Origin of the sequence: Clostridium swellfunianum (assembly GCF_023656515.1) — a bacterium.
Lineage (GTDB): Bacteria > Bacillota > Clostridia > Clostridiales > Clostridiaceae > Clostridium_AT > Clostridium_AT swellfunianum.
The window spans coordinates 4,568,358-4,683,700 of the sequence record NZ_JAMOFV010000006.1 but is presented as its reverse complement, the minus strand read 5'-3'; the positions used below and the strand labels follow the sequence as shown (position 1 = coordinate 4,683,700).

95 protein-coding genes, 4 pseudogenes and 1 other annotated feature (2 of these 100 cut by a window edge) are annotated in these 115,343 nt (G+C 35.3%); of the genes and pseudogenes, 88 read left to right on the top strand and 11 right to left on the bottom strand.

Going from position 1 to position 115,343, the window contains the following annotated elements:
- The 5 genes from hisC to NBE98_RS22015 all read left to right on the top strand — a co-directional run.
- A protein-coding gene (hisC, locus tag NBE98_RS22035) for a histidinol-phosphate transaminase (RefSeq protein ID WP_250817290.1) crosses the window boundary here: on the top strand, nt 1-638 show its 3' portion. Its footprint begins 475 nt before the window's first position; the window shows 638 of its 1,113 coding nt (coding positions 476-1,113); its start codon lies beyond the left edge, outside the window; the stop codon is at nt 636-638.
- A gap of 371 nt (nt 639-1,009) precedes the next feature.
- Entirely contained in the window at nt 1,010-1,894 is an 885-nt protein-coding gene (rapZ, locus tag NBE98_RS22030; protein ID WP_250817285.1) for an RNase adapter RapZ, read from the top strand.
- Nucleotides 1,891-3,222, top strand: coding sequence for a gluconeogenesis factor YvcK family protein (locus NBE98_RS22025; protein ID WP_250817283.1), 1,332 nt, complete (start codon nt 1,891-1,893; stop codon nt 3,220-3,222). Before rapZ ends, NBE98_RS22025 begins: the two co-directional genes overlap by 4 nt.
- A 4-nt stretch (nt 3,223-3,226) precedes the next feature.
- On the top strand, nt 3,227-4,180 hold the full coding sequence (whiA, locus tag NBE98_RS22020) for a DNA-binding protein WhiA (protein ID WP_250817281.1): 954 nt from the start codon (nt 3,227-3,229) through the stop codon (nt 4,178-4,180).
- Between the two features lie 3 nt (nt 4,181-4,183).
- Complete coding sequence (locus NBE98_RS22015; protein ID WP_250817279.1) at nt 4,184-5,491, top strand: DRTGG domain-containing protein; 1,308 nt, start codon at nt 4,184-4,186, stop codon at nt 5,489-5,491.
- Nucleotides 5,492-6,136: 645 nt separating this feature from the next.
- Here NBE98_RS22015 and NBE98_RS22010 read toward each other — a convergent pair.
- Nucleotides 6,137-6,655 carry a chromate transporter gene (locus tag NBE98_RS22010; protein WP_250817277.1) on the bottom strand — a complete coding sequence of 173 codons (519 nt, stop codon included), beginning with the start codon at nt 6,653-6,655 and terminating at the stop codon, nt 6,137-6,139.
- The gene (locus NBE98_RS22005) at nt 6,656-7,189 is read right to left on the bottom strand and encodes a chromate transporter (protein WP_250817661.1); all 534 of its coding nucleotides are present in this window, start codon (nt 7,187-7,189) and stop codon (nt 6,656-6,658) included. It lies immediately after the preceding gene.
- Between the two features lie 145 nt (nt 7,190-7,334).
- On the opposite strand from NBE98_RS22005, the gene NBE98_RS22000 reads away from it, so the two are divergent.
- The 27 genes and pseudogenes from NBE98_RS22000 (at nt 7,335) to rlmD (ending at nt 41,003) form a co-directional block, all read left to right on the top strand.
- Complete coding sequence (locus NBE98_RS22000; protein WP_250817275.1) at nt 7,335-7,619, top strand: Dabb family protein; 285 nt, start codon at nt 7,335-7,337, stop codon at nt 7,617-7,619.
- 294 nt (nt 7,620-7,913) lie between these two features.
- The gene (locus NBE98_RS21995) at nt 7,914-9,173 is read left to right on the top strand and encodes an alkaline phosphatase family protein (RefSeq protein WP_250817273.1); all 1,260 of its coding nucleotides are present in this window, start codon (nt 7,914-7,916) and stop codon (nt 9,171-9,173) included.
- Between the two features lie 37 nt (nt 9,174-9,210).
- Nucleotides 9,211-10,404 (top strand): ROK family transcriptional regulator, encoded by a 1,194-nt coding sequence (locus tag NBE98_RS21990; RefSeq protein WP_250817271.1) that lies wholly within the window; start codon nt 9,211-9,213, stop codon nt 10,402-10,404.
- Between the two features lie 34 nt (nt 10,405-10,438).
- Entirely contained in the window at nt 10,439-11,716 is a 1,278-nt protein-coding gene (locus NBE98_RS21985; protein ID WP_250817270.1) for an ABC transporter substrate-binding protein, read from the top strand.
- Nucleotides 11,717-11,790: 74 nt separating this feature from the next.
- The gene (locus tag NBE98_RS21980) at nt 11,791-12,708 is read left to right on the top strand and encodes a carbohydrate ABC transporter permease (protein ID WP_250817269.1); all 918 of its coding nucleotides are present in this window, start codon (nt 11,791-11,793) and stop codon (nt 12,706-12,708) included.
- Between the two features lie 11 nt (nt 12,709-12,719).
- Nucleotides 12,720-13,544: a carbohydrate ABC transporter permease gene (locus NBE98_RS21975; RefSeq protein ID WP_250817268.1), complete on the top strand. Its 825-nt coding sequence runs from the start codon at nt 12,720-12,722 to the stop codon at nt 13,542-13,544.
- Between the two features lie 9 nt (nt 13,545-13,553).
- On the top strand, nt 13,554-14,330 hold the full coding sequence (locus NBE98_RS21970) for a PHP domain-containing protein (protein ID WP_250817266.1): 777 nt from the start codon (nt 13,554-13,556) through the stop codon (nt 14,328-14,330).
- Between the two features lie 24 nt (nt 14,331-14,354).
- Entirely contained in the window at nt 14,355-15,356 is a 1,002-nt protein-coding gene (locus NBE98_RS21965; RefSeq protein ID WP_250817263.1) for a Gfo/Idh/MocA family protein, read from the top strand.
- Nucleotides 15,356-16,360, top strand: a complete 1,005-nt coding sequence (locus NBE98_RS21960; RefSeq protein ID WP_250817261.1) for a Gfo/Idh/MocA family protein — start codon at nt 15,356-15,358, stop codon at nt 16,358-16,360. Before NBE98_RS21965 ends, NBE98_RS21960 begins: the two co-directional genes overlap by 1 nt.
- A 450-nt stretch (nt 16,361-16,810) precedes the next feature.
- A complete protein-coding gene (locus NBE98_RS21955) occupies nt 16,811-20,656 on the top strand; it encodes an alkaline phosphatase family protein (RefSeq protein ID WP_250817260.1) in 3,846 nt (1,281 codons plus the stop codon).
- Nucleotides 20,657-20,832: 176 nt separating this feature from the next.
- Nucleotides 20,833-21,591, top strand: coding sequence for an acyl-CoA dehydratase activase (locus NBE98_RS21950; RefSeq protein ID WP_250817258.1), 759 nt, complete (start codon nt 20,833-20,835; stop codon nt 21,589-21,591).
- Between the two features lie 153 nt (nt 21,592-21,744).
- Complete coding sequence (locus tag NBE98_RS21945) at nt 21,745-23,004, top strand: double-cubane-cluster-containing anaerobic reductase (protein ID WP_250817256.1); 1,260 nt, start codon at nt 21,745-21,747, stop codon at nt 23,002-23,004.
- A gap of 5 nt (nt 23,005-23,009) precedes the next feature.
- Nucleotides 23,010-23,261 (top strand): putative Se/S carrier protein, encoded by a 252-nt coding sequence (locus NBE98_RS21940; protein ID WP_250817255.1) that lies wholly within the window; start codon nt 23,010-23,012, stop codon nt 23,259-23,261.
- A gap of 111 nt (nt 23,262-23,372) precedes the next feature.
- Nucleotides 23,373-24,479, top strand: a pseudogene (dnaE, locus tag NBE98_RS22635) (DNA polymerase III subunit alpha); the annotation flags it as partial.
- Between the two features lie 27 nt (nt 24,480-24,506).
- Nucleotides 24,507-28,160: a DNA polymerase III subunit alpha gene (locus tag NBE98_RS21935; protein ID WP_432432692.1), complete on the top strand. Its 3,654-nt coding sequence runs from the start codon at nt 24,507-24,509 to the stop codon at nt 28,158-28,160.
- 250 nt (nt 28,161-28,410) lie between these two features.
- Nucleotides 28,411-29,370, top strand: a complete 960-nt coding sequence (pfkA, locus tag NBE98_RS21930; protein ID WP_250817252.1) for a 6-phosphofructokinase — start codon at nt 28,411-28,413, stop codon at nt 29,368-29,370.
- Between the two features lie 48 nt (nt 29,371-29,418).
- Entirely contained in the window at nt 29,419-31,176 is a 1,758-nt protein-coding gene (gene pyk / locus NBE98_RS21925) for a pyruvate kinase (RefSeq protein ID WP_250817250.1), read from the top strand.
- 175 nt (nt 31,177-31,351) lie between these two features.
- Nucleotides 31,352-32,032 (top strand): YveK family protein, encoded by a 681-nt coding sequence (locus NBE98_RS21920; RefSeq protein ID WP_250817248.1) that lies wholly within the window; start codon nt 31,352-31,354, stop codon nt 32,030-32,032.
- An 11-nt stretch (nt 32,033-32,043) separates the two neighbouring features.
- Nucleotides 32,044-32,712 (top strand): CpsD/CapB family tyrosine-protein kinase, encoded by a 669-nt coding sequence (locus NBE98_RS21915; RefSeq protein ID WP_250817246.1) that lies wholly within the window; start codon nt 32,044-32,046, stop codon nt 32,710-32,712.
- A 23-nt stretch (nt 32,713-32,735) separates the two neighbouring features.
- Nucleotides 32,736-33,503, top strand: coding sequence for a tyrosine-protein phosphatase (locus NBE98_RS21910; RefSeq protein ID WP_250817245.1), 768 nt, complete (start codon nt 32,736-32,738; stop codon nt 33,501-33,503).
- Between the two features lie 737 nt (nt 33,504-34,240).
- Nucleotides 34,241-34,717 (top strand): hypothetical protein, encoded by a 477-nt coding sequence (locus tag NBE98_RS21905; protein WP_250817243.1) that lies wholly within the window; start codon nt 34,241-34,243, stop codon nt 34,715-34,717.
- Nucleotides 34,718-34,858: 141 nt separating this feature from the next.
- Nucleotides 34,859-35,563: an FTR1 family protein gene (locus tag NBE98_RS21900; RefSeq protein WP_250817242.1), complete on the top strand. Its 705-nt coding sequence runs from the start codon at nt 34,859-34,861 to the stop codon at nt 35,561-35,563.
- A gap of 143 nt (nt 35,564-35,706) precedes the next feature.
- Nucleotides 35,707-36,480: an IclR family transcriptional regulator gene (locus tag NBE98_RS21895; protein WP_250817240.1), complete on the top strand. Its 774-nt coding sequence runs from the start codon at nt 35,707-35,709 to the stop codon at nt 36,478-36,480.
- Nucleotides 36,481-36,624: 144 nt separating this feature from the next.
- Nucleotides 36,625-37,266 (top strand): bifunctional 4-hydroxy-2-oxoglutarate aldolase/2-dehydro-3-deoxy-phosphogluconate aldolase, encoded by a 642-nt coding sequence (locus NBE98_RS21890; RefSeq protein WP_250817238.1) that lies wholly within the window; start codon nt 36,625-36,627, stop codon nt 37,264-37,266.
- A 91-nt stretch (nt 37,267-37,357) separates the two neighbouring features.
- On the top strand, nt 37,358-38,380 hold the full coding sequence (locus NBE98_RS21885) for a sugar kinase (protein ID WP_284703676.1): 1,023 nt from the start codon (nt 37,358-37,360) through the stop codon (nt 38,378-38,380).
- Between the two features lie 185 nt (nt 38,381-38,565).
- Nucleotides 38,566-38,928 (top strand): DUF1540 domain-containing protein, encoded by a 363-nt coding sequence (locus NBE98_RS21880; RefSeq protein ID WP_250817236.1) that lies wholly within the window; start codon nt 38,566-38,568, stop codon nt 38,926-38,928.
- A gap of 707 nt (nt 38,929-39,635) precedes the next feature.
- Nucleotides 39,636-41,003: a 23S rRNA (uracil(1939)-C(5))-methyltransferase RlmD gene (rlmD, locus tag NBE98_RS21875; protein WP_349305969.1), complete on the top strand. Its 1,368-nt coding sequence runs from the start codon at nt 39,636-39,638 to the stop codon at nt 41,001-41,003.
- A 40-nt stretch (nt 41,004-41,043) separates the two neighbouring features.
- Here rlmD and NBE98_RS21870 read toward each other — a convergent pair whose 3' ends face one another.
- On the bottom strand, nt 41,044-41,811 hold the full coding sequence (locus NBE98_RS21870) for a MerR family transcriptional regulator (RefSeq protein WP_250817234.1): 768 nt from the start codon (nt 41,809-41,811) through the stop codon (nt 41,044-41,046).
- A gap of 237 nt (nt 41,812-42,048) precedes the next feature.
- Here NBE98_RS21870 and NBE98_RS21865 point away from each other — a divergent pair.
- Together NBE98_RS21865 and NBE98_RS21860 are read left to right on the top strand one after the other, a co-directional pair.
- Nucleotides 42,049-42,510, top strand: a pseudogene (locus NBE98_RS21865) (flavodoxin); the annotation flags it as partial.
- 301 nt (nt 42,511-42,811) lie between these two features.
- The gene (locus tag NBE98_RS21860) at nt 42,812-43,591 is read left to right on the top strand and encodes a MerR family transcriptional regulator (protein ID WP_250817232.1); all 780 of its coding nucleotides are present in this window, start codon (nt 42,812-42,814) and stop codon (nt 43,589-43,591) included.
- A gap of 294 nt (nt 43,592-43,885) precedes the next feature.
- Here NBE98_RS21860 and NBE98_RS21855 read toward each other — a convergent pair whose 3' ends face one another.
- On the bottom strand, nt 43,886-44,239 hold the full coding sequence (locus NBE98_RS21855) for a NifB/NifX family molybdenum-iron cluster-binding protein (protein WP_250817230.1): 354 nt from the start codon (nt 44,237-44,239) through the stop codon (nt 43,886-43,888).
- 132 nt (nt 44,240-44,371) lie between these two features.
- Between NBE98_RS21855 and NBE98_RS21850 the strand changes: the two genes are divergently transcribed.
- The 9 genes and pseudogenes from NBE98_RS21850 (at nt 44,372) to NBE98_RS21810 (ending at nt 53,798) form a co-directional block, all read left to right on the top strand.
- A complete protein-coding gene (locus NBE98_RS21850) occupies nt 44,372-44,752 on the top strand; it encodes a DUF134 domain-containing protein (RefSeq protein WP_250817228.1) in 381 nt (126 codons plus the stop codon).
- A 327-nt stretch (nt 44,753-45,079) separates the two neighbouring features.
- A pseudogene (locus NBE98_RS21845) lies at nt 45,080-45,349 on the top strand (FAD-dependent oxidoreductase); the annotation flags it as partial.
- A 97-nt stretch (nt 45,350-45,446) separates the two neighbouring features.
- Complete coding sequence (splB, locus tag NBE98_RS21840; protein WP_250817227.1) at nt 45,447-46,469, top strand: spore photoproduct lyase; 1,023 nt, start codon at nt 45,447-45,449, stop codon at nt 46,467-46,469.
- Between the two features lie 259 nt (nt 46,470-46,728).
- Nucleotides 46,729-47,256, top strand: coding sequence for a hypothetical protein (locus NBE98_RS21835; RefSeq protein WP_250817225.1), 528 nt, complete (start codon nt 46,729-46,731; stop codon nt 47,254-47,256).
- A gap of 110 nt (nt 47,257-47,366) precedes the next feature.
- The gene (locus NBE98_RS21830; RefSeq protein ID WP_349305968.1) at nt 47,367-48,662 is read left to right on the top strand and encodes an MBOAT family O-acyltransferase; all 1,296 of its coding nucleotides are present in this window, start codon (nt 47,367-47,369) and stop codon (nt 48,660-48,662) included.
- Nucleotides 48,663-48,680: 18 nt separating this feature from the next.
- Nucleotides 48,681-49,784 (top strand): DHHW family protein, encoded by a 1,104-nt coding sequence (locus tag NBE98_RS21825; protein ID WP_250817220.1) that lies wholly within the window; start codon nt 48,681-48,683, stop codon nt 49,782-49,784.
- 45 nt (nt 49,785-49,829) lie between these two features.
- Nucleotides 49,830-51,035 (top strand): AraC family transcriptional regulator, encoded by a 1,206-nt coding sequence (locus NBE98_RS21820; protein WP_250817218.1) that lies wholly within the window; start codon nt 49,830-49,832, stop codon nt 51,033-51,035.
- 110 nt (nt 51,036-51,145) lie between these two features.
- Nucleotides 51,146-53,080: an oxidoreductase gene (locus tag NBE98_RS21815; protein WP_250817216.1), complete on the top strand. Its 1,935-nt coding sequence runs from the start codon at nt 51,146-51,148 to the stop codon at nt 53,078-53,080.
- A 184-nt stretch (nt 53,081-53,264) separates the two neighbouring features.
- Complete coding sequence (locus NBE98_RS21810) at nt 53,265-53,798, top strand: pyridoxamine 5'-phosphate oxidase family protein (RefSeq protein WP_250817214.1); 534 nt, start codon at nt 53,265-53,267, stop codon at nt 53,796-53,798.
- A gap of 53 nt (nt 53,799-53,851) precedes the next feature.
- On the opposite strand, the gene NBE98_RS21805 is transcribed toward NBE98_RS21810, so the two are convergent.
- Nucleotides 53,852-54,325, bottom strand: a complete 474-nt coding sequence (locus NBE98_RS21805; protein ID WP_250817212.1) for a MarR family winged helix-turn-helix transcriptional regulator — start codon at nt 54,323-54,325, stop codon at nt 53,852-53,854.
- Between the two features lie 169 nt (nt 54,326-54,494).
- On the opposite strand from NBE98_RS21805, the gene bilR reads away from it, so the two are divergent.
- From bilR to mntR, 7 genes are all read left to right on the top strand, one after another.
- Complete coding sequence (bilR, locus tag NBE98_RS21800) at nt 54,495-56,420, top strand: bilirubin reductase, long form (RefSeq protein ID WP_250817210.1); 1,926 nt, start codon at nt 54,495-54,497, stop codon at nt 56,418-56,420.
- A 191-nt stretch (nt 56,421-56,611) separates the two neighbouring features.
- Nucleotides 56,612-57,208: a TetR/AcrR family transcriptional regulator gene (locus NBE98_RS21795; protein WP_250817208.1), complete on the top strand. Its 597-nt coding sequence runs from the start codon at nt 56,612-56,614 to the stop codon at nt 57,206-57,208.
- 25 nt (nt 57,209-57,233) lie between these two features.
- Complete coding sequence (locus NBE98_RS21790) at nt 57,234-58,142, top strand: macrolide 2'-phosphotransferase (protein ID WP_250817207.1); 909 nt, start codon at nt 57,234-57,236, stop codon at nt 58,140-58,142.
- Between the two features lie 362 nt (nt 58,143-58,504).
- Nucleotides 58,505-59,368 carry an Hsp33 family molecular chaperone HslO gene (locus NBE98_RS21785; RefSeq protein ID WP_250817206.1) on the top strand — a complete coding sequence of 288 codons (864 nt, stop codon included), beginning with the start codon at nt 58,505-58,507 and terminating at the stop codon, nt 59,366-59,368.
- A 22-nt stretch (nt 59,369-59,390) separates the two neighbouring features.
- Complete coding sequence (locus NBE98_RS21780) at nt 59,391-60,125, top strand: MerR family transcriptional regulator (RefSeq protein WP_250817205.1); 735 nt, start codon at nt 59,391-59,393, stop codon at nt 60,123-60,125.
- 231 nt (nt 60,126-60,356) lie between these two features.
- Entirely contained in the window at nt 60,357-62,969 is a 2,613-nt protein-coding gene (gene ppsA, locus NBE98_RS21775; RefSeq protein WP_250817203.1) for a phosphoenolpyruvate synthase, read from the top strand.
- A gap of 178 nt (nt 62,970-63,147) precedes the next feature.
- On the top strand, nt 63,148-63,621 hold the full coding sequence (gene mntR, locus NBE98_RS21770) for a transcriptional regulator MntR (RefSeq protein ID WP_250817201.1): 474 nt from the start codon (nt 63,148-63,150) through the stop codon (nt 63,619-63,621).
- Nucleotides 63,622-63,673: 52 nt separating this feature from the next.
- Here the strand turns inward: mntR and feoB are convergent, their stop codons facing one another.
- Entirely contained in the window at nt 63,674-65,788 is a 2,115-nt protein-coding gene (gene feoB, locus NBE98_RS21765) for a ferrous iron transport protein B (RefSeq protein WP_250817199.1), read from the bottom strand.
- Nucleotides 65,789-65,848: 60 nt separating this feature from the next.
- Nucleotides 65,849-66,076, bottom strand: coding sequence for a FeoA family protein (locus NBE98_RS21760; protein ID WP_250817197.1), 228 nt, complete (start codon nt 66,074-66,076; stop codon nt 65,849-65,851).
- 506 nt (nt 66,077-66,582) lie between these two features.
- Between NBE98_RS21760 and NBE98_RS21755 the strand changes: the two genes are divergently transcribed.
- From NBE98_RS21755 to NBE98_RS21645, 23 genes and pseudogenes are all read left to right on the top strand, one after another.
- Complete coding sequence (locus NBE98_RS21755; RefSeq protein ID WP_250817195.1) at nt 66,583-67,218, top strand: metal-dependent transcriptional regulator; 636 nt, start codon at nt 66,583-66,585, stop codon at nt 67,216-67,218.
- Nucleotides 67,219-67,232: 14 nt separating this feature from the next.
- On the top strand, nt 67,233-68,051 hold the full coding sequence (locus NBE98_RS21750) for a ZIP family metal transporter (RefSeq protein ID WP_250817194.1): 819 nt from the start codon (nt 67,233-67,235) through the stop codon (nt 68,049-68,051).
- Nucleotides 68,052-68,304: 253 nt separating this feature from the next.
- On the top strand, nt 68,305-69,480 hold the full coding sequence (metK, locus tag NBE98_RS21745; RefSeq protein WP_250817192.1) for a methionine adenosyltransferase: 1,176 nt from the start codon (nt 68,305-68,307) through the stop codon (nt 69,478-69,480).
- Nucleotides 69,481-69,747: 267 nt separating this feature from the next.
- On the top strand, nt 69,748-70,113 hold the full coding sequence (locus NBE98_RS21740; protein ID WP_250817190.1) for a DUF4180 domain-containing protein: 366 nt from the start codon (nt 69,748-69,750) through the stop codon (nt 70,111-70,113).
- An 81-nt stretch (nt 70,114-70,194) separates the two neighbouring features.
- Nucleotides 70,195-70,716, top strand: a pseudogene (locus NBE98_RS21735) (flavodoxin).
- 229 nt (nt 70,717-70,945) lie between these two features.
- On the top strand, nt 70,946-72,439 hold the full coding sequence (locus tag NBE98_RS21730) for a sodium:solute symporter family protein (RefSeq protein ID WP_250817188.1): 1,494 nt from the start codon (nt 70,946-70,948) through the stop codon (nt 72,437-72,439).
- Nucleotides 72,440-72,528: 89 nt separating this feature from the next.
- Nucleotides 72,529-73,782 carry an AGE family epimerase/isomerase gene (locus NBE98_RS21725; protein ID WP_250817186.1) on the top strand — a complete coding sequence of 418 codons (1,254 nt, stop codon included), beginning with the start codon at nt 72,529-72,531 and terminating at the stop codon, nt 73,780-73,782.
- A gap of 28 nt (nt 73,783-73,810) precedes the next feature.
- The gene (locus NBE98_RS21720; protein WP_250817184.1) at nt 73,811-75,088 is read left to right on the top strand and encodes a hypothetical protein; all 1,278 of its coding nucleotides are present in this window, start codon (nt 73,811-73,813) and stop codon (nt 75,086-75,088) included.
- The gene (locus NBE98_RS21715; RefSeq protein WP_250817182.1) at nt 75,088-76,608 is read left to right on the top strand and encodes a sugar isomerase domain-containing protein; all 1,521 of its coding nucleotides are present in this window, start codon (nt 75,088-75,090) and stop codon (nt 76,606-76,608) included. The genes NBE98_RS21720 and NBE98_RS21715 overlap by 1 nt, the downstream gene beginning before the upstream one ends.
- A gap of 18 nt (nt 76,609-76,626) precedes the next feature.
- Nucleotides 76,627-77,802 (top strand): N-acetylglucosamine-6-phosphate deacetylase, encoded by a 1,176-nt coding sequence (gene nagA, locus NBE98_RS21710; RefSeq protein ID WP_250817180.1) that lies wholly within the window; start codon nt 76,627-76,629, stop codon nt 77,800-77,802.
- A gap of 173 nt (nt 77,803-77,975) precedes the next feature.
- Nucleotides 77,976-79,019, top strand: a complete 1,044-nt coding sequence (locus NBE98_RS21705) for a LacI family DNA-binding transcriptional regulator (RefSeq protein ID WP_250817178.1) — start codon at nt 77,976-77,978, stop codon at nt 79,017-79,019.
- Nucleotides 79,020-79,370: 351 nt separating this feature from the next.
- A complete protein-coding gene (locus tag NBE98_RS21700; protein ID WP_250817176.1) occupies nt 79,371-80,222 on the top strand; it encodes an arginase family protein in 852 nt (283 codons plus the stop codon).
- A gap of 120 nt (nt 80,223-80,342) precedes the next feature.
- Complete coding sequence (locus NBE98_RS21695) at nt 80,343-80,810, top strand: flavodoxin domain-containing protein (RefSeq protein WP_250817174.1); 468 nt, start codon at nt 80,343-80,345, stop codon at nt 80,808-80,810.
- Nucleotides 80,811-80,865: 55 nt separating this feature from the next.
- A complete protein-coding gene (locus NBE98_RS21690) occupies nt 80,866-81,588 on the top strand; it encodes a MurR/RpiR family transcriptional regulator (protein WP_250817172.1) in 723 nt (240 codons plus the stop codon).
- Between the two features lie 148 nt (nt 81,589-81,736).
- Entirely contained in the window at nt 81,737-84,313 is a 2,577-nt protein-coding gene (locus tag NBE98_RS21685; protein ID WP_250817170.1) for a glycoside hydrolase family 38 N-terminal domain-containing protein, read from the top strand.
- A gap of 28 nt (nt 84,314-84,341) precedes the next feature.
- Nucleotides 84,342-85,964, top strand: a complete 1,623-nt coding sequence (locus NBE98_RS21680) for a PTS transporter subunit EIIC (protein WP_250817168.1) — start codon at nt 84,342-84,344, stop codon at nt 85,962-85,964.
- A gap of 91 nt (nt 85,965-86,055) precedes the next feature.
- Nucleotides 86,056-87,378: a 6-phospho-alpha-glucosidase gene (locus NBE98_RS21675; protein ID WP_250817166.1), complete on the top strand. Its 1,323-nt coding sequence runs from the start codon at nt 86,056-86,058 to the stop codon at nt 87,376-87,378.
- A 230-nt stretch (nt 87,379-87,608) separates the two neighbouring features.
- Nucleotides 87,609-89,618 (top strand): methyl-accepting chemotaxis protein, encoded by a 2,010-nt coding sequence (locus NBE98_RS21670; RefSeq protein ID WP_250817163.1) that lies wholly within the window; start codon nt 87,609-87,611, stop codon nt 89,616-89,618.
- A 118-nt stretch (nt 89,619-89,736) separates the two neighbouring features.
- On the top strand, nt 89,737-91,146 hold the full coding sequence (locus NBE98_RS21665; RefSeq protein WP_250817161.1) for a sigma-54 interaction domain-containing protein: 1,410 nt from the start codon (nt 89,737-89,739) through the stop codon (nt 91,144-91,146).
- Nucleotides 91,147-91,405: 259 nt separating this feature from the next.
- The gene (locus tag NBE98_RS21660; RefSeq protein ID WP_250817160.1) at nt 91,406-92,584 is read left to right on the top strand and encodes an acetyl-CoA C-acetyltransferase; all 1,179 of its coding nucleotides are present in this window, start codon (nt 91,406-91,408) and stop codon (nt 92,582-92,584) included.
- A gap of 24 nt (nt 92,585-92,608) precedes the next feature.
- Nucleotides 92,609-93,259, top strand: a complete 651-nt coding sequence (locus NBE98_RS21655) for a CoA transferase subunit A (protein WP_349305967.1) — start codon at nt 92,609-92,611, stop codon at nt 93,257-93,259.
- 3 nt (nt 93,260-93,262) lie between these two features.
- A complete protein-coding gene (locus tag NBE98_RS21650; RefSeq protein ID WP_250817158.1) occupies nt 93,263-93,922 on the top strand; it encodes a 3-oxoacid CoA-transferase subunit B in 660 nt (219 codons plus the stop codon).
- A 145-nt stretch (nt 93,923-94,067) separates the two neighbouring features.
- Nucleotides 94,068-95,420 (top strand): TIGR00366 family protein, encoded by a 1,353-nt coding sequence (locus tag NBE98_RS21645; RefSeq protein WP_250817156.1) that lies wholly within the window; start codon nt 94,068-94,070, stop codon nt 95,418-95,420.
- 70 nt (nt 95,421-95,490) lie between these two features.
- On the opposite strand, the gene NBE98_RS21640 is transcribed toward NBE98_RS21645, so the two are convergent.
- Nucleotides 95,491-96,135 carry an MBL fold metallo-hydrolase gene (locus tag NBE98_RS21640; protein WP_250817155.1) on the bottom strand — a complete coding sequence of 215 codons (645 nt, stop codon included), beginning with the start codon at nt 96,133-96,135 and terminating at the stop codon, nt 95,491-95,493.
- A gap of 264 nt (nt 96,136-96,399) precedes the next feature.
- On the opposite strand from NBE98_RS21640, the gene NBE98_RS21635 reads away from it, so the two are divergent.
- The 9 genes from NBE98_RS21635 to NBE98_RS21595 all read left to right on the top strand — a co-directional run bounded on the left by NBE98_RS21635 (nt 96,400) and on the right by NBE98_RS21595 (nt 108,462).
- Nucleotides 96,400-96,981: a BadF/BadG/BcrA/BcrD ATPase family protein gene (locus NBE98_RS21635; protein WP_250817654.1), complete on the top strand. Its 582-nt coding sequence runs from the start codon at nt 96,400-96,402 to the stop codon at nt 96,979-96,981.
- A gap of 19 nt (nt 96,982-97,000) precedes the next feature.
- On the top strand, nt 97,001-97,735 hold the full coding sequence (locus NBE98_RS21630; protein ID WP_250817153.1) for an MBL fold metallo-hydrolase: 735 nt from the start codon (nt 97,001-97,003) through the stop codon (nt 97,733-97,735).
- Nucleotides 97,736-97,859: 124 nt separating this feature from the next.
- Nucleotides 97,860-99,440, top strand: a complete 1,581-nt coding sequence (locus NBE98_RS21625; protein ID WP_250817151.1) for a spore germination protein — start codon at nt 97,860-97,862, stop codon at nt 99,438-99,440.
- Nucleotides 99,440-100,540, top strand: a complete 1,101-nt coding sequence (locus tag NBE98_RS21620; protein ID WP_250817149.1) for a GerAB/ArcD/ProY family transporter — start codon at nt 99,440-99,442, stop codon at nt 100,538-100,540. Before NBE98_RS21625 ends, NBE98_RS21620 begins: the two co-directional genes overlap by 1 nt.
- Nucleotides 100,537-101,829, top strand: coding sequence for a Ger(x)C family spore germination protein (locus NBE98_RS21615; protein ID WP_250817147.1), 1,293 nt, complete (start codon nt 100,537-100,539; stop codon nt 101,827-101,829). The genes NBE98_RS21620 and NBE98_RS21615 overlap by 4 nt, the downstream gene beginning before the upstream one ends.
- A gap of 4 nt (nt 101,830-101,833) precedes the next feature.
- Nucleotides 101,834-101,992 (top strand): hypothetical protein, encoded by a 159-nt coding sequence (locus tag NBE98_RS21610; RefSeq protein WP_250817146.1) that lies wholly within the window; start codon nt 101,834-101,836, stop codon nt 101,990-101,992.
- Between the two features lie 268 nt (nt 101,993-102,260).
- Nucleotides 102,261-103,472 (top strand): cation:proton antiporter, encoded by a 1,212-nt coding sequence (locus tag NBE98_RS21605; RefSeq protein ID WP_250817145.1) that lies wholly within the window; start codon nt 102,261-102,263, stop codon nt 103,470-103,472.
- Between the two features lie 194 nt (nt 103,473-103,666).
- Nucleotides 103,667-103,922: a binding site (T-box leader), on the top strand.
- Nucleotides 103,923-103,984: 62 nt separating this feature from the next.
- Entirely contained in the window at nt 103,985-107,089 is a 3,105-nt protein-coding gene (ileS, locus tag NBE98_RS21600; protein WP_250817144.1) for an isoleucine--tRNA ligase, read from the top strand.
- Between the two features lie 125 nt (nt 107,090-107,214).
- On the top strand, nt 107,215-108,462 hold the full coding sequence (locus NBE98_RS21595) for a CapA family protein (protein WP_250817142.1): 1,248 nt from the start codon (nt 107,215-107,217) through the stop codon (nt 108,460-108,462).
- 125 nt (nt 108,463-108,587) lie between these two features.
- On the opposite strand, the gene NBE98_RS21590 is transcribed toward NBE98_RS21595, so the two are convergent.
- The gene (locus NBE98_RS21590) at nt 108,588-109,400 is read right to left on the bottom strand and encodes a ZIP family metal transporter (RefSeq protein WP_250817140.1); all 813 of its coding nucleotides are present in this window, start codon (nt 109,398-109,400) and stop codon (nt 108,588-108,590) included.
- 305 nt (nt 109,401-109,705) lie between these two features.
- On the opposite strand from NBE98_RS21590, the gene NBE98_RS21585 reads away from it, so the two are divergent.
- The 3 genes from NBE98_RS21585 to NBE98_RS21575 all read left to right on the top strand — a co-directional run bounded on the left by NBE98_RS21585 (nt 109,706) and on the right by NBE98_RS21575 (nt 112,189).
- On the top strand, nt 109,706-110,512 hold the full coding sequence (locus tag NBE98_RS21585) for a formate/nitrite transporter family protein (protein WP_250817138.1): 807 nt from the start codon (nt 109,706-109,708) through the stop codon (nt 110,510-110,512).
- A 208-nt stretch (nt 110,513-110,720) separates the two neighbouring features.
- Nucleotides 110,721-111,719, top strand: a complete 999-nt coding sequence (locus tag NBE98_RS21580; RefSeq protein ID WP_250817136.1) for a LacI family DNA-binding transcriptional regulator — start codon at nt 110,721-110,723, stop codon at nt 111,717-111,719.
- 125 nt (nt 111,720-111,844) lie between these two features.
- Nucleotides 111,845-112,189, top strand: a complete 345-nt coding sequence (locus NBE98_RS21575; protein WP_250817134.1) for a hypothetical protein — start codon at nt 111,845-111,847, stop codon at nt 112,187-112,189.
- 49 nt (nt 112,190-112,238) lie between these two features.
- On the opposite strand, the gene NBE98_RS21570 is transcribed toward NBE98_RS21575, so the two are convergent.
- Nucleotides 112,239-112,727: a hypothetical protein gene (locus NBE98_RS21570; RefSeq protein WP_250817132.1), complete on the bottom strand. Its 489-nt coding sequence runs from the start codon at nt 112,725-112,727 to the stop codon at nt 112,239-112,241.
- 300 nt (nt 112,728-113,027) lie between these two features.
- Between NBE98_RS21570 and NBE98_RS21565 the strand changes: the two genes are divergently transcribed.
- From NBE98_RS21565 to NBE98_RS21555, 3 genes are all read left to right on the top strand, one after another.
- Complete coding sequence (locus tag NBE98_RS21565; RefSeq protein WP_250817130.1) at nt 113,028-113,360, top strand: hypothetical protein; 333 nt, start codon at nt 113,028-113,030, stop codon at nt 113,358-113,360.
- Nucleotides 113,361-113,576: 216 nt separating this feature from the next.
- Nucleotides 113,577-113,876, top strand: coding sequence for a hypothetical protein (locus NBE98_RS21560; RefSeq protein WP_432432691.1), 300 nt, complete (start codon nt 113,577-113,579; stop codon nt 113,874-113,876).
- 104 nt (nt 113,877-113,980) lie between these two features.
- Entirely contained in the window at nt 113,981-114,316 is a 336-nt protein-coding gene (locus NBE98_RS21555; protein WP_250817126.1) for a hypothetical protein, read from the top strand.
- Nucleotides 114,317-114,388: 72 nt separating this feature from the next.
- On the opposite strand, the gene NBE98_RS21550 is transcribed toward NBE98_RS21555, so the two are convergent.
- On the bottom strand, nt 114,389-115,343 hold the 3' portion of the coding sequence (locus tag NBE98_RS21550) for a SpoIIE family protein phosphatase (RefSeq protein WP_250817124.1). 218 nt of this gene lie beyond the right edge of the window; only the last 955 of its 1,173 coding nucleotides appear in the window; its start codon lies beyond the right edge, outside the window; its stop codon occupies nt 114,389-114,391.

Sequence of the window (115,343 nt, the reverse complement as noted above, 5' to 3'; positions counted from 1 at the left end):
TTTGCAATCCAAATAATCCTACAGGCACAATATTTAGAAAAGAGGATTTGGAGCGCATAATAAGCAGGATTCCTGAAAACGTTATCTTTATAATGGATGAAGCTTATATCGAATACGTAACTGATGATCAATATCCAGATTCAATTTCACTTTTAGACAAATATCCAAATCTTATAATCCTTCGAACCTTCTCAAAGGCTTATGGCCTAGCAAGCTTAAGATGCGGCTACGGAATAGCAAATGAAGAATTCACAAATTATCTTAACACCGTCATAGGCCCCTTCGACGTAAATCTCTTTGCACAAAAGGCTGCTGTTGCAGCATTAAAGGATAATGAATACCTACAGCTTGTATACGAAACTAACAGGCAGGAAAAAGAAAAATTGTATATTGAGTTTAAAAGACTTGGCCTAGATTATATTGAAACAAATGCTAATTTTATCATGGCAGCTTCAAAATTAGATGATAAGTTAGTATTCAATGAACTCTTAAAAAGAGGGATTATTATAAGACCAGGATACCTGCTGGGAATGCCAGGTTGGATGAGAATCACCATTGGAACTGAAGAGCAAAACAAGGCATTAATCAAAGCTTTGACAGAAATACTAAATGAGCAGGCTCTTGAGGTAGCAAACTAAAAATAATCATTAAAGCGTGGTGTATAATCACGCTTTATTTTTGAAAAATTTTCATTTTCTGCACCAAATTATAGCTTTTCTCTATGATATCTATATAATGCAATAAAGTTCTTATACTAGCAATGTCACAAAATATCCAGTTTTTAAGGATTTTTGGGACATTGTTAGTATTTTAGAACTTTTGTATTATATAAATAATAGATTATGAATTAACACGGTATAAAATAATACAGATATAGTATATAATTAAGAATAAATAAAATTTGTGTTATAATATAAGAATAGAACTGTACTACTATTAGGTGATATTTAAAAAACAGGCTGTAAGGGTTGTACTAGTGATTTTTCGCTTTTTTCGAAGGAGGATTTATATGAGATTTGTTATAATAACCGGTTTATCAGGTGCGGGAAAAAGTCAGGCAATACGCTGCCTAGAGGATTTGGGATACTTTTGTGTAGATAATCTGCCTGCAACTTTAATTCCAAAGTTTGCAGATGCATGTTCACAAACAGATGGTAAAATAGATAAGATTGCTTTAGTTATAGATATTCGAGGTGGAAAATTCTTCGACGATTTGTTTGAGAGTTTAAAATATTTTAATGATCAAGGCTTTAAGTATGAAATACTATTCCTTGATGCCAACGATGAAACTCTTATAAAGAGATTTAAGGAGTCCAGAAGAAAACATCCATTAGCTCCAGATGGAAGAATATTAAATGGAATAACTATGGAAAGAAACAGACTTAAGGAAGTTAAGGACAGGGCTAACAATATTATAGATACAACAAAGCTTTCAACGAGAGAGCTTAGGGATAAGCTTACAGCAATTTATTCAGAGGAAGGACAAATTGAAAATGAGCTTATGGTAACAGTGCTTTCCTTTGGCTTTAAATATGGAATCCCTGTAGACTCAGATTTGGTATTTGACGTAAGATTTTTACCAAACCCTTTTTATATTCCAGAGCTTAAGCCTTTTTCAGGAAATGATAAGCCTGTAAAGGATTATGTATTCAGCTTTGAGGAGACTAATATTTTTACAGATAAGCTTTTAGATATGGTTACCTTTTTATTTCCTCATTATCTAAAAGAAGGCAAGAGACAGCTTATAATATCAATTGGCTGTACAGGTGGAAGACATCGCTCTGTGTCTATAGCAAATGAAACCTATCAAAGACTTCAAAATTGCGGCTATAAGGTTAATATAGACCATAGAGATATCCATGAAGATATAAATAAGGGTGGGGTTAAGCTATGAAGTCAATGGATTGGCTAAAGCCAGGCATTAGGGTAAAGAGGTGGATTTTGCTTGGCGCCTTAGGTGTTCTAATGATAGCCTTTGGACTTGTGGAGTGGGTTCAGCATAAGTTGTACAGCATATACTATATATCCTTTTATGTATTCTTAATAGCAGCAGGCACTTTTGTGCTTTATCTTGCTGTGAATCAAGGAATGCGTTCCTTTATATTTCTTATAAACAAGGGTTATATAAATGTATCTCTAGACTCTAGAAAGCTTGAAAACCTAATATACGAAAAAAGGCTTTTAGTAAAGGGACCTAAAATAGTTGTTATCGGAGGTGGAACAGGACTTTCCACCATGCTTAGAGGTTTAAAGCACTATACCTCAAATATAACAGCTGTTGTTACTGTTGCTGATGATGGAGGGGGTTCTGGGGACTTAAGACAGGATCTTGGAATTCTTCCTCCTGGAGATATAAGAAACTGCATACTTGCACTTGCAGATACAGAGCCTTTAATGGAACAGCTGCTGCAATACAGGTTTAAAAGTGGAAGGCTTGAAAATCAAAGCTTTGGAAATCTTTTTTTAGCCGCAATGGATGGAATATCAAGTAACTTTGAAGAAGCAGTGCAAAAGATGAGTTCAGTACTTGCTGTAACAGGAAAGGTTCTGCCTGTTACCTTAGACAATGTAATTTTAAAAGCAAAGCTTAAGAATGGTGTTATTGTTGAAGGGGAATCGAAAATTCCTGATAGTGTATATGAAAATAAGAGCCCTATAGATAGAGTTTTTCTTGAACCTGGCAATGCCAGACCACTACGTGAAGCTGTGCAGGCTATAAAAGAAGCAGATGCCATAATACTTGGACCAGGAAGCCTTTATACCAGTGTAATACCTAATCTTTTAGTTGAAGATATAGCTAAGGCAGTCCAAAAAACTAAAGCAGTAAAAATATATGTAGCTAATGTAATGACACAACCTGGTGAAACAGATGACTTTGGAGTTGAAGATCATATAAAGGCGATAATTAAGCACGGTGGTGCTGAAATAATAGATTATGTAGTAGTTAATGTAGGAAGAATAAGCAAGCAGCTTGAAGAACGGTATTTAGAGGAACATTCAAAGCTGGTTACTATTGATGAAAAAGAAGTTGAAGCTATGAATGTAAAGATTATAGAGGGAGATTTTGTCAGCACTAAAAATGGTCTTGTAAGGCATGATCCTGAAAAGCTTGCAGCAATACTTATTGAGACCATTATGGATAAGAAGCTCCTATTTGATAGAAAGAAGATTATAGAATACTTCTATTTATCTGAAAGACTGAAGGAAAGCAGAGGAAAATAAGATTATGTCATTTTCAGCAAAGGTAAAAGGTGAGGTTTGCAGAATAGGAGAGCTCACAAGAGAGGAAGCAAAGTCAGAATTAGCTGCGGTTATGAAGGTCAGTGGAACCTTATCCTTAGGTGGAAACAAGCAGCTTAGCTTTAGAGTTACAACTGAAAATCCATCTATAGCAAGAAGGATGTTCAAGCTTTTAAAGCAATATTTTAATATCCATACAAAGCTTCTTGTAAAAAAGGGCAACTCCTTTAAAAAGAATAATATATACATGGTTGTTATATCTGAGGATATGGGAGTTAGAAGTCTTTTGAAGGAAATGGGAGTTCTAAGCAGCAGTGAGGGAATTATATCCTTGGATTATGGAATTCCTATGGAGCTTCTAAAAAATGATGAATGCAAAAAGGCTTATATAAGAGGTTCTTTTCTTGGAGGCGGCAGCATAAGCAACCCGGAAAAAACCTATCATCTTGAGTTTGTAACTCATCACGAGGAATATGCTGAGCAGCTAAGCAAGATTATAAACAGCTACAGCATTTCTTCAAAGGTAATACAAAGAAAAGGAAGCTATATTGTTTATATAAAAGAAGGCGAGCAGATTGTAGATCTTTTGAATATAATAGGTGCTCACTCCTCACTCTTAGAGCTTGAGAACGTTAGAATAATGAAAGAGATGAGGAATAATGTAAACAGACTTGTAAACTGTGAAACTGCAAACTTAAGCAAGACTGTCAATGCTGCAATAAGACAGGTTGAAAGCATAAAACTTATACAAAATGAGATAGGCCTTCAGAGGCTTCCTAAAAACTTGAGAGAAATTGCAGAGCTCAGGCTTATGTATCCAGATGAATCTTTAAAGGAGCTTGGAGATTTACTAAGTCCTCCTGTTGGAAAGTCTGGAGTTAACCACAGACTAAGGCGAATTGAAAAGATAGCTGATGAGCTAAGGAAAGAGGGGCTATAGCATATGTCAAAGCACGAGGATATCATTAAGCATATACTTTCACTAGAGGTCGGTGCAAAGATTTCTGTTAGAAGTATTGCTAATGATTTGGGGGTTAGCGATGGTACTGCCTACAGAGCCATCAAAGATTGTGATACTATGGGCATAGTTACTACTATACCTAGAGTTGGAACCGTTAGAGTAGAAAAGGTAGAAAAAAAGAGCATAGAAGCTCTTACCTATGGTGAAGTTGTAAATATAGTAGATGGTACTTTAGTTGGTGGAAGAGATGGAGTTCATAAATCATTAAATAAGTTCATTATAGGTGCTATGACCTTGGATATGATACCAAAATATTTAAGTCCTAATTGTCTGCTTATAGCAGGAAACAGAGAAGAGGTACATAGGCTGGCGCTAATGAATGATTGTGCTGTGCTTATAACAGGGGGCTTTGGCACCAGTGAAGAAATTAAGAAGCTTGCAAATGAAAAAGGCTTGCCTATAATATCTACGACCTATGATACCTTTACTACTGCAACAATGATAAACAAGGCTATGTCAGAAAATCTTATTAAGAAGGATATAATCTTAGTTGAAGATATTATGATAACAGAACCTGTGTACCTTTCAGATAGTGACAGGATTGCACATTGGAAGGGTCTGGTGGCTGAAACAAAGCATGAAAGATACCCTGTTGTTGATAAGGAAATGAGGGTAGTAGGAATTATAACCTTAAAGGACATGCCTATTAATGATATAGATGATGATGATTTCATAAGCAGCTATATGACTAAAAACATTATAACTGTAACTCCAAAAACCACAGCTGCTTATACAGCACATATAATGGGTTGGGAAGGCATTGAGCTTTGTCCTGTTGTAGATGGAAGGAAGCTTATTGGAGTTGTGAGCAGACATGATGTAATAAAAGCGCTTCAATATATATCAAGACAGCCTCAAGTTGGAGAGACCATAGAAGACTTGTTGCTGAAAAATTTTGAGTTTGATGAAAGAGGAGAAGGAATGCATTTTTCAGGTAAAATAATTCCTGAAATGCTTGACCCGATTGGAACAGCGTCCTGGAGTGCATTAAATATGCTTTTATCAACTATGGGGATTATGACCCTAAGACAGAGAAACAATATAAATATAACTGTAGACAGCATATCTACCTACTTTATGAGGCCTGTACAGGTGGATAGCCATATTGAGATTATTACTGAAGTAATAGATATGGGACGAAATTTTTGCAAAATAGAAGTAAGCATGACAGACAATAAAGGTGAACTCATAGCAAAAGCTTTAATGTCGGCAAAGGTTATGAAAAAATAAAGCGGCAGCTTTGGGTGTAGTTGAGAATTACGCGATGATATATAAAGTATATTCTATGAGCGGTTCGCTGCAAAAGAAGCTCTAAGCTTGAAATCGGCATAAAACCAAGTGTTTTCGTGATCACGGGGCAACTTAAGAGCGCCAATTGCCATTGGCTAAGTTGCCCGTTAAAAGCCATTTAGGCTTTTAACCTCGTACCTCAGACAAACGAACAACACTAAGGTTTTATGCCGATTTCTTCGCTAAGAGCTTCTAGTACTCGCTCAATGCTCATTTCACAAATCTTATATATTTTAGCTAACTTCAGCAGCTACACCCAATTGCAGTTTTTGCAACTTGGGTTGATGAAGGATAGCATTGGATATATTTTTGCTACTTAACCTGCTGTGCTAGTTAAAGCCTAACCCAGCGAGAAGGTATAAAATATGCGAAATGAGCATTGAGCAAACAACTAGAAGTTCTTGGCGAAGGAGTAGGCATAAATCTTAGTGTTGTTCGTTTGTTTGAAGCGAAGCAAGTTTTACGAAAACACTTGGTTTATGTCTACTCTGAGCCTTAGAACTTCATGTGAAGCGAACAGCTCATACAGCATTTTTTATACCTTCTCGCGGAGATTATAGAAGTAACTAGTACAACAAGTTACTCCTAGTAAAGTATGTAACCTGCAATTCCTGAGAGGATAGTTAAAAGGATTGGGTCAATTTTGTATTTGTAGGAGGCGAAGAAGGCTAGTGCAAATATTATGATGCTTTTGTAGTCTATAAAGGAACCGTAGGCTACAAGTATTGCAGCAGCTGCTACTAGACCGACTGTAGTTGGTCTTAAGCCTAGAAAGGCATATTCAACGTATTTGTTGTTTTTAAATTTGATGAAGAATCTGGAGATAATAATCATTATAATAACAGAAGGCATAATTACACCAAGAGTTGCAACGGTAGAACCAATTATGCCTGCTACTTTAAAGCCTATGTAGGTGGCTGAGTTTATAGCAATTGGTCCCGGTGTAATCTGAGATATTGCAACAATATCTATAAATTCAGTAGTTGTTATCCAAGCATGTGCTATGGTAACCTCCTGCTGTATTAGAGGAAGCATTGCATAGCCGCCGCCAAAACTGAACAAGCCTATTTTAAAGAAGGTAATAAAAATATCTAAAAGTACCATTTATTTTCCCTCCTTTTGCTTTTCTTGAAGCTTTCCATAAAGTATTCCTAACACTGCAGCAGCAAGGATTATGTACACAGCAGTAATCTTTAAAAAAGCTACAAGAGCTGCAGCTGCAATAGGGATTATTATAGTCTTTCTATTAATCTTAGCGGATTGCCCAAGTCTTATAACTGGAGCAGCTATAAGTGCAACAACTGCAGGTCGTATTCCTTTAAAAGCTCTTTCAACCCCTTGATTATCTTTAATTCCAGCAAAAAAAGCTGCAACAATTAAGATAATTAAAAAGGAAGGCAGTACAGAGCCTAGTACGGTAAAAATCATTCCAGGAATTCCAGCCATCTTATAACCAACAAACACAGCAGTATTAATAGCGATAGGCCCAGGCGCAGACTGAGCTAAAGCAAGCATGTCTAAAAAATCCTCACGGCTAACCCATTGCTTTTTATCTACAACTTCCTTTTCAATAAGCGGTATCATGGCATATCCACCACCTATAGTAAAGGCACCAATTTTAAAGAAAGAATAGAACATTTCAAAATATTTTTTAGAAGTCAAATCAACACCCCATTTCTGAAATTAAAGAATTTGAACACGAGTATTATTATAGCATAATTTTCTAGAATTCTATAAACTATTCTGATAAAATGTAAGCATACGAAAGCAAGGAGGTAAGAAAATGTTTACACACATAGTATTCTTTAAACTAGCAGACCCTACGCAAGAAAATGCTGAGAAAGCAAAAAATATACTTCTAGCTATGGAAGGACAAATACCTCAATTAAAATATCTTGAGGTTGGAGTGGACCTTTTACATACACAAAGATCCTATGATGTAGCCTTAATCACAAGGTTTGACAGCAAGGAAGAAATGGATGCCTATCAAGTACATCCTTTCCATGTTGAGCATGTGCTGGCTAACTTAAAGCCAATGCTTCAGGGCTCAGCGGCTGTAGATTATTAAGCTTAGAAATATAAATTAAATGCTGAAGGGGCTGCGTCAAAATATATTTCAGCGGTAATTTTATGCTAAACTAAATTTTGAGACAGTCCTTTTTAAAATTGTTGTCCTTTACATTTTAAAATTTTCTGAATTTATTATTGACTGCAATAGGACAAGTTGTTATACTAAACATAGGAAATAGATTTACAAGTATTTATCATATTTAACAAATCGCTAGAATAAAAATAAATATAACCAAAAAGGTTTTTATTTTTGAAAACTTAATCCAGTGGGTTTAAAAAGTGGTGAATTTATATGAAAAATGACGAATACCTTATTTACATTAATTGGGATGGCTTCGGCAGGTATTATTATGATATAGCTAACTCGGATACTTATAAAGGCACAACAAACCTAAACAGCTTAATAAAAGAAGGTGTCTTTTTTGAAAAGCTATATACGGGAATACCTTCTATAACTTATCCCATGCAGTCGGCAATAGTGAGCGGCTCTTATTCTGAGCATACAGAAAACGTATACAAATATTACTCCAAGGAAGAGAAAAAGCTTATTTTATGCCGAAGAAAAAATTCTGCTGAAACCATAGGGCAGGTATTGTATAGGGAAAATATACCCTTTGTATCAGTGCAGCAGTTTGCTCTTCTTGAAAAAGGTGCTCAGTGGGATGAAAAAAATAGACTATATATACAGCCGGGAGGAGATTATAAAAATAGATTCAAGGAGCTTTTTAAGCTGCTTGAGGGAAAAGAAATAATTTCTAAGGATAAAGCCTTTTCTTATGAAGAGCTTCCAAGGGTTATATTTTTATATGTTGATGACTTAGATTCAATTGGTCATAATCAGCTTTATAAGAGAGGAAAGCTTAGGGCTTTTACAGAAAAGGGAAGAGTAAGGAATGTAGTAAACAGGTTGCTTCAAATGGATAAAATGCTTGGAGAGTTAATTGATAAGCTAAAAGCCCTAAATATATATGACAAAACAACAATACTCCTAACAACAGATCATGGAATGGTTCCATACAAGGGAAAGAGCTGTTTTGATGCATTATCACAAGCACTTAAGGCTCTTAGTTATGCAAGTGTAAAGGCACTTGATAAGGAAGGACAGCAAGGAGAACTTGAAGAGAATGAGGTTATAGCGGTATCTGCTGGTGTACAGCTTCAACTGTATTTTAAAGATAGCTGTAAAAACAAATTAGAAGAAATCAAAAAAGCTTTGCAGCAGGAAGAATATGTGGAAACCGTACTTACTAAATATGATTTATCTGAAAGAGGAACTGCTGAATTCTTTGCAGATATATTGGTTTCACCTAAGCCGCCTTATCATTTTCATTTAGGCGAAAAAAACAGCTTTCTACTAGGCGGTGCTCATGACAGCTTAAACGAGAAGGCACAACATATCTTTGGGGTGTTAAAAGGAAATTATTTTAAACAAAATTATAAATGCATGGAAAAGGTTAATAATATTGATTTTATTCCTACTATATGTACAGCTTTAAGCCTTCCGCTGCCAGCAAACAGTAGGGGAAAGATACTAAAGAGCATACTTAAGTGAAGTTACTTTTTCCAGTGATAAAAGAAAGTGTGGTTGTATGAAAAAAGCAGATCAAGAAACTTTAAAGCTAGTAAACAGAAGCGTTATTCTAGAGCTCATAAGAAAAAACAAGGAAATTTCAAGAATTGACTTAGCTGAACAAACAAAATTAAGTCCAACAACAGTGTCTGCAATAACCTCAGAGCTTATAACCAAAAAGCTTGTAACTGAGTTAAGAGTTGGAGAATCAAATGGAGGAAGAAGACCTGTTATGATGGGGTTAAATCCTCAGGCAGCTTATGCCCTTGCAATAAGGCTAACTACTAATGGAGCAACTTATGCTTTGGTAGACCTATCCTGCAGCATTGTGTGCATAAAAGAATGCATAGGAAAAATTGACAGTGAAGCAGCAGCTGAAAGGGTTTTACAGGAAATAATAAGTACAATTAAAGACAAATATCCAGAGTATGTGGAAAAAATAGTTGGAGTAGGGGTGAGTACCCCAGGAGTTATAGATTATGAAAATGGGATAATCCTATACTCAGCAAGTCTTCATCTAAAAAACTTCAATATATCAGAGACAATAAAGAATTTATTAGGGACAGATGCCATTATTTTTAAGGATGCAGATGCTTTAGCCTTAGGGGAGCAGCACTTTGGAATAGGTGAAGGCTATAAAGACTTTGCTTATATATTAGTAGAAAATGGAGTTGGTATGGCTTATGTAAATTCACAGAAGCTATTTAGACTGCCCTATGGTGGAATGGAGCTTGGACATATTGTTGTAGACATAAATGGTGCTCTATGCAGATGTGGAAATAGGGGCTGCCTTGGAACTGTAATTTCTGAGCTGCCAGTTTTGAAGAGACTAAATGAACTAATTGAAGGCGGCATGCAAACTGAAATGCAAAATATAAGCTCTTTAAAATTTAAAGATATTGTTAACTATTCCAATCAAGAGGATCCAGCTGCTTTAATGGTTTTAAAGGAGCAGGCGGAATTAATTGGGGTAGCTTGTGCAAATGTAATAAATTTATTTAACCCGGAGCTTGTAATAGTTGGAGGGCCTTTAACAGGCTGCAGCTGGGATATACTTGACCTAGTTAAGGATTCAACGGCAAGAAGAGCATTAAGACCTTATAACAGTAAGGTTAAGGTTGAATTTTCAAAGCTAGGCTACAAATCATCGCTTCTAGGACTTGCTAACGAAGTGTTTGAAAAAATGATATTTAAGCCAACGGCTTTAATATAAAAATTTATAGATAAGAAAAAGTGGGGGGAAATGTATGAAAAGTAAAAAGGTACTTAGTTTAATCCTTTCTTCATTACTGGTAGGAACAATGCTTATGGGCTGTAAAGCAAATAAGCCTGAGGAACCAGCTAATGCTAAGCCAGGCGAGGACAAAAAAGTAACACTAACTTATTGGCAGCACAGCAGCCAGGCAAGAGATACCATGATGCAAAATCTTGCTAAAGATTTTATGGAAAAAAATAAGAACATAGAAGTTAAGCTGGAATTCATTCCAGAGGCAGATTACTTTACAAAGCTTATATCCTCTCTAGCAACTGATGCTGCACCGGATGTATTCCAAGTACAATCAGGCTTTATAAGCAGACTTGCTAAGGTAGGTTCAATTAAGCCTCTTGATGAAAGTGTATTGCCTACAAACAATGTAAAGAACGACTTCATATCAGCAGCAGTAGATGGTCTTACAGTAGACGGAAAATACTACGGTCTTCCAACAGATATTCAAACAATAGTTTTATATTGGAATAAGGATCTTGTTTCAGCTGCAGGTCTTGATGCTGAAAAAGGACCAAAAACTTGGGATGAAATGAGAGAGTGGGCAAAGAAGCTTACAAAGTCTGAAGGCGGAAAAATGACTCAGTCAGGCTGGGGAGAAAAAGGCTATAATCCAGAGGTTCAGGCTTTAATGGTTCAAAATGGCGGAAAGCTTGTTGACAGCAATGGAAAATATGTTTTTGCTGATGACGAAAAATCAGTAGAAGCAATTAAATTTATGGTTGATGCCTATAAGGTTGACAAGGTTTATGATACAAAATTCCTAAAGAACTGGGAAGGCTTCAGACAAGGAAAGGTTTCTATGATGCTTGGACACCCAGCTATGCTAGGAAACTTAAAGAAAACAGCACCTAATGTAAAGCTAGGCATAGGCTTAATACCTGCTAAGGCTGGCAAGAACACTACAATTGTTACTTCTTGGGCATACAGTATGTCTAAGAAAGCAGACTCAAAGGCTGCAACAAAGTGGATAGAATACTTAACCAGCGCAGAGGTTCAAAAGAAATGGACAAAAGAAACTGGTGAGCTTCCAGGAAGAAAGGCATTATTAAATGATGCTGAACTTACAGCAGATCCAAACATAAAACTTCTTATATCCTCATTAAATGATTCTGCAGTAGGCTACCTGCAGTCAGGTTCACTTAATACTATTTGGTCAACTGCCTTTGAAAAGCTTATATTAACAGATGCACCTCTTAAGGAAACTCTAAAGCAAATGCAGGACGACTTAAATAAGGAAATAGCAAAAGACTTGAAATAAACTTTGACTTACAACAGGATGGGGAAGGGAGAAAATCCGTATTCTCCATCCTTCTTTAGAAAGGAAGTGAATATATGAAAGCTAAGCTAAGTGCAGTAAATATGGTGCCTCAAAAACCTAAGTCAGCAAAAAGAAAATTAAACCCAACTAAAATAGCTCCCTATATCTTTATAGCACCAGCAGTTATATACATCTGCATAGTTACCTTAGTACCAGCAATTATGGCTCTGCCTATAAGCTTTACAGATTGGTCAGCGCTAACCCCTAAAATGCATTTTATAGGCCTTGAAAACTACAAAAACCTGTTAGAGGATAAAGAATTTTTCACTTCTCTAATTACAATGGGTAAATTTTTTATATATGTTCCACTAGTTATGTTTTTTGGACTTTTATCAGCTCTGCTTTTAAACAGCAAAATAAAAGGGATGACAGTATTCAGAGTAATATTTTACTCTCCTGTAATAACTTCAACTATTGCAGCAGCGATACTATTTGATTGGTTTTACCAACCAAGCTTTGGACTTTTTAATAGCATACTACAACTAATCGGCATCCCAGGAATAGGCTGGGTAACTGATGCTAAAACCTCAGTTATGTCGGTAATTATATTTAAGGTATGGAAGGGCTTTGGTGCCGCCATGCTTATATATCTTGCAGGACTTCAGGATGTGCCGGACGAGCTTAAAGAGGCAGCTTCCATAGATGGAGCAAATGCATGGCAAAAATTTAGATTTATAACCTTCCCATTACTTAGACCAGCTAACATATACCTTTTAATAACAAATGTTATTGGGGTATTTATGATATTCCAGGAAACCTTTATGTTAAAGGGACCTTTAAAGAGCACAAATACAGTTGTAAATTATATTTACGAAAAAGGCTTTTCAAGCTCAGAGATGGGTTATGCAAGCGCAATGTCCTTCGTGCTTTTTGTAGTAATCCTTATCATAACCTTAATTCAGTATAGGGTTATGAAAGTAGATGTGGAATAGGGGGGACAAAGGTGAAAAGAAAAATATCAAATAAAATTATTCTTTTGCTAATGCTTTGTATAGGAGCTCTTTTAGTAGCAGTACCCTTTATATGGATGATTTTTTCTTCCTTTAAAACTATAGATGAATTTTACTTGCTGCCGCCTAAAATATTTCCTAAGAAGTTTATTTTGGATAACTATATTGAGCTTTTCAAGAAAGGCAACTTTGGGCTGTATTATTTCAACAGTATTTTTGTAACGGTAGTACAGGTTATTTTTAATATTTTTATAGTTACTATGGCGGGCTATGGCTTTGCAAAATACAATTTCAAAGGTAAAAAAGTGTTGTTTATGGTGATTCTATCTACAACTATGGTACCTTGGGTAGCTACCATAATTCCACTTTATATAATGGCTTATAAGGCAAACCTGGTAAATACCTATGCAGGACTTATAATTCCAGGTCTTGCAGATGCTTTTGCCATATTCCTGGCTAAAAACTTCATGGAAACAATTCCTACAGCTCTTATTGAAGCTGCAAGAATTGATGGAGCTGGTGAATTTAAAATCTTTAGAAAGCTAGTGCTTCCTTTAGTAAAACCGGTAATAGCTGTTATAACTATAAACAAGTTTATTGGAAGCTGGAATGCGTTCCAATGGCCTCTTTTAATAGTAGGCAGCGATAAGATAAGAACCCTGCCTCTGGCTGTTGCCAAATTCTCAAGCCAGTACTACGATGCTTATAATTTAAAAATGGCTGCAGCTTGTTTGGCAATAATTCCTGTACTTGCAGTATATATAGCTTTCCAAAAATATTTTGTTACCGGAATATCTTTATCAGGTGTAAAAGAATAGGAGGATTGCATGCTTAAAATAGATTATCATATGCATACTACTTTTTCAGATGGAGAGCCAACCTATAAACAGGTTATAGACAGAGCCAAAGAACTTGGACTAGACTGTATTGCTATAACGGATCACTTTGATCCTTATGACCCTAACCCAAGGGTTAACTGCTTGAAGGAAGAAGAGCTTTTAAAGTTTTTTAAGCAAATAAAAACCTATGCAGAAGAAGTTGGGCAAAGAGTTTTATGCGGACTTGAAACCTGTACTGATTACAAAGGAAACTTAAGGTTAAGCGATAAGGTTATAGAAAGCTGTGAGCTTATTATAACAAGCCCACATTACGTTGAGTACCACAAGGAACTAATCCCGGGAAATTATTTCGACGACTGCTATTGGGAGAGCTATAAGGAAAAGGTATTGAACATGGCAGCAGCTGGAGGAGATATACTGGGACATGCTGAGGCTTATCTGCCCTATAGAGAACTTTTAGTGCCAAACACAACTGACTTTGAAGGCAGAATAGCACTAGCCTTAAAGATAGCAAACAAATATTTTGATGAAAAATATATAGATGAATTAACAAAAGCTTTGAAAAAATCAAAGAAGGCCTATGAACTTCATTGTGCAACAAGCACTCCAAGAGAGTGGGTAATAGAAAAGCTTATAAAAGAAGATATAAAACTTAGTTTTGGTAGTGATGCTCATGGTCTTTCCAAGGTAGGAAATATAGCCTGGGCAGAAAAAATGCTAAGAAAATTTAACGCTGAAAACCAGCAGTTTGTAAAAAATATATAAAGCTTGATTGAAAGGAGACAGAAGATGTTAAAGGTAGCTTTGTTAGGTGCAGGTGTAATGGGAGGTGTACATGGAAACGGCTATAAAAGCATAGAAGGAGCTAAGCTTGTAGCTGTTTGCGATTTGAGAGAAGAAAAAGGAACAGCTATAGCCTCCCAGCACAATGCCAACTATTATAAAGACTTTGAGGAAATGATGAGAAGCGAAGAAATAGATGTAGTAGATATATGCCTTCCAACTTACCTTCATAAGGAATTTGCGCTAAAAGCAATAGAAATGGGAAAGCATGTATTTTGCGAAAAGCCTATAGCTCTAAAGGTTGAAGATGCAGAAGCTATGGTAAAGGCTGCGTCAGATAGAGGGGTTAAGTTTTCTGTAGGCCACGTAGTAAGATTTTTCCCAGCCTATAAGCATGCAGCAGAGGTAGTTAAAAGCGGAAGAATAGGTGACGTAAAGCTTATAAGGGCAACTAGAACAGGAGCATTTCCATCTTGGAACTGGAATAACTGGTACTCTAATTATGACCTAAGCGGAGGTCCTCTTTTAGACCTTATCATACATGACTTTGACTGGATAAGCTACAATTTTGGAGAAGTGGAAAGGGTATATGCTAGAAGCTTTAATGGAAAGGTAGAGAAAAAAGAGCACTGTCTTGTGACTTTAAGGCTAAAAAACGGTGCAATAGCTCACGTAGAAGGCAGCTGGGCATATCCAGACGGAGCAACCTTTGGAACAACTCTTGAGCTTATTGGTACAGAAGGTCAGCTAGAGCTTGACAGCAGAAAAAGCTCACCTATAGTTAAGCATATTCCAAATGGTACTGGAATTAAAGTAGCCTTAGACAGCCCTCTTTCAAGCTCTCAGGAACCTTATACCATGGAAATACAAGAATTTATCAGTTCTATAATAGAAAACAGAGAGCCTCTTGTAACAGGTGAAGAAGCGGTAAATGCACTTAAGATAAGCCTAGCAGCAATTGAGGCATCAAAAAATGCAGCACCAGTGACCTTAGGAGGGGATAAGTAATGGATAAGATAAAAATCGGAGTTATTAGCTTTGAACATATGCATGCAGTAAGCTATACAAATGCATTAAAGAATATTCCTGAGGTAGAGCTGGCAGGCATAGCAGACAGCGACCTTGAAAGAGGAACAAAAATGGCTGAAGCCTTTAATACAATCTATTATAAGGACTATAAGGAGCTTCTAAACACCGACATAGATGGAGTAATAGTTTGTACCTGCAACAAGCTTCATGCAGAAACTGTGGTTGCTGCTGCAAAAGCAAAAAAGCATATTATTGTTGAAAAACCTTTTGCAACAAACTATGAAGATGCTGAAGCAATGATTAATGCAGCAAAGGAAAACAATGTTAAGCTTCTTACAGCTTTTCCAATGAGATTTAATCAAGCTGTTATAGAAGCAAAGCAAGCAGTTGATAGAGGAGAAATAGGTGAAATACTGTGCATAACAGGAATAAACCATGGCAAAATTCCTTCAGGCTGGTTCCTAGATAAGGATTTGGCAGGAGGAGGAGCTGTTATGGATCATACAGTTCATGTGGCAGACCTAATGAATTGGTTCACAGGCAGCAAGTGCAAATCAGTTTATGCTGAGTCAGGAGAACTTATTCACAACAAAGGTATTGATGACTGCGGAATAGTAAATGTAGAATTTGAAAACGGTGTATTCGGAACTATAGACTGCAGCTGGGGACATCATAAAAACTATCCTATATGGCCTGAGGTTTATATGGAAATTGTGGGTACAAAAGGAGTTCTTGAAGTTGAAGCCTTTAGACAAACTGAAAGAGTATACTCTGTTAAAAACAATTCCATAGATGATGAAATGTGGGCTGATGGCGGAGATGAGGGCTTAATAAAAGAATTTATAAAAGTTATAGAAGCAGCTAAAAAAGGAGAAGACCTTAAAGACAGCCACTATGCAAGCGGCATAGACGGCAAACGTGCTATGGAAATAGCACTATCAGCCTATAAATCCAGCGCCACTCATATGGTAAGCTCAAACTAAACTGTTATGCTAGTTAAAATCTAACCAAGCGAGAAGGTATAAAATGTGTGAAATGAGCATTGAGCAAACAACTAGAAGTTCTTGGTGAAGGGCAGGCATAAAACCTTAGTGTTGTTCGTTTGTTTGAAGAGGAGGTTAAAAGCCTAAATGGCTTTTAACGGGCAACTTGCGAGTGGGAATGAGCGCTCTTTAGTTGCCCAGTGGAAAACACTTGGTTTTATGGCTGTCCGAGCCTTAGAACTTCATGTGAAGCGAGCAGCTCATGGAGCACAATTTATACATTCTCGTGGTGATTAGAGATTTAACTAGCGCAACAGATAGACGATTAATGTTACAGCAAAAACAAAGGTGAAGAGATATATTCCAGCTTAGGTATTACGGGACATATATTTGCTTCACCTTTTTTGCAAACAAAATAAAAATAATTGGGGAAAAGAAAAGGGGTTAATTATGAAAAATAAAAAGTGTTTAAGCATTATTCTAACACTGCTTATGGTGTTTACTGCACTGCCCATTGGGTATGTAAAGGAAAAGGTTAAGGCAGAGCAAGGACAAAAAAACTATGTACTGAATATAATTTGGGATGGTTTATCAGCAGAGTATTATAATTCCTTGAAAGAAAAAGGACTTAAGGCGCCTAATTTAGAGGCTTTGATTCAAAACGGTACAAAGCTTGAAAATCTTAAAACTACAATACCTTCCTATGGCGGTGCTCAGGCAGCAGCAGTTACAGGAGCCTATCCTGGAACAAACAATTTTCTTTACAGATATTTGGATAAGGACACCTCCACATATAAAGCAAATGTTTATGATTTTAATGCAGAAACTATTTTTGAAGCTATAAACAGGCAAAATCCAAGTATTAAAACCTTAGCGCTAGGCATGAATGTTGCAGGAAAAACACTTGAGGGTAGAGGAGTTTTTGCAGCTGACGAGAATCATAAATATATTAAGTATGCCCTTGGAGATAATCTTGTAGCTTTTGATAAAACTGCAGATGATATTGTTGCAGCAATAAACTCTGAGAACCTACCAGAGTATATAATGGCTTACTCAAATGATATAAAGATGCTTTACTGGGGTGGTGGAGCCTCAAATCCAGAACTAGTTGACTCAAGCGTTATAGCTAAGCTTGAAGCTATGGACTTAAAGCTTAAACAAGTAACTGATGCCTTAAAAGCAAAGGGCGTATTTGATAAAACTGTAATAATGTTAAACTCACTGTCTTCTATGTACATTACTAAAAGCAAAATATCAGTAGAAACCATGGCAAGCAGCATAACAAATGCAACAGGGGTGAAAACTCAATTTATTAGTGCTAATCCAGCTGTAGATACTAAAGCTACAATTATAAAGCATTATATTATGAAGTATGCTCAGCTTACCTTTACTAAAAATGCAACTCAAGAAGATAAGGACAAAGTGCTTGCTTATATCAAAGACAGCAGCAGTGATGCTGGCAAGCTTATAAAAAGTGTAATAACTCCTCAGGAAGTGTCAGCACCAGAGGCTTTTGCAGATTATTTATTAAATCCAATAGACAACTACACTTTTTCTCAGTCTGGAGCAGAATCATTCAGAACTGACAATCTTGATGACTTGAATCAATTTTGCGTTGTATCAGGAAACGGGGTAATTAGAAATTTTAAGCCTGAAAAAGCAAACCTGGTTGACATAGCAACAAATGTATCCAATATACTTGGCATTAATCCTCCAGCAAATAATGAAGGAAAGCTATGGAGCATGTTTGACTTTGTAAAGCCAACCTTAAGCCTAACTCTAGAGGGAGAAAAGGATAGTGAAGGCAATTATCTTAAGCAGGTTAAGGCTACAATAAACGCTTCGGACAATAAAAATTTTACAGTGCAGTACGATTTAGGTGAAGGTTATGTGAACTATACTGGTCCAATAACTATAGGCAAAGATTGCATCTTAAAGGTTAAAGTAGTTGATGAAGCAGGAAATTTAACCTATAAAGAAGAAGCTATAAAATTTATAAATCTTATAGACAGTGTTGTTATTGAAGGAAACACTGAGGCTTTAAAGGATTCACTTGTTACTGAAGATAATGCAGTAAAGGTTATAGGAACAACTCAGGTTAAAGATAATAGCTTTATAGCAAAAATCAACGAAGAGCAAGTACCAGTATCTTCAGGAAGCTTCAGTAAGAATGTGCAGCTTAGTGATGGAGAAAATATAATAAAGCTTGAGGCAGAGCTTAATGGGGTTGGAAACGTAATAACAAAGAGAATCTTAAAGCCTTATTCTCCAAGGATAACTTCTATAGAAGATGGAGCTATAGTTTCTAATTCCTTATTAAACCTTGAAGCAGTAGTGTGTCCAGAGTCAGCTGTTACCGTAAATGGAAAAAATGTAACCGTTGACAGTCAGGGAAAATTAAGTGCAGAGCTTGAACTAGCAGAGGGAGAAAATAATATTTCTATAAAGGCAGCTTTAGGCTCAACTATAAAGGAAGCTAATATGAAGGTTAATTATTATACCCCAGTAAAAATAGACATAACAAATTTAAAGAACAAGCAAATAGTTAAGGAAGCTGCAGTAAAAATAGAAGGAACAGTAGATAAGGACTGCAGTATTAAAGTTAATGGAGCTTCAACAGAGCTTATTAGTAATAAGTTTTCAAAGGAATTGAAGCTTTCAAAGGGTGTAAATACTATAACAGTTGAAGCTGACTACAAGGGCGTTATAGCTTCAAAAAGCATAAAGGTAAACTATATAGCACCAGATGAAAATTATGTGGTTTATATTAACTGGGACGGCTTTGCACATTATTACTATGAAGAGGCCAGCAAGCTTGGCAAAACCCCAATAATAGATAGCCTTATAAAGGAAGGAACCTATTTTAAAAATGCATATACAGGCATTCCTTCAATAACAAACGCAATGCAGGCAGCTATAGTATCAGGTACCTATTCCGGCGGAACAGGCAACGGTTATAGATATTTTGATAAGAAAAACAATGTAGTTGTTCAATTCTCAAGAGAAAATAATGCTGAAACAATTGCAGAAGCTGCATTAAGACAAGGACTTAAGCCAGCCTCAGTGCATCAGTTTGCACTTCAAGATAGGGGTACGGTAATTGGAGATGCAAATAGGCCCTACATTCAACTTCCAGACCCAAGCGATTATGCAGTAAGATTTGATGGAGCGATAAAGCTTATAAAAGGCGAACCTGTTGGTGAAGATATAGGAAAAGTTGAACTAGATGACATACCAAAATTTTTAGCTTTATATATGGATGATTTAGATGGAGTAGGACATAACGAAAAGAGCGCTTATGATTCACCAGTTGCCTTAACAGAAGCAGAAAGAATGCAGAATGTAGTAAAAAGATTAAACCTTATGGACCAAAAGCTTGGAGAATTCATAGAAGCCTGCAAGGAAAGAGGAATATATGACAACATGAGCTTTGTATTAACCACAGACCACGGCATGGCCCCATTTGGGCAGCAGGGTGCTGAAGCAGACGACTATGGCTATTCAAAGCTTCCTGACTTAACAAGCACCATTGAAAAGCTAGGCTATAAGAGCGAAGTTTTATTTGGAGGACAGAGTCCAAAGTCAGATACTGACGTAGTAATAGTAGATGTAGGGCTTCAGGCTCAGCTTTCCTTTACAAAGACCTTTACTGAGCAGGATATAGAAAAAATAATTAATGCAGTTAAAGACAAGGTTTATGTAGGAAGAATAATGAAGGTTGATGAAATGAAGCAAAGAGGGGTAATGGATGGCTTTGCTGATTTGATTATCTCTCCAAAGGCTCCCTATAGCTTCAAAACAGGAGATCCTAAGCTGTATGCAGCAAGAGGACAGCATGATTCCTTGGATGAAAAGGCACAGCATATATTCTCGCTAATGTGGGGAAAAGGAATTAAAAAAGGCTATTCCTATGAAGATAGAATGTACAATATAGACTTTGCTGTAACTATGTCTAAGCTATTAAATATGGAAGCGCCTAAAAACTCCACAGGAATGCTTTTAAGCTCAGCTCTGGAAGAAAACAATGGCGGCGATAATGGCAGTGATAACAACGGTGGAAATAATGGCGGCGATAATGGAAATGGCGGAGACAACGGTTCTGGAGATAATCAAAATCCAGATAACCCAGGAAATAATGATAACGGCAGCGACAATGGTGGAGGGCAAACAGATACAGATTCACCAAGTTCAGGCACTATACCTCAAACGGGCTCACCGGTAGATTTTGCTTCGCTAATGCTTTTAGGAACCGTAATTTTAGTTTCAGGGACATTTATATTTAAAAAACGAGCATAGCTTCACAATGCTTTAAAACACTTGGCTATGAATGAATTAGATTTTCTAATTTGTTCATAGCCTTTATTTTATATGAAGTTATTTGATTTACCAATACTTGCATAGTGATTCATTTATTTTTTCAATTAGATTTTTTACATGTCATTGAATATAATTTAACAATGTGGGGTGATGGTATGTTTTACATAGGAATTGACATTGGTTCAACTGCTTCAAAGACAGCTGTATTTGAGGATGACAAGCTTCTTAGCTGTTTTACGCAGCCTACTGGGTGGAGCAGTGTTGAAACTGCAGAAAGCATAAAACAGAGGCTTATGGAAGCAGGATATTTTGAAAAAAGCAGTATAGTTGCGACTGGCTATGGAAGAGTTTCTGTACCCTATGCAAAAAAAACTATTACTGAAATAACCTGTCATGGAAAAGGAGCACATTATCTTTTTAACGAAGATTGCACTGTTATAGACATAGGCGGGCAAGATACAAAAATTATTACCCTTCGAAACGGAAACGTAACCGATTTCACTATGAACGACAAATGTGCCGCTGGAACAGGCAGATTTTTAGAGCTTATGGCAGGAACCTTAGGGCTAAGCATAAACAAGCTTAGCGAGCTTTCTAAGCTTGGGAGCTCTACAACCATTAGTTCTATGTGTACGGTATTTGCTGAATCAGAGGTAATAAGCTTAATTGGCCGAGGGGAAAAAAGAGAAAATATAGCTTTTGCAGTTATAGATGCAATAACCTCAAAGGTTAAGTCTTTATGTCAAAAGCATAGCACCATAGGCAATTATATTTTGACTGGAGGTCTATGCGAAAACAGCGCAATTCTTGAAAGCTTTTCAAGGAAGCTTGGCAAAAGGGTTAAGTCCCATGAGCTCGGAAGATACGCAGGAGCAATAGGAGCAGCTGTTGCAGCTAAAGCTATGAATAAATAATTAACTCGTTGTGCTAGTTAAAGCCTAACCCAGCGAGAAGGTATAAAATATGTGAAGCGAACTGCTAATAATGCATATTTTATACCTTCTCGCGGTGATTAGAGACTTAACTAGCACAGCAGGTCATTAAATAAAATTTTGGAGGATTGGGTTATGGGTGACTACAGACAATTATGGAAAGATTTAAACATGGATTTAGAAAAGCACGACCAATTATGTGCAGTGCTTCCTGAGATGTATGGTTCAGTATATTTGAGCCAAGAAAACAGACCAGAGGGAATGAACTATTTTAATTTTGTTGTTTCAGAGGTTCATGGCTTAAGACCAGCTGAACTTAATGCTCATAAGGAAAAGGGCGGCAAGGTGCTTGGAACCTTCTGCGTATTTGTACCAGATGAAGTTATACTTGCTGCAAATGCAATATCAGTTGGGCTTTGCGCTGGTTCACAGTTTTGGGTTGAGGATGGTGAAAAGCATCTTCCAAGAAATATGTGTCCATTAATAAAAGCAGCTGTAGGAGCAAAGGTTAGCGGAACTTGTCCTTATTTTCAATCTGTAGACATGATAGTTGGAGAAACTACTTGTGATGGAAAGAAAAAAGCTTGGGAGATATTAGATGAATATGTACCAGTACATGTTATGGATCTTCCTCAAATGAAAAGAACAAAAGATTATAACATGTGGATGGATGAAATAAAAATATTTATAGAAAAAGTTGAAGAGCTTACAGGAAACAAGGTTACTGTAGAAAGCTTAAAGAAAGGTATTGAAATAGCTAACAGCAAGAGAAGAGCTTTAAAGAGACTTTATGATTTTAGAAAGCTGACACCATCACCAATAAGCGGTAAGGATGCACTCTTAATTTCCCAAATAGCCTTCTATGATGATCCAGAAAGATTTGTTGCTCAAGTTAATGCCTTGTGCGATGAGCTTGAGGAAAGAGCTAAAGCAATGAAGAGCGAAGGTAAGAAGAGAATAATGATAACAGGAACTCCAATGGCTCTTCCAAACTGGAAGCTTCATGACATAATAGAAAATTTAGAGGCTGAGGTTGTAGTTGAAGAAACCTGTACAGGTACAAGATACTTTGAAAATGAAGTATCACTGGAAGGCGAAACTATAGAAAACCTAATAAAGAATCTTGCTGACAGATATTTAAACATAAACTGTGCTTGCTTTACACCAAACACAGGAAGAATAGATGATATCAAGAGATATGTAGAAGAATACAAAGTAGATGGAGTTGTTTACTCAAATCTTTCCTTCTGCCATACTTATGCTATTGAATACAACAAGGTAGAAAAAGAGTTAAAGGAAGCAGGAATTCCAATAATAAATATAGAAACTGATTACTCCACTGAAGATGCTGGACAAATTAAAACAAGAGTGGAAGCCTTCTTGGAAATGCTATAAAAGCTATGGAAAATGCAATTAAAAACTATATTCTTTTTCCTAACTACACAACAGGTCTGACACTTGAAGCTCTTTTAAAGAAAGAAAAGATAAAATATACAATAGTTCCAACGCCAAGAGAGCTTTCAGTGTCCTGCGGCATTTGCATGGAGTATAAGAAGGAAGATGAAGAGGCTATAAAAAGTCTTGTGAGTGATAACTCAATTTCAATCATTGGCTTTAAAAGCTTAGAAAAAGTTTATAAGAAATTTTATTAAGATACTGCCTCAAAGCAGTATCTTTTTTTGCTTCCATTCAATTAATATTGAATTAATCAAGCTAAAACTATAAAATTAAAGTAATCCTATATTTGTCGCTTTTGCGGCATTATGAAAGGAAGTGAAATATTGGAGAACAGCTTTAATGGGGATTTTGTTCATCTGCATGTGCACACAGAGTACAGTCTTTTAGACGGTTCTGGCAAGATTCCTAATTTAATTGCCCGGGCAAAAGAGCTTGGAATGAAGAGCATTGCCATAACAGACCACGGGGTAATGTACGGCTGCGTAGATTTTTATAAAGCAGCAAAGGATCAGGGAATTAAGCCAATCATAGGGTGTGAAATATATGTTGCGGCAAAATCCATGTATGATAAAACAAATAACAAAGAAAATGAAACCCACCACCTGGTTTTGCTGGTTAAAAACGACACTGGCTATAAAAATTTAATGAAGATAGTATCAATGGCCTCCATTGAAGGCTTTTATTACAAGCCAAGAGTGGACCATGAATTTTTAAGAAAGCACAGTGAAGGTTTGATAGCTACAAGTGCCTGTCTTGGTGGTGAGGTTCAATCCTACTTGTCCAGTGGAAACAGACAAAAAGCCATAGAAGTAGCCCTTATTTACAAGGATATTTTCAAAGAAGGCTTTTATCTTGAGCTTCAGTATCACGGTATCGACGAGCAGCTTAGGGTAAACGAAGAGCTCATAAAGCTTTCAGAAGAGCTTGATATACCTTTAATCTGCACTAATGACGTTCACTACATAAATCAGGAGGACTGGAAGGCTCACGACATTCTTCTCTGCGTTCAAACAGGAAAGACTGTAGATGAGGAGAATAGAATGAGATATCCTTCAGACCAGTTCTATCTTAAGTCTCCTGAAGAAATGTATAAGGTATTTTCCTATGTGCCGCAAGCCTTGAATAACACAGTGAAAATAGCAGAACAGTGCAATTTTGATTACGAGTTTCACGTGTCAAAGCTGCCTAAGTTTCCTCTGCCTGAGGGGGTAGACCCTTACGATTATCTAAAGGAAACCTGCTATAAAGGCTTAAGAGAACGCTATAAGGACATGACTCAGGAGCTTACAGACAGGCTAGAATATGAGCTTGGAGTAATAAAAAACATGGGCTATGTGGATTACTTCCTTATAGTTTGGGATTTTATAAGGTTTGCAAATGAAAATAAGATAGCGACAGGGGCTGGAAGAGGTTGCTTTTTACCTGGAACTAAAATTTTAATGGCCGATGGAAGTACTTGTGAAATAGAGCAGATTAAAAAAGGAGACAAAATTGTAACGGCGCAGGGAAGAGTACATGAGGTTGAAGAACAACTTCATTATGATTGTGACGAAGAGATTACATGCATCGAAGCAGTTAATGAAAAATTATATTTAACTAATGATCATAAGGTTTTGTCAGTCATAACCTCTAGGTGTAAAAAAGAATGGTCTGATATAACAAAGCTTCCGACAGTTTGCAAGCTAACCTGCGGTGATTATGCAAGAAAAAGATGTAAGCAGCCTCCATTTATAGATTATAAACTAGAGTGGAATGAGGCTCAAAAGCTTAATAAGAACGATTTTGTAGTGTATCCAAGAAACCACATAGAGCCAAGAGAAATTGTTTATGATATTTTAGAGTATTGCACTTTAGACGAGCACCTGAAGTATGATGAAAATTTTATATGGTATGAAATAGGAAGCAATAAGCTTGAAAGCAAAAAAGTAAACAGACATATAAGCTTTGATGAAAGCTTTGCTAGATTTCTTGGTTATTTTATAGCTGAAGGTTGGACTCATATTAATGAAGAACAAAGAACTTATAAGCTTGGCTTCGGCTTTAATAGAGAAGAGACAGAATATATTGAAGAAGTAGCTGCATTAGCAAAGCAAATATTCGGGGTAGAATGCTATATACATGATAATAAAACGAGATATGCAACAAGTATAGAATTCAACTCAAAGCCTATAGCTCAGTTTATGAGGTGTATTTGTGGAGAAGGTGCTAACTATAAACATATACCAAATCAGATTATAGAGGGTGGAAACAATGACCTTCTGAAAATACTGATAGCATATATGTTTAGGGGAGACGGAAGCTACTCGGATATAAGCAGTGGATCAAATAGCTTTAGGATTAAGTATACTACTACTTCGTATAAATTGACCACTCAGTTAAGACTTATACTAGCAAGGTTAGGATACTGGACTTCTATTAAAATAAGAAAAAAACAGCAGGAAAACTGGAGCGAAGAGTACTCTGCTTGTGTATCTGGTGGTCAGCTGCTTAGATGGAATGAGGATTTTAAATATTTTACAATCCCAATTAGAGAGCAGAAATTTTATCGAAATGATAGCTCCTATGTTGATGATAACTATATTTATATTAAGATTACAAAAGTAAGCAAGCAAAAATATGAAGGAAAAGTATATGATTTATCAGTTCCACCAGATAGGTCGTATGTAGCAAATTCTATAGCTGTACACAATAGTGCTGCGGGGTCTTTGGTTGCCTACACCTTAGGAATTACTAAAATAGACCCACTTAAGTATAATTTGCTGTTCGAAAGATTTTTAAATCCGGATCGTGTATCCATGCCAGATATTGATTCTGACTTCTGCTACGAACGTCGTCAAGAAGTAATAGATTATGTAGTAGAAAAATACGGGGTAAACAACGTATCCCAAATCATAACCTTTGGAACCATGGCAGCAAGGGCTTGTATAAGAGACGTAGGTAGAGCCATGAACTATTCCTACAGCGAGGTAGATAGAATAGCAAAGATGATACCTACCATGCTGGGAATAACAATTAACAAAGCCTTGGACATTAATCCTGAGCTGAAAAATGCTTATGAAAATGATATGAGAGTCATGGAGCTTATAGACGTTGCCAAATCCCTTGAAGGTCTTCCAAGACACTCAGGAACTCATGCTGCAGGGGTAGTTATAGCTTCTCAGCCATTGGTTAATTATGTTCCAATGCAAAGAAATGAAGGCAATATAGTGGCTCAGTTCCCTATGGGAACCCTTGAGGAGCTTGGACTTTTAAAGATGGACTTCTTAGGTCTTCGTACACTTACAGTAATGCGAGATGCTGTAGAAATGATTAAGGAAGGCAGAGGAATAGACATTGATTTAGATAAATTAGATTTTGATGATAAAGAAGTCTACAAGATGATTGGCGAAGGCAAAACCGTTGGAGTATTCCAACTAGAATCGCCAGGTATGACTTCCTTCATGAAAGACCTTAAACCAGATGGCTTTGAAGATATCATAGCTGGTATAAGCTTGTATCGACCAGGTCCTATGGCTGAGATACCCAGGTATGTAGAAGGAAAGAGGAATACTGAAAGTACGCACTATGAGACCCCTGAGCTTGAATCAATACTTGATGTGACATACGGGGTAATGGTATATCAGGAACAGGTTATGCTTATAGTGCAAGAGCTCGCAGGCTATTCCATGGGACGTGCGGACCTAGTACGACGTGCCATGTCTAAGAAAAAGCACAAGGTCATGGAGGAAGAAAGATATAACTTCATTCATGGAATTGTAGACAAAAACGGAAATATAGAAGTACCAGGCTGCATCAGAAACGGAATAAGTGAAGAAGCAGCAAATAAAATATTTGATCAAATGATGGACTTTGCAAGTTATGCCTTTAACAAATCGCATGCAGCGGCCTACGCAGTTATAGGCTTCCAAACCGCATACCTTATGCGTTACTACCCAACAGAATTCATTGCAGCAATGCTGAATAGTGTAATGGGTATAAACGAAAAGGTAGCGTATTACATTCGCTTTGCAAATGAGCTTGGCATAGAGGTGCTTGTGCCTGATATAAATGAAAGCTATGCTAAGTTTACGGTAAAGGAAAATAAGATACGCTTTGGAATGGCAGCTATTAAAAACGTAGGCATGAATGTTATTGAGAGCATAGTGAAGTCCAGAGAAGAAAAAGGCAATTTCACAAGCCTTACTGATTTTTATAATAAAATAGATGTGTCACTTATAAATAAAAGAGCTATTGAAAGCTTAATAAAAGCAGGAGCCTTTGACAGCTTCAAGGTTAACCGCTCACAGATGATGGCGGTATACGAAAAGCTATTAGACGGCATGCATAATGAACGCAAGAAAAATATTCAGGGTCAGATGAGCCTGTTTGCAGACTTTCAGGATGCAGCGCTGGGGAATGTAGAGGTTCAATTTCCAAATTTAAAAGAATTTGAAAAGAAATATCTTTTAGCTATGGAAAAAGAAATGACAGGCATTTATCTGTCTGGTCATCCGCTGGAGGAATTTGAGGAAACCTTAAAGCTTGCAACAAACACCAGAATTACAGAAATTATAACTAACGAAGCCTTAGAGGAAGGAGCAACTCAGCAGCCCTCCAGAATTAGAGACGGCGACAGGGTTATAATTGGCGGAATGATTGCAGAGGTAACTAAAAAATTCACCAAAAACAATGATATGATGGCTTTTATAAGGCTTGAGGATATGTATGGCGGAATAGAAGTAATAATTTTCCCAAAGGTTTTAGAAAAATGCAGGGAGCTTCTTGAAGAGGATGCAGTAATAAAAATTACTGGAAGAGTGAGCATAAGGGAAGAAGAGCAGCCTAAAATTCTTTGTGAAACCTTGGTGCCCTTAGAAAAGGCAAGCAATGAAAAAGTATATATCCTAATAGATAATGAGACACTAAGGAAAGAAGCCTTTGAAAAAATTAAAAACAAATTGCTGGAGCACAAAGGAAATCAGGCAGTTTTTATATGCACTAAAAAAGAAAGATTAAAATTCCAATTGGACAGAGAATTTAGCGTAAAACCAAACGATGAATTGATAGATTACTTAAAGCAGCAATTTGGTGAAAGTAATGTTAAGGTACAATAGAAATATAACCGTATAACAATTTAACCATAGGGCTGGCTAACCCTATAACCAGTTAGCCAGCTTCTTTGTTATAATCACCAAATATTCATTATTAACTGAATTACAGTTGCTTATTTCCCCAAATTACGATAAAATTAGTCTGGGTAAATTTTAAGATTTTTTTAAGATTCGCGGGACAAGAACTGTCCCTAGTGGACAAATTTGGTATAACAATGCAATAACATAATGCTTCTAATGAAAGGAGATAATCATGAAAACTATCGCAATACTAACTAGTGGAGGAGACGCGCCAGGAATGAATGCTGCTATTAGAGCAGTTGTTAGAGCAGGTCTTGATAAAGGTTTAAAAGTAATGGGTATCCAAAGAGGCTACAGTGGTCTTTTAAATGGAGAAATCTTTGAAATGAACAGAAACAGTGTATCAGATATCATTCAAAGAGGTGGAACAATACTAAAGACAGCTAGATGCACAGAATTTAAAAAAGAAGAAGTAAGAAAAAAAGCAGCGCAAATACTTAAGGTTTATGGAATAGATGGACTAGTTGTTATAGGGGGAGATGGTTCCTTTACAGGAGCTAGACTATTATCTGACCTTGGAGTTAAAACAATAGGAATTCCAGGAACTATAGACAACGATCTTCCATACACTGAATTTACATTAGGTTTTGATACAGCTTTAAATACTGTATTAGATGCAATAAACAAACTAAGAGATACTTCAACTTCACACGAAAGAATAAGCATAGTTGAGGTTATGGGAAGAAACTGCGGTGACATAGCATTGTATGCAGGTCTTGCAGGTGGAGCTGAAAGCATAATTGTACCTGAGAAGGGATACAATTTAGATGATATATGCAGAGTAATATTAGATGGAAAGCAAAAAGGAAAACTTCACAACCTTATACTAGTAGCAGAAGGTGTTGGTGGAGCTAATGACCTTGCAGAGAAAATAGAAGAAATAACAGGAATTGAAACAAGAGCTACAATACTTGGACACATCCAAAGAGGTGGAAGTCCATCAGCCTTTGATAGAATTTTAGCTTCAAAAATGGGAGCAAGAGCAGTAGAACTTTTAGTTGAAGGAAAAACAGCTAGAGTTATAGGCTGCAATGGTATGAACATTATAGATTTGGACACTACAGAAGCCCTAGCTATGCCAAGAAAGTTTGACGAAAAAACCTACGAAATAGCTAAGTCCTTATCATATTAAAATATAATTATCTTTACATGCAGTACAAGATATATCGGAGGGAAATTTATGAGAAAAACGAAAATAATATGCACTGTTGGTCCTGCAAGCCAGAATGAAGAAATACTTTCAAGGCTTATAGAAGCTGGAATGAATGCTTCAAGACATAATTTCTCCCATGGAGATCATGCTGAACATGGAAAAAGAATGGATCTTGTAAAAGAGCTTAGAGCTAAATACAACAAGTCCATAGCAATAATCCTAGACACTAAGGGTCCAGAAATAAGAACCGGAAAGTTTGAAGGCGGTGCTGTAGAGCTTAAAGAAGGAGCACCTTTCACAGTTTACTGTGGTGAAGAAGTGCTTGGAGACAATACAAAGTGCTCAGTTTCCTACAAGGACCTTTATAAGGATGTAAAAATAGGAGACTCAATTTTAATAGCTGACGGGCTTGTTGGTCTGCAGGTTAATTCAATTGAAGGCACAAAAATAAGCTGTACAGTAAAAAACAGCGGTGCACTTGGAAACAACAAAAATGTTAATGTTCCAGGAGTAGTAACAACTCTTCCAGCAGTAACAGAAAAAGACATAGATGATTTAAAATTTGGTATTGAACAGGGTGTCGATATAGTAGCAGCTTCCTTTATAAGAAAAGCTGCAGACGTACTGCACATTAGAAAATTCCTTCAAGAGCACGGCGGAGGAGATATACTTATATTCTCCAAAATCGAAAACCACGAAGGAGTTCATAATATAGATGAAATAATAAAGTTCTCCGATGGAATAATGGTAGCTAGAGGAGACCTTGGAGTTGAAATACCAACAGAAGATGTTCCTGTAGTTCAAAAGATGATAATAGAAAAGTGTAATGCACAAGGAAAGCCAGTTATAACTGCAACTCAAATGCTGGATTCCATGATTAAAAACCCAAGACCAACAAGAGCAGAAGCTTCTGACGTTGCAAATGCTATATTCGATGGTACAGATGCAATAATGCTTAGTGGAGAAACTGCTAATGGAAAGTATCCAGTAGAAACAGTTGTAACCATGTCTAAAATAGCTGAAAGAGCAGAAATGGCTCTTAACTATGAAGAAAAGCTAAAGAAAAGAAGAAGAAATCATGTACCAAACGTGCCAAACGCAATAAGCCTTGCAACCTGCAACACTGCAATGGATCTTAATGCTGCAGCAATAATAACTGCAACACAAAGCGGACATACAGCAAGAATAGTTTCAAACTACAGACCAGAGTGTCCGGTAATAGCTGTAACTCCATATGATAGTGTAGCAAGAAAATTAGCTTTAAACTGGGGTGTGTTCCCTATAGTTGCAAAAAGAATGGAATCAACAGATGAGCTTATTGAAAAGTCAGTTGATATAGCACGTGCTACAGGCTATGTTAGAAACGGTGACCTAGTAGTAATAGCAGCAGGAATACCAGCTAACTATGTTGGAACTACAAACATGATGAAGGTTCACGTGGTTGGAGATATACTAGCTCAAGGAAAGCCTTCAGGCTCAGTTCATGGCTTTGGTTCTGCAAATTTAGTAAAGGACATGAAGGAAGCTCATGAAAACATTCAAGAGGGCGATATACTAGTAGTTAAAGAGCTAGACAAGAGCTGCCTTAATCTATTAGACAAGGTTTCTGGCATAATAACAGAGCAGCCTTCAGTAGACTCAGAAATAACTATCCAATGCATGCTAAAAGAAATTCCTTTAATATATGACGCAGCTAATGTAACAGACGTATTAAAAACTGGTTCCTTCATAACTTTAGATGTTAGAAGAGGGATTATATACGGCGGAAAAGTTAATTTAGTATAAACATCCATAAAAGTTATTAGTTTAACCCCTATATATGTAATGTATAGGGGTTAAACTATCTTTAGGCACTTTTTCCTATAAAAAAATACTTTCTATTAATTGTGTGGTAATGTATAATATACAATGTCGCATGTATGCAACTGGCGTGTAGCTTTAAGGTGTATTAGGAGGAATAATGATGGAATTACAAGAATACTTGAGTATTTTAAAGAAAAGATGGTCTTTATTAGTTATAATAACTTTAGTAGCAACTTTGATAAGTGGGATTGTAAGCTACTTTATTATTAAGCCAACTTATAAATCAGATATATCTGTAATAATTGGAAAAATGGATACAGCAGATACCAAGACCCCTTCAATGACATATAACGATGTTATGATGTATCAGAAATTAGTTAAAACTTATAGTGAACTTGCCAAATCAAGAACAGTATCAGAACATGCTATAGATGCATTAGGCTTAAAAATTAAGCCAGATGCACTTAGAGGAATGATTTCTGTAGCGCCAAAGGGAGATACTGAATTTTTAACAATAACAGTTAAATCAAATAATGCTGAAGAGGCTATGAATATAGCAAATCAACTTGCAAAGTCTCTAAAGCAAGTTAGCACCGATATAAAGAAAGCAGACAATGTTCAAATACTTGACCCTGCGCAGCTTCCTACAACTCCAGACAGCCCAAAGCCAATGCTTAACATGGCAATTGCGTTTTTTCTAGGATTAATGGTTTCAATCGGACTAATATTCTTAATAGAATATTTGGATAACACAGTAAAATCACCAGATGAATTAGAAAAGATACTGGATTTACCAGTTATAGGATCAATTCCGATGATAACAGATACAAACAAATAGGGGGCAGCAGAATGATTAATGATATGATTTCGATAAGCAATCCAAAGTCTCAGGCAGCAGAAGCCTTTAGGACTTTGAGAACGAATATACAATTCTCTTCCTTAGACGAAGATATAAGAACTTTAGTTGTTACTTCCACTCAACCTGGCGAAGGAAAGAGCACAGTTATTTCAAACCTAGCAATAACCATAGCTCAGAGCGGTAAAAGAGTACTTCTTGTAGACTGTGACCTTAGAAAGCCTACAGTCCATAAAAAACTTGGACTATCCAATCAGGAAGGTATAACTACCTTGCTGGCAAAGGAAAAAACTCTAGAAGAAGTTGTTAAGGCAACAAGTATACCAAATTTTTATGTATTAACAAGCGGACCAATACCACCAAACCCAGCTGAGCTTTTAGGTAGTAAAAAAATGAAAAGTTTTATTAATGAACTTCACGGATATTTTGATATGATTCTTCTAGATGCGCCTCCAGTATTAGCAGTGACAGATGCTCAAATACTATCAACCTTTACAGATGGGGTTATGTTTGTAGCAGCTTACGGACAGGCAGAGAAAAAAGCTATAGTAAGAGCAAAAGAGCTAATTGATAAAGTTGGAGGAAAAATATTAGGTGTAGTAATAAACAAGGTTCCTGCAGGAGATAAGAATCACTATTATTATAACTATGAATATAAATAAAGTATAATATGGGAGTGAAAAACATGGTAGACTTTCACAGTCACATTCTCCCCTATATAGATGATGGATCAAAGAGTTTTGATATGTCCATAGATATGTTAAAGCTCTCAGTTGAAGAGGGCACAGATTATATATGTGCTACCTCTCATTTTATACCAGGGGAAGTGGAGCAAAACAGAGAAGAATACTTTAAAAAAATAAACGAAATAAAGCAGCTTTGTGCTTTAAAGAAAATAGATATAAATATAATACCTGCACTAGAACTTTACATGCATCCAGAGCTTCCAAGACTTTTTAAAGAAAAAAAAGTGTGGGGGATAAACAATACGAATTATATCCTTATAGAGCTTCCAATGCAGCAATTTCCTGTTTATACTGAGGACATATTCTACGAGCTAAGGCTTCTAGGTGCAATGCCTATACTTGCTCATCCAGAAAGAAACTTCAGAATAATGAAAGATGTATCACTGCTTGAAAACCTTGTGGATCAAGGTGTGCTTGCACAAATAAATGCAGGAAGTCTTAGGGGAATATACGGCAAAGACATAAAGGAATTTGCAGAAATGTTAATTAAAAGAAACCTAATTCATATGGTTGGAAGCGATGCGCATGATGATCATAGAAGAACTACCAAAATGAGCAAGACCTTTGATATAATAAGCAACACAAATAGAGAGCTTTATGATTGGATTAAGGAAAATCAATATAATATAATCCAAGGAAAAGAGATTAACCCTCTTTCAATAAAAAAATCTAAGAGTAAATTTAATTTTTTTGGTTTATTTAAATAAGATTTACATACCCTTTTTAAGTTGTTTACAGCTTAAAGGGTATTTTTTTGTTCTATAGTGGTAATTAGGATTGAGGGGGTAACTTGAAAGATAGGAAGAACAAAAAAGCAATTTTTATTGTACTGGAAGTTGTTTTGAGTTTAGTTTTAGGTGTAGTTGATTTTGGGTATTTCAGTTAGGTAAATGAAGTAGAAAATACTACTGATAATAGCTCCCTTGGAATAAGAAACAGCTATATCGATTCTGAGGGTCGATGGGTTTAAAAAATTATGCTTATCACTACGGTGGTACTCAGTTTACGATTAAGACTACTAATGAAATATAGGATTATATTAAGGTTAACTTTGAGAGATTAACTAATATTATTGATGCCATGGGCGGGGGCAAATTAATCAGCTTTATTTAATAAGGTTAGGTTCAAGGGGACAAGTACTTACGTAGCTGTAATGACAAAGCTACTTTCAAATGATGAAGCCAGTATAGATAAGACTGACCTTATAGATCTAGGCAACAAAAGTGTTTTATAGGGTTAAGCAATATAGAGCAATTTAGATTACCACTTGACAATTATAAAAAAATGTTGCCGAAAATGGCTTGTTTATCTTGTAAATTTGCAACAAGATTTTGTAGTTTATGATACAAAATTGTAATTTTATGGCGTAATTTTGTAACCGAAACATAAGGCGATGCAGGTTATTTATCTGGTATAATTTATTATGTGGAGGGGAGTCGTGAAAATGGGGAATGAACTAACACTAGACAATTTATACTTTAATTGCGTAGAAAGCTATAAAGGCATTAGCCAAAAGATAGCGCTAAAGTTAAGACTCAAGTTTTCGAGAGGGAGAAAGAAGCTTGAGGAATTAGTTAAGGCACTAAATGGTGAGGTTTCAGGAAGAAACCTAAGGTTTAAGCAGCTGCAAATGGTTGTAGATGACATAATACCTAACAGAAATATTAGCTCGCACATACTAAAAGAAAATATTTTAGTAATGCATGCCGAGGGAATTAAGGCAAGCTATGTTGCGTTATTTAATCTTTCAAATATTACAATAAAGCTTTTTGCAGACTTAGATTCAATTGAGGAGCTGGATTTGCAGAATGATGTTGTCACTGAGGTTTTCTCAAACAATACTTATTTGGTTTCAGATGGAAAGCTTTACATAAGAAAATTTCCAGCCATGGATTGCTTGCTCTTTGCTAAGTACAACTAATTTTCTTGAAAGTTATGATTACTAGAAAAATAGTAATCATAACTTTTATTTTTTTATAAAGAAAGCCTATAGTAACCGAACCCTTCTCTTCTGCTTATAATATACCAAGAAAAATATAAGCAAAAGGGGAGGGGGAGAAAAATGCTAAACGTAAGTATAATTTCAATGCGTGAGAGCATAGAAATGTTAATGGTGGTTTTTGCCTTATCTGCCTATGCTGTTAAAATAAATAGGCGGGAGCTTTTAAAGTTTATATACGGAGGCGCTTTTGCAGGCTTTGGGGTTAGTCTTTTTAGCAGCATAATGCTGTATGAGCAGACAAAGGGCCTTGAAGGTTATGCTAAGGATTTGTTTAACGGAACACTTATGATATTCCTTTCTATATTGGTTATTTACTATATAGTTTGGATGAAGAGGCAGAAAAAGACCTTTAATATGGATGTTGCGGAAAAGTATAAGGTTAGCGCTACTGGCTTTGGAATGTTTATATTTACCTTCCTTACAGTTTTTAGAGAGACTATGGAAATAGTTATGTTTATCATTCCTATGCTTGGTGGAAATAAGCTGATTATTATAGCTGGAGTTTTAATTGGTTTTTCTGCAGCTTTCGGCGTTAATTATTTATTGTTTAAGGGAGGACTTAAACTTAATTTAGGCATATTGTTTGATATAATTTCTTTTGTTATGATATACATTGGAGCTTCAATGTTTGGAGATGGCCTGGCTTTGGTTGTCCCAAACGGTGGCGAGCAGATTGAGAAGGTGGGTATGCTTGCTTATGGTTTGCCAGTTTTGTATCTTTTCTTAAAGGCCCTTATCAAGGACTACATCAAGAAGAATGTATAACTTGGCTCAAAAATGGGAAAGATACATTAATGGAATATTTGTGCAACTGATTCACATTTATTACTTGGCAGCTCAACAGCTGCTATTTTTTTTATTTTGGTTTATAATAGATATAATACAATAAAGTTTAGGCAGGTGAGTTTATGTCAGGAGAAAATTCAGTTCAGTCTGTGGACAGGGCTTTGGATATACTTGAGTTTTTGGCAGGAGAAAAAAGATCTTGCGGGGTTACTGAGATTGGTAATGCTGTAGGTCTGCATAAAAGTACTGTTCACAGGCTTTTGGGAACCTTGATGAACAAGGGCTATATTGAAAAGGATATTGATTCAGATAATTATACAGTTGGAAAGAAAGTTTTGTTTTTAGCCAGCTCTGTTTTAGACAGAATGGATGTTAGAACTGTGGCAAGGCCTTATATAAGAAGGCTTTCAGAAAGAACTAACGAGGTTGTTCACTTATCAATTTTAGATGGTGATGAGGCTGTTTATATAGACAAGGTAGAAAGCTTGAGGCAGGGAAGCGTTAGAATGCATTCACAGATAGGCAAAAGGGTGCCTTTATACTGCACAGCTGTAGGTAAGGTGTTATTGTCTTCTGAAGAGGATGAAAAGGTTAAGGAGCTTCTTAAGCATAAGGAAATGTACAAGTTTACTAGAAGTACTATAGATAATGTTGATAATTTTATTGAAGAGCTTCACAAAGTGAGAAAAGCAGGATATTCTACTGATGAGATGGAGCACGAAGAGGGTATACGTTGTGTGGCTGCTCCAATTCATGATAGGAAAGGTAAAATTATTGCAGCAGTAAGTATTTCAGGACCAATATTTTACATGACTGAAGATAGGCTTCCAGAGGTTAAGAGTGAGCTTTTACAAGCTGCTGAGGAAATTTCTAATCAGTTAGGCTACTTTAAATAAAACTATTGCAGTTCTTTATTTAAAGTAGTAAAATTATATTGCGATTATGAAACTGTGTTTCATATCGTGGAACATAGTTAATTTATTAGTATATGGAAACACTAAATTTAGTTTATATAAAAATTAAAGCAGGAGGTAGCTTTCATGAAAAGACTACAAACTATTCAACAAATGATAGAAAGCGGTGTTGTTGCCGTTATAAGAGCAGAGTCAAAGGAGCAAGGAATTAAAATTGTTGATGCAGTTAAAAAGGGTGGTATAAAGGCTCTTGAAATAACAATGACTGTTCCTGGTGCTGTAGACATTATTAAGGAGCTTTCAGAAATTTACAAGGATGAAGACGTTATAATTGGAGCAGGTACAGTACTTGATCCAGAAACTGCAAGACTTTGTATATTAGCAGGAGCTAAGTATATAGTAAGTCCAAGCTTAAATCCAGAAACAATTAAGCTTTGCAACCGTTACAGAATTCCAGTAATGCCTGGTATTATGACTGTTAGAGATGCAGTAGAAGCTTTAGAGCTTGGTGTAGAAATACTTAAGGTATTCCCAGGAAATGCTTTTGGACCATCCATAATAAGTGCCTTTAAGGGACCTCTTCCACAAGGAAACTTTATGCCAACTGGTGGAGTTAGCTTAGATAACGTTAAGGATTGGATAAAGGCTGGTGCTGTTGCCGTAGGAATAGGAAGCGACTTAACTAAGGGTGCTAAGACTGGCGACTACGAAGCAGTAACAAAGACAGCTGAAGCTTATGTTGAAGCAGTTAGAAAAGCAAGAGGCTAAGTATTAGGTTAGATTTATACTAATCATTGAAATAAGCAGCTTAGGCTGTACATTTTGTAATATAATTTAAAAACACAGGAGGATATTAATAATGGGTAAGTTTATAACCTTTGGAGAAATAATGCTAAGATTAGCTCCAATGAACTATGATAGATTTGTACAATCAAAGGAGTTTGGAGTAGTTTATGGTGGTGGAGAAGCTAACGTTGCTGTTTCACTTGCTAACTATGGAAAAGAGGCTTATTTTGTTACTAAGCTTCCAAAGCATGAAATAGGTCAGGCTGCAGTTAATGAGCTTAGAAAATTTGGAGTTCATACTGATTTAATAAAAAGAGGCGGAGACAGAGTAGGTATATACTTCTGTGAAAAAGGAGCATCACAAAGACCTTCAAAGGTTATATATGATAGAGCTCACTCTGCAATTGCTGAAGCTAAAAGAGAAGATTTTGACTGGAAGAAGATTTTTGAAGGAGCTGAATGGTTCCATTTTACAGGAATAACTCCAGCACTTTCAGATGAGTGTGCTGCTATAACTTTAGATGCTGTTAAGGCTGCTAAGGAAGCAGGAGTTACAGTATCTGTTGACCTTAACTACAGAAAGAAGCTTTGGAGCACTGAAAAGGCTGGCAAGGTAATGGCTGAAATAGTTAAGTACTGCGATGTAGTTATAGCTAACGAAGAAGATGCTGAAAAAGTATTTGGTATTAAAGCTGCTGCTACTAACATTGAAGGCGGAGAATTAAGTGAAGAAGGCTACAGAGATGTTGCTAAGCAATTAGTTGAAAGATTCGAGCTTAAATCTGTTGCTATAACACTAAGAGAAAGCTTCTCAGCTTCACACAATGGCTGGTCAGCAATGCTTTATGATGGCAATGAGTTCTATAAGTCAAAGAGATACGACATGACTATTATAGATAGAGTTGGTGGCGGAGATTCCTTTGGCGGCGGACTTATTTATGGTTTATCTTCAGGAATGGATAATCAAGCAGCTCTTGAGTTTGCTGTTGCAGCTTCCTGCTTAAAGCACACTGTTGAAGGTGATTTTAACTTAATGTCAGTAGAAGAAGTTGATGCACTTGCTAAGGGCGATGCTTCTGGAAGAGTTCAAAGATAATTATAGGGTTTTAAGCTCAACTATTATCTTATACATGCTCAAAAAGTGTTGAAGAATCACTATTTTGAGCATGTATAAGGTAAGTTTCACATTAAAACCATAAATAGCTTTGTATAAAAGTTTCCTCTTGAGTAAGAATATAACTAGAAAACAAGTTATATTCTTAATCAGGAGGTTTTTTATTTATGAATGGACAATTAAGCTGCAGTGCTTTAAACTGCGTACATAATCTGAGCGGGCTTTGCTCAGCAAATACAATTCATGTACTAGGTTCTGGTGCTCATACAAGTGATCAAACCATGTGCGATACCTATGCAAAAGGAAGCTTGAAAAATGCTGTTACTCATTTTCCAAATATGAATGTAGTTGGAGAAGTAAAACAGCTTTTTACTAAGGGTTCTGTGGAGATGAGTCCAGTAATAAAGTGTGAGGCTGCAAACTGCAGATACAACGACAACAGAATCTGTCAGGCAGATTATGTTCAAGTCTATGGTCCTAGAGCACAGGAAAGTGAAGGAACTCAATGCGAGACCTTTGTGCAAAGATAAGTTACGCAAATATTACCGTGGAAGTATATAAAATACGCTATCTGAGCTGACCGTTGCGTAAGAAGTTCTAAACTCGGAGCAGACATAAAATTAAGTGTTTTCCACTGGGCAACTAAAGAGCGCTCGTTCCCACTCGCAAGTTGCCCGTTAAAAGCCATTTAGGCTTTTAACCTCCTTCTTCAAACAAACGAACAACACTAAAATTTTATATCTGCTCCTTCGTTAAGAACTTCTACCTACTCACTAAAAGCTCATATATCCTCTTTTATATACTTCCACTGTTTTTTGCGTAACTTATTTTTTCTGCGCTCTTGCAATCTATTGTTGTTTATTAGTAAAGTTAGTGTATAATACTAATAGCATATATAGGTTTTAGATTTAACTATCAACTTATACATGTTGTGCTAGTTAATGCCTAACCCAGCGAGAATGTGTAAAATGTGTGAAGTGAGCATTGAGCAAACAACTAGAAGTTCTTGGCGAAGGAGTAGGCATAAAACCTTAGTGTTGTTCGTTTGTTTGAAGCGAAGCAAGTTTTACGAAAACACTTGGTTTTATGGCTGCTCCGAGCCTTAGAACTTCATGTGCAGCGAACAGCTCATGGAACACAATTTATACATTCTCGCGGTGATTAGAGACTGAACTAGCACAACAGGTTAGGTTTCATAGTTAAAACCCTATAAGAAACAAAGGACGAGGGTGATTGCGTGGTTGAGAAGAATAAGGATTATGTTATAGATATAAGTGGTATGGGCTATGAGGGCGAGGGTGTAGGAAAGATAGAGAACTTTACGGTTTTTGTTCAGGGTGCTCTTATAGGCGAGAAGGTTAAGGTTAAGATAGTTAAGGTTGCAAAGAATTATGCTTATGGAAAGCTTTTAGATATTATTGAGACTTCGAAACATAGAGCTGAGCCTGTTTGCAGCATATATAAGAACTGTGGAGGATGTCAGCTGCAGCATATGTCCTATGAAGGACAGCTGGGGTTTAAAACTCAAAGGGTTAAAGAGGTTATAGCTAGAATTGCCAAGCTTAATGATGTAGCCGTTCATAATACCCTAGGAATGGAACAGCCTTATAGATATAGAAATAAAGTTCAGCTGCCTGTGGGCAAGGTTAATGGGGAGCTTAGAATTGGTTTTTATGCTCCAAGAAGCCATGATATCATAGGAATGGATACCTGTCATATTCAGGATGAGGTAGCAGACAAGGTAGTGGGCCTAACAAAGGAATGGATGCTAAAGCATAACCTTGAGCCTTATAATGAGCTTGAGGATAAGGGAAATATAAGGCACATAATGATAAGACGCGGCTTTAAAACTAGTGAGGTTATGGTAGTTGTTGTAACCAGAGATGAAAAGCTGCCTTACTCAGATGAATTTGTTAGCTTAATGCAAAGCAATATAGAGGGGTTAAAGAGTGTAATACAAAATGTAAACCCTAAAAAGACAAATGTTATTTTAGGAGATAAAAACAAGGTACTTTGGGGAGAGGCAATAATTACTGATTACATTGGAAAGTTTAGATTTAATATATCTCCACTATCCTTTTTTCAGGTTAATCCAGCTCAAACAGAGGTTTTATACAGCAAGGCTCTTGAATATGCTGATTTAACTGGTGAAGAAACAGTTTTTGATGCTTACTGCGGAACAGGAACAATTTCACTTTTCCTTTCACAAAAGGCTAAAAAGGTTTATGGAGTGGAAATTGTACCACAGGCTATAGAGGATGCAAAGAAAAATGCTCTGCAAAATGACGTGGATAATGTTGAGTTTTTGGTTGGCCAATCTGAAAAAGTTATTCCAGAGCTTATAGATAAAGGTGTAAAGGCAGATGTAGTGGTTGTAGACCCTCCAAGAAAGGGCTGTGAAAAAAGCTTGCTTGAAGCTATAAGCAAAATGGCGCCAAAGAGAATTGTGTATGTTTCCTGTGATCCAGCCACCTTGGCTCGTGATTTAGGAATACTAGAGGAGTTAGGCTATAGGGCAGTAGAAGTGCAGCCAGTTGATAATTTTCCTCAGACTGCTCATATTGAGTGTGTGGCAAGGATAGAGAAGGCTACGATTAAAAATTAAATTAATGTAATAAAGCATGCTGCACAATCAGCATGCTTTATTACCATCTACTAGTTTTACAATAATACATAATTGCTTGATAAACGAATTCAGTCAAATCTTCATCACTGAATTGGTTGAAATAGTTTTTCCATCTATTATCACACTTATAGGTATTAGCAATACATTTCAAAATTTCTGTATCACAAGTCATATTTTGTTCCAGGTAGCTTTTCCACTCTGCGATTAATTTCTGAACCTCCTCAGAAGAAGGCGGGTTATGAATTTGGTTTGCTAATTTTTTAAATACTTTTTCCATATTATTTGCAAATTCATAAGATAAATTTTCTTTTTCCTTATTAGATAGCTTTTCTAGGTTTTTCTCATATTCTTTGTATTTTTCTGTTTCACCATATACTATTTTGGCTTCACGGCTATATTGTTCTTGTAATGGGAAAATTGGCGAGTTATTAAAGATATTCAAATTAAATATTTCTTTTCCCGATACATAATCTTCTAAGGCACTAATAATTGCACCTAAGCGCTGCTGTTTTGCTAGTAAGGTTTGATGATGCAGCTTTAAAATTTGTAGCTGTTCCTCTTTTGATAGCTGCATAATGTCTGATATTTCTTTTAAAGATAAATCCATTTCTTTTAAAAATAAAATGGTTTGAAGTCTTTCCAAATCTTCTAAGCTATAAGCTCGGTAATCATTATCCGCTAAACGGGTGGGCTTTAATAAATTTATTTTATCATAGAAGTGTAATGTCCTAGCTGTGACACCTGTTATCCGTACAATATCTTTAACTGCAAAAAATTGTGCTTTCATTTCAATAATCCTCTAATTCTTTAAGAATAAATAAAATCCATCTAGTTTCCTCATTTTTGTATTATATAATACTCTATAAACTCATGCCATAAGATTCTTTACTAAGATGGACAAAATTTATACTTGACTACGACGTAAGGTCATAGTGTACTATATACCCGTAATAATAAAGTAATATAGTATGAATCATTTTAAACAAAACGATGAATGGAAATTTTACGAAAGGAAATAGCACATATGAACAATACACTGATTGTTTTTTATTCGCTTTTTGGAAATACAGAAAATTTAGCATTAGAAATAGCAATACAGACTGATGGGTCCTTAAGAGAATTAATTCCTGATAAGGATTATTCTTTTGACTATAATACAGCCTGTAAAGAAGTAAGAAATCAAATTTCCCGAGGCTTTTGCCCCACGTTAAAATCTGGTAATGAGTCTATCGATGATTATCAAACAATATTTATAGGTTCACCAAACTGGTTTAAAACATTAGCTCCACCAGTTTTGAGTTTCCTTAGAGCACATGACTTCACAGGAAAAACAGTAATTCCATTTTGTACTCATGGGGGCGGCGGATTTGGCCAAATTGAAAATGATATAACTAAAGAGTGTTCAAAATCCATAGTTCTACCAGGTATTGCTGTAAATGGTACTATTGCTTCGGAAGAGGTTGCAAAGTGGCTTGAGGAAATTGGGGGAGCAGTAAAGGGGAATATAGTCAGGCTTGCTGCAATGGTACCTACGCATAAAGAAGCACAGAAAGTATTTGACCGGCTGAAAGAATCATCAAATCTTGAATAACATTTGAAATTGAGTTAAGGATAATAGCAGTAAGCTTTAGAGGAATTGGTTCGGTTCAGTATGTTTTATAGTAGTGTACATTTGACAATTTCTTTATTGTAAAAATAAATAAACATGTATTTTCTATTGACTTTAACACAGTGAGAAGGTTTATGATAAAGTCATAGCTCGAACTATAATGCTAATAGGAGGTAAAATGTATAAAATTGGCCAATTTTCCAAACTGGTGAAAGTTTCAACACGAATGTTGCGATATTATGATGAATGTGGGATTTTTTGTCCTTCTCATGTTGATGAGATGACTGGCTATCGTTTGTACAGTCCCAATCAAATCTCTCATTTGAATCAAATTTTATTGCTGCGAGATTCGGGTTTTAAGGTAGATGAAATCAACGATGCTTTGAAACGAATCAATGATAATGATTTTTTGGAAGCTACTTTAAAGAAAAAAATGGAACAATTAAATCAGGAGATTGACATTCAACAGCAGAAAATCAGAAAAATAGAAGAGCAATTGAAATTAATAAAGGAGGAAAATCAAGTGATTAAAGGTGCAGAAATTGATTTTGTTGTAAAGAATAGTTTGAAAGCCTTGGAGTTGTATAAAGAAATTTTTGAGATTGAGGTAGTAGAGGCAACTGATTATCCAGAAGGTACTAATGAAGCAGTCTTTACTTTGTATGGGACAAGATTTCATATACTGGATGAAAATCTGGAATATGGACTAAAAGCGCCGGATAAAGAACATCCAAATACAGTTTGGTTTAATATAGCTGTAGAAGATATCGAAAAAACACATAAAACTGCTTTGGAAAATGGTTGTACAGAAGTTCAGGGAATTACGAAAATGATGGACGATGCTGTTAGTAATTCTATCTTTATAGATCCATTTGGTTATATGTGGATGCTGCATAAAATCTACAAAAATTTAAGCTTTGAAGAAAGAATCAAAATCATTGAAGAAGAAATGAAATAACCTCACATTAAAACTATTTATAGCTAATTTTAAAACAAGAAAATGCTCTCAGATTTAGTCTGAGAGCATTTTGTCTTGCTAAATTTAAAATGTTGCAACATGGTATGACCTAGTAACTTGAATATGTAAAGTTAAATATTGTATCGAATTGGTATAATGACAGGTGGAAATGGTGGAGATTTCATCCTGTGGTTATCAATTGATAGCTGAAAACTATCGACATATTTCCATAAACCTCGATTTGTGAAAAAGCAGCAAAAAAGCCGATTGACATGTTTCCACAAACGAGCATGGCTAATGGCATTCATGTTCATGGCAACTATCACCAGAGTCCACAAGTGAGCCTTCAAGCCATTTAAGTACTACAGTTTTTACATCACCTGAACAACCACGAAGCACATCAATTCCTGAATTGTTAAGCACTTTAACTGCACCTTCTCCCATATTACCTGCAAGCATTAATTTAACATCCATTTCTGAAAGAATTTGTGCAATATTTGATTTGCATCCACAGCCTGATGGTGATGGAAGAGTTTCAGAAGAAATTATTTCTTTTGTATTATTGTCAACTGTAAAAATTGTATAATATTCACAGTGTCCAAAATGGTTATCAATTTGATTTTGACGTGATGGTAATGCAATTTTCATATAATTATTCCTCCAATACAATTTATTTAAAGGAGCCTTTAAATAAGCATGTTATTGACATATGCCCTTTATATATTATAATAAACTTATAAAAAACATATGTCAATAATTACTCGCAAAGGGGGAGAGAAAATGCCAAGACCTAGAAAATGCAGAAAAGTATGTTGTCTACCAAAAAATAATTTATTTGGACCAGTAGACATGAAAAACATAGATGAAGAAATTATTGTTATGACAGTAGATGAATATGAAACGATTAGGTTAATGGATTTAGAAGGAATGCTGCAAGAAGAGTGTGCAGAAAAAATGAATGTTGCGCGTACAACCGTGCAGCGGATATATAATGATGCTCGTTTCAAGATAGCAAAATCATTAGTAAATGGGCACTTATTAAAAATTGAAGGGGGAGACTATAAGCTTTGCGATGATAGTGAACCATTATGTGGTTGTAATAGCTGCCATAAAAGAAAATGTTGTATTATAAATAACAGAAGCGCTTCAAAGGAGGAATAGATTTTGCAAGAAGACATTATTTTTAAACCAATAGGTAGAGTTCAGAGTAAATATTGCTGGTACCGATAATACAGCTTTGACTGTTCCAAATGTTAGACTGTATAACAACATGTACTATACAATTTATACGGTTGGCCTTGATGGCAAGTCTCCAGCTTTAGAAGCAGTGCTTTTAACAGGGCCAAGATAACGAAATGAAGCGAAGGTGTAAATTAATGCTCCTTCGCTTTTTATAATTTCTTGCTAGTTAACTATATTTTTGTATTTTTAATATAGTGAATTCAGTGTTTCTAGGATATAGCTACAAGGTTTAGGAAACAATATGTATACGAAAGATTAGAGCAAAGGCTAAAAAGTTTATTTCCAAACTTAAATATAGAGATAGAATATAGATATTGTGGAGCTTTTGCATCTACCCAAGATAATTTAGGCTTTATAGGAAAAGAACCGGATAATTCTAAATTGTGGTATTGCTTAGGTTATGGGGCAAATGGAATATTGTTTGCTATGCTAGGTGGAATGATGTTAAGTAAATTATATTCAGAAGAAGTACATAAGGATTTAAACCTATTTAAAGTAGATAGATTTGATAATTAAACTTACTATTAATAATATTAGCTTTTATATAGTACAAATGAAACTATAGAAAGGGGATAATAAGTCACTATATAAAGTGATTTGTTTAGTAGGAACTATGTTTATACCTAAAAGAATTATATTTGAAAAAGATTCCTTGGAATATGAAATGGGCAAGAATATTTTTTCCAAGTTTAAAGATAATGCTAATATTGAGATAATAAAATTGACCTCTAATAAACTAAAACAACATATTCCAGGTAATGATTTATTCGCTCAATATAGAGAAGGCAAAAGGACTTTAGTAGTTGGAACTAAAAAAGCCCTAAAATTTCAATCCTGCAAACCCTCCGCCCACTATCAGCTTCCCTTAGTATCAGGGTGTATGGGACAATGTGAATACTGTTATTTAAATACTCAGTTAGGAGATAAGCCTTTTGTAAAGGTATATGCTAATATAGAGGATATTCTTAATCAAGCTGAGAAATATATTAATGAAAGATTGCCTGATATAACTATATTTGAAGGGTCGGCTACATCTGACCCTATACCTTTAGAACCTTATACACATTCATTGCAGAAAGCTATAGATTTTTTTGCGAAAAATCCTAATGCTAGATTTAGATTTGTAACAAAATATAATGACATAGAATCCTTGCTTAACTTAGAACACAATGGTCATACAGAAATAAGATTTAGTATTAATACTTCTTATGTGATAAATAAATATGAACATATTACCGCTTCCAGTGACAAAAGAATAGAAGCAGCTATAAAGGCAGCTCAGTCAGGGTATCCTGTTGGTTTTTTAATTGCACCAATATTTATTTATCCAAGCTGGAAAGAAGACTATCAGGATTTGTTGCTAAAGTTAAGTAGTAAGCTGCCAAATAATTTAGAATTCCCAGTAACCTTTGAAGTAATATCTCACAGGTATACAACAATAGCTAAAAATAGAATACTTAAGGTATTCCCTGAAAGTGAATTACCTATGAATGATGAAGAGCGTAAATTCAAATATGGACAATTTGGATATGGAAAGTATGTATATCAAAGTGAAGTTATAAGTGAAATAAAAGAGTTCTTCACAAAAAACATAGAAGAACTATTTGATAATAAAAAGGTTAAATATATTATATGAGTATTACTAAATGTAATAAATAAGCAACAATAAATACTATAATATTTAAAAGAACAAAGTATAAAAGTAAATATTCAAGTGTGTTATTATTCCCTCAGACTGATTAGTTTGGGGGAACTTTTATTTATGGGGTCTTACTTTTGCGCAGGATTAAGGAAAGGTTTTCAAGTATTCTCGAACTATCTTAAAAGTTTTACGTATAACATATTGATTGTCCAATAAAGAACTAAGAATTAATTTATAAAAGGAGAGAATTATTATGAAAAAACTACTGACATTACTTATGGCGCTGATGATGGCCTTCAGTTTCACAGCCTGCAAGGCAGCAACTAGCAGCAGTAACCAGAACAGCAATCAGGCTAGCAATAAGAAGAGCAACCTAGAAGGTAGCCTTGAGGAGATTTTGAAAAAGATATATGATACTGCCAAAGTAGATAATGATTTCAACCAATATGTAAAACCAAAGCTGAAAACAGACCAGATAACAGCGGAGAAAACCGAATATTACCTTGGAAAAGCAGGTATTGAGTTTGAGACTGCCATAGTTTCTGAGTCCATGATGAGGACCAGTGCCTATTCATTGTGCTTGGTCAAGGTTAAGGAAGGCGCAGATATTGAAAAAATAAAGAAAGATATCAAAGAAAACGTGAACCCTAGGAAGTGGATATGTGTAGGTGTTGATCCTAAAAATGTAATAGTAGATAGCATTGGTAATGTCATATTCCTTGTTATGAGCGATGACTATGCAAAGCCGCTGCATGATGCATTCCTTGCATTAAAGAAATAATTATGCTGTTTTCAAGTATTACCTTCTTATATTATTTTTTACCGATAGTTATGGGGCTATATTTTATAGCCCCCCAAAAATTTAGAAACCATGTTCTGCTGCTGGCCAGTTTGTTTTTTTATTTCTATGGAGAACCTATTTACTCCATTCTAATGATGATATCCATAATTTCAGGATATGTTCATGGATTATGGATATTCAGGGCAAGAGGTGGGAAGTATGCTAAAATCCCTCTTATCTCCTCAGTTATTATCCACATTGGACTGCTGATATATTTTAAATACATTGATTTTTTTATTAAAAATGTTAATGAAATATTTAAGTCAGGGGTGACGCTTGTAAATTTGGCACTGCCAATTGGTATTAGCTTTTACACATTTCAGATTTTATCATATACAGTTGATGTATACTGGGGGAAAGCAAAGGTCCAGAAAAATATTTTTAGCTTTGCCACCTATGTAGCACTTTTTCCTCAGCTAATAGCGGGGCCTATAGTACGGTACACAACAGTCGAAGCCGAGCTTAAACAGCGTACCCATTCAATTGAGAATTTTTCCTATGGTATAAACCGCTTCATTATTGGATTGTCCAAAAAGGTGCTTTTAGCAAATACCTTAGGAGAATTAGGAAAAATATTTTCCAATACAAATGAGAAAACTGTATTGTTCTATTGGATTGCAGCGATGGCCTTTACGCTCCAGATTTACTTTGACTTTTCAGGCTACAGTGATATGGCAATAGGATTGGGGAGGATTTTTGGGTTTCATTTTCTTGAGAACTTCAACTACCCCTATATTTCTAAAAGCATAACAGAGTTTTGGAAAAGATGGCACATATCCCTGGGGACATGGTTTAGGGATTATGTATATATCCCAATGGGCGGCAACCGTGTAAGCAGGGTAAGGTGGGTCTGCAACATAGCTGTTGTATGGTTTCTTACAGGCTTCTGGCATGGTGCACAGTGGAACTTCATTGTATGGGGATTATATTTTGCCTTATTATTGATTGTTGAAAAATATTTTCTGAAAAGGCTGCTGAAAAGGTTGCCTCCTGTAGCAGGTCATATATATATGTTGTTTTTTATCACAGTTAGTTTTGTACTGTTCAATGCAAACAGTATGGGTGAGGCAGTGAAAAATTTGGAAGGTATGTTTGGAATGCTTGATGTACCTCTCTGGGGGGCTGAGAGCTTTTATTATTTAAAAAGCTATGGTTTTGTATTAATAATTGCATGTATTGGTGCAACGCCTGCAGCTGTAAAAATAAAACAAAAGCTAGCAGCATATAGAAAGGGAAGGCAAGCATTGAACATTATGGTGCCTGTAGCTCATATATTGCTTATGCTGTTAATAACAGGCTATCTAGTAGATGGTTCCTTTAATCCATTTTTATATTTCCGTTTTTAAACGTCAGGGAGGTCTGGAATGAAAAGTAACTTTAAAAATATAGCGGTGACCATATGCTTTATAATTATAACCTGTGGTTTTATGCTTACCAATATTATAATGCAGGATGCTGAATTCTCATATAGTGAGCGGCGCAGGCTGGCAGCGGTTCCAACTTATTCTTTTAAGAAGCTCATAAGTGGAGATTTGTTTGAAGAATACGATAAGTATTTCCTTGACCAGTTTGCTTTTCGCGACTCCTTCAGGAGTATAAAAGCCCTGACAAGCCGTTACCTGTTTAAGCAAAAGGATAATAACGGTTTATATATGGTGGATGGGAGCATCTACAAGATAGAATATCCGCTGAATGAAAAAGCCATATTGAATGCAGCGCAAAAGCTTAATGAAGTTTATAGTAAATATCTTGCGAACAAGAATGTAAGTTATGCTATAATACCTGATAAGAATTACTTTACTGCAGCACAAAACGGTTATTTAACCATGGACTACGAAAGATTACTGGAGATTATGAAGCAAAATGTCTCTAGCATGAATTATATTGATTTGTTTAGTACTCTGGATATAAAAGACTTTTACAAAACAGATATTCACTGGAGTCAGGATAAAACAATAGATATAGCCGATAAGCTTCTAAAAGAGATGGGCAACGATATTCAGGCGTCTGATTTTCAATATGAGGAGAAAAGGCTAACCCCTTTTTACGGATCCTATTATGGTCAGGCAGCCCTTAAGCAGGAACCAGATACCATGGTGTATCTTACTAACAATATAATAGAAAATGCAGTTGTTTTTGACACTATTGACAAGGAATACAGCAAAGTGAACATGATAGATAACTTTAAGAACATAGATTCATATGACTTGTTCCTTTCTGGGCCCAAACCAGTTATTTCTGTTATCAATCCATCCTGTGACACTCATAAGGAGTTAATAATATTCAGGGATTCCTTTGGAAGCAGTATTGCACCGTTATTGATAGGAGGATATTCTAAAATTACCCTTGTTGACCTACGTTATATAGCTACAGATATACTGGGAGACTATGTTGATTTCTCCGAGGCAGAGGATATTCTATTCCTATACAATACTCAAATTTTGAATAATAGTTACATGTTGAAATGATATGACCAAAGCTGATAAGGTGATGATAATGAATTGGAGATAAATATGAAACGTCAAAATGATTGGTATACAGGCATTGATTATTATGAGAATAGTAAAGAAAAACAAATAAATGTAAGAGAAAAAGTAGTAGATTCAATAACTGATTTGTGCATTCACGAACAGGTTATAATACTATTTGTAAAAAGTGGTGAAGGAATCATTGAGATTAATGGAACTTATTATCCATTAAAAGAAGGTAGCTTCTTGTGCTTATATATGCATCATTTTTATAGATTTACTAAAATTCTAAAACCTCTTAATATAATAGAAGTCAACTTTTATATCGGTAATTTTATGTTTATGTGCTTCGAAAAGCACCCAATGAATGCAAATGCAACTCTTGTTTACGATACAATTCCATTTGTTCAGCTTAATAATTCTAACTTTAATAGGATTAGCAGGCTTATTGACGAGTTATTATTAGAAATAGAAGAACAGCGCTTTAGCAGCATGAACATGGTTATTTATTTAACTCTTCAATTGCATGCTTATTTTTGTAGATTTGCCTTTGAAAATGTAACTGAAAACAAGGATAAAAGGCAAATAGAATGGGATATAATACCTAAAATTATACTATCTACGGAAAAGAATATAAACCTAAGTGATTTTGCAAAAGAGGTAAATTTATCAGAGACTCATTTAAATCAAAGAATTAAAAATGCTTGTGGGTTAACATATTTTCAACTAAACAAATTTGGGAAAATAATAAATGCCTGCGCGCTGCTTCATTTTCCAGAGTTATCAATGGATTATATAAGTGATATTTTAAACTTTTCCTCTAAGAATTCATTTTATAGAGTATTTAACCAATATGTTCATATGACACCCAAGGAATATCAAGAAAAATGTGTCTTTGAAGAAGAGTATATGTTAAATGGGTACGGTGGTAGTGCACTTATGTTTTTACAATATATTCATATTAACTTTATGAATGAAATTAGTTTAAAATCTTTGGCTAATGAATTCTTTATAAAAGAATATACTGCTAAGTTAATATTTGAAAATGTCTTTAAAGTAAGCTTCCAAGAACTACTAGAGCAAACTAGAATTGCATATGCATGTTCATTTTTATCCTCAACGAATAAGAGTGTAACAGAAATATCAAACCTTTGTAGATTTGATAGCATTTCTACATTTCAAAGAGCGTTTACTAAGCATATGAACCAGAGCCCAACTGAATATAGAAAACTCACCAATACGAGTATTTGATAATAAAACTTTAAATTTTGCATAGTTTTATATCCTTGAATACGTTAATATTATAACAAAGATAGCGAAAAAGAGGCGATTTTAGTTTTAAGAAAGGTATAGGTGAGGATATGTCTAAACTATTTACTCCAATTAGTATTGGAAGTATGACTTTAAAGAATCGTACTTTTATGGCGCCAATGTCTTTGGGTTATGAAAGTCAGGATGGAACTGTAAATGAAATACTAGAACAATATTGGGTAGAGCGAGCAAAAGGCGGGGTTGGTTGTATAATCCTAGATGCTTTAAGCGTTGACCCTAGTGTCCCTTATCTTGGAAATACCCTTTGCTTTAGAACTCCAGAAAGCATTGAAAAATATAAGGCTTTTACAGACAAAATACATCAGTATGGTACAAAGGTAATTCCTCAAATTACCCACCCAGGCCCAGAAAGCGTAAGTGCTTTTTATGGAATTACCCCTGTTGCAAGCAGCTGTTATATTAATTCTATGGGACAAAAAACTAGAGAATTAAAACTAGAAGAAATTCCAGCAATTATCGAGAAATATGCTACTGCTTCATATAATGCTAAATTAGCTGGCTTTGATGGTATTGAGCTGCATAGTGCACACGCATATATGTTACTAGGCTCATTCCTATCACCGATGCGCAATAAGCGTCTTGATCAATATGGTGGAAGCCTAGATAACAGAGCGAGACTTTTATTTGAAGTAATTGACGCTATAAAAGAAAAGTGTGGTAAGGATTTTCCAATAATATTACGTATCAGCGGAAGTGAAAGAGATGAGCAAGGAAATAGTGTGGAGGATATCAAATACCTTGTTCCAAAGCTTATTGAGCATGGTGTTGATGCTTTTGAAATAAGTGGTGGAACTCAGTATGAACACTGCAATAAAATCATTCCATGCCATGGCGAAAAAGAAGGTGTTAATTTACCTGAAGCTATGGAGATAAAGAAGGTATCAGCAGTTCCAGTAATTGTAGTTGGAAAAAATGTTGATGCTAGACAAGTTATGAATGTAGTTGATAATGATTTAGTTGATGGTGTAGTTTTGGGAAGAGCATTGTTGTCAGATCCTGAGTTAGTAAATAAGGCTCAAAGTGGAAGGTATGATGAAATTGCTCCATGTGCCACATGTGGTATTGGATGTGTTGGACAGCAAATTAAGAGAAAACCTACATCCTGTGTTATTAATCCTTTCTTAGGCAGAGAAAGTTCCTTAAAAATTGTTCCTGCTGAAACGAAGAAAAGTGTAGTAGTAGTGGGTGCGGGAATTGGCGGAATGGCAACTTCTAGAATTCTTGCATTACGAGGGCATAAGGTTACTCTTCTTGAAAAAACAGATAGCTTAGGCGGTCAATTAAAACTTGCCTGTGTTCCACCTCATAAGCAAGAGATTAGCAAATGGGTTATTTATTTAAGTAATGAATTAAGACGCTTAAATGTTAATATTAAATATAATTGTGAAGCTAATCTTGAAATTATTGATAGTCTTTCTCCAGATAGCATAGTTGTTGCAACAGGTGCAAAAGAAATTCTACCACCAGTTGAAGGCATAAACGTAGAAACAGCAATAACCGCTCAAAAGGTATTAAACAATGATATAACAATTTTAGGTGGAAATGTTCTTGTTGTTGGTGGTGGAATGGTTGGAATTGAGGTATGTGAGCATTTAATGCATAATAAACGTGGCCAATTATTTGTAACAATGATTGAAATGGCTGATACGATTGGTGCTGGAATGATTCCAAATAATCTTTTACCGACAATGAAAAGACTAAATGAACAAGGTATTAAGATGATGCCATCCACAAAGCTGCTTTCAGTAGAAAAAAATAATGTGACCGTTGAGGTTAGAGGCGAGAAAGTTACACTTCAGAATTTTACTCACATTATTTATGCTTGTGGCTCAAAAGCTGAAAATACTCTTTATGAAAGTTTAAAAGATAAATATTCCGAAGTATATTGTATAGGTGATGCTAAAGAAGCGAGACAAGCTTTAGAGGCGGTTAAGGAAGGTACTGAAGTAGGTATTTTAATTTAGGGCCGTGCCACTTGGATACGGTTGTTAGGCTTGAGAGGAAATAGGCTGATATCAAAGGGTTAAAGAGATTTAACCCTTTTTTTATATTTGTTTAAAAAATAACAATTAAACATTGAAAATTATTTCAGTTTTTGATATAATTTTTCTTGTAAGAGTAAACGAAAAAAACTTAGGGGGAATTATAATGAAAAAGGGAATAATTACTTTATTATGTGTAACGATTATGACACTTTCTTTAGTAGGTTGTGGAAGCAAGGCAGATGTAAATAAAGGAATAGAAATTGAAAAGGCCACTGTTGATAGCATATCAAAAGCATCAACTAAAAATTTCTATGAACAAAGCTCTTTAAAAGGACAAAAGCTAGTAGATGCAGTAAACGCTAGAAGTGGATCATTTACATTTGCAACAACAAATAAAGATGGTTCACCAAACTTAGCTGTATTTGGATTTGGTATGATTGACGAAAAATATGCAATGGCTGGAATATCACAAAACCAAACTCTAGAAAATTTAAAGAGAAATAAAATAGGAGTTGTTTCTTTCTATCAATATAATGCATCAGCAGCAGACAAGCTTGAAAGAAATAAGGGTGCTAGATTGGTTATAAAAATAGTTGAGGATAAAGCTAAAATAGAAGAATTGAAGAAAAAGACAGAAGGAAAATCAAATGAAAGTACTATATTCTTTGAAATTGTAGAAACTAAAGCTTTAGGATAATAAAATAGCTATCAATTGGAACTTTATTTAAAAATTCCGTTGATAGCTTTTTTTTATTCAATATTTTTAATTGAAGTGTGGATTTTAGTTAATAATTTATCTAAAACCTTTTCCTCTTCGTCAGTAAGTTCATTTTTTAGATTGCTACATATTATTGGGAATAGGTCAGATATAATTTTTAGAGATATCTTTTCTAAATGATCCATTAATAAAATGAGCAAGTCATGGCCTTTCGGAGTTAAGTTTATTAGTCTAACTCTATTATCATTTTGAGATGGATTTACAGAAACTAATTCCTTTGCTTCTAAATTTTTTACTACATAATTTGTTGTACTGTGAGCAAACCCGAAAGAAGAAGTAATATCTCCCATAGGACTTTCACCATATTTATATAAGTAATATAAAACTATTTTTTCTTCTTTTTTTAAGGATATAATTTGGTCATTAATATTAAAAGGCTTACCAAACCAATCTTTATATTTTTTATTTTCATCAAAGTTCATCTCTATTAATCTATTTACCAGCATAGTTAATCCTCCATAATAGATATTAAAATATGATATAAAAAATTATACCATAAAAGGGTAATAAAAGATGCATCCTAATTATTTCAGTAATTGAAGTAAATGAAAGGGCATGATATAATAAAATAAATATTTCAATTTATGAAATAAATATCGAGTAGGAGAGTGCATTATGAATATTTTTATGCCTATTAAAATTGGAAATGTGGAGATAAAAAATAGAATTATGTTTCCGCCATTAACTACTTCTTTTGAGGAAAGAGGAGGAATTATTACGCCTAAAGCTATAGAATTTTATAGAGAAATAGCAAAAGGTGGTGCAGGGTTAATTGTAGTAGGAGACGTTTCAGCAGTTGCTGCTTTTTCAAAAACTCCAACACTTCATCATGATGGATTAATAGAAGGTCATAAAAATTTAACCGATGCAGTACACAAAGAAGGAAGTAAAATAGCAGCACAAATATATTATCCAGAAGTGGATCCAGATATAATAACTAATGAAATGAAAGCTAATGGTATGCCTGCAGCATTGAAGCTTCATCATAAATTATTCAATGAGTATGTAAATGAAGTAGATAAGGCAGGTATTGAAAAAATCCAGAATTTAATTGTAGATGTAGCAATAAGAGCTAAAAAAGCAGGATATGATATTCTTCAATTACATGGAGATAGGCTAATTGGTATGTTCTGCTCGCCTATTTTAAATAAAAGAACTGATGAATATGGAGGTTCATTTGAAAATAGAGCAAGATTTGTTTTAGAGGTGATGGATAAGCTTAGAGCTGCACTGCCAGATATGCCGATAGACTATAAGATGTCTATTATCAGAATGAATCCACGAAAGGGCTTCGGTGGCCCAACATTAGATGAAGCAAAAATATTAGTAAAGTGGCTAGAAGAAAAAGGTGTTAACTCCTTCCATGTAGCCCTTGCAAATCATGGAGAACTAATAAACACTATACCTTCAATGGGCATGGAGCCCTATGGATGTTTCTTGGATTTATCAGAAGAAATAAAATCAGTTGCTACAGTTCCTGTAAGTTGTGTAGGAAGGATATTAAAACCATCAATGGTTAGAGCGATATTAGATACAAATAAGGCTGATATTGTAGCATTAGGAAGACAATTAGTTGCAGATCCTAATTGGCCAGTAAAGGTTTTAGAGGGAAGAGAAGATGAAATAAGATACTGCATTATGTGTAATAAGGGCTGTGCGGATAGGCTGCTTGCACATGGAAGTATTGAATGCACAGTAAACCCAATTAATGGATTAGAGAAAGAAGTTCTAATAACTAAAGCAGAAAATATTAAGAAAGTATTAGTAGTTGGTGCTGGTGTGGCCGGACTTGAGGCAGCTTGTGTAGCGGCTGAAAGAGGACATAAGGTTATAGTATTAGAAAAAGAGGACAAACTATTTGGACAACTAAATATCGCTATGGTTCCACCAAATAAATCTGAAATGGAAAGATTAATGGAATACTATTTGAAAAAATTAGAGCTTCTTAAGGTTGAAGTTAGGACAGGCGTGGAAGCAACTGTAGATATTGTAAAAGAATTAAATTGTGATGAAATAATAATAGCAACAGGAGCAACAAAATTTGTGCCTAAATTTACTGGTATTGAAAATATGAAGGTCGTATCAGCTTGGGATGTCTTAAATGGTAAAGAAGAATTAAATGATAGAATTGCAATTATAGGAGCTGGCTTTGTGGGTATTGAAACAGCTGAATATATTGGAGAAAGAAATAAAGAAGCTTTTATAGTTGAATTAAGCGATAAAATATTAAATGGCGAAAATGTATCTAATATAAATGCTATGATGAAAAACCTTAGAGACCATAATATAGAAATATTTAAAAGTCATAAGCTTTTATCAATAGAAAAGGATTATATAAAGGTTGAACATGGAGAGGAAGTAAAAGAACTACCATGTAATATGGTAGTTGTTGCAATTGGAGCAAAACCAGAAAAGACATTATCAATTAAGCTTAATGAAGCTGGCATAAGTCATCATTTAATAGGGGATTGTAAAATGGATAATGCAAGATTAATAGGTGAGGCAATAAGAGATGGATTTAATTTAGGAGTAACATTATAATTCTCTTATTAATTACTGTTATATATAAGCAAGATATTACTTAGAGAGATAATATCTTGCTTTTTTGAGTAATGAAAATTTTATAGTAATGTATATGCTTGACTGGAGTACTATATTTAAATATAATAAAAACAAATAAACAAATTGTTTTTATGATTTGTGTTTATTCTTATTTAGAGGTGAAAAGTATAATGCCAAAATTCACAGAAATAGAGAAGGAAAGAATAAAATCTGAAATGATGCTAGTTGCGCATAAGTTTTTTATTACAAAGGGACTAAAAAATACATCTATTGAAGATATAACCTCTTCAGTATCTATAGCAAAAAGCAGCTTTTATGTTTTTTTTGAATCTAAGGAAATGCTTTATCTTGAGTTATTAGTTTTTGAAGGTGAAGAAATTGAAAGGTTAGTTTGGCCAAAAGTAGAAAAAGAGAAGAATGTACGTGAAGCAATAAAGGTTTATCTGTACGAAATGTCCTCCGCTCTGGAATCTAATATACTAACACAAAGACTAATAACTAATTTAGATGAGTATAATATGGTAACTAGAAAGATAAATCCACAATATTCAGCAACCAGGACATTAAGGAGTATTGTGCCACAAATGGATTTCATAAAGAAGAATAAGGAGTTAAAAAAATTAATAGATGAGGATATTGAGGTTATTGCAGGTGTTATTCGATCTGCTTTGGCAATGATTATTCATAAAAAGGACGTTGGTGAAAAAATTTATCCTAAAGTTCAAGAAATTCTTTTTAATGCAGTGGCAAATGAACTTACAAAATAATAAAAATGTTTAGGATGTGATAAGAATGAGTAAAACAAATAGAGAAGTTATTGAAATTGCAATAAAACATGGATTAGTTCTAAAGGAAGATACTTTAGTATTTAATGAATCAGGGCTTGACTTTTTAGCAATATTTGCTACTGATCAGCAAGGCAATGAATGGGTTCTTCGCGTTCCTAGACGTGATGATGTAATGCCAAGGACAAAAGTTGAAAAGCAGGCTTTAGATTTGGTGAATCGATATAGTAATAACTTTCAAGCACCAAACTGGGTCATTTACACAGATGAGTTAATAGCATACAAAAAGTTAGATGGTGTACCAGCAGGAACTATAGATCATAATATAGGAAACTATGTTTGGGAGATAGATATCAACAATGTTCCAGAATCATTTCACAAGTCTCTTGGTAGAGTGTTAGCAGAGCTACATAGAATACCTAGTGATAAAGCTAGTGAATTCGGTTTATCAGTGCAAACACCGGAACAGGCAAGAGTATCAATGAAGCAGCGTATGGATGATGTAAAAGCAAAGTTTGATGTGGGTGAGAAGCTATGGAACAGGTGGCAGGCATGGATTAATGATGATGAAATGTGGCCTAAGAAAACAGGGCTAATCCATGGAGATGTTCATGCAGGACATACTATGATTGATAAAGAGGCTACTGTGACTGGATTAATTGACTGGACTGAAGCTAAGGTTACAGATATATCAAATGACTTTGTTTTTCATTATAGAGCATTCGGAGAAGAAGCACTAGAAGCCTTGATTCTTGCTTATAAAGAAGCGGGTGGATATTGCTGGACTAAGATGAAAGAGCATATTATTGAACTGGTTGCAGCGTATCCAGTATCAATTGCTGAGTTTGCAATGATATCTGGTGCTCCGGAATATGTTCAGATGGCGAAGAAAGCGTTAGAAGTAAAAGATTCGTAAGCGGTGTGATATTAGCACCGGTATGTTCCCTCAGACTTATTAGTTTGAGGGAATTTTTTTATTGGGGCGTATCTCATAGTAGAACTAAAGATACTTTTAAGCTGAGTTTTGAATTCATCAAAATTGCAGATAATTTTCCATAAGCTGCCGTCAGGTTAGATTACTACACAAAATTGGTAAAGTCTTATAAACGTATATTTTTGGTAAATGAAAAATAACTCTTGAACCTCACCTTACGTTAGGTTGTATGATTTATTTAATATCTAGTATAGCCTTACGTAAGATGTGATGAAGCAGCTTGCGAGATTATCCAAGTAAAAACTGAGAGTAAACTAAAAATTTAGAAAGGAATTTAAACTAGAATGAAAAACTATATTTTAAAAACATTAGCCTATAATAAGCAAGTGCGTATTTTTTTTATGGAAAATACAGATATGATAAAAGAAATCTGTAATCGTAAAAATATAAGTAAGACTTTAAAAACTGCACTGGGCAAAACTGTATCAGCTGCAACTTTAATATCCGGAACCTTAAAAGGGAATCAGAGGGTTAGTATAAAGATTAATGCAAGCAATCGAAATTATAAAATTTTTGCGGATGTGGATTCTAGTGGGAATATCCGTGGTTACATTAATGACGCATTATTAAATGCACCTTTAGGCAATACAAATATTTTGTCCGTTGAAGAATTAATAGGGGACAAAGGCTCAATTCAAGTATTAAAAGATTTAGGAATGCACAGTATTTTTACAGGAATAACAGATATGCCCTATGGAAATATTGTTGATGATTTTTCATATTTTTTTAAACAAAGTGAGCAGACTGATTCTTTTTTCTCAGTAAATATGATTTATAATGAAAATAATGAAATTGCTTTATGTAGAGGTATAATGGCTCAACTGCTCCCTGGCGGTCATAGTAGTCTTATTGATGATATTCAGAAAATTTTTTCTGAAAACCAGTCGATTTTATTAAATTTGGGAAGGAAGGAGAATTTCAAAGAAATCCCTTACCTATTATTTAAAGATATTGAAATAGTTGAACACTATCCAGTTCAATTCCTTTGCGGGTGTTCTAAAGAAGCTTTTTATCCTATGCTATATTCTCTAAATAAGGAAGAGTTGGCTCATGCATATAAAAGTGAAAAGTCAATGGAGATTGTATGTAATGTTTGTGGAGAGAAATACTCTTTTAGTCCTCAGGAGATAGAAAATCTTGTAAGATAGATAAAACTTTTAGAAGGATGTGATGATAGTGCAGAATAGAACCTGGAAGGTAGGTGAGCTATCTAAGCTCGCAGGGCTTACAATAAGAACTCTTCATCATTACGATGAAATTGGTCTTCTAAGTCCCACGTTTCGAACAGACTCAGGTCATCGTTTATATGCAGAAGATGATATAGTGAAACTCCAGCAAATTATGTCACTGAAGGAATTAGATTTTTCTTTAGATGAAATTAAAGAATTTTTTGAGAATCCTGAATATAATCCAAAGGAAATTATTGAGATGCAGATTGAACGGTTAAACCAGGAAATTAAGCTGAAAGAAGAATTAATGCTGCAACTGCAGGAACTATGGGAAGTTTTCAATTCGCTGAAAAAACCAAATTTAGAACAGTTTATTAGTTCAATACAATTGATTAAGAATCAAAAGGATTATTTTACTCAAGAGCAAATAAATATAATGAAAAAGCAATATGGTAAGCTTAATAACATTGATTCAGATAAGTTTGCTTACAATTGGAATGAAATAAATTATTTACTTCAATCTGAAATGGAAAAGGGTACATCAGTATACAACCCAAGAGTCATTGAGTTGGTAAAGAGATGGAAGGAGGAAATGGATTTTTTTACAGGAGGAGATTCAGGGATTATGCACTCTGCTGAACGCTACTACACAGATAACCCTCATGCAGCAAAAGGAAGCGGCATGAGTGGAGAACTTTATAAATATATCAAGGATATATTGTCCCACATTAAATAGCGCTGGAATTTGACGCCCTCTTTCTTATAGAGAATTTAATTTTTACTCATAACTAAGAATATTTGCGCTAAGGTATGAATAAATTCAACTACTCATCCCCACTATTATTATATCATATAAAATTTTCAAATAACAGGCTTATAAGCTGAGCCTTTTGTGTGTATCATAGGAACAGAAATATCTTAATAGAACATTACTTCATATATACCTAAAAAAGAAAGGGGAATAGGTATGAATCCATACGTACTTAGCTTTCAAGAGATTGACAAAACAATGCTTTCAATGGTTGGTGGGAAAGGTGCTAATCTAGGGGAACTATCCAAGGTTAATAGCATCATAGTACCAGAGGGGTTTTGTGTTACCACAGAAGCATATAAAAAGATAACTGAAAATAATCAGGAGCTTAATGATTTATTGGAAAGATTATCACAACTTAGACTAGAGGATAGGGAAAAGGTTATTGAATTTAGCGAGAAAATTCGTAATGTCGTAGAAGAAATATCTATTTCTAAGGATATAGCAGAAAATATCACGGCTTATATCACAAGGTTTGGTGAAAAAGCTGCTTATGCAGTACGGTCAAGCGCAACTGCAGAGGATTTACCGACAGCCTCCTTTGCAGGTCAACAGGATACGTATTTGAACATTATAGGAACAGAGTCAATTCTAAAGCATATCAGTAAGTGTTGGGCATCGCTGTTTACCGAGAGGGCAGTAACTTACCGCATTCAAAATGGCTTTGATCATCGTAAAATATACCTGTCTGTGGTTGTTCAAAAGATGGTTTTTCCTGAAGTGTCAGGAATTTTATTTACTGCAGATCCAGTCACTTCTAATAGGAAAGTATTATCTATTGATGCCAGCTTTGGACTTGGTGAAGCTTTGGTTTCGGGCCTTGTTAATACTGATAATTATATAGTAAAGAGCGGTAAGATTGTTAATAAGAAGATATCCACTAAGAAGCTAGCTATTTATGCCTCAAAAGATGGTGGTACAAGAGAACAGAACATTGAGCTAGAAGAGCAGAATAAACAAGCTCTTACAGATGATCAAATTTTGCAGCTTGAGAGCATGGGCAGAAAAATCGAAGAGCATTTCAGCTGTCCGCAGGATATCGAATGGTGTTTAGATAATGATATATTTTATATAGTCCAGAGCCGTCCAATCACTACCTTATACCCCATACCTGAAGCAAAGGATGAGGAAAAACACGTTTATATATCTGTGGGCCATCAACAAATGATGACAGACCCATTAAAACCATTGGGAATAGCTTTAATGGAGCTAATATCTTTTGGCCACAGGTTTAAAGCTGGCGGAAGGTTGTTTGTTGATGTGGCTCAAATGCTGGCTTCACCCGATAGTAGAAAAATGCTATTAAATAACATGGGGCAACACGACCCTCTCATAAAAGACGCACTTATGACTATAATAGAACGAGATTTTATAAAATGTTTACCAGATGATAAAGAACAACAAAGTGACCATAAGAATAATGAAATTAAATCTTCTGCAAATTCAGGGTTACAGTTCGAAAACAATCCATCAATCGTGTCTGATTTGATTAAGAAGAGTCAAACATCCATAGAAGAGCTAAAACAAAACATTCAAGGAAAATCAGGAATAGACCTAATAGATTTTATACTAGAAGATATAGAGGAATTAAAAAGGATTTTATTTGATCCGCAAAGTACAGCTGTATTTACGGCTGCGATGAATGCTTCATATTGGATCAATAAAAATATGAACGAATGGTTGGATGAAAAAAACGCTGCAGATACGCTTTCTCAATCTGTACCAAACAATATTACCTCGGAAATGGGGCTGGCATTAATGGATGTGTCAGATGCTATTCGTCCTTATCCAGAAGTAATTGAGTATTTACAGCATGCAGAAGATAATAACTTTTTGGAGGAATTGGCTAAATGTAATGGCGGGCAGGAAGCTCGAGAAGCAATTTTATCTTATCTTGATAAATACGGAATGAGATGCACCGGAGAAATTGATATTACTAGACCCCGCTTCAGCGAAAAACCAACTACGCTTGTACCCATGATTCTAAGTAATATCAAAAATTTTAAGCCTAATGCTGGCAATCAAAAATTTGAGCAAGGGCGACAGGAAGCTTTGAAAAAGGAAGAGGAGCTATTAGAGCGATTGAAGCAATTATCGGATGGTGAAGAAAAAGCCAAAGAAACTAAACGGATGATCGATCTGATCCGGAATTTCATCGGATATAGAGAATACCCAAAATACGGCATGGTTAGCCGCTATTTTGTTTATAAACAGGCATTACTTAAAGAAGCCGAACGACTAGTAAAAGCAAACGTTATTTATGAAAATGAAGATATATATTACCTCACCTTTGAAGAATTTCGCGAAATAGTGTGCACACATAAACTAGATTATGCAATCATCAATAAGCGAAAAGATGAGTACAAATTATTCGAAAAACTAACTCCTCCGCGTGTTATCACCTCTGACGGTGAAATCATAACAGGTAAATACAAACGAGAGGGTCTACCAGAGGGTGCTATTGCAGGTCTGTCTGTTTCTTCTGGAATCATAGAGGGAAGAGCACGTGTAATCTTAAACATGGAAGATGCTAATTTAGAAGATGGAGATATATTAGTAACATCTTTTACTGACCCTAGCTGGACACCAGTTTTTGTAGCTATAAAAGGCTTGGTTACCGAAGTTGGCGGGCTGATGACTCATGGAGCAGTTATAGCACGTGAATATGGCTTGCCAGCAGTTGTGGGCGTAGAAAATGCTACCAAACTGATAAAAGATGGTCAGCGCATTCGGGTGAATGGAACAGAAGGATATGTAGAAATACTATAACAGGGAAGCTGTTGTCTACTCCTTAGGAATTGAAAAATAAATGAAAGCTAGTAGGCGGTGGATTTGGATATGTTTATTAATGGCAATAGTGATAATAGTCTTTTAGAATAAATAAACAAATATTTAATGCTAAAGAATCATATAATTAAGTAACAATACTTCGTAGAGTAGGGATATAGTGTCTCAATATGAATTTTTTACTTTTAGTGAATATATAAGAAAAGACCAAGATTTATTAACTCCTTCAGCTGAAGATTATATGGAGATGATATATAGACTTTCAAGTAGTAATGGATTTACAAGAGTGAATGACCTTGCTTCAGCACTTAATGTTCAACCTTCTTCTGTGAGTAAAATGATACACAAATTGTCCGAAATGAAGCTTGTAAAGTACGAAAAATATGGTGTGATAATGCTTGAGGCAAGCGGAGTTGAAATCGGTAAATCACTACTTAAACGTCATAATTTAATAGAAAAGTTTCTAAAGTTTTTAAATGTTACAGAAGGTTTATTATTAGAAACTGAAAAAATTGAACACACAATAAATGAAGAAGTATTAAAAGGAATTAAAGATCTGGTAGATTTTTTTCAAGATTATCCTGACTTGCTTGAAAGGTTTAATGCTTATAGAAAAGAGAAAAATAAAGACTAAAATGTACGGGACGCTTTAAAACTTAGTCCCGTACTTTTTAGTGTAAATATTTTTACCCTAAACCTAGGATTCTGAAAATTAACGTTGTTAAGAAGCATACAGCAAAAGCTATTCCTGTTGGAACAAGTGTCGATAACGCTGTCCACTTGAAGCTTCCTGTTTCTTTTTTTATGGTTAAAAGTGTGGTGGCACAAGGCCAGTGAAGCAGACTAAATAACATAGTATTTAATGCTGTCAGATAGGTCCAACCATGGTCAAGTAATATTTTTCTTAAAGAATCTATACTTTCAAATTCAATCATTGCGCCTGTTGATAAATAAGACATTAAAAGTATGGGAAGCACAATTTCATTGGCAGGAAGTCCTAAAATAAAAGCCATTAATATAAAACCGTCTAGTCCAATAAGCTTTGCAAGAGGATCAAGGAAAGCTGCGGCATGACCTATGATACTTAAATCGCCAATATATATATTTCCAAGTATCCAAGTTATAGCACCGGCTGGGGCAGCAATAATTACGGCTCTCCACAGAACAAATATTGTTCTGTCAATTATAGAAGTATATAAAACTCTTCCTATTTGAGGCACTCTATAGGGTGGAAGCTCTAAAGTAAAGGTAGAAGGAACTCCTTTTAAAAGTGTCTTAGATAAAATATAGGATACTAATAGGGTTACACCTATACCAATAACAACTAAACCTGTTACAGAAAGAACAGGAAGAATACCTGAGTTCACGCCGCCTTTTGCAACAAGAAAAACTGTAGAAATTGCAATCAAGGTTGGAAATCTTCCGTTGCAAGGAACAAAGTTATTGGTTAAAGTTGCTATAAGCCTTTCTCTTGGAGATTCAATTATTCTGCAGGCTATTATTCCTGCTGCATTACATCCAAATCCCATACACATAGTGAGGCACTGTTTTCCATGAGCACAAGCTTTTTTAAATAAGTGGTCAAGATTAAAAGCAACCCTTGGTAAATATCCTAAATCCTCAAGTATTGTAAAGAGAGGGAAGAATATTGCCATTGGAGGAAGCATAACAGATACAACCCAGGCTAGTGTCCTATAAAGTCCAAGTACTAAAATACCGTGGAGCCAGGCTGGAGCATTTATGCTTGTAAACCATAGTGTAATTTTATCTTCAATTTTAAAGAGAAAGTCTGCTATTATTTGAGAAGGGACATTTGCACCTGTAATAGTTATCCAAAATACTACTGCTAAGGTCAAAAGCATCAAAGGAATTCCAAAAGTTTTTGAGGTTATATAATTATCGATTAACCTGTCTCTATTAAGCTTAGCATTGTCTTCCTTTACATATTTATATCTTATTTCTTCTGCAGACTTATATATCTGCTCTGAAATAACATCTCTAATACTTCTTTTATTGTTATTGGATTCAGTACCTGACACTTCCTGTATTTTCTTCATAGCCTCCTGATCTAGGTTTTTAAAGATAGCTTCCATAAGCTTATTATCTCCATCAATAATTCTTAAAGCCAGCCATCTGGAATTTATTCCTGTGATATGTTTTTCAATAATAGGCTGCAGTATTTTGATTCTATCTTCTATATAGTTCTCATAGTATACTATTTTAGGCTTTGGAGCAATTTTTTCCGAAACTACACTATATACAGCTTCTTTAAGCTCATCAATGCCTATGCCGCTTCTTGCTGCACATAAAATTACTGGTATACCTAATGCCTTTTCAATGCCGTGACCATCTATAATTATATTTTTCTTTTTTGCTTCATCTATAAGGTTTATACAAAGTACAACCTTGTCTGTAAGCTCCATAACCTGATAAACAAGGTTAAGGTTTCTTTCAAGGCAGGTTGCATCAGTAACTACTATTACTGCATCTGAATTACCAAAGCATATAAAGTCTCTTGCTACCTCTTCCTCCACAGATGATGCAAAAAGTGAGTAAGTACCAGGTAAATCCACTAAAATGTTTTCTTTGCCTTTGTGAGTAAATTCTCCCCTTGCATTTACTACAGTTTTACCAGGCCAGTTTCCAGTATGCTGTTTAAGTCCAGTTAGAGAATTAAAAACAGTGCTTTTGCCTGTATTTGGGTTGCCCGCTAGTGCAATTACATATTGTCCTTCTTTTTTTTCAATAGTAAAGATATCTGTTAACGCAGCATTTTGTGTTGATTGATACGTTAAGCCCATTGTATGCCTCCTGAAAATTATTAATTATTAGAAGCAGGGGTAATCTGCTTCAATTTACCTCTAATTATGATTAATTTTTATTAAAGCTGCTTCTTCTCTTCTGAATGCTATCATAGCACCTCGAATATTATATACTGTCGGATCTCCTGAAGGACCTTTTCTAACTACTTCTATCCTAGCACCCTTGGTTAACCCCAGGGCAAGCATTCTTTCTCTAAGCATTCCAGTAGATGATAAATCTTGAACTGTAACAAAGCTTCCAACTGATGCAGCATCTAATCCTAGCATATAATGACCTCCTAAATAATTTATATTTTATTTCAGATAAGCCTTAATAAAGTTTTAAATTTTACTAATTTGAAATTATGTATAACTTGAATTTTATATTAAAGAAAGAATATTGCAGTAGGCTGAATTTGTTTCCCTAGGCTAACTCTAATATAATCTATGATTTGAGTTCTAAATTGGTGCTAGAATTCATATAATAAGTGGAAAAAATATTTAAATTGTTTATATTTCTAGCAAACTAGAACTGGAACGTATTATTTTTAAAGCCTTCATCATGTTTAAGTTTGACGGAGGCCTTTATAATTATATTGATATTTGGGGGTGGTAGTTATAGAGCCATGGCCTTTATCTAGTAAATTTATAATAATTAATAATTACTATTCACAAATAATATATTTTGTGATACTATAATAATATATTAGGCATACCTAAAAATTAATTTAGGTAGCCGTGGATAAATAATTAACAATTATTTAAGCGGTATGAGGAATTCAGGAGGAAAAGTGATGACACAAAATAAGGAAGATTATCTTAAGGTAATATATGAACTTGGAGGAAGTACCAGTCAAGTAAACAATAAGGATATATGCACAGCATTAGGTGTGTCTGCTCCTTCAGTAAGTGAAATGATAAAAAAGCTTCTTGAGGAAGAATATATTGAATATACTCCATATAAAGGAATTAAGTTAACTCAATATGGAACAGAAGAAGCAGTAAAAATTATACGACGTCATAGGTTATGGGAGGTTTTCCTGGTAAATCATTTGGGTTACACCTGGGATGAAGTACATGATGAGGCTGAAAAGCTTGAACATGTAACCAGCTCTAGATTTGAAGAGCGTTTAGAAAAGTATTTGGGTTATCCCAAAACTTGCCCTCATGGCAGCCCTATTCCTTCAGACACTATAGAAATTAACAATTGTAGGACACTTGATTCCTTAGAGGTTAATGAAAGTACAATAATTAGGCGAGTAACTGATGATAGCGAGCTGTTAAGATATGTGACTCATCTGGGACTTAATATCGGAGACAGTATAACAATTGTAGATTTGGCTCTTTATAATGGGCCAATTACATTGAGAAAAAAAGAAAAGTATATAATCATTGGCAGAGAAGCTGCAAGCAAAATTTATGTTGATTAATGGAGGTGTTTTAAATGATTAAATGGATATCACAATTTAGCCCGGTGCAGCAGGCACTTATTGGAACATTGTTTACATGGGGAGTAACAGCACTTGGTGCGGCATTAGTGTTTTTCTTTAAAAAAATAAATAAGAAGGTGCTCAATGGCATGCTGGGATTTGCAGCAGGAGTTATGATTGCAGCCAGCTTCTGGTCTTTATTAGCACCTGGAATTGAAATGGCAGAAGATTTAGGACAGATTGCATGGGTAACTGCGGCCATTGGTTTTTTAGGAGGCGGTCTATTTTTATTTGTTGTAGATAAAGTATTACCGCATCTCCATATGGGACTTGATACCTCACAGGCCGAAGGTGTAAAAACAAGCTGGCAAAGAAGTATACTTTTAGTGCTTGCAATTACTCTTCACAATATTCCAGAAGGACTTGCGGTAGGTGTTGCTTTTGGTGCTGTGGCATATGGATTGCCATCTGCATCTTTAGGAGGTGCTATAGCATTAGCGATAGGTATTGGATTGCAAAACTTCCCTGAAGGTGCAGCGGTATCAATACCACTTAGAAGAGAAGGATTTTCTAGAAGAAAATCATTTTTATATGGTCAGGCATCTGGTATAGTTGAACCAATAGCTGGTGTTATTGGAGCATTTGCAGTTACTGCTATACGGCCACTGCTTCCCTATGCATTAGCCTTCGCAGCTGGAGCTATGATTTATGTTGTTGTAGAAGAATTAATTCCAGAAGCACAGCAAGGTGAAGGTATAAAAACTGATGTTGCTACAATAGGCTGCATGTTAGGGTTTGCTGTTATGATGATATTAGACGTTGCTTTAGGGTAATGCTTATTAATGAGATTGAATCATATTTAAGAAAGAAATCATTTAGGAATTCCACCAAACTAATCAGTCTGGTGGAATTTTGTCTAGGAGTTAGCTGGTTTAAGAGTCTTCATTTTTTATAGGAAGATAATCTTAAGAAATCTTAAGATTTTTAACAATTAAATATTAATATTTTAATTCTATAATAAACATATAGTTTACATAAAAGAAATTTAAGAGTGTAAAACATATTGTTTAAATATAGGAGGAAAAAATGAGACGATTATTTACATCAGAATCAGTTACAGAAGGACACCCAGATAAAATTTGCGACCAAATATCTGACGCTATATTAGATACTATACTTGAAAAGGATCCAAATGCAAGGGTTGCTTGTGAAACAGCTGTTACAACTGGAATGGTACTTGTAATGGGAGAAATAACAACTAACTGCTATGTTGATATTCCTAGAGTAGTTAGAAAAACTGTAGAGGAAATAGGTTATGTCAGAGCAAAGTATGGTTTTGATGCTAATACTTGTTCAGTTATTACTTCTATAGATGAGCAATCTTCTGATATTGCCATGGGTGTTGATGAAGCTCTAGAGGCTAAGAAAGGTGAAATTGATAATATAGAAGCTATAGGTGCTGGAGATCAAGGTATGATGTTTGGCTTTGCTACAAATGAAACAGAAGAACACATGCCGCTTCCAATTGCCATGGCTCATAGGCTTTCAAGAAGATTATCTGAAATTAGAAAAAATGGAACACTTTCTTATTTAAGACCGGATGGTAAAACACAGGTAACAGTAGAATATGAAAATGATAAACCAGTAAGAATTGATACAATAGTTATTTCTACTCAACATGGACCAGAGGTTACTAGAGAAGAAATTGAAAGAGATTTAATTGAGCATGTTATAAAGGCTGTAGTTCCCAAAGCATTGCTAGATGAAAACACAAAATATTTAATTAATCCAACCGGAAGATTTGTTATTGGCGGTCCTCAAGGAGATTCAGGTTTAACAGGACGAAAGATTATTGTAGATACCTATGGCGGTTATGGAAGACATGGCGGCGGTGCTTTCTCTGGTAAAGATCCAACAAAGGTAGACCGTTCTGCTGCATATGCTGCAAGATGGGTGGCAAAGAATCTTGTAGCTGCTGGAGCTGCCGATAAACTTGAAATTGAATTGGCCTATGCAATAGGGGTAGCAAAACCAGTTTCTATTGAGGTAGATACTTTTGGTACAGGCAAGATATCTGATGATAAGATTGTTGAAATTGTTAGTAAGGTTTTTGATTTAAGACCTGCTGCTATTATTGCGCAGCTAGATTTAAGACGACCAATATATAAGCAAACTGCAGCATACGGCCATTTTGGAAGAACTGATATAAGTTTACCTTGGGAAAGCTTAAATAAGGTTGATGAGATTAAGAAGTATTTATAAAGATATGAAATATGGCAGCTAAGTAGTTTAGCTGCCATATTTCTTTTTTATAGTTCTTGATACATTTATAGAAACGCCTACGAAGCAAAGGCTTGATATAACATAGGTTTAAACAAGATGGTTTACCCAAAGTACACAAATGTATACTAAAAATATAAATAAAGTGGTTTTAACAATAAATATGAAATATAATGAAAAAGAAGATAGACTAAAGATTATGCTGTGGGTGTGCTTACAGATGTCTCATTGATAATAAAGGAGAAAATTATGAATTTAACTATTATAGAAAAACCTAAGTTTAAAATTGCAATTGTTAACAGTCAGGAAGTGCTGATTACGGATGTTCAGTCTGCCTTGGATTTAATGGCCACTATATGGTATGAGGCAGGCAGTTACAGAATAATCATAAACAAATCAGCAATAGTTGAGGAATTCTTTGATTTAAAGACTAGACTAGCAGGAGAAATTTTGCAGAAGTTTGTTAATTACAACGTGAAAGTTGCAATTGTAGGCGATTTCACTGCTTATTCAAGCAAAAGTTTAAGAGATTTTATTTATGAGAGCAATAATGGTAAACATATATTTTTTGTAGCTGATGAAAATCAGGGAGTTGAAAAGTTGAGTATTGACTAATGAATTTAGCAAAACTTTAAGAACAGGTAAGGAAGTATAAAAACCCAATATATCTAAGTCTTACGAAAGGAAATAGTATATATGAACAATATACTGATAGTTTAGTATTCTCTTTTTCAAAATACAGCAAATTTAGCTCTGGAAATAGCTGTTCAGACCGATGGTACACTAAGAGAGTTAATTCCTGATATGAATTATTCCTTTGACTATAACACCGCTGCTAAAGAAGTAAGAAATCAAATCGCCAGAGGATTTTGCCCTACGTTAATATCTGGGAATCAGTCTATAGGTGATTATGAGACAATATTTATAGGTCCGCCTAATTGGTTTAAAACAATAGCGCCACCAGTTACGAGCTTTCTTAGTCATCATGATTTTACAGGCAAAACAGTAATTCCATTTTGTACTCATGGAGGCAGCGGATTTGGGTAAATTCAAAATGATATAGCTAAAAAGTGATAAAAAGCTAATATTCTACCTGGTATTGCTGTATCAGAGAACGTTAGAAATTGGATTAAGATAATTAGTATTTTTATAGTCAATCATAAGAAATTAGCGCCTTACAGAAACGAATATTTTTGTCTAGTAAGCTGCCTTAGATGATTATTTTATCAGAAAATTTTTAAAATTTAAACGGAATATATTTACATGTAATGGTAATTGTGTTAGTATATAAGTAATCGATTACTAAATATTACAATCATTACTTTCATACTAAGTGGTATTTCAAACCTGTTTACAATAGCGGGTAATGTTAAAAATAAAAAAAAAGGGGGAGAGTTTAATTTTTAAGTAATCGATTACTATAAATATATAAAGGGGATGGGAATATATGCATTTTCTAGATTATTTGGCTGTAGTTGCATTTTTTGGACTTATGGTACTTATTGGGATTTATTCATACAAGAAAGTAGACAACTCTGATGATTACTTTACTGCTGGTGGACAGGTACCTTGGTGGCTGGCAGGAATTTCACACCACGTATCAGGATATAGTGGAGCAGTTTTTGTTGGTTATGCTGTAATATGTTATAACTTTGGTTTTACTATGTATGTTTGGTGGGCAATTCCAATAACGATAGCATGTATAGTAGGTGCTTTCCTTATTGCTCCTAAATGGTCAAGACTAAGAGAAAGATTAAACATACAATCACCAACAGAATACCTGTCATTAAGATATAACATACCAACTCAGCAGGTAATGGCTTGGTCAGGTACTATACTTAAGCTTTTTGACGTGGCAGCAAAATGGACTGCTATGGGGGTTCTCTTAAATGGATTTGCTGGTATACCAGTAAGTGTAGGTATTTTAGTTTCTGGTGGAGTTTCATTGTTATATATAACAATAGGTGGGCTTTGGGCAGATCTTCTTACAGATTTTGCACAGTTTATAATTCAAATTCTAGGTGGATTATTTGTATTCTTTGGAGCGCTTAAGCACTTAGGTGGAATAAGCAGTATAACCGGTATATGGAAGCAACTTCCTCCTCAAAACTCACAGCCTTTTAACGGACCATACACAATGGGTTTTGCACTTGCTTATGTGCTTATAACTTTCTTAAGTTATAACGGAGGAACATGGAACTTGGCTACAAGATATATTTCAGCTCCATCAGGCTCTAGTGCTAAAAAGTCAGCACTTCTTTCCGCAGCATTATATCTTATCTGGCCGTTATTTCTATTCTTTCCAATGTGGGCAGGACCAATACTATTCCCAGGACTAAAGGATCCATCGGGATTATATTCATTATTAACCAAGCAGTTTTTACCTGCAGGAATGGTAGGATTTGTCTTAGCTTCAATGTTTGCAAATACAATGTCTATGACTACCTCGGATGCAAATGTAATTTCCTCAGTAATTGTAAGAGATATTCTTCCAGTTATCAATCCTAAAATTAAAAATGCTTCTGAAAAGCAATCTTTAAAATATGCAAGATGGGCAACTTTGATATTTACAGGTGCAACCTTGATTCTATCCTTAAATTCTGATCTTTTCGGAGGGGTTCTAGGGCTTATTATAACTTGGTTTGGCGGACTGGTTGGGCCAACAGCAATTCCTATGCTTTTAGGTTTGCTTCCAGCCTTCAAGCATTGTGATTCAAAGGCAGCATTGGTTTCGATATTTGCGGGCTTTGGAGGCTTTGCGCTAGTTAACTTTGTTTTAACTACAAGCCAGGCAACAAAAGTTGCTACACCAGTTTTAATATCACTAGCAGTATTTATAATAATGGGATTATTAAACAGCAATAAGGCTGTAAAACCAGAGATAGAAGAACTATTAATATATCTCAACGATGAGAAAACCAATATTGATATAAAAGCTTAATATTATTTAGTATAAATCTCAGGTAGTAATTAAGCATTATTGTATCTGAGATTTATACTTTAAATTTAATATAATAGCAGGAGGTTTCTATGGAAAATCAAAGAACCGAGTTATTGGACTTTTACAAAGAACATGTTGAGAAAAATATGCTGCCCTTTTGGAAAAGAGCTTTAGATAAGGAGCATGGCGGTGTATTCACTTGTTTTAAAAATGATGGAAGCGAGCTTATAAGTACTGATAAATATGTTTGGTCTCAAGGAAGATTTTTATGGATATGGAGCACTGTCTATGAAATGATCGTGAATGGGCAGTTAAGGGGAGATAGTGAAAGTTTCAAAGAAGAATGCATTAAGCTTAAGGATTTCCTTAAAACTAATGTACTTTTGCTTGATGGTAGTTGTGCTTTTCTTCTTGAAAAAGATGGAACAAAAAAAGAAATATCTGAAGGAAGTGGCTATGACAACAGCTTTTATGCTGATTGCTTTGTAATTCTTGGATTTTCGAGATATGCAGAAGTTTTTTTAGATGATAGCCTGATAGATTGGATATTAAGTATTTACGATTCTGTTCAAAAGAGACTTTCAAGTGGAAATTTCAGAAGTGAACCATACCCAATACCTGCTGGTTATAAAGCACATTCTATTCCAATGATTATGCTTAATGTAACTCAAGAACTGGAGGCTGTGCTTGCTAAGTTTAATCATGTGAGAAGCATGGAGTTGAGAGATAAAAGTATTGAATATATGAAGTCAATTATGGATGAATTTTGCGATAGTGAAAACAGAATAGGCGAGATGCTTGCCACGGATATGAAGAGAGATAATAGCATGCTGAGCAGGCATCTGAATCCTGGACATTCAATTGAATCCATGTGGTTTGTTATGCATACTGCAGAAAAATACAATCTCAGGAACTATATAAATAAGGCAGCAGCAATTGTTGAAAAATCCTGCGAGCTAGGCTGGGATAACGAGTTCGGAGGACTTTTGAGATTTGTTGATTATGAAGGAGGAAAACCTAAGGGTGTTGCAGGTAGCGATCCTTACACAAAGTTAATAGCTGAAACCTGGGATTATAAATTATGGTGGCCTCATTCTGAAGTATTATATTCTACTTTGCTTTTAAATCATTTGCTAAGGGATGATAAGTACATTGGTTTATATAATAAGTTTCATGAATATGTATTCAACACTTTCCCTAATGCTGATAAGGAAGTTGGTGAGTGGATTCAGATAAGAAGAAGGAATGGTGAGCCTGAAGAAAAGGTAGTAGCGCTTCCAGTGAAGGATCCTTATCATATTTTAAGAAATCTGCTTCTAATAATTAAATTACTATCAAAATAGTTTACACAATAGGGAAAGAGGGACGGTTATGAAGATAGGAATATCAAAGCTTGTTATAACACCTGAAAAACCAGTGCCTTTAGCCGGGTTTGCCTTTAGAAAAAATGCTTATGAGGAAGTATCAGAGGATATTCATGCAAGAACAATATATTTTCATGATAAGAATTTTGAATTAGTGCTTGTAAGCGCAGATTTAATATGGTTTGGGAAAGATATTGTAGAAAAAATAAGAGGAGTTTGTAGAGAAAAGTATGGACTCAAGCCGGAACAGGTTTTACTGCATGCTACTCATAGTCATTCGGGACCTCAGACAGGTACGGAATTTACACCTTCCTTAGGATTAGCTGATGAAGCCTATATGAGTTTTTTGGCTAATAAAGTAATTGAGGGAATAGCATTGGCAAAATCCAATAAAGAAGAGGTTGAGGCATATATTTGCAAAACTACGTGGAATCTTGGTATTAATAGACGTAAAAAAGTGGATGACAGAGTAGAAATGGCACCTAATGATAAGGGCATAAAAGATGATATACTTACTTTTATATATTTTTATACTAAAGGTACAAATAATATGAAGGCAGTCATCTGCCACGGAACCTGCCATCCGAATATTTCAGCAGAAAATAAAATCTCAGCAGAATATACTGGCATCGCCATGTCGAAGATAGAGAATTACTTAGGCAACCAGATTGCAGCCTTATTTTTACAAGGCTTTACTGGAAACATCAGGCCTAATATTCAAAAGCAGGGGAAGTTTCTTAGAGGTACAGCAAAAGAAGTTAATGAAGCTGCAGAATATCTATATGGTATTTTTTTAGAGACTATAAAAAAGGACAAGATTGAACTGAAATTGAACAACCTAATACTGAAGGAAGAAACTATAAAGGTGCCTTTAAATAAGGTTCCAGATGAAGTTTTGCTAATTTCGATGATTGGAAATGAAGATATAACTGGAGAATGGAGCAGGTTTTTGCTTGAAGATAAATCAAGACTTTGTCCTTACAAAGATCTTATAATTAGTTGTGTTAGATTAGGAAAGGAGCTTAGCTTTATATTTATTAATGGAGAAGTTGTTAATGAATATGCTATGTATGCACAAAGCGTAAGCAGCTCAAAAGTATTATCAGTGGGATATACAAATGGAATGATAGGGTATCTTCCTACTGAGCAGCAGATAAATGAAGGCGGTTATGAACCGGATGAATCAGCCTATTATTTTGCCTTGCCGGGCAAATACGATAAAGAGCTTGAAAGTATATTTAAGAAAAAAATAAAAGAGCTTTTAAATGAAATGGGGGATAAGTAATGCTTAAAGATATTACAGAATTAAAGATGTTTAGGAAGCACAATCTTAAGGTAAGTGTTTATGAAGATAGGAAAAGTCTTGGGCTAGCAGCTGCAATGGATGTAGCCGATTGCATAAAAGATCTTTTAAATTACAAGAAAAAAATAAGAATTATATTTGCAGCAGCACCATCACAGGTAGAATTTTTAGAGGAACTGCTAAACATTGAAGGTATTAATTGGGAGAAGATTGAAGTGCTTCACATGGATGAATATATAGGCTTACAAGAAGATTCTCCTAATCTGTTCAGCAAATTTATAAAGGATAACGTCACCAGCAAGGTTAAGGTGAAATCAGTCAGCTATATTAATGGAAGCACAGAGAATGTTGAATTGGAAGTAAAAAGGTATACTGAACTTTTGAAAGAGGACATAGATATTGTATGTTTAGGTATAGGCGAAAATGGCCATATAGCCTTTAATGATCCGCCTGTAGCTGATTTTAAGGATGATAAGCTAGTCAAGATAGTAGAACTTGATGAAAAATGCAGGCAGCAACAGGTTAACGATGGGTGTTTTGAAAGCTTAGCCAAGGTACCGACACACGCTATTACACTTACAATTCCTATGCTGATGAGAGGTAAATATTTGTTTTGCATGGTTCCTGGATCCTCTAAAACTGATGCTGTTAAGGCTGTTTTGAATAATCCTGTAGATGAAAGCTGTCCTGCGACTATATTAAGAAAACACGAGAATGCAAGGCTTTATCTTGATAAGGAGTCTTATGGAATGTCAGTTACAGGAGAATACCTCGGTAAGGTAGTAAGACATTTAGAGATGATAGAGGCTGAAGAACATGATAAAATTATGGTTGCTGCCAAAATGGTAGCAGAGCAGATTAAACTTAATAAGTTAATATATGCTTATGGTCCGGGGGGACACTCAAATTTAGGTTCTCAGGAAATATTTTTTAGAGCTGGCGGTCTAATGCATGTTAGTGCTATTCTTGATGAAGGAACATTATTAAGCGGAGGAGCCTTAAGATCTATGGCTGTTGAAAGAACACCGGGTTATGCAAAAATAGTTCTGGATGATTATGGTCTTAAAGAAGGAGATCTACTTATTATAATAAACGCTTATGGAATAAATTCCGCTACTATAGATGCAGCTCTTGAGGCGAAGAAAAGAGGAATAAAGACCATAGGTGTAACCTCGGTAAAGCATGCTGAATTAACACCTAAAACTCATGTTGCGAGACATCCTTCAAAGAAGAATCTAAGTGAACTTGTGGATGTAGTTTTAGATTGTAAAATAAAAGTTGGTGACGCAGTAATAAATATAGAAGGTCTGGAGCAGAAGGTAGCTGCCATGTCAACCTTTGCAAATGCATTTATTTTAAATTCTATGGTGGCAGAAACCATAAACCTTTTAGTAAAGGAAGGCATAAAACCGCCGATTTGGATGAGCGGCAACGCAACTGGCGGTGATGAATGGAACAATCAGTTCATAAGCCAGTTTAAAGGCAAGATAAAGAAGCTGTAGTGACAAGGGGGGAAGTAAATGGCGCAGATAATAGTTAATGGTAATGTTATAACTCCAATGAAGATTATTGATAATGGGATAGTTGCGTTCGAGGGTGGCAAAATAACATATGTTGGGGAGAAAAAAGGATATAACATTAGTGAAAACGATACAGTATATGACGCAGGAGGAAACTATGTCAGTCCTGGATTTATAGATATTCACACACATGGTGCTGGTGGTTATGATTTTATGGACGCTACAGTAGAAGCCTTTTTAAAGGCTTCAGAAACTCACATGAAGCATGGTACAACATCCATAGTTCCAACTACTATTACAAGCACTATAAAGGATTTGTACAGAACTCTTGAGATTTTTACTGAGGCAAAGAATAAAAATATGGGTCCTGAATTAATTGGGCTTCATCTTGAAGGACCTTATTTTGCAGAGGAACAAAGGGGTGCTCAGGATTTAAAATATATTAAGAATCCTGAAAGAAAAGAATACTTAGAAGTTTTGGACTCCAGCAGGGATATAGTACGATGGACAATAGCTCCTGAAAAGAGCGGCGCACTTGAGATGGGGCTTGAGCTTAGAAAAAGAGGTATAATTCCTTGTATAGGGCATACTAATGCAATTTATGAAGATATAGTAAAGGCTTATGAGCATGGATATTCCCTGATGACACATTTTTATTCAGCAATGTCTACAGTTAAGAGAATAAAAGGTGTAAGGTTTGCAGGAGCAGTTGAAGCTGGCTACCTTATTGATGAAATGATGGTAGAGGTTATTGCAGACGGTATGCATCTGCCTAAAAGCCTTCTTCAACTGATATATAAAATAAAAGGATCTGATAAGATATGCCTGGTTACAGACTCAATGAGAGCTGCGGGAATGCCTGAAGGCGAGTATGTTCTAGGGAATACTGAAACAGGCCAAAAGGTTATTGTAGAAGATGGTGTAGCTAAGCTTAAAGATAGGACTGCCTTTGCAGGAAGTGTTGCTACTGCTGATAGATTGATTAGAACTATGAGAGACATCGCTGAAGTGCCTCTGGTTGAATGCGTAAAAATGCTAACTCTAAATCCAGCAAAAGTAATGGAAATCAGCAGCAGAAAAGGTAGTCTTGTAAGGGGAAAGGATGCTGATATAATCATCTTTGACAACTTTATAAGCATCAAAAATGTATGGGTAATGGGTGAACGAAAAATATAAATTTAGTTTTTGAAAATCCTTAGTCTTAGACTAGGGATTTTTAAGTTTATTTTTTATAGCCAAACAAGCAGTATAAAAATCCCATTAATTATATTATAATACAATCAGGTTGCAAAATAGGATAAATATACTATACTGTACTTATAGATAAAATAGAGAATGGGGAGTCAAGTGTGGAAGTGAAACGAAACACAATTTATGATGTTGCTAAACTTGCAAATACTTCAGTTGCAACTGTTTCAAGAGTATTGAGCAATAAAGACTATCGAGTTAGCGATGAATTAAAAGAAAAGGTGTTAAATGCAGCAAAGGAACTAGGGTATACTCTAAATTTACTTGGAAGGAATTTGAAGTCTAATAAAAGTTCAGATATAGGAGTCATTATACCAACTATCACCAATCCTTATTATACTATGCTTGTTAAAGGGGTGGAAGAAACTGCAGCAAAGAGCAATTATGATTTGTTTCTATGTAATGTTAACAGGCAGCCGGAAAAAGAAAGAAAGTTTATTGAATCTCTCATGCAGAAACAGGTTGCTGGCATAATTCTGGCATCAATAGGCGAGAAACATAAGTACCTGCAGCAATATAAAAATATGGGGACTTGCATAGTATCAATGGATCAAACTATTGAATTTCCTTGTGATAAGGTAACCTTTGACTTTTTTCAAGGAGGGTATCTAGCAGGAAAACACCTAGTCTCTCTAGGACACAAGAATATAGCATTTTTATCATCACCTATAAAGGACAGGCACAGTAGAAGAGAAATTATTAAGGGATTCAAAAAAGCCTTAGCAGAGCAAGGTGTTGAATTGGAACCTAAAAATATTATTGAAGGAAGCAAGGAAGTAGAAAAAACCTTCGAGGTTTATGAATATAAAAACGCAGAGTATTTTGTGAATCGAGTACTAGATATAAAGCCAGTACCAACTGCCCTATTCTGCATAAATGATATGACGGCCATAGGTGTACTTCATCAACTTCACGTTAGGGGAATTAATGTTCCAAATGATATTTCAGTAATGGGTTTTGATAATATTCCTATCTCTGAAGTGGCATATCCAGGGTTAACAACCATAGAACAGAACGCCTATCAGATAGGATCATTAGCATGCAGCACTCTGATAAACAAGATAGAAAACAAGACAGAAACATCTGATAATGTAATACTTAATCCTTCGTTAATTATTAGAGAGTCTACTGGAATAGCAAAATAGGGTATAGCAAGAAGATTGTTAGAACTGAAATAGGTAGATATCAAAAGCATTGAAGTTTTTAAAGTAAAAATTGAAGTGTGTTTTATATTCCCTCAGACTGATTAGTTTGCGGGATTTTTTCTTTGTTATGTATAAATAACAAGCTTGGCATTGTTTTTTTATAAAAAACTTAGTAAGCTTTGATATATATAATGCAGTAAAGTTCTTACACTAGCAATGTCACAAAATATCCAGTTTTCAAGGATTTTTGGGACATTGCTAGTGTATTAGGACTTTTGCATTATATATAGAAAAATTTAAGAAGAATTGTGTAAGCAATTTACACTAACTATGTGAATTTAGGGGGTATATATGAAAATAAAATTAGTTGGAATTCCTAGTTATGCTGGAGGATTATATTCTGGAACAGATATGACTCCTGATGCTTTACGTGAAGCGGGGTTAGTGCAAATGTTAAATAGACAGAAAACAGAAGTGGAAGATTTGGGGGATATACCGGTTTCAAGCTTTATGCCGCGCAATAATGTCCCACCTATAAGAAATTGGCCAGCACCTAGGATTATTTGGGATGAAATGATAAAACAATCTGAGAACTGGTTTAAAGATGATGAGTTTACTCTCATAATAGGCGGGGATTGCAGTATAATAACAGGTGCAACAAAAGGATTGTATAATAAATATAAAAATAATACCTATTTAATATGTATTGACGCGCACTTAGATGCAGTAAAGCCTTCACCGGAAAAATGTATTGGTGCTGCTGCTATGGGATTATGGTTTTTATGCAATAACAATATGTTCTTTAGTAAACCTGAAGATTTTGATGGCTCGCATGTTCATGTGTTAGGAATTCAGCATAACTATGCAGAAACGTATGGAAGTACTCTTTATAGCCTTGAAAATCTTCGTAAACGTGGTCTTGAACAGACAGCTGCAAGTGTACTTTCCTCACTGCCTGAAATTGCCAGGATATTTATTCACTTAGACTTAGATGTAATATGTAAGACTGATTTACATGCAGTCTATTCACCAAGTAATGAAGGATTATCTTTAGAAGAAGCTAAAACTTTACTATCTGATATCTTGCTTGATAAACGTGTTATAGGAATGGAAGTAGCTGAGTTTTCAGGAATAAAGGATTTTGATGGAACGCAGGCAATTGAACTCGCGAGGCTATTAAGTGAAATCTTAATAAAAAGATAGCTAAGACAGTTATAAATGTAAGAATTACAAGTTAATGATATTTAATTATAGAATAATCCAATTATTAGATATATTTATGGTACAATATGGTTAAAGGAATTAAGTAAGGGGAACTGATTTATGAAAGCCTTAATTGTTTATTGCTCAGACTATAATAAGAATACAGAAAAAATTGCGAGGATATTTGCTGAGAAAGTTGATTGCGATTTAATAAATATAAGGAATGTTAATGAGGTTAACATAGAAAATTACAATCTAATTGGATTTGGTTCAGGCGTGTATCGAGAAAGCTTGTCACCAAAGATAATCAGATTGGTTGATAAGCTAAATTTAAAAGGCAAAAATGTTTTTGTGTTTTCAACTAGTGGAGTTGGAATTAAGTTCTATAACAATAGTCTCATTAAACAATTGGAATCAAAGGGAGCAATAAATAAAGGAAGTTTTGCATGCAAGGGGAGTTTTATAGCAAGAGATTTTACCAGTAAAAAAATTTTTGATATTATGAGCAAATTATCACAGGGGCACCCCAATGATAAAGATATTAAAAAAGCAGAAAGGTTTATTTCGGATGTAGTAGATTCACTTTAAATTAAACTGCAATATAATATCTCCATGCACTTGCTATTAAGGGGGCTAAAGAAATATGAAATACAAAGTCATTCACAAATTAAGAGAAAGAAGATTTGCAGATAAAATTACAAAAAGCGAAGAGGCGGTACTTGATTATTTACAGAAGCATTTTAATAAAATACCTGATATGACAGTGGTGGAGCTTAGTGAACAAAGCTATACTTCACAGGCAACCATTAATAGAGCCTGTAAAATACTAGGCTTTAACGGCTTCAGTGAACTAAAATATGCCATAAAGGAAGATTTAGTCTTTATGGATACTCCAAGCCAGATGTATATGAATAAGACTGAGTTCTTCCTTGAGAAAATAGATTTTGTCAGTGCAAAAAACATTACAAGGCATTTTTCTGACAGAACTGTAAGGGTTATGATCTATGGCCTAGGAGCCTCAAGTATTTCAGCTCAATATTTTCATAGACAGCTGCTTTACCTAGGTATTCCTGCGATACTTATCAGTGAAGAAAGCATGCTTGCACATTTTAGAGATTACATGCTTGTGGTTTTTTCAAGTTCAGGGGAAACCCAAAGGATACTTCAGGTTGTTAAAAATGCTAAAGAGTGTGGTACACATGTATTAGCTATTACGAAGAAAGACAGCACCCTTGCTCAAATGGCTGACGATAGCTTTTTTCATGAGGTTAATATAGATAAGCTTGATGATATCTCCAGGGAGCAGCAGCTTCATATGATTATAATGGTAAATGAGCTCATTGACAGAATAGCTGAAGCTTTATAAGTGAATAATAAGATTAGACAAAGCACAGTAGACAAACTACTGTGCTTTTATTTGCTTTGGATAATTATCCAAAAGGTTGGACACAAATCAAAAGAGCAATCTATTATAATAGGCTTAGAAACGATTTCAGATTACAAGGAGAATTACAATGCAGAGAGACATTAAAATAATTATGCATACGCATTGGGATCGTGAGTGGTACTTTACAAAGGATGAAACTCAGGTATTACTACGAAACCATTTGCAGGAAGTAATTGAGTATTTGGAAGAAAATAAAGATATCATATATATTTTAGATGGGCAAAGCGTTATGCTTGATGACTTTTTAGAGTTTGCACCAAAATGGGAGCTGAGACTTAAGAGAGTGATAGAGAATAAGCAGCTTAGGATAGGACCTTGGTATACTCAGACCGACCTTTTAATAGTTCATGGTGAGTCAATAATTCGTAACTTATACTATGGAATGACAACAGCAATGAAATACGGGGAACCCATGAAGGTTGGATATGCGCCTGATACCTTTGGACACTCCAGTCAAATGCCTCAGATTTATAAGCAGTTTGGAATAGATGGCACATTTTTCTGGAGAGGCTTCAGTGAATTAAAGGCTGATAAATCAGATTTTATCTGGGAGGGTGTTGATGGCAGCCGCATATATGGCATAAACTTAGCTACAGGTTATCAAGGTGCAAAATACCTTGAAAGTAGTTTTGAAGATTTAAAGGTACGCATGGAAAAGCTGATGAAGGTACTGGATAATTACTCTGCAACAGAAGCTAGATTAATCATGAATGGTCATGATCAGATGCCAATTCAAAAGGATATACCATTAATAATAGAATATTTAAAGAAAATGTATCCAGAAGATAAAATCAGTGTAAGTGATTTTGAAAAATATGTGGATGAATTAAGAAAAGCTGAGCTTGAAATAGTTACAGGAGAGCTTACCCATAGCAAGCACTCAAGAATTCACAGAACTATTAATTCAACAAGAATGGATATCAAGCTTTTAAACACAGAACTAGAATATAAGCTGTACAATATCCTGGAACCTCTGGCAGCATTAGCGACAAATATAAACTTGGACTATCCTCACGAGATATTTGCTAAATGCTACAAGATACTGTTTGGTACACATGCACATGATAGCATCGGAGGCTGCAATTCCGACAGTGTAAATAAGGATATAAAGCAAAGACTGCTAAATGTTAAAGAGATTGTTGATACGCAAATCGAACTTTATATGAGACTGATTTCCATGGCAAACAAGGAAAGGGAAGAAAAGACAATTACTATTTATAACTTCCTGCCTTATGTTAGAGAAAATGGATTTGCAGAAGTTGAAATGATTACACGTACAAATAGCTTTGAAATACTTGATGAAAATAACAATAAAGTAGAGCATGTGCTTCTTGAGCAGGAAACAGTAGATGCTGGACTTATAGACAGGCAAGTAGCTGCAAGGCTTTTAGATATAAAGGTTTATAAGAGCAAGGTAAAAGTTAGAATAGATAAGATAGATGGACTCAGCATTCGCTATTTAAACTATAGAGAAATTGAAGGACAGCAGGAGCTTAAAACTAGCAAGGTTGAGTCTATAGAAAATGAGTTTTACGAGCTAAAGGTTCAAAGCAACCAGATAGTGCTTAAGAATAAGATTACTGGAGCTTTTGTAGAAAATGTAATTTCTATAGAAAACAGTGGTGATGCCGGAGACAGCTATGATTATTCTCCTCCTCACAAGGATGTATTGATAAATCATGAACAGGCAGTAATAAAGAACATGACTTCAATGAAATACAAACAACTAGAGCAGTTAAGCTATGAAATCAATTATATTGTTCCAAAGGATTTAAATGAAAGAGCCGAGAGCAAGGTGACTGCTGAGGTAAGCTTTGAGGTAAAGCTCACGCTGCAGCAGGGAGATCCAAAGGTTTATCTTCAAATAAACCATACAAACAAGGTTAAGGACTCAAGATACCGACTTGTATTTAACACTGATATAGCTTCACAAGTGGTTGAAGTAGATTCGCATTTAAGTACAGTTAAAAAGCCTGTATATCTTCATGAGGAGCTTGCGGTATGGGAGAAGGAAAAGTGGGCAGAAAAGCCAGTTTCTATTGAAACCTTCCAGTCCTATGTTGCTTTAGAGGATGAAAGCAGAGCGGCTGTTATCTACGCTGAGGGCTTAAAGGAATATGAGGTTGTAGATAAAAATATTTATATCACTATGTTTAGAAGCTTTTCGCACCTTGGAAAGAGGGAGCTCATAAATCGTCCTGGAAGACCTTCAGGAATCGAAATTGAAACACCGGATAATCAACTTCAGAATCAAAAGTTTACTTTCAATTTTGCCTTTAACTTTAATAAGCCTTTGCTTAACAAGGCATTTGAGGCAAAGGAGTTTTTAACACCTTTAAAGGGCTATCAGCTGAAGGAATTTAACCGCTTCAATATCAATGCTCCGAAGCTTTCAGCTCAGATTAAAACAAACTTGAATCTAGACTTAAAAGGTTGTGTAGTTAGCGCGTTAAAGCTTACAGAAGAAACAAATGACTTATTTATAAGAATATTTAATCCTACGGAGCATGCTATAGATATTAAGCTGCCCAAAGGTGCTTATATAGCAACGCCGTTGGAGCAGCCTGTAGAACAAACTGTATTACACACAATAAAGCCGCAGGAAATATTAAATATAGTTTTTAAAAGGGTCAATATTATTTAAATATATAAAAAATTAAGGGGTGGTTTAAATGAAAGATTTCAAAAAGAACTTTCAAAGCTTTGGTAAGTCATTATTATTTCCAATCTCTCTACTATCCTTCATGGCAATCTTCTTAGGATTGTCTGCAGCTCTTCAAAATGCAAATATCATAAAGATGGTGCCATTTTTAGGTGCAAAAAATCTTCAAATATTTATAGGACTTATTCGTAAGGTAGCAGGACTTCCATTTACCTATCTTCCAATACTGTTTGCTATGGCAATACCTCTAGGAATGGTAAAGCGTGATAGAGAAGTTGCAGTTTACTCCGCAGCGGTAGGCTATATAGCTCTTCTTATTGGGATGAACTATATATTAAGTGTTCAAAACCTAACAGCAGCAACAACTGCAGTTGATTTTCTAATGAAGAATAATGGAATGAGTCAGGTTGATGCAACTTTAAGGAATTCCTTATTTACAACTACACTAGGTATTTTTGTTTACAACACAAACGTTGTTGGTGGTATTTTAGCTGGTATTCTAGGAGTTGTTATTCATAACAGATTCAGAAACACAGAGCTTCATCCATCACTATCCTTCTATAGCGGAAAGAGATTTGTTCCAATTATATCAGCTCTCATAATGGTTGTAGTTGGTATGCTATTAACATATATTTGGCCAGCAATTAATACAGCGATTATTGCTGCAGGAAAATTAATTAGTGAAACTGGTTTATTTGGAGTATTCCTATATGGCTTCGTAGAAAAGATAATTAACCCTACTGGATTACACCATATTTTAAATCAAACTTTTAGATTTACTGCTTTAGGCGGTATGGAAACTGTAAATGGAAAGAGCCTGGTTGGCGCTCTTCAAATATATCTTTACCAGCTTGATAATGGTCTTCCATTCTCAAAGAGTGCAGCTCAATTCCTTGCAGGAGGTAAAATTCTACACATGGTATTCGGTATGCCGGCTGTAGTTTATGCCATATACCGTCAGGCCCTTCCTGAGAAGAGAGACAAAGTAATAAAATTCTTCCTAGCAGGACTTACAGCTGTTGTTTTAACAGGTATCACAGAGCCAATCGAGTTTACTTTTATATTTATATCACCAATACTATGGATTGTTAACGCTATATTCGCGGGTTTGTCCTTCTTGGTTCCTGCAATATTTGGTGCCGCAATAGGAAATATCCAAGGTGGTATAATCGACTGGCTAGTATTTGGAGTAGTTCAAGGTGCACAAACTAAATGGTTTATATACCTGTTCCTAGGACCAATATTCTTTGCAATGTACTACTTCACATACAGCTTCATAATCAGAAAGTTCAATGTTATGACACTTGGAAGAAAAGAATCTGACTTTGTTGAAGCAGAAGAAGAATCTGAAGGTGCAAAGGCACTTAATAATGACGATAAAGCTATTGCTAAGAACATCGTTGAAGGACTAGGAGGATTAGACAATATAGTAGATGTAGACAACTGTATTTCTAGACTACGTGTTGAGCTTAAAGATGGTTCAAAGGTTAATCGTGCTTTAATCAATAAGACAAATCCAAACGGAATCGTTACTCCAGATGCAAACACTATTCATGTTGTTTACGGAGGAAGAATAACTAAGGTTCGTAATTTAGTTGATGACTATATATACAGCTTAAAAAAATCAAAATAGCCTAAAGCAGTTGGTTAGACTATGGTAAAAACATAGTCTAACTTTATTAAGAAATAAACCGCTTAATGGCAGCTTATAAGGAGGCAATAATATGAAAAGATATAATATTGTAATTGTTGGTGGAGGAAGCACTTGGACACCTGGGTTACTTCAAAGCTTATGCAAGAAGAAGGAAAGCTTTCCTCTAGCTAGACTAGTTATGTATGATATAAACGCTGAGCGTCAGCAGGTTATAGGAGAATTTGCAAAGGTACTATTTAAAGAAAAATATACTGAGCTGGATTTTGAATATACTACTGACAAGGAAGTTGCTTTTAAGGATGTGGATTTTGTTTTCTGTCAAATGAGAACTGGCGGCTATGCAATGAGAGAAAAGGATGAAAAGATTCCTTTAAGCTTTGGGGTTATAGGTCAGGAAACCTGTGGTGCTGGCGGTTTTGCATACGGTATGAGATCTATAAGAGATATGATTCAGCTTGTTAACGATGTTCGAGAGCTTTCACCAGAAGCTTGGATATTAAACTATACAAATCCTGCTGCAATTGTAGCTGAAGCATTAAATAGACAATTCCCAAATGATAAAAAAGTACTGAATATCTGTGATCAGCCTGTAAATTTACTTCGTTCTTATGGACGTTTATTAGGAAGAGACCCATACGAGTTTGAGCCGGTTTATTTTGGATTAAATCACTTTGGATGGTTTACACACCTTTTTGATAAGGAAGGCAAGGATTTAGTTCCTGTTATTAAGGACATTGTAAATGAACGCGGTTTTATTCCTGTAGATGCAGAGCAAAGAGATAAGTCATGGCTTGACACCTATGCAACAGTTAAGGATATGGTAACTGATTTCCCAGATTATCTTCCAAACACCTATCTACAGTATTATTATTATCCAGAATACAAGGCTAAAAAGCTAGATCCTAATTTCACCCGTGCCAATGAAGTTATGAATGGGCGTGAAAAACGTGTATTTGAAGAGTGCAGACATATTTCAGAAGTTGGAACAGCTGAGGGTTCTTCAGTAGTTCACAATGATGCCCACGGTGACATGATTGTTGAAGTTGCTGAGTCCATAGCTTTTAATAGAAATAGAATCTATATCATTATCACCGAAAACAATGGCTTGGTAGCAAATATCCAGGACGATGCTATGGTTGAAGTTGCAGCGACTCTAGGTATAAATGGACCAAGACCTTTTGGAGTAGGAAAGATTGGAACCTTTTATAAAGGCATGATGGAGCAGCAGCTTGCCTATGAAAAACTTACTGTAGATGCATATTTTGAAGGCTCCTATAATAAAGCTCTTCAGGCACTTACATTAAATAGAACAATTGTTGATGCTAAGAAGGCTAGAAAAATTCTTGATGCTTTGATAGAAGCAAATAAGGGATATTGGCCAGAGTTAAAGTAGAATATAAAGTTTTTTTACGTAAATAATGAATCGATTTTATTTTCCCTCAAACTAATAGTTTGAGGGAATTTTTACTTATGAGAAATATAATGTGACATTTATAAAAAGCAAAATTTCACTACATGTTTATAAAAATAAATGTTTTATTTATCATGAAATTTAGTTAAGTACAGGTAAAACCTCCCGATAAATAAGTATGATAATACAAATTTCGACATGGAGGGGTTTTTATGAAAGGAATTTTCGACAAACTTAAATTGAGAAGTATTAGGAGTAAGCTTATTGTAAACTTTATGGCAATTTGTCTAATACCTTTGTTAGTTCTTGGAATATCAGTTTACTTCAAGGCAAAGGGAATTTTAGAGCGCAAATTTGAAGTAACAAGCACGCAGACTCTTGGAGAAGTGAGCAGAGGACTAGATAAACATATTGAAGCATTTAGCAATTTAGTTACAATGCTTTCTAACAATGGTGACTTTACTCAAGTAGAGACTGAGGGTGAAAAGATCAATTTTGCTAAGTCTCTATTAAAGGATATAGCTGAAAGTGATAAGGACATTTTTAGTGCATACTTTGGAACTGAAGATGGAAGATTTGTTATTTATCCTGATGGCGATATGGGAAAAGATTTTAACCATAAAACAAGACCCTGGTATGGATCAGCTATTAATAATAAAGGAAAGATTACTGTATCTCAGCCATTTAAAGATGCTAGAACTGGAAAACTAGTGGTGTCTATTTCAAAGGCTGTTGAAAAAGATGGAAAAGTTGTTGGTGTAGTTTCCATGAATATTTCTCTTGAAGCTATATCTGAAGAATTATCAAATATTAAAGTTGGAGAAAAGGGCTATGTTTTTATAGTAGACAGTAGTGGTATAGTTTTATCTCACCCAGATAGCAACAAAATTGGAAGTAATATAGCCGATAATTTAAATATTTGGTCTAACATAAAGGCAAACGAAAGTGGCTTTTCAGAATATGATGCAGATGGGAAAAAAGAATACGCTACATATGTTACTAATAAGGTAGCTGGGTGGAAGCTTATAGCTTTAATGGAGGATTCGGAGATAAGCAAGGATGTAGAGGCTATAGGTATTCTTTTATTAGTGGTGACTTTATCAGTTGCAGTAGTGGCTATATTACTTGCATATATTTTAAGCAAGAAGATGTCTGATAATGCACGCAAGCTAAATGGAGCTTTCAGCGAGGCTGCTGAGGGGAATTTAACCGTTACTGTAGATATTACAGATAAAGATGAATTTGGAAGCTTGGGTAATAATTTTAATTCAATGATTAAAAATATTGCACAGCTTATGTTTGAGGTAGAACAATCCTCTGAAACTGTTTTTGAGACTTCCGTAAGCCTTGCCAGCATGGCGGAGGAAACTAATGCATCTATTGAACAAGTATCTCATGCAATAGATGAAATAGCTCAGGGTGCTACACAAACAGCACAAAGCTCCCAAGATGGAGCAGTGGAGATTAATGATTTATCTCAAGGAATGGATAAAATAACTGTTTCTACAGAGGAAATTGCTTCTATTTCCGGGGAAACTCAGAAGCTTAGCTCAAAAGGCTTAGAGATGGTGCAGATGTTAGGTGAGAAGTCTGATAAAACAAAAAAATCAACCGCTCAGGTTAGTGAAATTGTAGTAGATATGAATTCAAGCACTGAGCAGATAAATACAATATCGGATGCTATTTCTCAAATCACTGAGCAAACTAATCTTTTATCCTTAAATGCTTCTATAGAAGCTGCAAGGGCAGGGGAGGCAGGAAGAGGCTTTGCCGTTGTTGCTGATGAGATTAGAAAGCTTGCTGAGCAATCAAAGAAATCTACTGAAGAGATTAAGAAAATAGTTGAAACTATAAAATCAAAATCTTCTACAGCAGTAGCAGCTATGAGCGAAACAGAAATAACTGTTAAGGATCAGGAGAAGGCTGTACAAGAAACCCAGGAGATTTTCAAGGAAATAATTTCTGCAATAGCAGTTTTAGCACAGAGAATTGAAGGAATCAAGAAGGATACTGAAGTTATAGCTTCAGGAAAACAAAAAGTTGTTGGCCAAATTGAAAACATATCATCAATTTCAGAGGAAACAGCTTCAGCAACAGAAGAGGTTTCAGCTTCAGCACAGCAGATAAATGCAACTATGCAGGAAGTAACCAATTATGTGGAAGCACTTCAAAGCCTTTCTGAAAAGCTTAGAGCAGGGGTTAGCAAATTTAAAATAAAATAAAAATATTAAAGCGGCAGTGGTAGGTTTCCACCGCCGTTTTTTTTCAGCTAAAGGTTAGTTAGTGTCCCCTTGCAATGAGATTAAAACTCCATCATAATATATTTATGGGGGGGATATAATGGAGCGGAAGACAGAAGATGTAAATCATCAGATTAATGAACTAAAAACTGTATTGGAGTCTATGAAGGATATTTTAGATAATGCTTATCAGGGGATTGTGCTTGTTAATAACGAAGGGCGAATAGTTAAATGGAACTATGAAAAGCTGTTTGGAATAAAAGAAGAAGATGTTTTAGGCAAACCTATAGAGGAGGTTATTGAAAATACAAGGCTTCATATAGTGGCAAAGACAGGCAGAAAAGAAATTTGCGAAGTTCAGAGAATTAAAGGGCGGGATATGATTGCCAGCAGAACTCCCATAATTAAAAATGGCAAAATAATTGGTGCTGTCGGAACGGTGCTGTTTAAGGATGTTAAGGAAGTTAAAGATTTGGCTATAAGGCTGAAAATGCTTGAAAATACTGTTGATAAGTATAAAGGAGAGTTAAGCAGAGTACATAATGCTAAATATTCCTTTGACAATATTATTACTCAAAATAAAAATATGCTTATGCTTAAAGAGACTGCTCGAAAAGCTGCTTACTCAAATTCTACCATACTAATTCAAGGAGAAAGCGGCACTGGTAAAGAGTATTTTGCCCATGCTATTCACAGCGCAAGCAGTAGAAGGCATGCAGCCTTTATAAGAGTTAATTGTGCTGCAATACCACAGGAGCTTTTGGAATCAGAGCTTTTTGGTTATGAAGGTGGTGCTTTTACTGGTGCTAAAAAAGAAGGCAAAATTGGCAAGCTTGAGCTTGCCCATGGAGGCACTCTTTTGCTTGATGAAATTGGTGCCATGCCCTATAACATGCAATCAAAGCTTTTAAGGGTTTTAGAAGAGAGGGAATTTGAAAGAATAGGCGGGAGCTCTAGAATAAAAATAGATATGAGAGTTATAGCAAGTACAAATGAGGACTTGCAGACAGCTGTTAAGGAGGGCAGATTTAGAAGTGACTTGTTTTACAGGCTTAATGTTGTAGAAATAGAAATTCCTCCTTTAAGGGACAGGCTTGATGATATACCTGTTTTATGCGAATACACTTTAAACCATCTATTTAGCAATATGGGGTTTGAAAACAAAACAGTTACTGATAAGGCAAAGACCGCCTTAAGTTCATATAATTGGCCGGGAAATGTGAGGGAGCTTCGAAATGTACTTGAGAGGGCAGCAAATATTTCTTCAGGTGAATATATAAATTTAGAGCATTTGCCAAGCTATATAAGCAGCAGCTTTATTATGAATAACTATAGGGAAGATTCTTGTCTTTTAAAGGATGTAGTGGCAAAGGCAGAGATAAGCGCTATAATGGAAGCCTTAAAATTAGCTAATGGAAGCAGAACAGAAGCTGCTAAGCGTCTTGGAATTCATAGAACAGCCTTATATAAAAAGCTAACTCAGTATGGATTTGATATAAAGAATTTTTAATGTAGAAAATATTCTACATTAAAAATACGCTGTAGAATATTTTCTACAACATATTTTTGGCTGTATTAGAAGGTTATACAATTATCGTGAAAATGTTTACACAAAGAATGTAGAAAAATTTCTACATTCTTTGTTTTTGTGTTTATTAATTTTTAGAACAAGCTGTGTAAAGCCTAGGTTCCTTATTTTGGCATGAAAGTTGCTTTGTATTTAAGTGACATTTTAACATAAAGTAATTTTTGTTTTAGGAGGATGTTTTATGAGAGAGGCAGTTATTGTCAGTGCTGTTAGAACACCTATAGGCAGCTTTGGAGGAAGCTTTAAAGATGTACCAGCAGTTGCTTTGGGAGCTGCAGCAGCAAAGGAAGCTATTAAAAGAGCAGGTGTAAAGCCTGAAATTATTGATGAAGTTATATTTGGGAATGTGCTTCAAGCTGGACTTGGACAAAATGTTGCAAGGCAGGTATCTATTGCGGCAGGTATTCCTGTAGAAGTTCCATCTATGACTGTAAATAAGGTTTGTGGTTCGGGTTTAAAAACTGTTATATTAGCTGCTCAAGCAGTAATGCTTGGAGAAGCTGATGTTGTTCTGGCTGGAGGAACAGAAAACATGAGCTCGTCACCTTATGTTCTGCCTAAGGCAAGATGGGGACAAAGAATGGGAGATGGAACTATAGTTGATACAATGGTTCATGATGGACTATGGGATATATTCAATGACTATCATATGGGAGTAACTGCAGAAAACATTGCAGCTCAGTGGAATATAACAAGAGAGGCTCAGGATAAATTTGCTTTGGAAAGCCAGCTAAGAGCTGAAAAAGCTATAAAAAGCGGAAGATTTAAGGATGAGATAGTACCTATTGAAATACCACAGAAAAGAGGTAATCCAATAGTTGTGGACACAGATGAGTTCCCACGCTTTGGTTCTACTATAGAAGGCTTGGCAAAGCTGAAGCCGGCATTTAAGAAGGATGGAACAGTTACAGCAGGAAATGCTTCAGGAATAAACGATGGAGCTGCTGCAGTAATTGTAATGGCAAAAGAAAAAGCAGAAGAATTAGGAATTAAGCCTTTAGCTACAATAGCAGCCTTTGCATCTGCAGGTGTTGACCCAAAGTTTATGGGATATGGACCTGTTCCTGCTTCAAGAAAGGCTCTTAGAAAAGCTAACTTAACAATTGAGGATATCGATTTGGTAGAAGCAAATGAAGCTTTTGCAGCTCAATCTCTATCAGTTGTTAAAGATTTAGAGCTTGAGGCTGAAAAAACAAACGTTAACGGCGGTGCTATAGCGCTCGGACATCCTATTGGCTGTTCTGGAACTAGAATACTAGTTACCTTGATTCATGAAATGATTAAAAGAGATGCTAAAACAGGCCTTGCTACTTTGTGCATAGGTGGAGGACAAGGTACTGCTTTAATTATTAAGAGATAGATATTTTTGTGGGAGGGGTTACGTGTGAATAAGCTTATTTCTATTGAAGAAGCTGCGGATATGATTAAAGACGGGATGACCATAATGTTTGGGGGCTTTTTAGGCTGCAAGAACCCTTTTAAGCTTGTTGATGCACTTATAGAAAAAGGTATTAAAGATATTACTTTGATTGCAAATGATACATCCTTTCCAGAGGTTGGGATTGGAAAGCTTATTGTAAACAAGCAAGTAAAAAAGGTTATAGCTTCACATATTGGTACAAATAAGGAAACAGGAAATCAAATGAACTACGGAGAGCTTGAGGTTGAACTTGTACCACAAGGAACATTAGCTGAAAGGATAAGAGCAGCAGGTGGTGGTCTTGGCGGTGTACTTACTCCGACAGGTATTGGGACAATAGTTGCAGAAGGTAAAACAATTGTAGAAGTAGATGGAAAACAATATCTTTTGGAAAAGCCTTTAAAAGCTGATGTTGCACTTATTGTAGGTGCAAAGGTTGATACCAAGGGCAACATAAGATATGCAAAGGCTACAAGAAACTTTAATCCTATAATGGCTACAGCAGCTGATTTAGTAATTGTTGAAGCTGATGAAATAGTTGAACCTGGACAAATTGACCCAGACGATGTAATGACTCCGGGAATATTTGTTGATTATATTGTAAAGGGGGAGTAGGAGATGGATAAAAACTTAGAAAAAGACTATATAGCTAAAAGAGTTGCTAAGGAACTTAAGGATGGAGATGTTGTCAATCTAGGTATTGGTCTTCCTACCCTTGTTGCTAACTATGTGCCTGAAGGCATAGAAATAACTCTTCAGTCTGAAAACGGATTTGTTGGAATGGGACCAGCACCCAAAAAGGGTGAAGAAGATAATTATTTAGTAAATGCAGGTGGAATTTATACAACTGTAAATCCTGGGGGAGCATTTTTTGATAGTGCAGAATCCTTTGTAATTATAAGAGGTGGTCATGTAGACTTAACCGTACTTGGTGCTCTCGAGGTAGATGAAAAGGGAAATCTTGCAAACTGGATGGTGCCAGGAAAGATGGTGCCTGGTATGGGCGGAGCAATGGATCTTGTAACTGGAGCTAAAAAGGTTATTGTTGCTATGAACCATACTGCAAAGGGTGCGCACAAAATACTTAAGGAGTGCAAGCTGCCATTAACAGCAGTAAATACTGTGGACTTAATTATAACTGAAATGGGTGTAATGGAGGTTACTGAGAAAGGTCTTGTATTAAAGGAAATAAATACTGAGTACACTGTTGAAGAGGTTCAGAAGGCTACAGGAGCTGAGCTAATTATAGCTGAAGATTTAAAGGAGATAGAAGTTTAGTTTCACAGTTAAAAGCCTATATGTGGCAGCATGACAACTGCCACAATCCCATCATTGAAATTTAACACAAGATAATATATTCCAAGCAGCAAAGGAAGAAAGAGAAGTGAGTGTTAATAAATAAAAAGTAAATGGGGGAAAATATATGTTTAAAAAATTAACTAGAGCCTGTGTAAATCTTGTACAAAAATATTTGCCTGATGCTTTCATATTTGCTATTTTTCTTACATTTTTAACCTTTATTCTAGGAATTATAGTTACTAAACAATCGCCTCTTGCAATGGTAGTGCACTGGAGTAATGGGTTGTGGAGCCTTTTATCCTTTACAATGCAGATGGTTTTAGTATTAGTTACAGGAAATACCTTAGCTAATGCACCAGCCTTCAAGAGAGGCTTAAAAAAATTAGCCAAGATTCCTAAAACTCCAGGTCAGGCAATTGTGTTTGTTACCTTAATATCTTCCATCGCCTGCTGGATAAACTGGGGCTTTGGACTTATAATTGGTGCAATCTTTGCTAAACAGCTGGCTAAAGAAGTTAAGGGTGTAGATTATAGACTTTTAATAGCTTCTGCTTATTCAGGATTCTTAGTATGGCATGCTGGACTTTCAGGTTCCATACCGCTTACAATAGCAGGTGGTGGAGATGCTGTTAAAAAGGCTACTGCAGGAGTTATAACAAGCCCAATACCAACCAGCCAAACTATATTTTCAGTATATAACCTGGTAGCTGTTATTGTTTTAATAGTTACACTTCCTTTACTTAATAAAGCTATGATGCCTAAGAAAGAAGAAACAGTAACTATAGATCCAAAATTGTTAGTAGAAGAACCAGAATTAGAAGAAATTCCAAAGGAAAAGATGACTCCAGCTGATAAGCTTGAAAATAGCCGTACAATATCTTTATTAGTTGCAGCAATGGGTTTTACTTATATTATCTACTATTTTATAACCAAGGGCTTTAACCTTACTTTAGACGTTGTTAACGGTATATTCCTATTTATAGGTATATCGCTTCATGGTACACCAAGACGTTTTATTGCAGCTGTTACAGAGGCAGCTAAGGGAGCATCAGGAATTATACTTCAATTCCCATTCTATGCAGGTATCATGGGGATGATGGTAGGTACAAATGCTTCAGGAGCTTGTCTTGCAGGTGAGATTGCAAATGTATTTGTTGCTATTTCAACACCAAGAACCTTCCCGTTATTTACTTTCTTAAGCGCAGGAATTATAAACTTCTTCGTTCCATCAGGCGGAGGACAATGGGCAGTTCAAGCGCCAATAATGATGCCTGCAGCAGCTCAAATTGGCGTAGATGCTGGTAAGGTTGCTATGGGAATTGCATGGGGAGATGCATGGACAAATATGATTCAGCCTTTCTGGGCTATTCCAGCTCTAGCAATAGCAGGACTTAGTGCAAAAGATATAATGGGCTACTGCTTAATGGATTTAATCTATGCCGGAATAGTAGTATCTGCAGCTTTCTTCTTCCTATAAACAAAAAATTGATTAATAAAAAAGCCCCGCATCTAAAAAGTGCGGGGTATATTTACATTGAAAAATCAAATTATTTTGTTTTATTAAAATCTAAAACCTTAACTAGGTTTGCACCTTCTAATTTTCCTTCAAGTTTTAAGGTGTTGCTGTGAATTCTTTCACCGTTTTTCATATGCATTAAAAAGTTTTCTGCTCCTTCAATTGGAATAGATACCGAAGAAGTCTTAAAATGCATAGGAATAACAAGCTTTGGATTAAGAAGCTTGCAGACCACAGTAGCTTCCTTTCCGTCTATTGTGTAGTTTCCACCAACAGGGATTAGGAGCACATCAATCTCTCCAATTTGATCCGCATCAGCAACTGTAAGCAAATGACCTAAATCTCCAAGGTGACAGATTCTATAATCATCCATTTTGAAAACATATATTACATTTTCTCCGCGTTTTGCACCTTGAACGTTGTCGTGATAGGAGGGTATGCCTTTTATGTCTATATCGCATACATTAAAAAAACCAACCTTATCAAGTACAGCTGGGTCTCCTGTTATCTTTTCAATATAATCGTGGTCAAAATGATGATGGCTTATTGTAACCACATCAGCATGACCTTCAAAAACCTTATATCCTACACTGTCGTCAAATGGGTCTGTAAGCAATGTTCTTCCCTTTGAATCCTTAATTAAAAAAGAAGAATGACCAAGCCAGGTTATTTCCATAAATAACACCCCTTTAAACTTAAAAAAATATTTCATTCTTTATTATATCCTAAAAGCCTTTAACATAACTATTTTAGCAGCAATTAAATTCTTACAGTTAAACATTAAAATATGTTGATAATTTTGGAAATTTTAATATTTATTTAATTGCCTGTTAAAATTACAGGTCTCATTCAATAACCTGTAATTGAAAGCTAAAACCTATCATATTTATTTAGTATAAATTACTTAATATGTAGGACGGGGGATAAAAAATTGGAAAACATGTTTCGTTATTATCTGGACAGTAATTCTGGGATTTTGTTAGTTGGAGGCAGATGTTCTTATGCATTTGGAGTAAACAACATAGGACAAAGCATAACTATTGGAGGCTGGGATTCGAGAATAGTGGAGGATGGAAGCGAATACTATATGGGTTTATGTGCAATTAAGGCCGCTATTGCTGAATATGAAATGCTAGGAGGAAAAACTATATTAACTGATAAGGTTAAAAGTCAGCTTAAAATTGACAGTTTGGAGGAATTGAAATATATTTTATATTACAAAAGGTTAACTGACAGAAAGATTTTAGCTTTAAGCAAGGAAGTTTTAGAGTGTGCAAAGGAAGGAGACAGAATTAGTTTAAGCATTATAAAAAGTGCTTCCGAAAAGCTTTTTAACATGGTAGATATAATAGTTAGGAGATTGAGCATGTACGACTGCAAGTATAATTTATGCTTTACAGGCAGTATTCTTAAATTTGACAGCTACATAACTCAGCCCTTTTGCGATAAAATAAATAACAGATACGATAATATAGATGTTTTTACATACAATAATTTTAATCACAAAGGATTAGTGCCATAAAATAGAAAGGATAGATACTATGAGATTAACAGTACTAGGAAATCAAGGACCATTTCCAGGACCAGAGGGAGCTTGTACAGGCTTTCTGCTTCAGGATAAAGAGGTAAATATTTTAATTGATTGTGGAGCGGGAGTTATAAGCAGGCTTCAAAAATACTGCAAGATAAGCGATTTGGACGCTATAGTCTTATCGCACCTGCACAGCGATCACAGCTCAGATATGTTTGTGTTAAGATATGCAGTACAAGCAAAGCTTATGACTAAGACAATGGATAAAGCCATAGATGTGTATACGCCTAAAACTCCTGATAAATATTATAAAGAATTAGATTTTAACAATGTATTTAACCTTCATAATATATCTGATGGAATGCAGCTTAATATTATGGGTTTTAGCTTTACCTTTTATAAGACTGCTCACCCTGTTGAGTGCTATGGTATGAGAATTGAAAAGGATGGAAAAGTTTTTGCCTATAGTGCAGATACAACCTATACAGAAAATATAATAAAGCTAGCAGAAAATGCAGATTTGTTTTTGTGTGAGGCAAATGCTACAGAAAACATAAGAAAGACAAGCAACCCGCCGCATCTTTCTGTTAAGGAGGCCTGTGATATTGCAAGAAAGGCTAAGGTTAAAAAGCTTCTTCTAACTCATTTTTGGTTTGAAGAGCCTAAGGAGAATTACAGAGGAGATGCTGAAGGTGAATTTAATAAGGTAGAGCTTTCCGAAGAGCTTAAAACATACGAAATTTAATCAAATGAACAAAAAAATAAAGCATGAAACTATAACTAGATTTCATGCTTTATTTTTTTGTTTAAATTTTCATTTATTGCAAAAACTAACATATAGGTGAAATTTAATTAAGAGGTGAGCTTTTATGGCAGGCGATATGAACGGAGGCGGAACAAGTAATAGCCCAGGTAAAACTGCTTATTATAATGAGAGCAAAAGTATGGATTTTAGCATAAAAGCTCAGGAAGAACCTATTAGCAGTAATTTAAACGAAAACCTAAGCAAGCTGAAGCAAATATTCTGCTTTCCTATAAATATTGATTTTTCCGTGCGTGAGATTTACATAAAGGCTTTAAAAAGAAAGGGTGTGCTCTTGTTTCTTCAGGGAGTAACAGATATACATTCCTTGGAAAAACATATAATAACGCCATTAATGCGAGAAGTTATAACTGAACCTACTGGGGAAGACATAATTTCATCCTTGACTAGCAGAGTTCTTACTGGGAAGGGAGTCAGAAGGCTAAATAATTATAAAGCCATTGTACAAGAAATAATTAATGGAAATACTGCTTTGTTTATTCAGGGAGTTGATACTGCAATTATTTTATCAACAGTAGGCTATGAACATCGAGCTATTGAAAAGCCCGTAGCTGAAAATGCCTTAAAAGGCCCCAAAGAAGGCTTCGTAGAGTCTGAACAAACCAACAGATCCTTAATTAGAAAATACCTAAGAAATGAAAAATTGGTGACTGAGAGTATAGAAATTGGAGTCAAAAGCAGCAGCAAGGTTTTTATGATGTACATAGCAGACGTAGCTAATGAAGATTTAATTAAAAACGTAAAAAAGAGACTGCAAGAAATAGAAGCTGAGCAGGTGGAGACTGCTTCAATTTTAGAACAGTACATCGAGGATAGACCATATTCTTTGGTTCCTACTGTATTAACTACGGAAAGGCCGGACAGGGTTGCTTCTTTTTTGTCAGAAGGTCATGTTACCTTAATTCTCGATGGGTCCCCAGCTGCACTGATAGTCCCTATAACCTTTTGGTCGCTTTTTCATAATCCTGAAGATGTATATCAGAGGTGGGCATATGGGAATTTTATGAGAATTATAAGGCTCATTTGCTGTTTTATAGCATTGCTTACACCAGGTCTATATATAGCTGTAACAAGCTTTCACGTAGACATGATTCCCACTGATTTGGTTTTAGCTATAGCTTCCAGTAGAGAAAGATTACCTTTTCCAGCCTTTATAGAGGTGATATTAATGGAGATAGCCTTTGAAATACTGAGAGAAGCAGGAATTAGAATACCAACCCCTATAGGACCTACAATAGGCATAGTAGGTGCATTAATACTTGGTCAGGCGGCGGTTGAAGCAAACGTTGTAAGTCCCATTCTTGTAATAATTGTTGCAGTAACAGGGTTGGCATCCTTTGCTATACCAGAAATTAGTTTAAGCTTTTTAATAAGAATTTCAAAATTTATGTTTCTTATTGCAGGTACTCTTATAGGCTTCTTTGGAATAGCTGCATTGTTTACTATTTGTATTGCATATTTGTCCAATGTACAGTCCTTTGGTGTATATTTTATGTCTCCTTTTACACCGAACTATAAGTCCTCAAAAGATTTTGTCATAAGGCCGCCAATATGGAAACAATGGATTCGTCCTATGAATTTGAATCCCAAACGTGAAGTAAGAAGGAAAAGGCCTAAAAGGAGTTGATGAAAGTAGTGCAAATAAATGAGAGTAAGGCTGGTATAAAAGAATACACTGCCCTATTGATGATTTCTCTTGGAATAAAAGCTACAGATTCTACTCCGGTACTGTTATTTAAATTAGCAATGAATTCAGGATGGGCAATACCTGTAGTTTCTTCTGTAATAACTTTTATATCCTTAGTTTGCATGTTAGCACTTCTAAAAAAATATAAGGATAAGAACATAATTCAGATAATGTATGAGATGCTTGGAAAATATATTGGATTAATTATTGGAATGTACTTTGTGATATATGCCTTATTATTGAGTGCCGTTAATATAAGGCAATATAGTGATATAATGACAACCATATACTTTGCAAGAACGCCGCTAACTGCAGTAGTACTTATTTTGACAGCTAGCAGCTGTATAGTTGCAAGATTTGGTTTTGAAGCTATCTGCCGAGTATCCTGGATGGCACTGCCCTGGATATTAGCTATCGTTGTTGCTTTTTTGGTACTTATCTATAACTTGATTAAAATAGACTATTTATTTCCTATAGGAGGGGCGGGGATAAAGCCATTGATAAAAGGAGGGGTCATGTACAGCGGGCTTTTTTCTGAGGTTATTATTTTCGCTGTAATTTTCCCAAAGGTAAAAAGCTATAAGATATATAAAGTCTCAAGCTTCATTGGACTACTTTATGGAGTTGTGGTTGTAACTGTAATGAGCGCAATGTACTTAATGGTTTTAGATTATCCCCCAATTATTATTAATGCTACTCCTTTTCATACTGTGGCAAGACTTATTTATGGAGGACGATTTATAAGTAATCTTGAAGCCTTCTTTTTCTTGTTTTGGATTATAGCAAGTATCATTAGATTTAGCATGTATTCTTTTGTTACTGCAGAAATATTTTCTATGACAATAAGGCATAATGAGTCTAAACCTTTGGTAATTCCCATTTCTGCGCTTATAATGCTAATAGCATTAATGCCTAAAAACTTTGTTCAAAATGTTTTTATAGTTAGAGTACTTTCATTGAATACAATGTGGGCTGTTATCTATGCACTTCCAATTATCTTACTGATTCTATCTGGAAGAAAAGGGGGCCGCAGAGAATGAAGCTGAAGAAAATAAGCTTGTACATGGCTTTAATACTGTGTTTTCCAATGCTTGCAGGTTGTTGGGATAAGACGGAGCTTGAAGACATAGGATATGTAGCAGCTATTGGAATAGATAAGGGGGCTGAAAGGAATGTAAGGATTACCTTTCAGATAACCAATCCTAAAGTTATAGGGGGAGGCAGGTCTGGAGGAGGACAAAACGATACAAAAGCTGAAGTTATTGCACTAGAAGCGCCTAGCCTTGCTACTGCTAGAGATCTTCTAACAGTAACTGCAACAAGAAGAATATCGCTAGCGCATGCTAAAGTTATAGTAGTAGGTGAGAAATTTGCTAGAGATGAAAGCTTTTTCAGGCACATTGAATCCTCTCTTCGTGATAAGGAAATGAGAAGAATAATGACTTTAATAGTATCAAAAGAAACTGCTGAAGAATTTATAAAAAATAATGATCCTCTACTTGAGGATAGAATGCAAAAGTATTATGAATTTATGTCGAGAAGATGGAAGGATACTGGTTATGTACCTCCATTTGCAAATTTGAATAGATTTATGGAGAGAACAGAGGTAGGTCAGAGTTTGTTTTTAGCTGTTTATGCCTCTTCAAAGGAACGCACTCCTAGAAGGGGAGCTGATGAGGGTGCATATTTGCCTGGACAGCTTGATAGAGCTGGTGGAAGCCCTGCTGAATTGGTTGGTTCTGCTGTTTTTAAAAATGGAAAAATGATAGGAGTTCTGGATGGAAATGAAACAAGACTTGTATCTATGATGAGACAGGAGCCTGAAACAAAGAGTTTTGTTACAAGCTTTGTTGATCCTTTAGACAATAAATATAGAATAGATACTAGAATATTTAGATTGAAAAGATCCAAGATTGAACTTGATATACAAGGTGATAATACAACAATATATGTAAATGTACCCTTAACAATGGATGTAGTAGGAATACCTAGTTTTATTAATTATGCAGAGGATAAAGAAAAGCAGAAGTTTCTTGAAGACTATCTCGAAAAATACATGGCAAAGATATCTGTCAGGCTTATAGAAAAAACACAGCAGGAGTTTGGCGGTGATCCTTTTCAATGGGAGCTAGCTGCAAGAAGAAAGTTTTTTACCCAGGAAGAGTATAAGAAATATAGCTGGGCAAAGCATTATCCTGAAGCAAAAGTTAATATAAGCTATGATATAACGATAAGTAGCTTTGGAAAACAGCTAAATCCACCTGAGGATCCATCTAAAATGGAAAAGGAAATTGACAAGGGACAGAAGATGGAGGAAAAAGGAGAATAAAGTTATGACGCTGTTTATTTTTTTAGGTTATTTATTGATAGCTTTTAACACTATAAGGTATGCATCGAAGGTTTGGCGACAGGGAAACAGATTAGCTGGCCTCTCTATTGCAGTGTTATCCTTAGGTTTAGCCATATTACCGACTCGTGTACTGTTTAAGTAGTATTTTAGCTAAAATATTAATTAGTCAATTTATCAGTTGATTTATTAGCTGATTATAAAAAACATTGTTAAAAAAACTACTATAATTGAGAAATTTTGTGATTAGTGCTACAATTATGAAATAGATAATCAAACGATTTAAAATCTTTTTAATTGTTTGAAAGGTATAACAAACTATGTCTATATAGTTCAGGAGCTTATATAAAATATGAGCGCCTGGACTATAAATATTTTAAATCATTTTAAGTGAGAAGACAGGGGGAGACATTATGATTTCTATTAATTTTTTACTGGACATTGCAATTATACTTTTATCCACAAAGGCACTCGGACTTATTACCAAGAAAGTTCACATGCCTCAGGTTGTAGGGGCGCTGCTAGCGGGAATAATTTTTGGTCCTGCAATGCTTAACTTAGTGCATGAAACAGAATTTATATCCAATTTGTCTGAGCTTGGTGTAATCGTTCTTATGTTTGCAGCGGGTATAGAGACTGACATTAAGGAATTGAAAAAATGTGGAAAAGCATCTTTTATAATTGCATTAATCGGTGTTATTGTACCTTTGCTTGGAGGGTATATAGTTGCTTCTGTTTATACAGGAGACTGGGGAATAAGCAACTTAGCATCACCGGCATTTTTAAGAAATGTGTTTATTGGAGTAATATTAACTGCAACCTCAGTAAGTATTACTGTTGAAACCTTGCAGGAATTAGGCAAGCTAAAAACATCCTCAGGTACTGCAATAATGGGTGCAGCAGTAATTGATGATATAATGGGAATAGTTATATTAACAATTATAACTGGTACTGCAGATTCAAATGTTAATTTGGCAGTAGTACTTTTAAAGATAGCGGCTTTCTTTGTTTTTGCGGGTATATGCGGTTTCATATTCTACAAAGCTTTTAACTGGCTATGCATTACTCAAGGACAAAAGAGACGAATACCTATAATGGCCTTTGTTTTCTGCCTTCTTTTAGCCTTTATTTCTGAAGAATGGTTTGGAGTTGCTGACATAACTGGTGCTTATGCTGCCGGAATAGTACTTGCAAATACTATCCACTCCAAATATATAAGTCAAAAGTTCGAGGTGGTCTCCTATATGCTGCTGTCACCAATATTCTTTGCAGCTGTTGGACTTAAGATTACAGTAACCTCCATGGATAAAAATATGATTATTTTCACCGGAGTGCTTCTTTTAGTTGCTGTCCTTACGAAGGTTATAGGCTGCGGACTTGGAGCAAAGATGTGTGGCTATTCTAAGGATGAATCTTTAAAGATAGGAATAGGAATGATTTCAAGAGGTGAGGTTGCCCTTATAGTTGCAAACAAGGGGGCAAGCGTAGGACTTATGGAGGATAAATTCTTTGCGCCTATAATTTTAATTGTAATTATAACAACCCTTGTGACTCCTATATTATTAAAAATTGTTTATTCGAAAAAGAATTATAAGCACAATGAGCCAACGGGCATAGCAATATAGGAAGAAAAGAAGATATCTTGATATCAAGATAAGAAGATAAGAAGATAAGAAGATAAGAAGATAAAAATTTAACTTTTTAGATGTAAAAAATTTATAAGGTTATGATGAAAAAAATTGACAATTTAGAACGGCTGTAATAAAATAATAGCAAACAAACAATTGGGGACATCACCTTTAGGTGTGTCGCCGCACATATAAAAGCTTTGACGAGGAAAAGTACTTAATAATAGAACTCACAGAGAGCGGGCACAGAAAATAACTTCTTCATATTATGATATTTGCTAGAAGTTGATTTTCTGATGGTGAGAGCCTGCAGGGAAGTTTTAAGGAAAATCACCTCTGAGCTGAAAGCTGAAGATTAGTAAGTGCATCCGTATTCCTGCGTTAAAGGATAGAACGTATAGGCGTTTGAACATTAGGTGGTACAGCGAACTTAACTTCGTCCTTTTGGGATGAAGTTTTTTTATTTTTATGGCAATAATTAAGATAGCAATGTGAAAGGAGTCGATTTAATGTATAAGAAGGTAGACTCTTCTAGAAGCTTTGTAGATATGGAAAAAGATATACTTAAGCTTTGGGAAGAAAGAGACGTAATAAAAAAGAACTTCGATATGAATCAAGACGGCGAGTATTTTACTTTTTATGATGGACCTCCAACAGCAAATGGAAAGCCTCATATAGGTCACGTTATAACTAGAGTTATGAAGGATCTTATACCAAGATACAGAGTTATGAAAGGCAATAAGGTTTTAAGAAAAGCTGGTTGGGATACTCATGGTCTTCCAGTTGAGCTTGAGGTTGAGAAGTCCCTTGGAATTTCAGGAAAGCCTCAAATAGAAGAATATGGAGTAGAAGACTTTGTTAAGAAGTGCAAGGACAGCGTATTTACCTATGTAGAGCAGTGGAGAGACATGACAGAAAGAGTTGGCTACTGGGTAGATATGGAGGAGCCTTATGTAACTTACCACGATAACTACATTGAATCAGAGTGGTGGGCGCTTAAGCAAATGTGGGATAAAGGACTTATCTATAAAGGTCATAAAATAGTTCCATACTGTCCACGCTGCGGAACTGCACTATCTTCACACGAGGTTGCACAGGGCTATAAGGATGTTAAAGATGCATCTGTATATGCTAAATTCAAGGTTAAAAATGAAAATAAATATATATTAGCTTGGACAACAACTCCATGGACACTTCCATCTAATGTAGCTTTAGCTATAAACAGAGCTTATGATTATGTTGAAGTTGTTAATAACGGAGATAACTTAATACTTGCAAAGCAGCTTTTAAATAAGCTTGAGGGCGAGTATGAAATAGTTAGAGAGTTCAAGGGTTCAGAGCTTGAAGGAGTAGAATACGAGCAGCTGTTTAAGTTTTCAACTCCAGAAAAGAAAGCTTTCTATGTAGTTCATGCTGACTATGTTACTTTAACTGATGGTACTGGTGTAGTTCATACTGCTCCTGCTTATGGTGAAGAGGATGCCATAACTGGAAGAAAATATGATCTTCCAATGTTAAATTTAGTTGATGCTGAAGGTAAGTTTATACCAGAAGTTGAACCATGGGCTGGATTATTTGTTAAGAAGGCTGACCCTAAAATAATAGAGCATTTAAAAGAAACAGGAAATCTTTATAAGTCAGAAGGCTTTACACACTCCTATCCATTCTGCTGGAGATGTGATACTCACTTATTGTATTACCCAAGAGAATCCTGGTTCATAAAGATGTCTTCCTTAAGAGACAAATTACTTGAAAATAACAACAAGATAAACTGGCTTCCAGACAACGTTAGAACAGGAAGAATGGGGAACTTTTTAGAAAATGTTATAGACTGGGGTATATCAAGAGAAAGATACTGGGGTACTCCACTTCCAATCTGGGAATGTGAATGCGGCCACAGAGAAATGATAGGCAGCAAGGAAGAGCTTAGAGCTAAGGGCAAGAATGTACCTGAAAATATAGAGCTTCACAAACCTTATATTGATAATGTTCATTTGGATTGTCCACACTGCCATGCAGAAATGAAGAGAGTACCAGACGTTATAGACTGCTGGTTTGATTCAGGCTCAATGCCGTTTGCACAGCATCACTATCCATTTGAAAACAAGGAAGTGTTTGAAGCAAACTTCCCAGCACAGTTTATATCAGAGGCTGTTGACCAAACAAGAGGATGGTTCTATACACTTCTTGCTATATCAACTGCAATCTTTGATACAAACCCATTTGAAAACTGCGTAGTTCTAGGACACGTACTTGATAAGAGCGGACTTAAGATGAGTAAGCACAAGGGCAATGTATTAAGCCCATGGGTAGCTTTAGACAACGAAGGTGCTGATGCTACAAGATGGTATTTCTATACTGCAAGTGCTCCATGGCTTCCATCAAGGTTCTATGAAGAAGCAGTTATAGAAGCACAAAGAAAGTTCATAAGCACATTTTGGAATGTTTACTCCTTCTATGTGCTTTATGCTGAAATAGATCAGTTTGACCCAACTAAGTATGAGGATTTTGTTAGCGGTAATGTGATGGATAAGTGGGTAATGTCTAAGCTTAACACTTTAGTTAAGACTGTAGACGACCATCTTGGAAACTACAGAATAACTCAAGCTGCACTAGAAATAGAGTCCTTTGTTGATGAATTATCCAACTGGTATGTTAGAAGAAACAGAGCTAGATATTGGACTGAGGAGTTAACAGACGACAAGGTTGGAGCATATGTAACCTTATACAGAGTTCTTAAAACTTTAAGCTTAGTAGCTGCTCCATTTGTACCATTCATAACTGAAGAAATCTATCAAAACCTTGTAGTAAGCTTAGATAAAAATGCACCAGAGAGCATACATTTATGCCATTGGCCATTAGTTCAGGAAGAGCTTATAGATAAGGATCTTGAAGCTGAAATGGATTTAGCTTACAGAGTAGTTAAGCTTGGAAGAAGCGCTAGAAATTCTGCTAATATAAAGAACAGACAGCCGCTTTCACAAATGCTTATAAGCACAAAGGTACTTCCAGAGTACTATGAAGACATCATAAAGGATGAGCTTAATATTAAGGAGCTTGTGCTAGGTGCTGATTTATCCAAGTATGTTAACTTTGAAATAAAGCCTAACCTTCCTGTGCTAGGAAAGGCTTTTGGAAAGCTTATACCTGGAATAAGAAAAGAGCTTGGCTTAAGAAATCAGATGGAATTAGCTCAGACAGTTCAAAATGGTGGAACTGTAACTATAAATGTTCAAGGAACTGATATAGAGCTTAACAGCGAGAACTTGCTGGTAACTATGCAGGGACTTGAAGGCTATGCATTCGCCGGAGAGGGGCAAATAGGTGTTGTACTTGATACTCATATAACAGATGAGCTTAAAGAAGAAGGTCATGTTAGAGAAATAATAAGCAAAATCCAAAACATGAGAAAAGAAAGCGGTTTTGAAGTTGCTGACAAGATAATTCTTTATGTGGCTGGAAACGAAATGCTTGAAGCTGTAGTTGAGAAGTTTGAGGCTCATATAATGAGAGAAACTCTTGCTATAGAAGTAGTTTATAATGCTTCAAAAGAATACAGCGAAGCAAATATAAACGGTGAAAAGTTAAATTTAGCTGTTGAAGTAGTTAGATAATGAAAAAGCTGAGGAGAAATCCTTAGCTTTTTTTTATTTAAAATATATTTGTTTTTGCATTAGTAATATTTGCCTCCAGCCCTAATATAATAGAAATAATTATAGGGTTATGGGGGTACCCACTAATGCGTAAAAAACTTATTTCGGTGGTTGTCTTGACCATGCTGCTGTCTGTAGCCGATTGCAGCAAGAACATAGCAGTTCAAGGGTTGACTCTAGTTAATAAGTCGGATGCTCAGGTCAGTGAAGCTAAAGAAAGCATGCCTAACCTGAATAGTATTGCTCAGGAAATTAATGAAATTAATTCTGAACAAATAATTGAAGAAAAGCAAGAAGAGAAAACAATAACTATAGCTTCTGTAGGAGATATTATGATGCATGATGCACAAATCAAGTCGGGAGCTCTTAGTAATGGAAATTATGATTACAGTAGGATGTTTAAAAGCATTAAACCATATATTGAAAAAGCAGATTTTGCTCTAGGAAATTTGGAAACGACTTTTTCAGGTAAGGAAAAAAGCTATACTGGGTATCCACAATTTAATTCTCCTGAAATATTGGCACAAAATATTAGAGATGCGGGCTTTGATTTAGTAACAACAGCTAATAATCATAGTCTGGACAGAAGATTTTACGGCATAGAAAAAACTATAGAAAATCTTGATAAAGCGGGGCTTTTACATACAGGTACCTTTAAGACAAAGGAAGACAGTCAGGGAATTTTAATTGAAGATATCAAGGGTATTAAGGTAGCATTTTTAGCCTATACCTATGGAACCAATGGCATAACAGTTCCGGAAAAATTTGCAGTTAACTTAATAGATAGAAGTAAAATGCTTGAAGAAATAAAAAAGGCAAAATATTTGAAGGCTGATATAGTAATAGCAAGTGTGCATTTTGGAATCGAATATGTTACAAAGCAAAACAAAACTCAGGAAGACATAGTGAATTTTTTATTTAACAGCGGAGTAGATATTGTATTAGGAAGTCATCCTCATGTGCTTCAGCCAGCTGTTATGAAAAGTGTAAAAGATATATACGGTATAGAAAAGGATAGATTTGTAATTTATTCTCAAGGAAACATATTAGCTAATATGCCTGAAAGATATAAGGATAGCGGAGTTATCCTGAATTTGGAGATAAAGAAGAATTGTAATGGTACAGTAATTGAAAAGGTAGAATATATTCCCACTGTCGTAGATGCTTATTATAATTCAGAAGCAAAAAAAACTACCTTTGAAATCTTACCTATTTTTAGTCAAGAGGATTATTCAAAACATATTCAAAATGCCGTTATAAGGCAATCTTTTAAGGATTCTACAGCAATTTTACAATCCACCAATCCTAAGATAGCATTAAAAACAAAAGAATAATTCTTAATGTTAATTAAAAGCTTAAAAAGGCAATAGGAGAAAATGTATCAGTTTGGTTTACTAAAGACTATTGAAATAATATTTTGTCAGAAGTTTAAAGGCAAAAGTGCTTAGCACTTTTGCCTTTAGCCAAGAGCAACATCCAAAAACATCATTACAGCAAAGCCAAGCATAGTTCCAAGGGTTGCTATATCGGTATTCTTATCAAGTTGAGATTCTGGAATGAGCTCCTCAACTACAACAAATATCATAGCTCCAGCAGCAAAGGAAAGTGCATAGGGAAGTATGGATTTTGCAACTGTAACTAATAGGGCACCAAGCACGCCAGCTATAGGTTCTACCATACCGGAAAACTGACCGAAAACAAAACTTTTTGCTCTTGAATAGCCTTCTCTTCTAAGAGGAAGGGATACAGAGGCACCTTCAGGAAAATTTTGAAGTCCTATTCCTATGGCAAGTGCAATAGCTCCTGAAAGAGAAGCAGATGGAAGACCAGCGTTAAGTGCTCCAAAAGCTACACCTACAGCTAACCCCTCAGGGATATTATGCAGGGTTATAGCTAGTACTAAAAGCACACTTCTTTGCCAGCTTGTTTTTATGCCTTCAGCTTCTTCCTTTGGAAAACCTACGTGAAGATGTGGAAGAACCTTATCAATTAACCTAAGAAATATTCCACCAGCCATGAACCCTGTCACCGCAGGAAGCCAAGTAATACCTCCTGAGCTTTCAGTCATTTCAATAGCAGGAGACAGAAGAGACCAAAAGCTTGCTGCAATCATAACTCCTGCAGCAAAACCCATCATTGCATCCAATACTTTTTTGTTTACAGTTTTAAAGAAAAATACCAGTGCTGCACCTACAGCTGTTACTCCCCAAGTAAATAAGGTGGCAATCAAAGCCTGAGTAATGTGATTTAAATTAGAAAACCATTCAAACATTATTGATTACAAAACCTCCCGTATAATTGATTTAAGCTAACATAAAATTATAACTAAGCACATAGACTAGTAAATGAAGGCGTTCATGCAGATTTACCAGCTATGGTATTATATGAAACAGAGTTTGTCCTAGGTTACAAAATATAAAAGCAAGAAAATACAAAGTATTGGAAATTATTTAAATATAGGAGATATAATAATTTTATGTTATAATCTTATAGGGTTTTAAGTTGAGTTTCACAATTAAAACCTTATAGATGATATTATTTATAAAATAAACATTACAACTAGGGAGATGGTTTGGGATGTATAGTTCAGATGTAGAAAATGTAGTTCACTACGCTGAAAAAAAAGCGAAGGTTGTAAAAAATGATACAGCTGGTTATTTAACAGCTGCAGCTTTAGCTGGAATGTTTGTAGGTATTTCTTTTATATTTATTTTTATTGTTGGTGCATATCTCCATGCAGCAAATTCGCCAGCATATAAGATAGTTATGGGAATTTCCTTTCCAATAGCTTTAAGCCTTGTTATGGTTGCAGGCTCAGAGCTGTTTACAGGAACAAACATGGTCATGATGATTGGTGCTTTAGAAAAGAAGACAAGCTGGCTGGATGCTCTTAAGGTTTGGGCAGCAAGCTGGATAGGAAATTTTATAGGTTCCATAGTTACTGTTGGATTATTTTTAGCAACTGGTATTTTAAAGGGCGATTTCAGCAAATTTATCATTGAAGGGGCTCATGGCAAGGTTAGTCCAACCTCACTTCAAATTTTTGCAAGAGGAATACTTTGTAATATATTAGTTTGCTTGGGCGTTTGGTGTTTTTACAAGCTAAAGGATGAGACTGCTAAGCTTATTATGATATTTTGGTGTATATTTGCTTTCATAACCTCAGGTTTTGAGCATAGTGTTGCAAACATGACTCTTTTACCGCTAGCAGCAATACTTTCTCATGGAGTAGAGGTAACAGTTGGGGCAGTAGTTCACAATTTAATATTTGCTACTTTGGGAAATATAGTTGGGGGAGCAGTATTTGTAGGACTTCCTTATTGGTTTATATCAAAGCAAAAAAAGAATGCAGTAGCTTATAAAAATAATTCAGAAAATGTATAGTAAACGTGACTAAAAGAGAAACCTATATGTAAGGGTTTCTCTAATTTTTTTTTCTACATACAACGCGAAAGTTCTAATACATTAGTGTAAGAACTTTATTGCATTGCATATACATAAAGAATTATGAAATATAGTATATATTAACTTGTAAAACAACCATTTTATAAGTATAATTATGGAATAAGAATAATTAATAGGAGTTGATATTGTGGCGGCCTCAATTAAGGATGTTGCGAAGGAAGCAGGAGTATCTATTGCCACTGTTTCTAGAGTTTTAAATGATGTAGATGTTGTTAATGAAGAGACTAAGAAAAAAGTTCAAGAAGCTATAAAAAAGTTAGGCTATAGACCTAATATTGTTGCAAGAAGTTTAAAGACTCAAAAGAGTAGAACAATCGGAATAATAATACCTGACATATCAAACCAGTTTTATCCTGAAATAGTTAGAGGAGCAGAGGATGTTTCTAATATTTATAACTACAATATTATGCTCTGCAATACTGACCTTGATCCGGACAAGGAAATGGAATATCTTAGAGTTTTAAAGGAAAAGATGGTTGATGGAGTTATCTATATGAGTAATTCCTTGGAGCCAGCTATAATTGATTTGGTAAAAAGCTTAGAGATGCCAGTAGTTTTAGTTGAGACTACAGATAGGGCAAATACTTTCCCAAGCGTTACTATTGATAATGAAAAGGGAGCTTTAGATGCAACTGAATTCCTTATAAAGAATGGTAATAAGAGAATTGGCTATGTAGGAACACATGAGGACGTAGTTAATGCTGCTGCATATAGGTTTCAGGGCTATAAAGCTGCTCTTGAGAAGCATAATATGGAATTTGATAAGAACATATGTTACTTTAGCGGCTTGAAGGCTAATGATGGCTATGAAGGAATAAAAGAGATTGTAAAGAAGGCAGATATAGATGCTGTTTTCTGTGCAAGCGATGAGATAGCCATGGGAGTAATAAATGGACTTAGAGAAGAAGGCAAAAGAGTTCCTGAAGATGTAGAGGTTATGGGCTTTAATGATATATACAGCGCATCAATCTTTTATCCAAAGCTAACTACAGTTGTACAGCCAATGTATGATATGGGTTCAGTTGGGATGAGAATGCTTATTAAGATAATAAATGGGGCTGAACTGGTTCAACATCATTTCGTACTGCCTCATGAAGTTGTAAAAAGAGATTCCTGCAAAAAGTAATATGATAATATCCTCCGAATGATACGGAGGATATTTTTTTGTAACCTTTTTTATGGAAAATCATATTATGCATTAGGACAAGTGGTCCTATAGATTACTTATAACTAGAAAGGAGGAAACAGAGGATGGATGGCTATAATTTTTTTGCCGAATTAGCAAATAATATTGGAGAGGTAGTTACAATATTTACTACAAGTGGTGGAGAATCAGGAAGAGGGTTTACTGGAGTTCTTACATTGGTATGTCCAGATTTTGTGAGACTGGTTACACAAATAGGTCCTGGACCAGGCTGCGCGTTAGGAAACTGCTGCGATAATTTATTAGATGTATCAGATTTTGAGGACAACATGATGGAAGATCAGAGGGGAAATCAAGGAAGAGCCAGCTGCAGACCTGATAATTTAGGGTCTATAGTTGATATTCCAATAGACAAGATAGCATCTTTTGTACACAATGCTGTAGGAAATTAAAACCCATAAGTCATAATTTAAAGGACTGCCTTTTAAAGACAGTCCTAGATTATTTTTTTGCTTGTTCCATGGCACGTTTTACAGCAAGCCTCCAATTTAAGAACATATCCTTATTATTTGTTGGCAGGCTTATATCGTAGCTTTGTTTCTTAATGACCTCATTAACTAAAATTCCTATGTCTGACATTATGTCATCCTTTAATATTTCCCTTCTCAAATCAGTTATTTTTATATTGCAGCTTTCTGTTCTTATTAGCTCTTTTCCTGAAGCATCTACTCTTTGATAAATTACATCAGTTATTTTACCATCGTTAATGGTTATGGTAGCAATTTCTTTTCCGTAGTCTTTTAAATCACCCTCGCCAATATAAGTTCCATCCTTGTAAAAATATGAATTTACCAAGCCTTGATTCGAGCCTTTTATAGAGTATGGGTTAATTGAGTTGGATTTAATTAAATCACTGGATTTAACAGCTGTGCAGCTGCTAAATAAAAAGAGCTGAATTGTTAGTATTAGAAAAATATAAGGTTTATTCATATAAATGCCACCAATCACTTAAGACTTTATATAGTATATAATGCAAAAGTTCTAATACACTATCAGTGTCCCAAAAACCCTTGAAACCTGGATATTTTGTGACATTGCTAGTGTAAGAACTTTATTGCATTATATATTATTATTTTTGGTATTTTTATGGATATATATTCAGCTAATAGCAAGTACAACAAATTTATTTTTTTAAAAAAATTTTGTAGCACATTTTATAAAGTCGTCATAGTATGTAGCAGGACAAGACGTCCTGACATATCTGCATAATGAGAAAGGAGGAAACACAGGATGCCAAACGGAAATTTCTTAAATAATCTTTCAAGATACATTGGTCAAACAGTTACTATCTTTACAACAAGCGGAGGACAATCAGGCAGCGGCTTTACAGGTGTTCTAGCAATGGTTAATCCAAGCTTTGTAAGACTTATAACTCAAATAGGACCAGCACCAGGTTGCGCACTTGGAAGTTGCTGTGATCCAAACTTTGGGATTCAAGGTAATAATAGCCCAGGTGGACAGGGAAGAGCCTCATGTCAAGTAAACAACCTAGGTTCAGTAGTAGATATCCCTGTAGACAGAATAGCTTCCTTCGTTCACAACGCTGTAGGCGGAAGCTGGTAACTAATTTAATTTAGCAATTTGGCATCACCCTCACAGGTGGTGCCTTAATTATATGCAAAAGCAAAGTAACACTTTTGAACTTTCACTCATATTATGAACTAGCTAAATATTGCGAGAGGGGAAACCTTAGTGTTTAGAAGAAATATAAATATATTTAATATAAGGACTAAAAAAAAGAAGCTGTATGTTAAACAAGGCTGTAATTATGAATTGGGAATCAAAAAAGCTTCCAAAGTCTATTTAAGCGACGACAGCTTTATTCAAAGCCTTATAAAATACATAGGGCAAACAATAACTATATATACTGTCAGCGGCGGAGAGTCTGGCTCAGGTTTTACAGGAGTACTTCTTGACGTGAAAAAAGATTATATTAAGATATTGTCTAAGCTTGCTTCAGCTCCAGAAATATATGCTGATAATAGCAGTTCAATGGTAGATGAAGCAGGAGTAAGCCTTGGAACAATAACTGATATTCCATTAAATAAAATTGCAGCTTTCGTGCACAACACAATATAAAAAAGTTTTAAAAGCTGTAACCATTTTTCGTTGGAAACATAATATATACTAGGACAAACAGTCCTGACAAATAATCTTAAATATAAGAAAGGAGGAAACTTAGGATGGCAAACGGATATAGCTTAGTAAATAGCTTAGCAAGAAACATTGGTCAAACAGTTACAATTTTCACAACAAGCGGAGGTGAATCTGGAAGAGGATTCACAGGAGTACTAGCTAGCGTTAACTGCAACTTTGTAAGGCTTATAACTCAGATAGGACCAGCACCAGGCTGCGCACTTGGAAATTGCTGTGACCCATGCTTTGGTATTCAAGGCAACAACAGCCCAGGCGGACAAGGAAGAGCTTCATGCCAAGTAAACAACTTAGGATCCATAGTTGATATTCCAATAGACAGAATTGCAGCATTCGTTCAAAACGCTGTAGGAAGCGGCTGGTAAAAAGACATAAGATAGAAGTTTAATACTTTGGAAATAATGGCCCCTATCCAAATAGATAGGGGCTTTCCTATTTTATATATATTCAATTTCAACTTCTTTTCCTAAGCTTTTCATTGCTTGGATTAGTAGTTCAACAACTCTCACTTTAATACTTAATTCATAAGGAAAATCTGGGTTTTGGTGAGCAGGATTTATTGCTTTCCCTACCAACAGCCTCAAATGAGTACAGTTTTCTATAAGAAGCCGTGCTAGCCTGGACGCACCGTCCTTGCCATCTAGGTTTAAGGATATTTTATCATCAAGGGAGCTGTTTATATAGGTATTCATTTTCTCAACTGCTTTACTAAGGGTTAACACACCTTCTGTTACTAAATCTATTCCTTTTATCTTGGCAGTTGGGGGTACTGAAGGGTCATAATACTCCAAATCAACAGTGATTTTTTCATTAAGCTCTCGTGCAGCTATATTAGCAGCTGTACCGCCGCAGACTACCTTTATGCCGGTATTTTTTATAAGCTTTTGTATGACAAGCTTATCATTTTCAGTTTTTTTAGGCGGACCAGTGAATATAGTAACTATTTCAGGCTGCCTTATAGTAACTGAAACAACTGTAGTGTCATCTCCAGGTTTTCCTGCATAAAGCTTTTGACAGGTTTGAATTAAGTCTTTTGAAATATTTGCAGAACAGCTTTCAACTGGTGCAAGCGCCTCAAGATAATCTGCAACATTATTCCATTGCCAGCCAAGATTCAAGATAGCACCAACCCCTGCGTGAATTGCTCCATCACTAACAACAGTAAGTACATCATTTACCTCAAGCTTAAAGTGACTTTCTGTTATATGCTTATCTTCTATAGTAATTTCCTTTTTTTCTGGAACGGTAATAATTCCATCCTTTATTAAAAAATAAGCAGGATTATCATACTCAATAGCATGGACATTACCATCATTTAAAATTTTTATTATTGTAAAAGTGCAGTAAGCCAGCTGTCTTACGCTGCAAACAGGCAGAGTATGAGCTATTGTA

Excerpts from the sequence above, each read along its gene's own strand:
- rapZ (WP_250817285.1), top strand. The coding sequence starts at position 1,010 with ATGAGATTTGTTATAATAACCGGTTTATCAGGTGCGGGAAAAAGTCAG.
- NBE98_RS22025 (WP_250817283.1), top strand. The coding sequence starts at position 1,891 with ATGAAGTCAATGGATTGGCTAAAGCCAGGCATTAGGGTAAAGAGGTGG.
- whiA (WP_250817281.1), top strand. The coding sequence starts at position 3,227 with ATGTCATTTTCAGCAAAGGTAAAAGGTGAGGTTTGCAGAATAGGAGAG.
- NBE98_RS22015 (WP_250817279.1), top strand. The coding sequence starts at position 4,184 with ATGTCAAAGCACGAGGATATCATTAAGCATATACTTTCACTAGAGGTC.
- NBE98_RS22010 (WP_250817277.1), bottom strand. The coding sequence starts at position 6,655 with ATGGTACTTTTAGATATTTTTATTACCTTCTTTAAAATAGGCTTGTTC.
- NBE98_RS22005 (WP_250817661.1), bottom strand. The coding sequence starts at position 7,189 with ATGTTCTATTCTTTCTTTAAAATTGGTGCCTTTACTATAGGTGGTGGA.
- NBE98_RS22000 (WP_250817275.1), top strand. The coding sequence starts at position 7,335 with ATGTTTACACACATAGTATTCTTTAAACTAGCAGACCCTACGCAAGAA.
- NBE98_RS21995 (WP_250817273.1), top strand. The coding sequence starts at position 7,914 with ATGAAAAATGACGAATACCTTATTTACATTAATTGGGATGGCTTCGGC.
- NBE98_RS21990 (WP_250817271.1), top strand. The coding sequence starts at position 9,211 with ATGAAAAAAGCAGATCAAGAAACTTTAAAGCTAGTAAACAGAAGCGTT.
- NBE98_RS21985 (WP_250817270.1), top strand. The coding sequence starts at position 10,439 with ATGAAAAGTAAAAAGGTACTTAGTTTAATCCTTTCTTCATTACTGGTA.
- NBE98_RS21980 (WP_250817269.1), top strand. The coding sequence starts at position 11,791 with ATGAAAGCTAAGCTAAGTGCAGTAAATATGGTGCCTCAAAAACCTAAG.
- NBE98_RS21970 (WP_250817266.1), top strand. The coding sequence starts at position 13,554 with ATGCTTAAAATAGATTATCATATGCATACTACTTTTTCAGATGGAGAG.
- NBE98_RS21965 (WP_250817263.1), top strand. The coding sequence starts at position 14,355 with ATGTTAAAGGTAGCTTTGTTAGGTGCAGGTGTAATGGGAGGTGTACAT.
- NBE98_RS21960 (WP_250817261.1), top strand. The coding sequence starts at position 15,356 with ATGGATAAGATAAAAATCGGAGTTATTAGCTTTGAACATATGCATGCA.
- NBE98_RS21955 (WP_250817260.1), top strand. The coding sequence starts at position 16,811 with ATGAAAAATAAAAAGTGTTTAAGCATTATTCTAACACTGCTTATGGTG.
- NBE98_RS21950 (WP_250817258.1), top strand. The coding sequence starts at position 20,833 with ATGTTTTACATAGGAATTGACATTGGTTCAACTGCTTCAAAGACAGCT.
- NBE98_RS21945 (WP_250817256.1), top strand. The coding sequence starts at position 21,745 with ATGGGTGACTACAGACAATTATGGAAAGATTTAAACATGGATTTAGAA.
- NBE98_RS21940 (WP_250817255.1), top strand. The coding sequence starts at position 23,010 with ATGGAAAATGCAATTAAAAACTATATTCTTTTTCCTAACTACACAACA.
- NBE98_RS21935 (WP_432432692.1), top strand. The coding sequence starts at position 24,507 with ATGGCCGATGGAAGTACTTGTGAAATAGAGCAGATTAAAAAAGGAGAC.
- pfkA (WP_250817252.1), top strand. The coding sequence starts at position 28,411 with ATGAAAACTATCGCAATACTAACTAGTGGAGGAGACGCGCCAGGAATG.
- pyk (WP_250817250.1), top strand. The coding sequence starts at position 29,419 with ATGAGAAAAACGAAAATAATATGCACTGTTGGTCCTGCAAGCCAGAAT.
- NBE98_RS21920 (WP_250817248.1), top strand. The coding sequence starts at position 31,352 with ATGATGGAATTACAAGAATACTTGAGTATTTTAAAGAAAAGATGGTCT.
- NBE98_RS21915 (WP_250817246.1), top strand. The coding sequence starts at position 32,044 with ATGATTAATGATATGATTTCGATAAGCAATCCAAAGTCTCAGGCAGCA.
- NBE98_RS21910 (WP_250817245.1), top strand. The coding sequence starts at position 32,736 with ATGGTAGACTTTCACAGTCACATTCTCCCCTATATAGATGATGGATCA.
- NBE98_RS21905 (WP_250817243.1), top strand. The coding sequence starts at position 34,241 with ATGGGGAATGAACTAACACTAGACAATTTATACTTTAATTGCGTAGAA.
- NBE98_RS21900 (WP_250817242.1), top strand. The coding sequence starts at position 34,859 with ATGCTAAACGTAAGTATAATTTCAATGCGTGAGAGCATAGAAATGTTA.
- NBE98_RS21895 (WP_250817240.1), top strand. The coding sequence starts at position 35,707 with ATGTCAGGAGAAAATTCAGTTCAGTCTGTGGACAGGGCTTTGGATATA.
- NBE98_RS21890 (WP_250817238.1), top strand. The coding sequence starts at position 36,625 with ATGAAAAGACTACAAACTATTCAACAAATGATAGAAAGCGGTGTTGTT.
- NBE98_RS21885 (WP_284703676.1), top strand. The coding sequence starts at position 37,358 with ATGGGTAAGTTTATAACCTTTGGAGAAATAATGCTAAGATTAGCTCCA.
- NBE98_RS21880 (WP_250817236.1), top strand. The coding sequence starts at position 38,566 with ATGAATGGACAATTAAGCTGCAGTGCTTTAAACTGCGTACATAATCTG.
- NBE98_RS21870 (WP_250817234.1), bottom strand. The coding sequence starts at position 41,811 with ATGAAAGCACAATTTTTTGCAGTTAAAGATATTGTACGGATAACAGGT.
- NBE98_RS21860 (WP_250817232.1), top strand. The coding sequence starts at position 42,812 with ATGTATAAAATTGGCCAATTTTCCAAACTGGTGAAAGTTTCAACACGA.
- NBE98_RS21855 (WP_250817230.1), bottom strand. The coding sequence starts at position 44,239 with ATGAAAATTGCATTACCATCACGTCAAAATCAAATTGATAACCATTTT.
- NBE98_RS21850 (WP_250817228.1), top strand. The coding sequence starts at position 44,372 with ATGCCAAGACCTAGAAAATGCAGAAAAGTATGTTGTCTACCAAAAAAT.
- splB (WP_250817227.1), top strand. The coding sequence starts at position 45,447 with ATGTTTATACCTAAAAGAATTATATTTGAAAAAGATTCCTTGGAATAT.
- NBE98_RS21835 (WP_250817225.1), top strand. The coding sequence starts at position 46,729 with ATGAAAAAACTACTGACATTACTTATGGCGCTGATGATGGCCTTCAGT.
- NBE98_RS21825 (WP_250817220.1), top strand. The coding sequence starts at position 48,681 with ATGAAAAGTAACTTTAAAAATATAGCGGTGACCATATGCTTTATAATT.
- NBE98_RS21820 (WP_250817218.1), top strand. The coding sequence starts at position 49,830 with ATGAAACGTCAAAATGATTGGTATACAGGCATTGATTATTATGAGAAT.
- NBE98_RS21815 (WP_250817216.1), top strand. The coding sequence starts at position 51,146 with ATGTCTAAACTATTTACTCCAATTAGTATTGGAAGTATGACTTTAAAG.
- NBE98_RS21810 (WP_250817214.1), top strand. The coding sequence starts at position 53,265 with ATGAAAAAGGGAATAATTACTTTATTATGTGTAACGATTATGACACTT.
- NBE98_RS21805 (WP_250817212.1), bottom strand. The coding sequence starts at position 54,325 with ATGCTGGTAAATAGATTAATAGAGATGAACTTTGATGAAAATAAAAAA.
- bilR (WP_250817210.1), top strand. The coding sequence starts at position 54,495 with ATGAATATTTTTATGCCTATTAAAATTGGAAATGTGGAGATAAAAAAT.
- NBE98_RS21795 (WP_250817208.1), top strand. The coding sequence starts at position 56,612 with ATGCCAAAATTCACAGAAATAGAGAAGGAAAGAATAAAATCTGAAATG.
- NBE98_RS21790 (WP_250817207.1), top strand. The coding sequence starts at position 57,234 with ATGAGTAAAACAAATAGAGAAGTTATTGAAATTGCAATAAAACATGGA.
- NBE98_RS21785 (WP_250817206.1), top strand. The coding sequence starts at position 58,505 with ATGAAAAACTATATTTTAAAAACATTAGCCTATAATAAGCAAGTGCGT.
- NBE98_RS21780 (WP_250817205.1), top strand. The coding sequence starts at position 59,391 with ATGATAGTGCAGAATAGAACCTGGAAGGTAGGTGAGCTATCTAAGCTC.
- ppsA (WP_250817203.1), top strand. The coding sequence starts at position 60,357 with ATGAATCCATACGTACTTAGCTTTCAAGAGATTGACAAAACAATGCTT.
- feoB (WP_250817199.1), bottom strand. The coding sequence starts at position 65,788 with ATGGGCTTAACGTATCAATCAACACAAAATGCTGCGTTAACAGATATC.
- NBE98_RS21760 (WP_250817197.1), bottom strand. The coding sequence starts at position 66,076 with ATGCTAGGATTAGATGCTGCATCAGTTGGAAGCTTTGTTACAGTTCAA.
- NBE98_RS21755 (WP_250817195.1), top strand. The coding sequence starts at position 66,583 with ATGACACAAAATAAGGAAGATTATCTTAAGGTAATATATGAACTTGGA.
- NBE98_RS21750 (WP_250817194.1), top strand. The coding sequence starts at position 67,233 with ATGATTAAATGGATATCACAATTTAGCCCGGTGCAGCAGGCACTTATT.
- metK (WP_250817192.1), top strand. The coding sequence starts at position 68,305 with ATGAGACGATTATTTACATCAGAATCAGTTACAGAAGGACACCCAGAT.
- NBE98_RS21740 (WP_250817190.1), top strand. The coding sequence starts at position 69,748 with ATGAATTTAACTATTATAGAAAAACCTAAGTTTAAAATTGCAATTGTT.
- NBE98_RS21730 (WP_250817188.1), top strand. The coding sequence starts at position 70,946 with ATGCATTTTCTAGATTATTTGGCTGTAGTTGCATTTTTTGGACTTATG.
- NBE98_RS21725 (WP_250817186.1), top strand. The coding sequence starts at position 72,529 with ATGGAAAATCAAAGAACCGAGTTATTGGACTTTTACAAAGAACATGTT.
- NBE98_RS21720 (WP_250817184.1), top strand. The coding sequence starts at position 73,811 with ATGAAGATAGGAATATCAAAGCTTGTTATAACACCTGAAAAACCAGTG.
- NBE98_RS21715 (WP_250817182.1), top strand. The coding sequence starts at position 75,088 with ATGCTTAAAGATATTACAGAATTAAAGATGTTTAGGAAGCACAATCTT.
- nagA (WP_250817180.1), top strand. The coding sequence starts at position 76,627 with ATGGCGCAGATAATAGTTAATGGTAATGTTATAACTCCAATGAAGATT.
- NBE98_RS21700 (WP_250817176.1), top strand. The coding sequence starts at position 79,371 with ATGAAAATAAAATTAGTTGGAATTCCTAGTTATGCTGGAGGATTATAT.
- NBE98_RS21695 (WP_250817174.1), top strand. The coding sequence starts at position 80,343 with ATGAAAGCCTTAATTGTTTATTGCTCAGACTATAATAAGAATACAGAA.
- NBE98_RS21690 (WP_250817172.1), top strand. The coding sequence starts at position 80,866 with ATGAAATACAAAGTCATTCACAAATTAAGAGAAAGAAGATTTGCAGAT.
- NBE98_RS21685 (WP_250817170.1), top strand. The coding sequence starts at position 81,737 with ATGCAGAGAGACATTAAAATAATTATGCATACGCATTGGGATCGTGAG.
- NBE98_RS21680 (WP_250817168.1), top strand. The coding sequence starts at position 84,342 with ATGAAAGATTTCAAAAAGAACTTTCAAAGCTTTGGTAAGTCATTATTA.
- NBE98_RS21675 (WP_250817166.1), top strand. The coding sequence starts at position 86,056 with ATGAAAAGATATAATATTGTAATTGTTGGTGGAGGAAGCACTTGGACA.
- NBE98_RS21670 (WP_250817163.1), top strand. The coding sequence starts at position 87,609 with ATGAAAGGAATTTTCGACAAACTTAAATTGAGAAGTATTAGGAGTAAG.
- NBE98_RS21665 (WP_250817161.1), top strand. The coding sequence starts at position 89,737 with ATGGAGCGGAAGACAGAAGATGTAAATCATCAGATTAATGAACTAAAA.
- NBE98_RS21660 (WP_250817160.1), top strand. The coding sequence starts at position 91,406 with ATGAGAGAGGCAGTTATTGTCAGTGCTGTTAGAACACCTATAGGCAGC.
- NBE98_RS21650 (WP_250817158.1), top strand. The coding sequence starts at position 93,263 with ATGGATAAAAACTTAGAAAAAGACTATATAGCTAAAAGAGTTGCTAAG.
- NBE98_RS21645 (WP_250817156.1), top strand. The coding sequence starts at position 94,068 with ATGTTTAAAAAATTAACTAGAGCCTGTGTAAATCTTGTACAAAAATAT.
- NBE98_RS21640 (WP_250817155.1), bottom strand. The coding sequence starts at position 96,135 with ATGGAAATAACCTGGCTTGGTCATTCTTCTTTTTTAATTAAGGATTCA.
- NBE98_RS21635 (WP_250817654.1), top strand. The coding sequence starts at position 96,400 with ATGTTTCGTTATTATCTGGACAGTAATTCTGGGATTTTGTTAGTTGGA.
- NBE98_RS21630 (WP_250817153.1), top strand. The coding sequence starts at position 97,001 with ATGAGATTAACAGTACTAGGAAATCAAGGACCATTTCCAGGACCAGAG.
- NBE98_RS21625 (WP_250817151.1), top strand. The coding sequence starts at position 97,860 with ATGGCAGGCGATATGAACGGAGGCGGAACAAGTAATAGCCCAGGTAAA.
- NBE98_RS21620 (WP_250817149.1), top strand. The coding sequence starts at position 99,440 with ATGAAAGTAGTGCAAATAAATGAGAGTAAGGCTGGTATAAAAGAATAC.
- NBE98_RS21615 (WP_250817147.1), top strand. The coding sequence starts at position 100,537 with ATGAAGCTGAAGAAAATAAGCTTGTACATGGCTTTAATACTGTGTTTT.
- NBE98_RS21610 (WP_250817146.1), top strand. The coding sequence starts at position 101,834 with ATGACGCTGTTTATTTTTTTAGGTTATTTATTGATAGCTTTTAACACT.
- NBE98_RS21605 (WP_250817145.1), top strand. The coding sequence starts at position 102,261 with ATGATTTCTATTAATTTTTTACTGGACATTGCAATTATACTTTTATCC.
- ileS (WP_250817144.1), top strand. The coding sequence starts at position 103,985 with ATGTATAAGAAGGTAGACTCTTCTAGAAGCTTTGTAGATATGGAAAAA.
- NBE98_RS21595 (WP_250817142.1), top strand. The coding sequence starts at position 107,215 with ATGCGTAAAAAACTTATTTCGGTGGTTGTCTTGACCATGCTGCTGTCT.
- NBE98_RS21590 (WP_250817140.1), bottom strand. The coding sequence starts at position 109,400 with ATGTTTGAATGGTTTTCTAATTTAAATCACATTACTCAGGCTTTGATT.
- NBE98_RS21585 (WP_250817138.1), top strand. The coding sequence starts at position 109,706 with ATGTATAGTTCAGATGTAGAAAATGTAGTTCACTACGCTGAAAAAAAA.
- NBE98_RS21575 (WP_250817134.1), top strand. The coding sequence starts at position 111,845 with ATGGATGGCTATAATTTTTTTGCCGAATTAGCAAATAATATTGGAGAG.
- NBE98_RS21570 (WP_250817132.1), bottom strand. The coding sequence starts at position 112,727 with ATGAATAAACCTTATATTTTTCTAATACTAACAATTCAGCTCTTTTTA.
- NBE98_RS21565 (WP_250817130.1), top strand. The coding sequence starts at position 113,028 with ATGCCAAACGGAAATTTCTTAAATAATCTTTCAAGATACATTGGTCAA.
- NBE98_RS21555 (WP_250817126.1), top strand. The coding sequence starts at position 113,981 with ATGGCAAACGGATATAGCTTAGTAAATAGCTTAGCAAGAAACATTGGT.